The organism is Janthinobacterium sp. EB271-G4-3-2 (assembly GCF_020858035.1).
In the GTDB taxonomy this organism is placed as follows: Bacteria; Pseudomonadota; Gammaproteobacteria; order Burkholderiales; family Burkholderiaceae_D; genus Janthinobacterium; species Janthinobacterium aestuarii.
Genome location: NZ_JACYMG010000002.1, coordinates 1 through 115,343 on the forward strand (window position 1 = coordinate 1; position 115,343 = coordinate 115,343).

Annotated in this window: 97 protein-coding genes, 1 tRNA gene and 1 pseudogene (1 of these 99 running past the window's edge); 27 read left to right on the forward strand and 72 right to left on the reverse strand. The window is 63.7% G+C overall.

Annotation, left to right across the window (positions count from 1 at the left end):
- Positions 1–101: 101 nt before the first annotated feature.
- The gene (locus IGS55_RS04985) at positions 102–752 is read right to left on the reverse strand and encodes a class I SAM-dependent methyltransferase (RefSeq protein WP_230515327.1); all 651 of its coding nucleotides are present in this window, start codon (positions 750–752) and stop codon (positions 102–104) included.
- Between the two features lie 62 nt (positions 753–814).
- Entirely contained in the window at positions 815–1,756 is a 942-nt protein-coding gene (locus IGS55_RS04990; RefSeq protein WP_034751505.1) for a CysB family HTH-type transcriptional regulator, read from the reverse strand.
- Between the two features lie 160 nt (positions 1,757–1,916).
- Here IGS55_RS04990 and IGS55_RS04995 point away from each other — a divergent pair, with 160 nt between their 5' ends.
- The 8 genes and pseudogenes from IGS55_RS04995 to IGS55_RS05030 all read left to right on the forward strand — a co-directional run bounded on the left by IGS55_RS04995 (position 1,917) and on the right by IGS55_RS05030 (position 9,695).
- Positions 1,917–2,690, forward strand: coding sequence for a sulfite exporter TauE/SafE family protein (locus tag IGS55_RS04995; RefSeq protein WP_034751508.1), 774 nt, complete (start codon positions 1,917–1,919; stop codon positions 2,688–2,690).
- An 81-nt stretch (positions 2,691–2,771) separates the two neighbouring features.
- Entirely contained in the window at positions 2,772–4,460 is a 1,689-nt protein-coding gene (locus IGS55_RS05000) for a nitrite/sulfite reductase (RefSeq protein ID WP_230515328.1), read from the forward strand.
- On the forward strand, positions 4,453–5,013 hold the full coding sequence (locus tag IGS55_RS05005; RefSeq protein ID WP_230515329.1) for a DUF934 domain-containing protein: 561 nt from the start codon (positions 4,453–4,455) through the stop codon (positions 5,011–5,013). Before IGS55_RS05000 ends, IGS55_RS05005 begins: the two co-directional genes overlap by 8 nt.
- Before the next feature lie 9 nt (positions 5,014–5,022).
- Positions 5,023–5,739, forward strand: coding sequence for a phosphoadenylyl-sulfate reductase (locus IGS55_RS05010; protein ID WP_035825926.1), 717 nt, complete (start codon positions 5,023–5,025; stop codon positions 5,737–5,739).
- Between the two features lie 33 nt (positions 5,740–5,772).
- Positions 5,773–6,690, forward strand: a pseudogene (cysD, locus tag IGS55_RS05015) (sulfate adenylyltransferase subunit CysD); the annotation flags it as partial.
- Positions 6,690–8,006 (forward strand): sulfate adenylyltransferase subunit 1, encoded by a 1,317-nt coding sequence (locus tag IGS55_RS05020; RefSeq protein WP_230515331.1) that lies wholly within the window; start codon positions 6,690–6,692, stop codon positions 8,004–8,006. The pseudogene cysD and the gene IGS55_RS05020, both read left to right, overlap by 1 nt.
- A gap of 28 nt (positions 8,007–8,034) precedes the next feature.
- Positions 8,035–8,799: a uroporphyrinogen-III C-methyltransferase gene (gene cobA / locus IGS55_RS05025; RefSeq protein ID WP_230515332.1), complete on the forward strand. Its 765-nt coding sequence runs from the start codon at positions 8,035–8,037 to the stop codon at positions 8,797–8,799.
- Between the two features lie 245 nt (positions 8,800–9,044).
- Positions 9,045–9,695, forward strand: coding sequence for a hypothetical protein (locus tag IGS55_RS05030; RefSeq protein WP_230515333.1), 651 nt, complete (start codon positions 9,045–9,047; stop codon positions 9,693–9,695).
- Here IGS55_RS05030 and IGS55_RS05035 read toward each other — a convergent pair.
- The 4 genes from IGS55_RS05035 to lptF are packed head-to-tail and all read right to left on the reverse strand — an operon-like array spanning position 9,692 to position 13,375.
- Positions 9,692–10,660: a Stealth CR1 domain-containing protein gene (locus IGS55_RS05035; protein WP_230515334.1), complete on the reverse strand. Its 969-nt coding sequence runs from the start codon at positions 10,658–10,660 to the stop codon at positions 9,692–9,694. The genes IGS55_RS05030 and IGS55_RS05035 overlap by 4 nt on opposite strands.
- Complete coding sequence (locus IGS55_RS05040; protein WP_230515335.1) at positions 10,657–11,064, reverse strand: sirohydrochlorin chelatase; 408 nt, start codon at positions 11,062–11,064, stop codon at positions 10,657–10,659. The genes IGS55_RS05035 and IGS55_RS05040 overlap by 4 nt, the downstream gene beginning before the upstream one ends.
- On the reverse strand, positions 11,064–12,233 hold the full coding sequence (gene lptG / locus IGS55_RS05045; RefSeq protein WP_152251680.1) for an LPS export ABC transporter permease LptG: 1,170 nt from the start codon (positions 12,231–12,233) through the stop codon (positions 11,064–11,066). The genes IGS55_RS05040 and lptG overlap by 1 nt, the downstream gene beginning before the upstream one ends.
- Entirely contained in the window at positions 12,230–13,375 is a 1,146-nt protein-coding gene (gene lptF, locus IGS55_RS05050; protein WP_230515336.1) for an LPS export ABC transporter permease LptF, read from the reverse strand. Before lptF ends, lptG begins: the two co-directional genes overlap by 4 nt.
- Positions 13,376–13,443: 68 nt before the next feature.
- Between lptF and IGS55_RS05055 the strand changes: the two genes are divergently transcribed.
- Entirely contained in the window at positions 13,444–14,937 is a 1,494-nt protein-coding gene (locus IGS55_RS05055; protein ID WP_230515337.1) for a leucyl aminopeptidase, read from the forward strand.
- A gap of 97 nt (positions 14,938–15,034) precedes the next feature.
- Here IGS55_RS05055 and IGS55_RS05060 read toward each other — a convergent pair whose 3' ends face one another.
- From IGS55_RS05060 to IGS55_RS05075, 4 genes are read right to left on the reverse strand one after another with little or no spacing between them, the layout of a single operon-like run.
- Positions 15,035–15,562, reverse strand: coding sequence for a hypothetical protein (locus IGS55_RS05060; protein ID WP_230515338.1), 528 nt, complete (start codon positions 15,560–15,562; stop codon positions 15,035–15,037).
- Positions 15,563–15,573: 11 nt separating this feature from the next.
- Entirely contained in the window at positions 15,574–16,044 is a 471-nt protein-coding gene (locus IGS55_RS05065; RefSeq protein WP_128140146.1) for a CreA family protein, read from the reverse strand.
- A gap of 33 nt (positions 16,045–16,077) precedes the next feature.
- Entirely contained in the window at positions 16,078–16,266 is a 189-nt protein-coding gene (locus tag IGS55_RS05070) for a DUF1653 domain-containing protein (protein ID WP_034751545.1), read from the reverse strand.
- A 10-nt stretch (positions 16,267–16,276) separates the two neighbouring features.
- Entirely contained in the window at positions 16,277–16,648 is a 372-nt protein-coding gene (locus IGS55_RS05075) for a hypothetical protein (RefSeq protein WP_034751548.1), read from the reverse strand.
- Between the two features lie 570 nt (positions 16,649–17,218).
- On the opposite strand from IGS55_RS05075, the gene xth reads away from it, so the two are divergent.
- Positions 17,219–17,983 carry an exodeoxyribonuclease III gene (gene xth, locus IGS55_RS05080; protein WP_230515341.1) on the forward strand — a complete coding sequence of 255 codons (765 nt, stop codon included), beginning with the start codon at positions 17,219–17,221 and terminating at the stop codon, positions 17,981–17,983.
- On the opposite strand, the gene IGS55_RS05085 is transcribed toward xth, so the two are convergent.
- Positions 17,980–21,639, reverse strand: coding sequence for a sensor domain-containing protein (locus IGS55_RS05085; RefSeq protein ID WP_230515342.1), 3,660 nt, complete (start codon positions 21,637–21,639; stop codon positions 17,980–17,982). The genes xth and IGS55_RS05085 overlap by 4 nt on opposite strands.
- Positions 21,640–21,850: 211 nt before the next feature.
- Here IGS55_RS05085 and prpR point away from each other — a divergent pair, with 211 nt between their 5' ends.
- The 5 genes from prpR to IGS55_RS05110 all read left to right on the forward strand — a co-directional run bounded on the left by prpR (position 21,851) and on the right by IGS55_RS05110 (position 27,180).
- Positions 21,851–23,476: a propionate catabolism operon regulatory protein PrpR gene (gene prpR, locus IGS55_RS05090; protein ID WP_230515343.1), complete on the forward strand. Its 1,626-nt coding sequence runs from the start codon at positions 21,851–21,853 to the stop codon at positions 23,474–23,476.
- Positions 23,477–23,500: 24 nt separating this feature from the next.
- Positions 23,501–24,439 carry a phytanoyl-CoA dioxygenase family protein gene (locus IGS55_RS05095; protein ID WP_230515344.1) on the forward strand — a complete coding sequence of 313 codons (939 nt, stop codon included), beginning with the start codon at positions 23,501–23,503 and terminating at the stop codon, positions 24,437–24,439.
- Between the two features lie 90 nt (positions 24,440–24,529).
- A complete protein-coding gene (locus tag IGS55_RS05100) occupies positions 24,530–25,402 on the forward strand; it encodes an alpha/beta fold hydrolase (protein ID WP_230515345.1) in 873 nt (290 codons plus the stop codon).
- Between the two features lie 3 nt (positions 25,403–25,405).
- Positions 25,406–26,464: a sensor histidine kinase gene (locus tag IGS55_RS05105; RefSeq protein ID WP_230515346.1), complete on the forward strand. Its 1,059-nt coding sequence runs from the start codon at positions 25,406–25,408 to the stop codon at positions 26,462–26,464.
- Positions 26,461–27,180, forward strand: coding sequence for a LytR/AlgR family response regulator transcription factor (locus tag IGS55_RS05110; RefSeq protein ID WP_230515347.1), 720 nt, complete (start codon positions 26,461–26,463; stop codon positions 27,178–27,180). Before IGS55_RS05105 ends, IGS55_RS05110 begins: the two co-directional genes overlap by 4 nt.
- A gap of 5 nt (positions 27,181–27,185) precedes the next feature.
- Here IGS55_RS05110 and IGS55_RS05115 read toward each other — a convergent pair whose 3' ends face one another.
- From IGS55_RS05115 to clpS, 3 genes are all read right to left on the reverse strand, one after another.
- The gene (locus IGS55_RS05115) at positions 27,186–30,536 is read right to left on the reverse strand and encodes a S41 family peptidase (protein WP_230515348.1); all 3,351 of its coding nucleotides are present in this window, start codon (positions 30,534–30,536) and stop codon (positions 27,186–27,188) included.
- A 170-nt stretch (positions 30,537–30,706) separates the two neighbouring features.
- A complete protein-coding gene (gene clpA / locus IGS55_RS05120; protein ID WP_034751575.1) occupies positions 30,707–33,007 on the reverse strand; it encodes an ATP-dependent Clp protease ATP-binding subunit ClpA in 2,301 nt (766 codons plus the stop codon).
- Positions 33,004–33,306, reverse strand: coding sequence for an ATP-dependent Clp protease adapter ClpS (gene clpS, locus IGS55_RS05125; protein ID WP_034751577.1), 303 nt, complete (start codon positions 33,304–33,306; stop codon positions 33,004–33,006). The genes clpA and clpS overlap by 4 nt, the downstream gene beginning before the upstream one ends.
- 321 nt (positions 33,307–33,627) lie before the next feature.
- Here clpS and cspE point away from each other — a divergent pair, with 321 nt between their 5' ends.
- Complete coding sequence (cspE, locus tag IGS55_RS05130) at positions 33,628–33,831, forward strand: transcription antiterminator/RNA stability regulator CspE (RefSeq protein ID WP_010395943.1); 204 nt, start codon at positions 33,628–33,630, stop codon at positions 33,829–33,831.
- An 89-nt stretch (positions 33,832–33,920) separates the two neighbouring features.
- On the opposite strand, the gene icd is transcribed toward cspE, so the two are convergent.
- On the reverse strand, positions 33,921–35,174 hold the full coding sequence (gene icd, locus IGS55_RS05135; protein WP_230515349.1) for an NADP-dependent isocitrate dehydrogenase: 1,254 nt from the start codon (positions 35,172–35,174) through the stop codon (positions 33,921–33,923).
- Positions 35,175–35,457: 283 nt separating this feature from the next.
- Between icd and IGS55_RS05140 the strand changes: the two genes are divergently transcribed.
- The 3 genes from IGS55_RS05140 to IGS55_RS05150 all read left to right on the forward strand — a co-directional run bounded on the left by IGS55_RS05140 (position 35,458) and on the right by IGS55_RS05150 (position 36,985).
- Positions 35,458–36,021 (forward strand): pseudouridine synthase, encoded by a 564-nt coding sequence (locus tag IGS55_RS05140; protein WP_092715225.1) that lies wholly within the window; start codon positions 35,458–35,460, stop codon positions 36,019–36,021.
- A 109-nt stretch (positions 36,022–36,130) separates the two neighbouring features.
- Entirely contained in the window at positions 36,131–36,409 is a 279-nt protein-coding gene (locus IGS55_RS05145) for a hypothetical protein (protein ID WP_230515350.1), read from the forward strand.
- Between the two features lie 132 nt (positions 36,410–36,541).
- On the forward strand, positions 36,542–36,985 hold the full coding sequence (locus tag IGS55_RS05150) for a DUF192 domain-containing protein (RefSeq protein WP_230515351.1): 444 nt from the start codon (positions 36,542–36,544) through the stop codon (positions 36,983–36,985).
- Between the two features lie 168 nt (positions 36,986–37,153).
- Here the strand turns inward: IGS55_RS05150 and rpsT are convergent, their stop codons facing one another.
- Positions 37,154–37,420, reverse strand: a complete 267-nt coding sequence (rpsT, locus tag IGS55_RS05155; protein WP_010395935.1) for a 30S ribosomal protein S20 — start codon at positions 37,418–37,420, stop codon at positions 37,154–37,156.
- Between the two features lie 297 nt (positions 37,421–37,717).
- Between rpsT and murJ the strand changes: the two genes are divergently transcribed.
- Positions 37,718–39,265, forward strand: coding sequence for a murein biosynthesis integral membrane protein MurJ (murJ, locus tag IGS55_RS05160; protein ID WP_230515352.1), 1,548 nt, complete (start codon positions 37,718–37,720; stop codon positions 39,263–39,265).
- 178 nt (positions 39,266–39,443) lie between these two features.
- Here murJ and IGS55_RS05165 read toward each other — a convergent pair whose 3' ends face one another.
- From IGS55_RS05165 to gspG, 12 genes are all read right to left on the reverse strand, one after another.
- A complete protein-coding gene (locus tag IGS55_RS05165) occupies positions 39,444–39,923 on the reverse strand; it encodes an FxDxF family PEP-CTERM protein (RefSeq protein ID WP_230515353.1) in 480 nt (159 codons plus the stop codon).
- 239 nt (positions 39,924–40,162) lie between these two features.
- The gene (locus IGS55_RS05170; protein WP_230515354.1) at positions 40,163–40,813 is read right to left on the reverse strand and encodes a type II secretion system protein; all 651 of its coding nucleotides are present in this window, start codon (positions 40,811–40,813) and stop codon (positions 40,163–40,165) included.
- A 5-nt stretch (positions 40,814–40,818) separates the two neighbouring features.
- Positions 40,819–41,211 carry a type II secretion system protein gene (locus IGS55_RS05175; protein ID WP_230515355.1) on the reverse strand — a complete coding sequence of 131 codons (393 nt, stop codon included), beginning with the start codon at positions 41,209–41,211 and terminating at the stop codon, positions 40,819–40,821.
- A 3-nt stretch (positions 41,212–41,214) separates the two neighbouring features.
- Complete coding sequence (locus IGS55_RS05180; protein WP_230515356.1) at positions 41,215–41,697, reverse strand: type II secretion system protein; 483 nt, start codon at positions 41,695–41,697, stop codon at positions 41,215–41,217.
- The gene (locus tag IGS55_RS05185) at positions 41,694–43,718 is read right to left on the reverse strand and encodes a secretin N-terminal domain-containing protein (protein WP_230515763.1); all 2,025 of its coding nucleotides are present in this window, start codon (positions 43,716–43,718) and stop codon (positions 41,694–41,696) included. Before IGS55_RS05185 ends, IGS55_RS05180 begins: the two co-directional genes overlap by 4 nt.
- Positions 43,718–44,239, reverse strand: a complete 522-nt coding sequence (locus tag IGS55_RS05190) for a hypothetical protein (protein WP_230515357.1) — start codon at positions 44,237–44,239, stop codon at positions 43,718–43,720. Before IGS55_RS05190 ends, IGS55_RS05185 begins: the two co-directional genes overlap by 1 nt.
- A complete protein-coding gene (locus IGS55_RS05195; RefSeq protein WP_230515358.1) occupies positions 44,236–44,808 on the reverse strand; it encodes a hypothetical protein in 573 nt (190 codons plus the stop codon). The genes IGS55_RS05190 and IGS55_RS05195 overlap by 4 nt, the downstream gene beginning before the upstream one ends.
- A complete protein-coding gene (locus IGS55_RS05200; protein ID WP_230515359.1) occupies positions 44,805–45,353 on the reverse strand; it encodes a hypothetical protein in 549 nt (182 codons plus the stop codon). Before IGS55_RS05200 ends, IGS55_RS05195 begins: the two co-directional genes overlap by 4 nt.
- Positions 45,350–46,168, reverse strand: a complete 819-nt coding sequence (locus tag IGS55_RS05205) for a hypothetical protein (protein ID WP_230515360.1) — start codon at positions 46,166–46,168, stop codon at positions 45,350–45,352. The genes IGS55_RS05200 and IGS55_RS05205 overlap by 4 nt, the downstream gene beginning before the upstream one ends.
- Positions 46,161–47,855: a GspE/PulE family protein gene (locus IGS55_RS05210; RefSeq protein ID WP_230515361.1), complete on the reverse strand. Its 1,695-nt coding sequence runs from the start codon at positions 47,853–47,855 to the stop codon at positions 46,161–46,163. The genes IGS55_RS05205 and IGS55_RS05210 overlap by 8 nt, the downstream gene beginning before the upstream one ends.
- Complete coding sequence (locus IGS55_RS05215; protein ID WP_230515362.1) at positions 47,852–49,057, reverse strand: type II secretion system F family protein; 1,206 nt, start codon at positions 49,055–49,057, stop codon at positions 47,852–47,854. Before IGS55_RS05215 ends, IGS55_RS05210 begins: the two co-directional genes overlap by 4 nt.
- Before the next feature lie 36 nt (positions 49,058–49,093).
- Positions 49,094–49,537, reverse strand: a complete 444-nt coding sequence (gene gspG, locus IGS55_RS05220) for a type II secretion system major pseudopilin GspG (protein ID WP_034751618.1) — start codon at positions 49,535–49,537, stop codon at positions 49,094–49,096.
- A 465-nt stretch (positions 49,538–50,002) separates the two neighbouring features.
- Here gspG and IGS55_RS05225 point away from each other — a divergent pair, with 465 nt between their 5' ends.
- The 3 genes from IGS55_RS05225 to IGS55_RS05235 all read left to right on the forward strand — a co-directional run bounded on the left by IGS55_RS05225 (position 50,003) and on the right by IGS55_RS05235 (position 54,496).
- Positions 50,003–50,764, forward strand: coding sequence for an NF038120 family PEP-CTERM protein (locus IGS55_RS05225; protein ID WP_230515363.1), 762 nt, complete (start codon positions 50,003–50,005; stop codon positions 50,762–50,764).
- A 45-nt stretch (positions 50,765–50,809) separates the two neighbouring features.
- Positions 50,810–53,962: a S8 family peptidase gene (locus IGS55_RS05230; RefSeq protein WP_230515364.1), complete on the forward strand. Its 3,153-nt coding sequence runs from the start codon at positions 50,810–50,812 to the stop codon at positions 53,960–53,962.
- Positions 53,963–54,076: 114 nt separating this feature from the next.
- Entirely contained in the window at positions 54,077–54,496 is a 420-nt protein-coding gene (locus IGS55_RS05235) for a protease inhibitor I9 family protein (protein ID WP_230515365.1), read from the forward strand.
- Here IGS55_RS05235 and IGS55_RS05240 read toward each other — a convergent pair.
- From IGS55_RS05240 to IGS55_RS05255, 4 genes are all read right to left on the reverse strand, one after another.
- Positions 54,493–55,164, reverse strand: coding sequence for a LuxR C-terminal-related transcriptional regulator (locus IGS55_RS05240; protein WP_230515366.1), 672 nt, complete (start codon positions 55,162–55,164; stop codon positions 54,493–54,495). The genes IGS55_RS05235 and IGS55_RS05240 overlap by 4 nt on opposite strands.
- On the reverse strand, positions 55,161–55,874 hold the full coding sequence (locus IGS55_RS05245) for a winged helix-turn-helix domain-containing protein (protein ID WP_230515367.1): 714 nt from the start codon (positions 55,872–55,874) through the stop codon (positions 55,161–55,163). Before IGS55_RS05245 ends, IGS55_RS05240 begins: the two co-directional genes overlap by 4 nt.
- Positions 55,875–56,061: 187 nt before the next feature.
- Complete coding sequence (locus tag IGS55_RS05250) at positions 56,062–56,700, reverse strand: NF038129 family PEP-CTERM protein (protein WP_230515368.1); 639 nt, start codon at positions 56,698–56,700, stop codon at positions 56,062–56,064.
- Between the two features lie 10 nt (positions 56,701–56,710).
- The gene (locus IGS55_RS05255; protein ID WP_230515369.1) at positions 56,711–59,704 is read right to left on the reverse strand and encodes an ExeM/NucH family extracellular endonuclease; all 2,994 of its coding nucleotides are present in this window, start codon (positions 59,702–59,704) and stop codon (positions 56,711–56,713) included.
- A 598-nt stretch (positions 59,705–60,302) separates the two neighbouring features.
- Between IGS55_RS05255 and IGS55_RS05260 the strand changes: the two genes are divergently transcribed.
- Positions 60,303–60,980: a PEP-CTERM sorting domain-containing protein gene (locus IGS55_RS05260; RefSeq protein WP_230515370.1), complete on the forward strand. Its 678-nt coding sequence runs from the start codon at positions 60,303–60,305 to the stop codon at positions 60,978–60,980.
- Positions 60,981–61,050: 70 nt separating this feature from the next.
- On the opposite strand, the gene IGS55_RS05265 is transcribed toward IGS55_RS05260, so the two are convergent.
- The 9 genes from IGS55_RS05265 to IGS55_RS05305 all read right to left on the reverse strand — a co-directional run bounded on the left by IGS55_RS05265 (position 61,051) and on the right by IGS55_RS05305 (position 71,528).
- Positions 61,051–62,073 (reverse strand): TIGR03790 family protein, encoded by a 1,023-nt coding sequence (locus tag IGS55_RS05265; RefSeq protein ID WP_329958110.1) that lies wholly within the window; start codon positions 62,071–62,073, stop codon positions 61,051–61,053.
- Between the two features lie 139 nt (positions 62,074–62,212).
- The gene (locus IGS55_RS05270; RefSeq protein ID WP_230515371.1) at positions 62,213–62,791 is read right to left on the reverse strand and encodes an FxDxF family PEP-CTERM protein; all 579 of its coding nucleotides are present in this window, start codon (positions 62,789–62,791) and stop codon (positions 62,213–62,215) included.
- 81 nt (positions 62,792–62,872) lie between these two features.
- Positions 62,873–63,430, reverse strand: a complete 558-nt coding sequence (locus tag IGS55_RS05275) for an FxDxF family PEP-CTERM protein (protein ID WP_230515372.1) — start codon at positions 63,428–63,430, stop codon at positions 62,873–62,875.
- 181 nt (positions 63,431–63,611) lie between these two features.
- Positions 63,612–65,066: a mannose-1-phosphate guanylyltransferase/mannose-6-phosphate isomerase gene (locus IGS55_RS05280; protein ID WP_230515373.1), complete on the reverse strand. Its 1,455-nt coding sequence runs from the start codon at positions 65,064–65,066 to the stop codon at positions 63,612–63,614.
- 23 nt (positions 65,067–65,089) lie between these two features.
- On the reverse strand, positions 65,090–66,244 hold the full coding sequence (locus tag IGS55_RS05285; RefSeq protein ID WP_230515374.1) for a sugar phosphate nucleotidyltransferase: 1,155 nt from the start codon (positions 66,242–66,244) through the stop codon (positions 65,090–65,092).
- Positions 66,245–66,406: 162 nt separating this feature from the next.
- Positions 66,407–67,687 (reverse strand): nucleotide sugar dehydrogenase, encoded by a 1,281-nt coding sequence (locus tag IGS55_RS05290; RefSeq protein ID WP_230515375.1) that lies wholly within the window; start codon positions 67,685–67,687, stop codon positions 66,407–66,409.
- 50 nt (positions 67,688–67,737) lie between these two features.
- Entirely contained in the window at positions 67,738–68,475 is a 738-nt protein-coding gene (locus tag IGS55_RS05295; RefSeq protein ID WP_230515376.1) for a WecB/TagA/CpsF family glycosyltransferase, read from the reverse strand.
- Positions 68,472–69,581: a non-hydrolyzing UDP-N-acetylglucosamine 2-epimerase gene (gene wecB / locus IGS55_RS05300; RefSeq protein ID WP_102295188.1), complete on the reverse strand. Its 1,110-nt coding sequence runs from the start codon at positions 69,579–69,581 to the stop codon at positions 68,472–68,474. The genes IGS55_RS05295 and wecB overlap by 4 nt, the downstream gene beginning before the upstream one ends.
- 27 nt (positions 69,582–69,608) lie before the next feature.
- Positions 69,609–71,528 (reverse strand): heparinase II/III family protein, encoded by a 1,920-nt coding sequence (locus IGS55_RS05305; protein WP_230515377.1) that lies wholly within the window; start codon positions 71,526–71,528, stop codon positions 69,609–69,611.
- A gap of 639 nt (positions 71,529–72,167) precedes the next feature.
- Here IGS55_RS05305 and IGS55_RS05310 point away from each other — a divergent pair.
- The 3 genes from IGS55_RS05310 to IGS55_RS05320 all read left to right on the forward strand — a co-directional run bounded on the left by IGS55_RS05310 (position 72,168) and on the right by IGS55_RS05320 (position 75,753).
- Positions 72,168–73,526, forward strand: a complete 1,359-nt coding sequence (locus tag IGS55_RS05310; RefSeq protein ID WP_230515378.1) for a hypothetical protein — start codon at positions 72,168–72,170, stop codon at positions 73,524–73,526.
- 63 nt (positions 73,527–73,589) lie between these two features.
- Positions 73,590–74,660 carry a glycosyltransferase family 4 protein gene (locus tag IGS55_RS05315; RefSeq protein WP_230515379.1) on the forward strand — a complete coding sequence of 357 codons (1,071 nt, stop codon included), beginning with the start codon at positions 73,590–73,592 and terminating at the stop codon, positions 74,658–74,660.
- 10 nt (positions 74,661–74,670) lie between these two features.
- A complete protein-coding gene (locus IGS55_RS05320; RefSeq protein ID WP_230515380.1) occupies positions 74,671–75,753 on the forward strand; it encodes a CapA family protein in 1,083 nt (360 codons plus the stop codon).
- A gap of 355 nt (positions 75,754–76,108) precedes the next feature.
- On the opposite strand, the gene IGS55_RS05330 is transcribed toward IGS55_RS05320, so the two are convergent.
- The 31 genes from IGS55_RS05330 to ggt form a co-directional block, all read right to left on the reverse strand.
- Complete coding sequence (locus IGS55_RS05330) at positions 76,109–78,346, reverse strand: heparinase II/III domain-containing protein (protein ID WP_230515381.1); 2,238 nt, start codon at positions 78,344–78,346, stop codon at positions 76,109–76,111.
- 384 nt (positions 78,347–78,730) lie between these two features.
- On the reverse strand, positions 78,731–79,783 hold the full coding sequence (locus tag IGS55_RS05335; protein WP_230515382.1) for a glycosyltransferase family 2 protein: 1,053 nt from the start codon (positions 79,781–79,783) through the stop codon (positions 78,731–78,733).
- A gap of 57 nt (positions 79,784–79,840) precedes the next feature.
- Entirely contained in the window at positions 79,841–80,866 is a 1,026-nt protein-coding gene (locus IGS55_RS05340) for a glycosyltransferase family 2 protein (RefSeq protein WP_230515383.1), read from the reverse strand.
- Positions 80,867–82,429, reverse strand: coding sequence for an O-antigen ligase family protein (locus tag IGS55_RS05345; RefSeq protein WP_230537162.1), 1,563 nt, complete (start codon positions 82,427–82,429; stop codon positions 80,867–80,869).
- Entirely contained in the window at positions 82,426–83,697 is a 1,272-nt protein-coding gene (locus IGS55_RS05350; protein WP_230515385.1) for a lipopolysaccharide biosynthesis protein, read from the reverse strand. Before IGS55_RS05350 ends, IGS55_RS05345 begins: the two co-directional genes overlap by 4 nt.
- A complete protein-coding gene (locus IGS55_RS05355) occupies positions 83,694–84,755 on the reverse strand; it encodes an acyltransferase family protein (protein ID WP_230515386.1) in 1,062 nt (353 codons plus the stop codon). Before IGS55_RS05355 ends, IGS55_RS05350 begins: the two co-directional genes overlap by 4 nt.
- An 84-nt stretch (positions 84,756–84,839) precedes the next feature.
- Positions 84,840–85,952, reverse strand: a complete 1,113-nt coding sequence (locus tag IGS55_RS05360; protein WP_230515387.1) for a DegT/DnrJ/EryC1/StrS family aminotransferase — start codon at positions 85,950–85,952, stop codon at positions 84,840–84,842.
- Positions 85,953–85,985: 33 nt separating this feature from the next.
- The gene (locus IGS55_RS05365) at positions 85,986–86,708 is read right to left on the reverse strand and encodes a glycosyltransferase family 2 protein (protein ID WP_230515388.1); all 723 of its coding nucleotides are present in this window, start codon (positions 86,706–86,708) and stop codon (positions 85,986–85,988) included.
- Between the two features lie 152 nt (positions 86,709–86,860).
- Positions 86,861–87,547, reverse strand: a complete 687-nt coding sequence (gene epsI, locus IGS55_RS05370; protein WP_102295786.1) for an exosortase-associated protein EpsI, B-type — start codon at positions 87,545–87,547, stop codon at positions 86,861–86,863.
- Positions 87,544–88,440 (reverse strand): exosortase B, encoded by an 897-nt coding sequence (gene xrtB, locus IGS55_RS05375; RefSeq protein ID WP_102295787.1) that lies wholly within the window; start codon positions 88,438–88,440, stop codon positions 87,544–87,546. Before xrtB ends, epsI begins: the two co-directional genes overlap by 4 nt.
- Positions 88,440–89,315: a chain length determinant protein tyrosine kinase EpsG gene (epsG, locus tag IGS55_RS05380; RefSeq protein ID WP_230515389.1), complete on the reverse strand. Its 876-nt coding sequence runs from the start codon at positions 89,313–89,315 to the stop codon at positions 88,440–88,442. The genes xrtB and epsG overlap by 1 nt, the downstream gene beginning before the upstream one ends.
- 15 nt (positions 89,316–89,330) lie before the next feature.
- Complete coding sequence (epsF, locus tag IGS55_RS05385) at positions 89,331–90,740, reverse strand: chain length determinant protein EpsF (RefSeq protein WP_230515390.1); 1,410 nt, start codon at positions 90,738–90,740, stop codon at positions 89,331–89,333.
- A gap of 66 nt (positions 90,741–90,806) precedes the next feature.
- The gene (gene epsE, locus IGS55_RS05390; protein WP_102295793.1) at positions 90,807–91,595 is read right to left on the reverse strand and encodes a polysaccharide export protein EpsE; all 789 of its coding nucleotides are present in this window, start codon (positions 91,593–91,595) and stop codon (positions 90,807–90,809) included.
- A gap of 54 nt (positions 91,596–91,649) precedes the next feature.
- The gene (locus tag IGS55_RS05395; RefSeq protein WP_442908144.1) at positions 91,650–92,720 is read right to left on the reverse strand and encodes an EpsD family peptidyl-prolyl cis-trans isomerase; all 1,071 of its coding nucleotides are present in this window, start codon (positions 92,718–92,720) and stop codon (positions 91,650–91,652) included.
- A gap of 495 nt (positions 92,721–93,215) precedes the next feature.
- Positions 93,216–94,598, reverse strand: coding sequence for an undecaprenyl-phosphate glucose phosphotransferase (locus tag IGS55_RS05400; protein WP_128140191.1), 1,383 nt, complete (start codon positions 94,596–94,598; stop codon positions 93,216–93,218).
- An 8-nt stretch (positions 94,599–94,606) separates the two neighbouring features.
- The gene (gene epsL, locus IGS55_RS05405; protein WP_230515392.1) at positions 94,607–95,869 is read right to left on the reverse strand and encodes an XrtB/PEP-CTERM-associated polysaccharide biosynthesis outer membrane protein EpsL; all 1,263 of its coding nucleotides are present in this window, start codon (positions 95,867–95,869) and stop codon (positions 94,607–94,609) included.
- Positions 95,870–95,909: 40 nt separating this feature from the next.
- Positions 95,910–96,599: a CAAX prenyl protease-related protein gene (locus tag IGS55_RS05410; RefSeq protein WP_230515393.1), complete on the reverse strand. Its 690-nt coding sequence runs from the start codon at positions 96,597–96,599 to the stop codon at positions 95,910–95,912.
- Positions 96,600–96,750: 151 nt separating this feature from the next.
- Positions 96,751–98,643, reverse strand: coding sequence for an ATP-binding cassette domain-containing protein (locus tag IGS55_RS05415; protein WP_230515394.1), 1,893 nt, complete (start codon positions 98,641–98,643; stop codon positions 96,751–96,753).
- A gap of 161 nt (positions 98,644–98,804) precedes the next feature.
- Positions 98,805–98,879, reverse strand: a tRNA-Arg gene (locus tag IGS55_RS05420).
- Between the two features lie 167 nt (positions 98,880–99,046).
- Positions 99,047–99,817, reverse strand: coding sequence for a PEP_CTERM-anchored TLD domain-containing protein (locus IGS55_RS05425; protein WP_230515395.1), 771 nt, complete (start codon positions 99,815–99,817; stop codon positions 99,047–99,049).
- Positions 99,818–99,927: 110 nt separating this feature from the next.
- Positions 99,928–100,317 (reverse strand): RidA family protein, encoded by a 390-nt coding sequence (locus IGS55_RS05430; RefSeq protein WP_230515396.1) that lies wholly within the window; start codon positions 100,315–100,317, stop codon positions 99,928–99,930.
- A gap of 26 nt (positions 100,318–100,343) precedes the next feature.
- A complete protein-coding gene (locus IGS55_RS05435; protein ID WP_230515397.1) occupies positions 100,344–101,504 on the reverse strand; it encodes an acyl-CoA dehydrogenase family protein in 1,161 nt (386 codons plus the stop codon).
- 4 nt (positions 101,505–101,508) lie between these two features.
- Positions 101,509–102,363, reverse strand: coding sequence for an enoyl-CoA hydratase family protein (locus tag IGS55_RS05440; RefSeq protein WP_230515398.1), 855 nt, complete (start codon positions 102,361–102,363; stop codon positions 101,509–101,511).
- Positions 102,364–102,365: 2 nt separating this feature from the next.
- Positions 102,366–102,878: a MarR family winged helix-turn-helix transcriptional regulator gene (locus IGS55_RS05445; RefSeq protein ID WP_230515399.1), complete on the reverse strand. Its 513-nt coding sequence runs from the start codon at positions 102,876–102,878 to the stop codon at positions 102,366–102,368.
- 13 nt (positions 102,879–102,891) lie between these two features.
- Positions 102,892–103,680 carry an SDR family NAD(P)-dependent oxidoreductase gene (locus IGS55_RS05450; RefSeq protein WP_230515400.1) on the reverse strand — a complete coding sequence of 263 codons (789 nt, stop codon included), beginning with the start codon at positions 103,678–103,680 and terminating at the stop codon, positions 102,892–102,894.
- A 1-nt stretch (position 103,681) separates the two neighbouring features.
- The gene (locus IGS55_RS05455) at positions 103,682–106,057 is read right to left on the reverse strand and encodes a bifunctional salicylyl-CoA 5-hydroxylase/oxidoreductase (RefSeq protein WP_230515401.1); all 2,376 of its coding nucleotides are present in this window, start codon (positions 106,055–106,057) and stop codon (positions 103,682–103,684) included.
- Positions 106,054–107,673, reverse strand: a complete 1,620-nt coding sequence (locus IGS55_RS05460) for an AMP-binding protein (protein WP_230515402.1) — start codon at positions 107,671–107,673, stop codon at positions 106,054–106,056. Before IGS55_RS05460 ends, IGS55_RS05455 begins: the two co-directional genes overlap by 4 nt.
- A gap of 93 nt (positions 107,674–107,766) precedes the next feature.
- On the reverse strand, positions 107,767–108,474 hold the full coding sequence (locus tag IGS55_RS05465; protein ID WP_230515403.1) for a response regulator: 708 nt from the start codon (positions 108,472–108,474) through the stop codon (positions 107,767–107,769).
- 86 nt (positions 108,475–108,560) lie between these two features.
- Entirely contained in the window at positions 108,561–112,724 is a 4,164-nt protein-coding gene (locus IGS55_RS05470) for a hybrid sensor histidine kinase/response regulator (RefSeq protein WP_230515404.1), read from the reverse strand.
- 120 nt (positions 112,725–112,844) lie between these two features.
- Positions 112,845–114,014 carry a patatin-like phospholipase family protein gene (locus IGS55_RS05475; RefSeq protein WP_092715093.1) on the reverse strand — a complete coding sequence of 390 codons (1,170 nt, stop codon included), beginning with the start codon at positions 114,012–114,014 and terminating at the stop codon, positions 112,845–112,847.
- A gap of 207 nt (positions 114,015–114,221) precedes the next feature.
- Positions 114,222–115,343: the 3' portion of a gamma-glutamyltransferase gene (ggt, locus tag IGS55_RS05480; protein ID WP_230515405.1), read on the reverse strand. The gene runs 654 nt beyond the window's last position; only the last 1,122 of its 1,776 coding nucleotides appear in the window; its start codon lies off the right edge, out of view — the gene reads right to left on this strand; its stop codon occupies positions 114,222–114,224.

Sequence of the window (115,343 nt, forward strand, 5' to 3'; positions counted from 1 at the left end):
GGCATTCGGCGTGCTCAGGTCGGGAAAAATATTTGATCCGGCCTTGCACGCCGCTTGACGGGGATAACAGTATCTACCGCTACCATATAGACAGATCAGCCTTACTTCAGGCGGCAGCTCAGCAGCCAATAGTACTCCAGGCGCTTCATGCGGATTTCGCGGGCCGAGTGGGCAAACTTCTTGCGCAGGTGGCTATCCGATGGGAAATTCTTCAGCACTTCATAGCGCTCTCCCCCATCCGTCGTGCGGAACTGGTGGGTATTGCCTTCCAGGTCGGTGCGCGCGATCACGGTGCTGCTGCCATCGACATAGGAATTGTCGATCAGTACCAGGAGGATGTCCTTGCCCAGTTTCGTGCGCAATTGCTTCAGGTACTTGTCCTGGTCTTCGCGCTTGACGTGCGACCACCAGAAACCGGCGAACACGGCCGTGAACTTGCCCAGCAAGTCATCGGGCAAATTGAAGGCGTCGAGCTTGGCGAAGGTGACATTGTCGGGCAAGCCGCGCGATTGGGCCAGCGCCAGCATTTCATCGTTGATATCGGTGGCCAGCACGGACTCGGCCGACTCGGCGACCACTTCCGTCCAGTAGCCGGTGCCGCAAGCCAGTTCCAGCACGGTGTGGCCTTCCAGCACGTCGGCGACCTTGTCGCGCAACACTTCCAGGTCTTCCTGGCGTTCGGGCTTGTCATAGACGCGCTCGTACTGCTGCGCGATGGTGGCGTAATATTTGGCAAGCTGATCGGTAATCATTGTTTCTTCTCTTCTTAAATAATCTTGGCCAGGCACCTCGCCCGGCCGGCTTCATGCATTGTTTATAGTTCGTAGTGCTCTTTATCACCGCTCATCGCCTGCTCGATGAGCTTGCGGTTCAGGGTCGGCGTCAGCAACTCGATAAAGGTATAGATATAGCTGCGCAAATACGCGCCCTGCTTGACGGCCACGCGCGACACATTCATGCCGAACAGATGGCCGACAGGGATGGCGCGCAAGCCTTTGTCGCGCTCGGCATCGAAGGCCATACCCGCTATGATACCAATCCCCATGCCCAACTCGACATAAGTCTTGATCACGTCCGCATCGATGGCTTCGAGCAAGATGTCCGGTTTCAAGCCGCGCAGCACGAAAGCGTGGTCGATCTTGTTGCGTCCGGCGAACGCGCTGTCATAGGTAATCAGGGGGAAAGCGGCGATTTCTTCCAGGGTCACGGACTTCGATTTGAGCAGCGGATGATCGACGGGCACCACCACCACGTGCTCCCATTGATAGCATGGCAAGGTAATCAAGCCATCGATGGCCGCGATCGATTCCGTGGCGATGGCCAGGTCGGCCTGGTCGCGCTGCACCATCTCGGCGATCTGGCGAGGATTGCCTTGCAGCAAAGATAATCTGACCTTCGGGAACTTCAGCATGAAGGCTTGCACGACCTTGGGCAAAGTGTAGCGCGCCTGCGTGTGCGTGGTGGCGATGGTAAAGCTGCCGCTGTCCTGCGCCGCGAATTCCTTGCCGATGCGCTTCATGCTGTCGATTTCCTGCATGATCAGCTCGACCGACTCGAGCACCAGGCGGCCCGGCTCCGTCAAGCCGCGGATGCGCTTGCCATGGCGCGTGAAAATATCCACTCCCAGCTCTTCCTCCAGCTCGATGATGGCTTTCGATACGCCAGGTTGCGACGTGAATAGGGCCTTGGCAGCGTCCGTCAGGTTGTAATTCTGCCGGACCGCTTCGCGCACGAAGCGCAGTTGATGGAGATTCATTGCTGGTTTGCCCTAGATTGCCGTGATTTGCCGAGTTTCCGCCCCACCCATGATTTTGCGTTCATGCATATACGCATATCGCATATAAGCAAATGCGTACTTAGTAGTTTGGAATAAACACTAAGTTTATTACTATTGCGGGTACTTTGGGGGTGCAAGCATGACTTTGTCTTATATAGTCTCAGGATTTGCCGTAGGATTACTCGTAGGAATGACCGGCGTGGGCGGCGGCTCGCTGATGACGCCGCTGTTAACCCTGCTGTTTGGCGTACCGCCTTCCGTGGCCGTCGGTACCGACCTGGCGTTTGCCTCGATCACCAAGAGCGCCGGCACGCTGACGCACCGCCTGCGCGGCACCATCCGCTGGGATATCGTCAAGCGCCTGTGCATCGGCGCCCTGCCCGCCGCCGTCATCGCGACCCTGGCGCTCAAATCGTTCGGCACCCTGTCGCCGGAAATCGGCCAGATCATCCGCTACTCGATCGCCGGCTCCGTGCTGCTGACCGTCGTGGCACTGATTTTCAAGGGCCGCATGCTGGCCTGGATCAATGCCCACCCCGAGAAACAATTACAAGGCAACAAGCTTGCCGCCGCGACCATCATTGCCGGCGCCGTGCTGGGCGTGCTGGTAACGGTCTCGTCGATCGGCGCCGGCGCCATCGGCGCGACCCTGCTGGTGATGCTGTATCCACGCATGAGCTCGGCCGAAGTGGCGGGCACCGATATCGCCTATGCCGTGCCCCTGACGGCCATCGCCGCCCTGGGCCACTGGTGGCTCGGTTCCATCCACTGGGAATTGCTGGCCTCCTTGTTGGTCGGCTCCCTGCCCGGCATTACGCTCGGTTCCTGGGTCGCCCGCTCCGTGCCGGAAAAGTTTTTACGAGTGCTGCTGGCGATGACCTTGACCGGCGTGGCAGTGAAGCTAATCTATTAATTACCGAACAAGTGACAAGAGCAGTATCAAGAACATAATCCCAGGCAATCTTCCAGCACCCCGGCTTTTTTAGGAATTGATATGTACCATTACGATCAGTACGACCACCTCATCATCAAAGAGCGCATCGCCCAGTACCGAGACCAGGTTGCGCGCCGTATCGCCAATGAACTGACGGAAGAGGAATTCATTCCGCTGCGCCTGCAAAACGGCCTGTACATGCAACGCCACGCCTACATGCTGCGCATCGCCGTGCCGTACGGCTTGCTTTCTGCTAAGCAGATGCGCATGTTCGCCCACATCGCGCGCAAGTACGACCGCGGCTATGGCCACTTCACGACGCGCCAGAACATCCAGTTCAACTGGATTGAGCTGGAACAGACGCCCGATATCCTGACGGACCTCGCTTCCGTGGAAATGCATGCGATCCAGACGTCGGGCAACTGTATCCGTAATACAACATCGGACCCGTTCGCCGGCGTCGCGGCCGATGAAATCATCGATCCGCGCCCTTACGCGGAAGTATTGCGCCAGTGGAGCACCTTCCACCCCGAGTTCATTGCCCTGCCGCGTAAATTCAAGGTCGCCATCAATGGTGCCGAGGAAGACCGCGCCGCCATCGCCGTGCACGATATCGGCTTGACCGCCGTGCGCAACGCGGCTGGTGAAGTGGGCTTCAAGGTCATGGCCGGTGGCGGCATGGGCCGCACGCCGATTTTGGGCAGCGTCGTGCGCGACTTCCTGCCGTGGCAGCACTTGCTGACCTACATCCAGGCCATCATGCGCGTGTACAACTTGCACGGCCGCCGCGACAACAAATACAAGGCGCGCATCAAGATTTTGCTGAAAGCCATTGGCGTGGAAGAATTCACGCGCCAGGTGGAAGCAGAGTGGGTCGACTTGAAAGACGGCCCGGAAACCCTGACGGCCGAGGAAATGCAGCGCGTGGCGGACTTCTTCAATCCGCCCGCCTACCTGGCCCTGCCGGAACTCGACTACAAAGCCGAGCACGCGGACAACAAGGCCTATGTGAACTGGCTGGCGCGCAACGTCAAGCCGCACCAGCGCCCCGGCTATGTGGCCGTCGTGCTGTCCCTGAAGAAAACGGGCGTGCCGCCCGGCGACGCGACGGCCGAGCAGATCGACTTCGTGGCCGACCTGGCCGACCGCTACAGCTTTGGCGAACTGCGCGTGACGCATGAGCAAAACCTGGTGCTGGCCGACGTCGAGCAATCGAAACTGTTCACGCTGTGGCAGGAAGCCAAGGCGCACGGCCTGGCCACGCCGAACATCGGCTTGCTGACGGACATGATCTGCTGTCCCGGTGGCGATTTCTGCTCGCTGGCGAACGCCAAGTCGCTGCCGATCGCTGCCGCCATCGCGGAACGTTTCGACAGCATCGACTTCCAGCACGACATCGGCGAGATCGAACTGAATATTTCCGGCTGCATCAATGCCTGCGGCCACCATCACGTGGGCAGCATCGGCATCCTCGGCGTCGACAAGGATGGCAGCGAATGGTATCAAGTGTCGATAGGCGGCGCGCAAGGCAACAACGCGGCCATCGGCAAGATCATCGGACCATCGTTCTCTTCCCTGCAGATGCCTGAAGTCATCGGCCGCCTGCTGCACGTCTACGTGCGCGACCGCCACGAAGGCGAGCGCTTCGTCGACACGGCCCAGCGCCTGGGCCTGGCGCCGTTCAAGGAACACGTATATGCAACGCCGATCACGGTCGGCAACCTGGTGGGAGAAGACGAATATGTTTGAAGTACGCGAAGAAATCATCAAGAACGCCGCCGTGGTGCCGAATACCTGGGGCTTGCTGCGCCTCGATGAAAACGACACGCCGGAAACGGTCGTCGTGCCAGCCGGCAAGGTCATCGTGCCGCTGCTCGTATGGCAAGCCCAGCGCGAAACCCTGGCCGCCCGCCTGCCCGACATCGGCGTATGGCTGGCCAGCGACGAGCGCCCGGAAGAACTGGCGGCCGACGTGGCGCAGCTGCCCGTCATCGGCGTGGACTTCCCGAAATTCACGGATGGCCGCGGCTATTCCATCGCGTTCAACCTGCGCGCCCGCCTGGGTTTCCAGGGTGAATTACGGGCGATTGGCGACGTGCTGCGCGACCAGCTGTTTTCCATGCACCGGGTCGGCTTTGACGCGTATGCGACACGCCCCGACCGCAGCATCCATGAGGCCCTGAAAGGTTTATCGGTCTTTTCGGAAACCTACCAGGCGTCGTGGGATCAAAAATCGCCGCTGTTCCGCCGCCACCAGCGCGAAGGCCAGAATCCTGACCTCGACAACGCGGCCGGCATCTGAGGACCAATCATGAGCGATTTGACTTCTTTGATTGACGCCACCGAGCAAACGCTGACACGTATCGCCGCGGATTTTTCGCCGGCCGTGTTCGCGTCCAGCCTGGCAGCCGAAGACATGGTGCTGACCGACATGATACTCAAGGCGAAGCTGCCCATCGGAATCTTTTCCCTGGAAACAGGCCGCTTGCACCAGGAAACCCTGGCCGTGCTCGACAAGGTGAAAACCCGCTACGACCACGACATCACCCTGTACCGCCCGCAGCCGGAAGCCGTGGCCGCTTACGTGGAACAGAACGGCCTGAACGCGTTCTACAACAGTGTCGAGATGCGCCGCGAATGCTGCCGCATCCGCAAGGTCGAGCCGCTGGGCCGCGCCCTGGCCGGCAACAAGGCCTGGGTCACGGGACAGCGCCGCGCGCAGTCCACCACGCGCGCCGAATTGCACGTGCAGGAAGACGACGCGGCGCACGCGATGACGAAATTCAATCCGCTGGCGGACTGGTCGGAAGAAGACGTGTGGGCCTACATCCGCGCCAACGACGTGCCGTACAATGCGCTGCACGACCAGGGTTACCCATCGATCGGCTGCGAACCGTGCACGCGCGCCGTGCAGCCCGGTGAAGATGTGCGCGCCGGACGCTGGTGGTGGGAAAACCCCGACTCCAAGGAATGTGGCCTGCACATGGTGGACGGCAAACTGATACGCATCAAATCCGTGGCAGCCTGAACAGACACAACAGACTCAGCAGAACAAGAAAGCACCCATATGAGCAATATTTTGAACCAGCGTCACCTCGACAGCCTTGAATCGGAAGCCATCCACATCATGCGCGAAGTGGCGGCTGAATCGGCCAACCCTGCGCTGCTGTTTTCCGGCGGCAAGGATTCCGTCGTCCTGCTGCGCCTGGCCGAAAAAGCCTTCCGCCCAGGCAAGTTTCCATTCCCCCTCGTGCACATCGACACGGGCCACAACTTCCCGGAAGTCATCACTTTCCGCGACAAGAAAGTGGCCGAACTGGGCGAACGCCTGATGGTCGGCTCCGTGGAAGACTCGATCCAGCGCGGCACCGTGCGCCTGCGCAACCCGGCCACGGATTCGCGCAATGCGGCCCAGGCCGTGACCTTGCTGGAAACCATCGCCGAACACGGTTTTGACGCCTGCATCGGCGGCGCGCGCCGCGATGAAGAAAAGGCCCGCGCCAAGGAACGCATCTTTTCGTTCCGCGACGAATTCGGCGCCTGGGACCCGAAAGCCCAGCGTCCGGAATTGTGGGACCTGTATAACACCCGCGTCCATCCCGGTGAAAACATGCGCGTCTTCCCCATCTCGAACTGGACCGAGCTGGACGTGTGGCAATACATCGCCCGCGAACAACTCGAATTGCCACCGATCTACTTCGCGCACGAGCGCCAGGTGATCCCGCGCAACGGGCTGCTGGTGCCGCTGACGGATCTGACGCCGCCGCGCGAAGGCGAGACGGTCGAAACGCAAGTCGTGCGCTTCCGCACGGTGGGCGATATCTCGTGCACCTGCCCCGTGTCGTCGGACGCGGCGACGGTCGATGCCATCATCGCCGAGACGGCAATCACGCAAATCACGGAGCGGGGCGCCACCCGCATGGATGACCAGACTTCCGAAGCCTCGATGGAAAAACGCAAGAAAGCAGGGTATTTCTAATGAACGCAGCAATCCAGAACACCAACCTCACCGACAGCCTGGAGCGCGGCATGCTGCGCTTCATCACGGCCGGTTCCGTCGATGACGGCAAGAGCACGCTGATCGGCCGTTTGCTGTTCGACAGCAAGGGCATCTTCGCCGACCAGCTCGACGCCATGTCGCGCTCCAAGCACAAGCGCACGGTGGGCGACACGGTCGACCTGTCCTTGCTGACGGACGGCCTGGAAGCGGAACGCGAGCAAGGCATCACCATCGACGTGGCCTACCGCTACTTTGCCACGCCGAAACGCAAGTTCATCATCGCCGACACGCCGGGCCACGAGCAATACACGCGCAACATGGTCACGGGCGCGTCCACCGCCGATGCCGTCATCATCCTGATCGACGTGTCGAAAGTGAAGCTGGGCGACGACGGCAGCGTGGAATTGCTGATCCAGACCAAGCGCCACTCGACGATTGCCCATTTGCTGCAGATCGAGCACGTGGTCGTGGCCGTCAACAAGATGGACCTCGTCGACTACGATGAAACGGTGTACAACCGCATCGTGGCCGCCTACCGCGAATTCGCCCAGTCGCTGGGCTTGAAGGACATCACGCCGATCCCGCTGTCGGCACTCACCGGCGACAACGTCGTCGAGCGCGGCGACAAGCTGGGCTGGTACACGGGCCCGACCTTGATCGAGCTGCTCGAATCGCTGTCCGTCTACGACGAATCGCACGACACGCCCTTCCGCTTCCCGGTGCAGCTGGTGGCGCGCCACAACGGCCACGAAGCAAACGACTTCCGCGGCTACATGGGCCGCATCGAGGCGGGTAAGGTCAGCATCGGCGACACCCTCGTGGTGCAGCCATCGGGCCAGACGGCAACCGTCAAGGATATCGTCACCCTGGACGGTTCGCTGCCAACGGCCGTGGTGGGCCAGTCCGTGACCCTGCTGCTCAATGAGTACCTCGATATCTCGCGCGGCGACTTGCTGGCGAGCAGCGAGCGCCCTGCCACCCTGCTGAAACAAGTGGTGGCCGACGTGTGCTGGCTGTCGGAAGACGCGCTCGACTTGCGCCGCAAGTACTGGATCAAGCACGGCACCAAGCAGACGGCGGCCAAGGTGACGGCGATCAAATCGATCCTCGACATCAATACGCAGCAGCGCCATCCGGCCGAAGGCTTGAAACTGAACGACATCGCCCGCATCAGCCTGAACGTGCAGCAGGCGCTGGCGGCCGACGCGTATGCCGATATCCGCGCCACCGGCGCCTTCATCCTGATCGATGAAGTCACCCACCAGACCGTCGCGGCCGGCATGGTTCGGCTCTAATCCCGTATCGTCCAGGAAAGGCAGCCACATGAACAGCTCCCCATCTCTCCCCGGCAAGGTCTATCTGATCGGCGCCGGCCCCGGCGCGCAAGACCTGATGACCTTGCGCGGCGCGCGCCTGCTGGCGCAAGCGGACGTCGTGCTGCACGACGCGCTGGTCACCGAAGAGATGCTGGAGCTGTGCCCGCAAGCGCAAAAGATTCTGGTCGGCAAGCGCTGCGGCCAGTTGTCGACGGCGCAGGCGTTCATCAACAAGCAACTGGTCGACAATGCGCGCAAGCACGCCGTCGTCGTGCGCCTGAAAGGGGGCGACCCCATGCTGTTCGGCCGCGCCGACGAGGAATTGCGCGCGCTGGAAGAAGCGGGCATCGCCGTCGAAGTGGTGCCCGGCATTACCACGGCCCTGGCGGCCGCGGCCGCTACACAGCAGCCGCTGACCAAACGGGGCGTGTCGCGCAGCGTGGCCTTTTTCACGTCCAGCACGGCGCCGGGCGAACCGGACCAGACGCGCATTCCCGACTGCGACACCCTGGTGCAATACATGGGCGGCCGCGAAGCGATCGCCACGGCCCAGCGCCTGCTGGCCCAGGGCCGCCGTGCCGACACACCGGTGGTGGTGATTGAAAACTGCAGCCGGCCGGACCAGCGTATCGTGCGCCTGACGCTGAGCGCGCTGGCGCATGGCCTGGGCGACAACCACGGTCCCGTGCTGGTGATGCTGGGCGACGCCATGGCCGCGCGCGCGCACCAGGCCATCGAAGAAACGGCCGCCATTCTGGCGCGCCATGCTTGAATAAACACAGCGTCTTTTACCGACTTTAAAGTCAGTAACCGACATCTTCAGAGGAAACATGATACGATGCTCACGCATCTTTTCTCGAGAAGTTGTTGTGTGATAGCAATAAATTCACGCTTCGCTCCGCCATAGCGCTTGCCATGCGGCCTCCCGGCTGACGGGAGCCCTGGCAATCTCCCCGAAAAAAGCTGCGCCCGCAGGCTGCAATACCGCGCCGCGCAACTTTAGCCTTACGACCACACATGAATTTCACCTCCATGCGCGAAGCCCTGACTTCGCTCAGCCGCAGCAATGTCGGCGTCGCCAGCGCTGTGCTGTTAAGCATGCTCGCCTCCATCGCCCTGTGGACGGTGTTTCCGAATATCGACGACGAAAACCATTTGCTGGAATGGCTGCAGGCGCTGTTCCTGGCCCTCGCTTGCACCGTGCACGGCGTGCGCGCCTGGCAAGAGAGTGACCGCCAGTCCTTGCGCTTCCTCATGCATGCGGGCCTGTGCGCGCTGCTGTTCGGCTTCCTGCTGCGCGAACTCGATATCGACCAGTTCGGCACGGCGCCCTTCTGGGCGCAGCTGGAAAAAGCCCTGCGCGTGGTGGAGTTACTGATCCTGATACGCTTGCTGATCTTCTTCGCGCCGCGCGCGCGCAAGGTGTTCGCCCATGCGGGCCTGATTTTCAGCATGCGCATCACCATCCTGACGGCCATCGGCGGCTTGCTGATGGCCGCCGGCTGGCCCTTCGACAAGAAGGTCTTCCATGGCATGCCCGACGCCTACGCGCTGCTGGGCGAGGAAGTCTTCGAACTGGGCGCCTATCTGCTGCTGTTCCTCGCTGCGCTGTCCGACAGCACGGCCGCCGCCCGCATCAGCCTGGCGCCGAAGAAAAAAACGGCTTAAGCACTTTCAAATGAGGATGGCAGCGGCAGCAGCCGCTGCAAGGTAGCGGCCACGCGCAGCAGGCGCGGGTCGTCGTCGTCGGCTTCGTCGCAGGTGTCGTTGATACAGAAAAACGGCAAGCTGCCGAAACGCGCCGCCAGCTCCTCAAGCTGCCGCGGCGCCGCCACATCGCCGCTGGCGATATGCAGCGGGTCGAGCATGCGCGAGCGCGCGAATCCCTGATGCACCATCCAGCGCGGCACCAGATCGGGCAGCAATGCCGGCACCTGCCACGAGCGGAACACCGTCGCGCGCACGCCGGCAAACATGGCCGGCGCCAGCCCTTCCAGTGCATGCAGCGCGCTTTTCAGCATGGGCCGCGGCGCATGCGCATACAGGCGCGGTTCATGCAGGTATTCCGCATACTGCGCCGACAGCCATTGCCGCGACAGCGTAGCGCAGTTGACTGGCGCCGCCACGTCGGCGCGCAAGTCCTGCAGATCATCGTGTGGCGCGCTCTCCGTGAAAACACTCAAACGCCGGTCGCCTTCCCCGCCGAACCAGAACGCGGGCTCGAACGGCGCGCCGAAAAATACGTCGTCGTTCAGGTACAGGAAGCGTTCGGACAGGCCCGGAATATGGTGCAGATACGATTCGATATGGCCTGAGTCGAACACGGGCAAGGATGCATCGGGCATCAAGCTCGCATGGTCGATCACCGTCAGGCGCGGTGAGGCGCACAGCCAGGCCGGCACTTGCCGGTCCGTCAGCAGGTAGACATGGCCGTGGCCGGGGAAGAAGCGCTCGAGCGCGCGCAGGTTGTAGCGCAGTTCGCCGTTGTCGCGGTAGCGCCCCGCCACGTTGCCGTGCAGGGCCAGCTGTCCCGGATGCGCCTGCGCCCAGGCGGCATAGGCGCGCCGCCGGCGCGCGCGCCAAGCGGGATCGGCGCCGTCTACCCACAGGTAGACGATGTCGATGCCGCTCAAGGGATAGGGCTGGAGCCTGGCGCCGCCACGCAATAATCGGCGATGGCGGCCAGCACGCTGGCGTTCTCGCCCACCGCCTCGACCACCTTCAAGCGCAGTGCCGGATGCTGCTGGCGCAGTTCTTCCAGCAGCAGCGGCAAGTCGCGCAGCACATGCCCGCCCTGCCCCAGGAACACGGGCACCACGGTGACGTCCAGGATGGCGCCGGCGGGCAGCTCGGCCAGCAGCGTCGCCACCAGTTCGGGCAGGCGTGGCGTCATCAGTTCCAGGAAGGCCAGGTGCACGCTGCTGCCTGGCATGCGCGCCTGGGTCAGGTCGCGCAGGCGTTCGAAGGGCGCGGCCCACGATGCGGCGCGCGCGCCATGGGCAAACAAGATCAGTGCCTGTTTCACGTTCGTCTCCATCAGTGCCGCTCCACCCACCACAGGGCGCCCAGCGCCAGCAGCAGATACAGGGCACTCGGCGCCACCGCCGTCAGGAAGGCCGGCCAGGTGCTGAGCAGCCCAAGATGCGAGAACAGGGTGTTGACCAGCATGAAGCTCACGCCGATCATGATGCCGATGAAGATCTTCAGGCTGATGCCGCCGCTGCGCGTATGCATGTAGGCGAAGGGCAGCGCCAGCGCCATCAGCACGAAAATGGCCAGCGGATCGATCAGCTTTTTCCAGAAGGCGATGCGGAAACGCTCGGTTTCCTGCTTGTTCTCGGCCAGGTGGCGCGTGTACACGGCCAGTTCGCTGGCCGACATGCGCTCGGGATCGGACGCCGACACCGTCAGGATCTTCGGCGTCACTTCCGACATCATGTCCTTGCTGGCGCTTTGCACCGTGCGCACCAGGCTCGTTTCCTGCCCGTAGTAGTTCGCCAGCTTCGGCTCGAAGCCGGGCGACGTGGCCGCGCTGTTCGAGAACGAGGTTTCCGTCACATCGGTCAGGCGCCAGATATTATTGCCCTGGTACGTCGCCCCCTTGGCCACGGTCAGGGTGCGCAAGCGCATATCGGTGTCGAATTCATACAGCTTGACGTTTTTCAGCTGGCCGTCCGGACGCGCTTCGCCCACATTGAAAAAGCGCGAGCCGGTGACGGTGCCCGTCAAGCCATCGCTCTTGACCATGTCCTTGGTCCACAGGCCAGAGCGAAACTCGCTCGACACGGCCGCGCCGCGCGAGGTCAGCTTGAGGCGTTCGGCCAGCGGTTCCGTGCGTGGCGTGATCAACTCGCCGAAGATAAAGGTGATGACGACGAAGACGATACCGATGCGGAACAGGAAACCGGCCGCCATCGCCGTCGACATGCTCGATGCGCGCATGATGGTGAATTCGGAACTGGCGGCAAACTGCGCCATCGTGTAGATGGTGCCGATCAGCGCCGCGATCGGCATCACCTCGTACACGTGCCCCGGCACCAGCACCAGCACATACAGGAAGGCATACTGGATGGTGTAGCCGTTGCGGCCCACCTTGGGCAGCTCGCCCGTCAGGTCGATGAAGGCTTGCAGTGCCAAAAAGGCCAGCAGCACGAACAGCACCGCCTGGAATATCGAGACCGCAAAATAGCGCTGTAAAATCTTCATTTCGGTACCGCTTTACTTATATTGCCGGCGCGGCGCGCGCGCTTGAAAGCCGCCAGCAGGACCAGCGGATGATAGCGGTGGTTCACATTCAGGCGCCACGCAAACAGCAGCACCACGGCCAGCGCCGCCAGCAGGTGCAGCGGCCACCAGGCCAGGCCGAAGGTCAGGCGGCCCTGCTTCACGCTCGCTTCGATGACCTTGATCAGGTTGCTGTACGTAAAGAAAATCAGCAGCGCGATAATCAGATTGGCCGAACTGCCGGCGCGCGGATTGACAAAGCCCAGCGGAATGGCCAGCAGGATCAGCATCAGGCCGATCAGGGGCGCGCTGACCCGCCACAGCAATTCGGCCATGGTGAACTGGTTGTTCGCCTCGACCAGCGCCATGGTGCTCATGGCGCGCACGCCCAGGTCCGCGCCCATCTCCTGCTGCTTGCTCTCGATGCGCATGATGTACTGTTCGAATTCCATGGTCTGGAAGTCCGCCTGCGTCGGCACGCCCTGGTAGCGGCGGCCGCTCTTGAGCACGAGGAAGCGTTCGCCCTTGGCGTCGGTATTGATCACGCCTTCCTTGGCGACGACGACGACCGCGCTGCCTTTTTCATCGACTGTATTGACGAAGACGTTCTGCACCACGTTCTTTTCGCCGCTGACGCCCTCGACGAAGAAGATGCGGTTGCTGCCGGCCGATTCGCGGAACTGGCCCGGCGTGACTTTCTGCAGGTCTTCGCGCTTTTCAAAGCGCACCACATATTCATCGCTTTTCTTTTGCGCCCACGGCGTGGCGTACAGGCTCAGGACGCCCGTGGCCAGCACCAGCGGCAAGCCGAAACTGAGCACGGGCCAGATCCAGCGCGACAGGCTCAGGCCGGAGGCGAACCACACGACCATCTCCGACTCCTTGTAGCTGCGCGTGACGACCATCAGCACCGAAATGAATCCGGTGAGGATGATGATGGTGGGCAGCTGCATCAGGGCGGAAAAAACCATCAGCGACATGACGTCGGACGACGCGATCTTGCCGCCCGCCGCCTTGCCGAGAATACCAATCAGCATCCAGGTGAGCAGGATGCTGAACAAAACTGTGAAGGTGGCCCCGGCGGCACTAGCCAATTCACGTCGAAGGGCGCGTTGAAAGATCATTCGGAGTTTATAATTCGGATCAGTTAGTTGAGTAACACGTTACTAGTAAAATGAAAACGGAGAACCAAATGGACTTTAGCATAAAAGCATTCGATACCAAGAGCACCCTCGGCACGGCCAAAAGCGGATGCATCGCGGTTGCGGTATTCGAAAACAAAAAACTGTCGCCAGCGGCAAAATCGCTGGACAGCAAAGGTGCGATTTCCGCTGCGCTGAAGTCCGGCGACATCAGCGGCAAGCCTGGCAGCACCTTGCTGCTGCGCGCAGTCGATGGCGTCGCCGCCGAACGTGTTCTGTTGGTAGGCATGGGCAGCGATGACACTGTCAGCGAAAAAAGCTTCACAACCGGCGTACAAGCCGCACTGAAGGCCTTCGGCTCGCTGGGCACTGCGGACGCCATTATCGCACTACCGCTGGCTGAAGTGAAAGAGCGCGACGTAAATTGGGCAATCCGTTGCGTGGTGCAAGCAGCCCACGACAGCGAATACCGCTGCGACTCGCAAAAAAGCAAAAAAGATCCGGCGCCGGCAGGCGTGCGCAAGATCGTCCTGGCAGCGCCAGCGACAAGCGCCACGCGCGGCGCGCTGGCGCAAGCCATCGCCATCGCCAACGGCTCCAACCTGACGCGCAACCTGGGCGACCTGCCTGCGAACATCGCCAACCCGACCTACCTGGCCAACACGGCCAAGCAGCTGGCCAAGGATTACAAGTTCGAAGTCGAAGTACTGGACCGCAAACAGCTCGAAGCGCTGAAGATGGGCAGCTTCCTGTCCGTCACCAACGGCAGCGAGCAGCCGCCGAAATTCATCGTACTGAAGCACATGGGCGGCAAGGCCAAGGATGCGCCGGTCGTCCTGGTCGGCAAGGGCATCACCTTCGACACGGGCGGTATTTCGATCAAGGCCGGTCCTGGCATGGATGAAATGAAGTACGACATGTGCGGCGCCGCCTCGGTGCTTGGCACCTTCCGCGCCATCGGCGAAATGAACCTGAAGCTGAACGTCATCGGCGTCATCGCCGCGTGTGAAAACATGCCATCGGGCCGCGCCACCAAGCCGGGCGACATCGTCACCTCCATGAACGGCCTGACCATCGAAGTGCTGAACACGGATGCCGAAGGCCGCCTGGTGCTGTGCGACGCGCTGACCTACGCCGAACGCTTCAAGCCGGCAGCCGTCGTCGATATCGCCACCCTGACGGGCGCTTGCGTCGTGGCCCTGGGCCACCACAACAGCGGCCTGTTTACGCGCAGCGATGCGGCGCATGACCAGCTGGCCAATGAACTGCTGGCAGCGGGCAAGCAGTCGAGCGACACGGCATGGCGCATGCCGATCGAAGAGGCGTACAACGAGCAGCTGAAGTCGAACTTCGCCGACCTGGCCAACATCGGCACGCCAGGCGGCGGTTCGGTGACGGCAGCGGCCTTCCTGGAAAACTTCACCAAGAAGTACACCTGGGCGCATCTGGACATCGCCGGCACGGCATGGAAATCGGGCGGCGCAAAAGGCGCGACCGGCCGTCCAGTACCTTTGCTGACGACCTTCCTGATCAACCGGGTCTAAGTTGACGCCTTGCCGGCAGCGCCAAGCTGCTGGCAAGACGACGCAAAAAAGCCGCCATGGTCAACTGCCCCTGGCGGCTTTTTTATGTGTATTTGAATCAGTAGACGACGGGATTGGGCAACGGCGACGGCACCACCTTCGGCTGCACCACCTTTTCCGGCACGGCGGCCGGCGGCGGCTTCGCGGCGACGGGTGCGGGCGGCGGCGCCAAACGCGCCGGGTCTTGCATGACGATGGTCAGAATCGACGGGTAGTCGAAGCCGGCGCCCGTGTTGCGGTCGACGAAATAGCCGACGCCCAGGGTCAGGATGACATTGCCCCAGACGCTGCCATTGAGCTTGGGGTCGATATGGTCGTCCGTCGCGATGGCGGGAGAGCCATGCTTGCGGCAATCGACCTTCAACGGTTCCTGGCTCTTGCGGATGGTGATGCGTCCGGGCGTGGTGACGAACCACTTGCCCACGTCGTTGCTGAGGATGCAGCCGGCACCGGTCAGCTCGCGGTTGTCCTGGATGGTTTGCACCAGCACCATCTGCTCGGTGTTGCCCGTCAACGTGGCGCAGCCGCCCAGACCAAACAGCAGCAGCGTCCTGGCGGCAAGGGCTACAGACGATGGCATGCGCATGGGTAGCTCGCTTAACGAACGGGAATCGGCTGGTCGCCGGGCACGGCGACGGCGGTGACGCTGTTTTTCGGACTGCCCTCGATCAGGCGGTCGGAATACACGAGGTAGACGAGCGCATTGCGCTTGCTGTCGACCATGCGCACGACGCGCACATGCTTGAAGAAGATCGAGGCACGCTCGGTAAACACTTCTTCCTGGCGCGGCAGCTTGCCCTTGAATTGCAGCGGCCCCACCTGGCGGCAGGCCACGGACGCATCGGCCTTGTCTTCGGCCAGGCCGACGGCGCCCTTCAGCCCCCCGGTCTTGGCGCGCGACAGATAGCAGCTGACACCGGCGACGCGCGGATCGTCATACGCTTCGACGACGATCTTGTGGTCAGGGCCGATCAGCTTGAACACCGTGTCGACCGAACCGATGGTTTCGGCCTGTGCCGCGGCGCAGGCAAAGCCCAGCACCAAAGCGGCAGGCAGCAATTTACGCATGAAGAAAATCCCGGGCACGCACGCGGGCGGCCATCAGTTGATGGGAGCGAAACGCTGGACCATGACGCCTTCGACTTCGATCAGTTGAAAAAACACGTCTTTCGGACGGGTCCAGATGGAACCGTCCTCGGCGCGATAGACGATCATCGGCGTCAGATCCGCTTCCAGCGTGGCTTCGCACACCAGTTCGTAAATGCCGCCCTTGTAGTGCCGATAACGCATCGCCGTCCCCTCAAGCCGTTGAATCTTCGCTCTTGTCGTCGGCCAGCGCCTTCTGCTTCTGCTTCAGGCCCTGGATCACTTTCAGTATGCCTTCCATGCCGGCCGCGCCATCGGCGCCGCTGAAGGCATCGAGCACCTCATTGAGCACCTTGTTGCGCACGGTCGCTTCATCGGAGGACATTTCCAGCGCGCGCTGGGCTTTCGCCGCCTTTTCGGCCGCGCTCACGCGCGGCTTGGCAGCCGTCTTGCCATGCGTCAGAGCTGCCTGCCAGATAACCCAGCGGCGCTGGGTCTCGAAAATCAGGTACTCATCCGGTTTGTCTTCTCTTCGCCGCACAATGTGGCCGTCACGCTGCGCCCACGCTTCAAATGCAGTTCGCATTTTCTTCCTTTGCAAATGCTACGCGCAAGTCTCACTATTAAAACTGCAACATTTCAAAATAGTACCATCTATTGATGTCGCAAAACAGTCTCATAGATACAGTACTGCAATTTATATAACAAGTCTGGCGGCGCCCGGGATGGAATTGACACTCCATCCCCGGGCACAGTGGTCATGTAATCGGAATAGCAATTACAACTAATTACAACTGCTTCCTGTTCGGTTCTTAACTGGGCTGTAACAAAGCCGTATGACACAGTTGTTACATTGTGCCATTTTAGTAGTTTTTATCGCGTTTTAGCGAGAAACTTTACACCTTTGTCGCGCTAAATGGCGAGACGCAGCCTGCCGCGCCAGCCACTTATGCCAAATCAAACATAGGGGTTGATCAATGATACACAAAAACATAATATTCATGCGCCACGATTGGTTAAATACAAATACTTTATTGCCCCCCCTTTTTTCCTGCCAGTAAATAAAGCCATGCCTGGCAAGCGCGACAGGACGCCATCGACACGCATGCGGTAAGATTCGCGCCTATCGCCACCTATTCAAGCAAGGATTTTTCCCATGAAACTCGCCACCTGGAACGTCAACTCGCTCAAAGTGCGCCTGCCGCAAGTGCTGCAATGGCTGGCCGACAACCCGGTCGACATACTGTGCCTGCAGGAGACGAAGCTCACGGATGACAAGTTCCCCGTCGCCGAGATCGAGGCGGCCGGCTATCAGGTGGTCTTCAGCGGCCAGAAAACCTACAACGGCGTGGCTATCCTGTCGAAGCTGCCGATCACCGACGTGGTCAAGAACAACCCGCGCTATGAAGATGCGCAGCAGCGCATCCTGGCCGCCACCGTCAAAGGCGTGCGCGTCGTCTGCGCCTATGTGCCGAACGGCCAGAGCGTCGACTCGGACAAATACGAATACAAGCTGGGCTGGCTGTCCGCCCTGCACGACTGGCTGGCCGAAGAAGCGCTGCAGCACCCCCAGCTGGCCGTCGTCGGCGACTACAATATCGCGCCCGACGACCGCGACGTGCACGATCCCGTCGCCTGGGCCGGCCAGGTGCTGGTCTCGGACAAGGAACGCGCCGCCCTGCAGCGCCTGTTCGACATCGGCTTGACGGACGCTTTCCGCCTGTTCGAACAGGCGGAAAAATCGTTCAGCTGGTGGGATTACCGCCAGCTGGGCTTCCGCCTGAACAAGGGCCTGCGCATCGATCACATCCTGCTCTCGCCCGCTCTCGCAGCCCGCTGCACGGCCTGCGTGATCGACCGCGTGCCACGCAAGTGGGAACAGCCGTCCGACCATGCGCCGGTGGTGGCCACTATCGACTAAGCAGGCAAGCGTTCCAGCAGCGATTGCGCATTCGCAGCTGGAACCGGCGCGGAAAACAGATAGCCCTGCGCATAGCGGCAGCCATTCGCCTGCAGCAGCGCGAACTGTTCCTCCGTTTCCACGCCTTCGGCCACGGCCGACAATTGCAGGCTGTCGGCCAGCGCGATGATGGCCGCCACGATGGCGCGGTCTTCCGCGCTGTGCTCGAGGTCCTTGATGAAGGCGCGGTCGATCTTGACCTTCTTCACGGGGAAGCGCTTCAGGTAAGCGAGGCTGGAATAGCCGGTGCCGAAATCGTCGATCGACAGGCGCAGGCCCATGCCATTGATCTGCCGCAAAATCTCCAGCGTATGCTCACCGTGCTGCATCAACGCCGTTTCGGTGATCTCGAATTCCAGCAGCGACGGATCGATGCCCGTTTCCCGCACCACGGCGCCAATCGCCGCCACCAGGCCCTTGTGCATGAACTGGCGCGGCGACAGATTCACCGCCAGCGGCACCGGCTGCAAGCCCATGCGCTGCCAGGCCATGCTTTGCTCGCAGGCCTGGCGCATCACCCATTCGCCCACCGGCACGATCAAGCCGTTTTCCTCCATGATGGGAATGAAGCGGTCGGGCAGCACCAGGCCTTGGCCCGGACGGCGCCAGCGCAGCAGCACTTCCATGCCGTGCAGGCGGCGCGTGGCGATATCGATGACGGGCTGGTAAACCAGCTCGAACTGCTGCAGCGCCAGCGCCGTGCGCAAGCTGCTTTCCAGATCAAAATGCAGGGCCGCCGCCTGGTTCATCGTCTGCGTGAAGAACTGGTAGTTGTTGCGGCCATTGCCCTTGGCGTGGTACATGGCCGCATCGGCATGGCGCATCAGGGCGTCGACGTCGCCGCCATCGTCCGGATACACGCAGATGCCGATCGATGGCGTCACGTGCAGCACATGGCCGTCGAGCGGAAAGGCGGGCGTGAGCGCCTCGATGATTTTCTCGGCCACGCGCGCCGCTTCGTCGCCGCCGCGGATGCCCGGCACCAGCACGACAAATTCGTCGCCACCGAGGCGCGCCACCGTGTCGCTGGCGCGCACGGCGCCGCACAGCCGCGCGGCCACTTCCTTGAGCAGCAAATCGCCCGTCATGTGGCCGAGCGAATCGTTGATCGTCTTGAAGCGATCGAGGTCGATGAACATCACGGCCAGCTTGCGCCCCGAGCGCTGCGAGGCCAGCATGGCCCGTTCCAGCCGGTCCGACAGCAGCGCGCGGTTCGGCAAGCCCGTCAGGTTGTCGTGGTAAGCCATGTGATGCACGCGCGCCTCGGCCTGGCGCCGCTCGGCGATCTCGCCCTGCAGCAGCAGGTTGGCGCCGGCCAGTTCGGCCGTGCGTTCCTGCACGCGCAGTTCCAGTTCGTCGCGCGCGCGGCGCACCGCCTCGGCCGCCTCGCGGCGCGCCGTCACGTCGTCGACCAGCCACACGGAACGGCCATGCGCATGCGCCAGGTCGAACGGCCGGCCGGACAGGCGCGCCCAGAAACGGCTGCCATCCTTGCGCACCAGCTGGTATTCCGACATGTGCACGCGCCCCGCCTCAAAATCGCGCGCCGTCTCGCCGCGCGCCACCTTCCACGCGGCCACGTCCGGATACAGGGCCCGCACGGACAGGCCGTTGATCTCGCCGGGCCCATAGCCGAACAGCTCTTCCATCTTGCTGTTGGCGCGCAAATTGTAGCCGCCCTCTATCACCGAGATGCCCAGCACGGCGCTGTCGAGGATGGCCTGGTTTTCCAGCAGCGCGTTGCGCAGGGACTCTTCGGCGCGCTTGGCTTCCGTGCGGTCCTCGATGATCCAGATGGTGCCGGCGGCCGGGTCGTCCGGGTTGACGACATAGGCGATCAGCTGCGCCCACAGAGTGCTGCCGTCGCGGCGCATCATCTCCACTTCCGTCTGGAAGGGCTTGCCGACGGACAGGAAGGGAAACGCGGCCGCGCCCAATAAATCGTACGATTGCTGCGACACGTACAGCGCGCGCCCCGGCAGGCCCAGCGCCTCGTCGCCGCTGTAGCCGAACATCGCGGCAAAGCCCAGGTTATAGCGCGTGATCTGGCGGTTTTTGGTGTACAGGATGCTGACCGAGGCATTCGTCATGATGGCCGCCACTTCCATCTGCGCCTGGCGGCTGGCCGTGATGTCTTCGAGGATCCAGATGGCGCCTTGCTCGCTGTGCGTCTGGTCGACGGCCTTGGCGCGGATGCGGCACCAGAACAGGCTGCCGTCGCGGCGGCGGAACAGCGATTCGTCCTGCTCGTACGGCAAGCCCTGTCCCAGCAGCGGCGTGGCTTGCACGCCGAATGCCTCGTAGGCGGCGGGCGAGGGAAACAGCTCGGCGGCGGGCAGGCCGATCATCTCGTCCTGCGTGTAGCCGAACATTTCGGCGAAGCGGGGATTGCAGCGCAGGATCAGGCGCGAACGCGAAAACAGGATGCCGACGGAGGCATTGTCGAGGATGGCCTGCTGCTCGAGCATCAGCTGGCGCGTCGCCTCCTCGGCCGCCTTTTGCGCGCTGCGGTCATCGAACAGCCAGATCGTGTCGCGCAGCGCGCGGTCGGGCTGGTTTTCCGGGTTCAGCACATAGCCGTAGGCCAGCGCCCAGAACGTGGAGCCATCACGGCGGCGCATCTCCATCTCGCCCTGGAACGGCAGGCCGCGCCGCAGCAGGGGCGCGGCCTGCCGCACGACGTTCTCGTAGGCCGCGCGCGACGGATACAGGTCGGCGACGGCCAGGCCCACGCCGCTGTCGCCATCGAAGCCGAAGCATTCGGCGAAGCGCCGGTTGTAGCGCAGCACGCCCTTGTCGCGCTGAAAACCGATGGCCAGCGGCGCGTTGTCCATCACGGCCTGCATTTCCAGCATGGCGCGGCGCAGCTGGTCTTCATCGCGCCGGTGGTCGCTGATATCCTCGATGATCCAGACCGTGCCGTCGTGCGTGTTGAGGGGATCGACGGCGCGCCCGTGCAGGCGGCTCCAGAACAAGCTGCCGTCCTGGCGCCGCAATTCCAGCTCCGTGCGGTAGGGCTTGCCCTTCGAGAGCAGCGGCGCCGCTTCCAGCCCCAGCGCGCGGCAATGCTCGGCGGAGCGATACAGCACGGCGCCCGGCATGCCCGTCAGCTGGTGGCGCGCATAGCCGAGCATCTCGGCGGCGCGGATATTGCATTCCTCGATGAAGCCGCCCTTGGAAAAGATGATGCCGACGGCCGCGCTTTCCAGGATGGCCTGCTGCTCCAGCATGGTCTTGCGCAAGGCTTGCTGATCGCGCTGCTGCACGCGGATGTCGGCAAACACGAGGGTCGCGCCCGGCAAGCCGTCGTCCACCAGCAGCGGCCTGGACCATATCTGCACGGCGATGGCGCCCGACACCCCTTGCAGACTGCTGTCCCACTGCCGCTCGCGCCCGGCCGCACCGAGCGCGCCGCGCAGCATGCTCGTGCTCGATGCGCGGTAGGCGTCCGTAAAGCAGTCGGCCAGCAGCCGGCCCGCTATATCCGTGCCCAGCAAGGATTGCAAGGCGCCATTCGCCGCCACCACCATGCCGCAGGCATCGCAGGCGCAGGCCGGCAAGGCGATCAACTGCAAGGCATCGGCGATGAAATCGGGACTGGTCGGTACGCGGTTCATGGACACCATGGGACGGTTAAGGACGAGATAAACATGTGCCTGAGCAAAAATTCTCACAAGCATCATGGTGCTGTCAGATCATAAACCAGTTTCCCGGGGTTTTTTCATATTCCTCATTGGCAATATCTGAAACGCCACAGACCACTTGCAACACGTTCGTTGCAACCCCGTTGCATGGCAAGAAAATGAAACAAATCGTTTAGAATAAAGCATGCGCCGCCCTCCCCAACCTCCGCTCGATCACCGCGACAAACCCGTCATCTGGACCGTCTCCGTCTCGCGGCTGTTCGACCTGTTCCGCGACATCACGCTCGAATACGACGACCTGGCGACGATCGAACCGATCAACCTGGGCTTCGACGACGCCGTGCGCCACATCCGCGAACGCATGGCCACGGAGCGCTGCGATGCCGTCATCGCGGCCGGCTCGAACGGCGCCTACCTGAAAGGCCGGCTGTCGGTGCCCGTCATCATCGCCAAGGCCAGCGGCTACGACGTGATGCAGGCGCTGGCGCGCGCGCGGCGCATCTCGCCGCACATCGGCGTCGTCACCTACCAGGACCCGATGCCGGAACTGGCCGAATTCGCCGCCACCTTCGGCTTCCAGATCGCGCAGCGCACCTACGCCACCGAGGAAGACGCGCGCGCGCAGATCAATGAACTGAAGGCGGCGGGCGTGAAAGCCGTCGTCGGCGCGGGCCTCGTCACCGACCTGGCCGAGGAAGCCGGGCTGGCCGCCGTCTTCGTGTATTCGGCCACGGCCATCCGGCGCGCCTTCGACGACGCGCTGGAATTGGCGCGCCTGACGCAGATCGAATCGACGCGGGGACGCCGCGCGGCGGTGGCCGACACCCTGCGCGCACGCCACGGCCTGCACGATTTGCGCGGCGAATCGGAAGCGATGGAAGCGCTGCGCCAGTCGGTGGTGCTGTTTGCGCGCTCGCCGGCGACGGTGCTGATCCAGGGCGAGACGGGCAGCGGCAAGGAACTGGTGGCGCAGGCGATCCACCGCGAAAGCCCGCGCAGCCTGGGCGCGAACCGGCCCTTCATCGCCATCAATTGCGGCGCCATCGCCGAATCCTTGCTGGAATCGGAACTGTTCGGCCACGAGGATGGGGCCTTCACGGGCGCGCGCCGCGGCGGCCATGCTGGCCTGTTCGAAGCGGCCAACCACGGCACCCTGTTCCTCGACGAAATCGGTGAAATGCCGCTGGCCCTGCAAACGCGGCTGCTGCGCGTGCTGGAAGAGCGCGAAGTGGTGCGCGTGGGCGGCACGCGGCCCGTCGCCATCAATGTGCGCATCATCAGCGCCACGCATTGCGACCTGGAGCAGCGCATCCGCGAAGGCCGCTTCCGCGCCGACCTGTTCTACCGCCTGGCCGTGCTGCGCCTGCATTTGCCCGCCTTGCGCGAACGCGCCAGCGATATTCCCGGCCTGGCGGAATGGTCGCTGAAAAACGCGCTGGCCGCGCTGGGCGCCCGTCCGCACCCCAATCTGCACGCGGAAGTCCAGGCTTGCGCGCCGCTGCTGCGCCGCTACGACTGGCCCGGCAACGTGCGCGAACTGCGCAACCTGGCCGAGCGCCTGGCCCTGTTTCTGGCCGCCGAACCGCTGCAGGCGCTGACGCCCGCCTTCGTGCTGGGCGTGGCGCCGGAACTGGCCAACGCCGCAGGCACGCCGGCGCTGCCGCCGGCGCCTGCCGCCACCGTGCCGCCTCGCCTGGAAGACGAAAGCGCCAGCGCAGTGCTGGCGCGCTTCGGCGGACGCCGCGACGCCGCCGCCCACTACCTCGGCATCAGCCGCACCACGCTGTGGCGTCGCCTGCGCGCCGGCTGATTTTTCAACCATACAAAAAACACCATGGACGACTGGCCCCACTTGCACGATTTATGGCAGCGCTGCACGGGACATGGTGGCGCGAGCGGCAACCAGGGACTGGCGCGCGACCACCGGGACATCAAGGCGCTGTACGCGCGCGGCATTTCCATGGAAGACGCCATGCAGTTCCTGTTCCAGCAACGCCCTACCCTGGAAGCTTTCCAGGCGTGGCTGGCTGGCCGCACGCGCATCCGTCCGGCGCACGCCGCCAGCCCCCACCAGGACGTGCTGTCCGCCGCCGAGCTGCGCCATTTCGAGGAGCACGGCTATCTGGTGCTGCGCGGCGCCGTGCCGCGCGCGCAGTGCGCAGCTGCCCGGGCGGCCATCTGGGACTACCTGGGCGCCAGCCCCGATGATCCGGCATCGTGGTACCGGCCGCACCCGGGCAAGCGGGGCCTGATGCTGCAATTTTCCGACCATCGGGCCCTCGAGGAAAACCGCCACAGCGCACACATCCGCCACGCCTGCCAGCAGCTATATGACACCAGCGCCGGTACCAGCACCGGCATCTACGCCAGCATCGACAAGGTGAGCTTCAATCCGCCGGAAACGCCGCAGCACAGCTTTCCTGGCAGTGCCCTGCACTGGGACGTCAGCCTGCAACAGCCGGTTCCCTTCAAGCTGCAAGGCATGCTGTACCTGAGCGACTGTCCCGCGCAGCATGGCGCCTTTCACTGCGTGCCCGGCTTCCAGCACCACATGGCCGACTGGCTGCGGCAAGTGCCGCCGGGGCGCCAGCCGCGCGAATGGGCCGTCGACAACTTGCGGCCCGTGCCCGTCGACGGCATGGCCGGTGACTTCATCATCTGGCACCAGGCCCTGCCCCATTGCGCCACGCCCAACCGCGGCCCGGCGCCGCGCATGGTGCAATACCTGACCTACCTTCCCGACCATTGCCAGGACCAGCATGTGTGGATATGAACCACTCATCCCGCCCTGCCGCCGTTCATCCCGCGGCGCTGGCTGCCGGCCCCCTGCACCGCTAGCATGGTCGTCAAGGAGGAGTACCCCATGAAACGAACACTGCACACTTGTATCCTGCTCACCAGCTTGCTGCAGGCAGGCGCCAGCCAGGCCGCCGCCCCCAACGCATTCAAGGTCGAAGTCACGGGCCAGGGCCGCCCATTGATCCTGATTCCCGGCCTGGCGTCGTCGGGCGAAGTCTGGCAGGGCACGGTGGCGCGCCTGTGCGGCCCGCAAGCCGCACGCCAATGCCACGTACTGACCCTGGCCGGCTTTGCCGGCGTGGCGCCCATCGCAGGCGACCTGCTGGCGCAAGCCGAGCAGCAACTGGCCGATTACATCGTGGCGAAAAAACTGGGCCAGCCGGCCATCATCGGGCATAGCCTGGGCGGCTTCCTGGCCCTGAAAATGGCCATCGACCATCCGCGGCAGACGGGTAAGCTGCTGATCGTCGACTCGCTGCCGGCGCTGGGCGCGACGCAGCTGCCCTCCATCACGCCGCCGCAGCTGCAAGCCATGTCAAGCCAGATGCAAGCGGCCATGCGCGCGCAGGATGGCGCCACCTACGCCGCCAGCCAGCGCCGCACGGTAAGCAGCATGGCCAGCGCGCCGGCCGACGTGGAACGCATCATCGGCTGGGGCCAGCGCTCGGACCGCGAAACCGTCATCAACGCCATGGGCACCTTGATGGCCAGCGACCTGCGCCAGGACGTGGCGAAAATAAAATCGCCGACCCTGGTGCTGGGCACCTGGATCGCCTACAAGGATTACGCGCCGCGCGCCGCCATCGAAGCGACCTTCCAGCAGCAGTATGCACAGCTGCCCGGCGTGCAGATCGCGCTGGCCGACACGGCGCGCCACTTCATCATGTACGACCAGCCGGACTGGATGGTTGCGCGCATCGAACAGTTCCTGGACTAAGCGGTGAACGCCCCCTTGCACCGGCCGCCGCCGCTGGCCAGGATCAACTGGTACTGGACCTTCCAGCTGGCCGGCTGGGGCGCGCTCGCCCTGTTCAACAGCGTGTATGGCGGCTCCTCGCAGCTGCGCATCGTCGTGGCGATTGCCTGCTGGGGCTCGCTGGGAGGGCTGCTGCTGTCGCACCTGTGGCATGGCGTCCTGCAGCGGCGCGGCTGGGCGGCGAACGGCCTGCGCTGGACACGCATCGTGCCGTCGCTGATCGTGCTGGCCGCCATCCAGACGGCCAGCGTGACGGCCGCCTTTCACGTCATGTATCCGCCCGATGTCCTGCGCGGCCTGGCCTGGCTGCCCGGTGCCCTGCTGTTCTGGTTCGGGGTATTCCTGACCTGGACGGTGTTTTACTTCACGGCGCTGTCGCTGCGCCGCGCCGCCCACCTGGAAGCGGAAACCCTGCGCCTGCAGCTGCATGGGCGGGAAGCGGAGCTGCGCGCCCTGCAGGCGCAAGTCAATCCGCATTTCTTCTTCAACAGCCTCAATAGCGTGCGCGCGCTGATTTTCGAAGACCGCGACGCGGCCGCGCACATGATCGACCAGCTGGCGGGCCTGATGCGCCACGCCCTGCAGTCCGGCCAGCATGCCACCGTGCCGCTGGCGGCCGAACTGGACGCCGTGCGCGCCTACCTGGCCATCGAACAAATACGTTTCGAAGAGCGCCTGCGCGTCAGCTTCGCGATCGCGATCAGCGCGCCCGCTCTGGAACACGTGCGCGTGCCGCCCATGGCCGTGCAAACGCTGGTGGAAAACGCCGTCAAATACGGCGTTGAAGCGAGCGCCGATGGCGGCGACATCCGCATTGCGGCGCAGCGCGGCGCCGGCGTGGACATGCTGCAGATCGAGGTGGCCAACACGGGCGAACTGCGCGGCGCGTCCGGCTCCACCGGCATCGGCTTGCGCAATGCGCGCCAGCGCTTGCAGCTGGCCTGCGGCGAACGCGCCAGCCTGGCCTTGCGCCAGCAGGCGGGTTGGGTCTACGCCACCATCGACCTGCCGGAGCCGCCATGAACGGATCGCCGCTCAAGGTGCTGCTGGTCGATGACGAGCGCCTGGCGCGCGCCGAGCTGCGCCGGCTGCTGGCGCCGCATGTGCAGCACGGCGCCGTGGAGATCGTCGGCGAGGCGGCCAGCGCGGCCGATGCCGTCGCGCAGATCGGCAAGCTGCGCCCCGACCTGCTGCTGCTCGACGTGCAGATGCCGGGCGGCTCCGGCTTCGACCTGCTGGCCGCGCTCGATGAGGCGCCCGACGTCATCTTTTGCACGGCCTTCGACCAGTACGCGCTGCAGGCGTTCGAGGTGAGCGCCCTCGACTACCTGCAAAAACCCGTGCAGGCGGCGCGCCTGGCCACGGCCCTGGCGCGCGCCGGCGCGCGGGCGCAAGCCGTGCCGCCGCCCGCGCCGCGCAAGGTTTTCATCAAGGATGGGGAACGCTGCTGGTTTGTCGCGTTTGACGATATCCGCCTGCTGGAATCGGAAGGCAACTACACGCGCGTGCATTTCGGCGCACAGCGGCCGCTGATGCTGCGCACCCTGAACCAGCTGGAAGAAAAGCTCGATCCCGCCCTGTTCCTGCGCGCCAACCGGCGCCAGATCGTCAACCTGGCGCAGGTGGCGCAACTGGCGCCGAACGCCGCCGATGGCCTCGACCTGCACCTGCAGGACGGCAGCGTGGTCGAGGTGTCGCGCCGCCGCGCGCAGCAGTTCAAGGCCGCCTGCGGCCTGTAACAGCCTTACTTCAGCGCGGGGATAGGCTGCGCCTGGAAGGCGGGGCGCGGCTGCTCCTTGAGCTTTTTCGCCAGCATGTCGAGCGCCACTTCCAGCTGGCGGTCGGCGCCATTGAAGGTGGCGTGCGGCGGGTTTTCCACCTCCACGTCCGGCACCACGCCCACGCCTTCGATCAGCCACTGCCCATCGATGCCGAACTGGCCGTTTTCCGCCACGCGCGCCATGCCGTTATCGGCCAGGCGCGTATTGTCGCTGAGCCAGACGCCGGCGCCGGCCGTGCGCTTGCCCACCAGCGGCGCCAGTTTCAATGCCTTGATGCCGGCCGCGAAGGTCTCGCCATCGGAATACGTGAGTTCATCGACCAGCACCACCAGGTGGCCGCGGAAGGTGTTCTGCATGTTCGACGACGGCTGCACGCCCGGCGGCGCCCAGTAAGCCCAGGCCTTGCGCAGCAGTTTTTCAATGATCCAGCTGTCGATATTGCCGCCGTTATTGCGCCGCACGTCGATGATCAGGCCTTCGCGGTTGATGTTGGCGTAAAAATCGCGCGCGAACGAGGCAATGTCATTGGCGCCCATGGCGCGCAAATGCAGGTAGCCGATGCGTCCCTGCGAGGCGGCAGCCACCTGCTCGGCGCGGCTCAATTCCCAGTCGCCATAGCGCAGCGCCGTCTGTTTCGCCATGTTGACGGGCGTGACGATGACGGCGCGCGGCGCGCCTTTGCCACGTTTGACTTGCAGCAGCACCTGCTTGTCGGCCTGGTTCAACAGCAGGTCGCTGATGTCGCGCGCGGCCAGCACGTCCTTGCCATTGACGGCCGTGATCACGTCGCCTTCCTTCACGTCCACTTCAGGCCGCGACAGCGGTGCGCGCGCCGACGGCAATTCCGCTTCGCTGCGGTAGACATGCTCGACCCGGTAGCCCTCGCTGGTGCGCGCCAGCACGGCGCCCAGGCCCGCCGGCGTGCCTTCCTGCTCCGTGCGGCGCAATTCGCCGGGACGGATCTGCGAATGCAGGGCGCCCACTTCGGCCACCATCATGCCCAGTACATCATTGAGCTCGGCGCGGTCCGTGACCCGCTCGACCAGCGGCGCATATTTGTCGCGCGCCGCCTTCCAGTTCACGCCCCGCATCTTCGCGTCATACAGGAAGTCGCGGTGCAGGCGCCAGGCATCGTTGAACATCTGCTTCCATTCCAGGCGCGGATTCGACACGAACGTCCAGTCGTCGACCTTGACCTTGGCTTTCGACAGGTCGGCCGGCAGCTTGGCGCCCGCCTCGATCACCAGCATCTCGCCCGGGCCGGTGGCTGCCGCGCTGGTTGCTGTCCTGTAGTACAAATGCTTTTTATCTTGCGCCAGGTCGAATTCGCGCACATTGGCCACCAGCAGTTCCGGCTTGGAGTCGGTATTGCCAATCGCTAAGGTCTTCAGGCTGGACTTGTTCTCGCCGCTGTCGCGCTCGAGGAAATACAGGCGCTTGTCGTCGGCGGCCAGCGCGCTGTAGTTGCCCGCCGCCAGCGGCACTTCATACAAACGCTCGGCCAGGCCCTGGCTGACGATGGCCGGCAAGGTGGCAGGCGCCTTTTTCACGGCCGACTTGCCGCCGGCCTTTTCCAATGCCTTTTCCGCCGCCTGTTCGGCCGCCTTTTCATCGTCCGTCTCGGCCGGCTTGACGCCAGGACGGCTCAGCTCATCGTCGGCCTGGAACGGGAAACGGTTGCCCGGCTGCAGCGCCAGCGCATACACGCCGACGCGCTTGTCGAACACGGGACCCATGTTGCGGTCGCCCCACGGCGAGCCATTGGCCAGCTGGAAATTGCGCGCCGACAGGAAGTACAACCACTTGCCATCAGGCGAAAACACGGGCGAACCGGAGGTATAGCGGTCGCTGGTGACGAACTGCAGCTGTTTCGATGCGAGGTTATACAAGCCGATCTGCTCGCGCTGCTCGTTGCTGGCCACGCGCACGATGGCCAGGTTGCGGCTGTCGGGCGACCATTGCACTTCGTCGTGCTTGTCCACGCCCGCCTTGCCCGCATCGTCGATCAACTGGTTGCCCCTGGTCGCCAGGTCCAGCAGCCAGAAGCGGCCCTTCTTGTCCGTGTGGGCCAGCCAGCGCCCGTCCGGCGACGGATACAGTTTCCAGCGGTGGTTGTCGCCCTGCGTCGTCAGTTGCTCGCCCTTGCCCGAGCCATCGGCGGCGTATTTCCAGATTTCATTCTCTCCGCTCGTGTCGACGATGGCGAAGACGGATTTTTCGTCGCTGGAAAAGACGGCGTCGCGCGCCCTTGCCCCGTCGGGAATGGCGATGTCGACCCGGCGCAGGCTGCCCGTGCCGGCGATGCTGACCTTGCCGCGCGCCGTCAGGATGATGCGCTCATCCTTGCCCGATAGCTGCACGTTCGAGAGGGTGTCGAGCGGCGAACGGATCTGGCGCGCGCGCTGCTGGTCGAAGTCGGACACGAGGCTGATCGGCAATGGCGACGAGTCCGTCCCTGCCGCCAGGTCCAGCACCTGCAGGTCCGCGCCCAATTGATACACGATCTTGCCATCGCCCAGCTGCGCATTGCGCACGTCCCACTGCGTATGGGTCGTCAAGGCGCGGCGGTCGGAGCCATCGGGCAGCATGCTCCACAGATTGTCGCTGCCGCCCGCGTCGCTGATGTAATAGACGCGGCCCTGCCACCACATGGGGCGCTTGTTGTTGCCAGCCAACACGGCAGGCTCCGTATGCATGCGCACGGCCTCGCCCTTGCCATCGAGGTCATAGCGCCACAGGGTGGCATGCGCGCCGCCCCGGTAGTTGCGCACATTGTCGTTGGTCATGGCCAGGCCGAAACGCGTGAAGAACAGCGTCTTGCCAGAGTCGTCGAGCACGGCGTCGTTGGCGTCGGCCACGGGAAATACGCGCCGCGTCTGTTTTACGGGGTCGATGGCGGCGACGATGCGGCGCGATGCCGGGCCATCCGTGTTTTGCGTGCTGACCAGCACCTCGCCCTGCGCCGTCCAGCCCAGCACCAGCACGCCGCCATTGTCATATGAAATGCGGCGCGGCAAGCCGCCTGCCAACGGCATCACATACGCTTCCTGCGCCCCTTCGTAGGCGGCGGAAAACGCCAGCCACTGGCCGTCGCGCGAAATCGCCGCGTTCGTTTCATAGCCGGGATGCGTGGTCAGGCGCTGCGCCGCGCCACCGCGCAGATTGCTTTTCCACAAATCGCCTTCGGCCGTGAAGACGACGGTATCGCCGCGCACGGCGGGAAAACGGAAATAGCTGCCGGCAGGCGCGGCGGCAGCGTCAGCCAGCAGGCCGGCGGACAACAGGAGCAAGGCAAGAGTGCGGGAAATTTTCATGTGGGCATCCAGATAGCGGTCAGGGCGATGAGACGGCATGGACATCATGTCGATACCGGACAGCAATTCTGGCATAACTGAGGCCAAAGAAAACCTTCTTTATTGCCCACAAAGACGTAAAAAAACCCGCGCCACTTGCGTGGGCGGGTTTTTCGTTGACGGCAGGAAGTTTATTCCACTTCCACCGTTTCCGGCGCAGCCGTCGGCGCCGCGTCCGGCGGTTCCGGGAATTCCAGCAAGACCTGGTCCTTGTCGTCGAGGTCGACGGTGACACGTCCACCGGTGACCAAGCGGCCGAACAGCAGCTCGTCGGCCAGGGCCTTGCGGATCATGTCCTGGATCAAGCGCGCCATCGGCCGCGCGCCCATCAGCGGATCGAAGCCTTTCTTGCCGAGGAAAGCACGCAGCTTCTCGGTAAACACGGCTTCGACCTTTTTCTCGTGCAACTGCTCTTCCAGCTGCATGAGGAACTTGTCGACCACGCGCAGGATGATTTCCTGGTCCAGCGCGCGGAAACTGATGGTCGCGTCGATACGGTTGCGGAACTCCGGCGTAAACATGCGCTTGATGTCGGCCATCTCGTCGCCAGCCTGCTTCGAATTGGTGAAGCCGATCGACGTCTTTTGCAAGCTTTCCGCGCCCGCATTGGTCGTCATGATGATGATCACGTTGCGGAAATCGGCTTTGCGGCCATTGTTGTCCGTCAAGGTACCGTGGTCCATCACTTGCAGCAGAATATTGAAAATGTCCGGATGGGCTTTTTCAATTTCATCGAGCAGCAAGACCGCATGCGGTTTCTTGGTGATCGCTTCCGTCAGCAGGCCGCCCTGGTCGAAACCGACGTAGCCCGGCGGCGCGCCGATCAGACGGCTGACGGCATGGCGTTCCATGTATTCCGACATGTCGAAACGGATCAGCTCGATTCCGAGGATAAACGCCAATTGCTTGGCCACCTCGGTCTTGCCGACGCCGGTCGGACCGGAGAACAGGAAGGAGCCGATCGGCTTGTCCGTCTTGCCCAGGCCGGCACGGGCCATCTTGATGGCCGAAGCCAGCGCGTCGATGGCCGGATCTTGCCCGAACACGACATTGCGCAAGTCGCGGTCGATCGTCTGCAGCTTGCTGCGGTCGTCCTGGTTGACCGTTTGCGGCGGAATGCGCGCGATCTTGGCGATGATGTCCTCGATCTCGGCCTTGCCGATGGTTTTCTTTTGCTTCGACTTCGGCAAGATGCGCTGCGCCGCGCCCGCTTCATCGATGACGTCGATCGCCTTGTCGGGCAAATGGCGGTCGTTGATGAAGCGCGCCGCCAGTTCGGCCGCCGTCGACAGGGCCGAGGCCGAGTATTTCACGCCATGGTGCTCTTCGAAGCGCGATTTGAGGCCGCGCAAGATTTGCACGGTTTGCTCGACGGTCGGCTCGTTGACGTCCACTTTCTGGAAGCGGCGGGAGAGCGCATGGTCTTTCTCGAACACGCCGCGGAATTCCGTGTACGTGGTCGCGCCGATGCACTTCAGCTGGCCATTCGCCAGTGCCGGTTTCAGCAGGTTCGACGCGTCCAGGGTGCCGCCCGACGCCGAGCCCGCACCGATGATGGTGTGGATCTCGTCGATGAACAGGATGCCGTTCGGATTGTCCTTCAATTGTTTCAGCACGGCTTTCAGGCGCTGTTCGAAGTCACCGCGGTATTTGGTACCGGCCAGCAAGGCGCCCATGTCCAGCGAATACACGACGGCATTCTGCAGGATTTCCGGCACGTCGCTTTGCGTGATGCGGTAAGCGAGCCCTTCGGCGATGGCCGTCTTGCCCACGCCCGCCTCGCCGACGAGCAGCGGATTGTTCTTGCGGCGGCGGCACAGGATCTGGATCACGCGGTCGACTTCTTCCTCGCGGCCGATCAGCGGATCGATCTTGCCTTCGGCAGCGGCCTTGTTCAGGTTTTGCGTGAACTGGTCGAGCGGGCTTTCCTTCGGCTGGCCATCGACGGGCGCTTCTTCCACGCCTTCGGAGGCTTTCGCGCTTTCCGTCGACTGGTCCTTGCGCACGCCGTGCGAGATGAAATTGACCACGTCCAGGCGCGTCACGCCCTGCTGGTGCAGGTAGTAAACAGCATGCGAATCCTTTTCGCCGAAGATGGCCACGAGCACATTGGCGCCCGTGACTTCCTTCTTGCCGTTCGAGGCGGACTGGACGTGCATGATGGCGCGCTGAATCACGCGCTGGAAACCAAGCGTCGGCTGGGTGTCGACTTCGCCCGTGCCAGGCACGGTCGGCGTGTTATCGCCGATGAAATTGGTGAGGGTCTTGCGCAGGTCTTCTATATTGACCGCGCAGGCACGCAACACCTCGGCAGCGGAGGGATTGTCCAGCAGTGCCAGCAGTAAATGCTCAACCGTGATGAATTCGTGCCGTGCCTGCCGAGCTTCGACAAACGCCATGTGCAAACTTACTTCTAATTCCTGCGCAATCATACTTCCTCCATCACGCACTGCAGGGGATGCCCCGCCTTGCGCGCATGCGTTAAAACGAACTCCACTTTGGTACACGCTATATCTTTAGAGAACACGCCGCACACTCCTTTGCCGTAGCGGTGAACACTGAGCATGATTTGCGTCGCCGTTTCACGGTCCTTGTTGAAATACTCCTGAATGATGGCCACCACGAATTCCATCGGGGTGTAGTCGTCATTGAGCAAGGCCACCTGGTAGAGCGGTGGCGGCTTCAGCACTTGCCGCTCCAGCAGGGTTTCTGTGTCGTGCTTGGTTGCCATACGCTTATTCTAATGCTTTCACAGTGGTTGTCATGCGCAATATCTACGCCTTTCCAATTGTTTTCAATCTTACGCGTTTTCTTAATAGTGCGCAGATGGCGACCTTGCCGCCAAAATCAAGAGTTGCTTTTTTGGTTGTCGTGAAGAATTTGGCAATATCGATGGAAAAGCGCTTGACTTCATTATTTATTCCGCCAACAATGCTGTATCGACTGTTGCAGTAATGTACAGCTTGATAAGAAGTGAGACGTCGAGGAGGGGGCAAGAAGCTTCTTGCTTTTATGGCTCGTGTGATTTGTTTTAATTTTGAAAGTTCTTTTTATGGCAACAGGTACAGTTAAGTGGTTCAATGATTCCAAAGGTTTTGGCTTCATCACTCCAGATGATGGCGGCGAAGATTTGTTTGCTCATTTCTCCGCAATCAACATGAACGGTTTCAAGACCCTCAAAGAAGGTCAAAAAGTTCAATTCGAAGTCACGCAAGGCCCTAAAGGCAAGCAAGCTTCCAACATCCAGGCAGCCTAAGCATCGCCGGCCCTCAGATGTGAAAAACCCCGTTTCCTTGAAGCGGGGTTTTTTTTCGCCCGCAGGGTGCGCGGCACCCTGCCCTCCAGTTACATGTGCTCGATCATCACGTCGCCGAAACCGGAGCACGACACTTGCGTCGCGCCTTCCATCAGGCGGGCGAAATCGTAGGTGACGCGCTTCGAGGCGATCGACTTTTGCATCGAGGAAATGATCAGGTCGGCCGCTTCCAGCCAGCCCATATGGCGCAGCATCATTTCCGCCGACAGGATCAGCGAACCGGGATTCACGTAATCCTTGCCCGCGTACTTCGGCGCCGTGCCGTGCGTCGCTTCGAACATGGCGACGGAGTCGGACAGGTTGGCGCCCGGTGCGATGCCGATGCCGCCCACTTGCGCCGCCAGCGCGTCGGAAATGTAATCGCCGTTCAAATTCAGGGTGGCGATGACGCTGTATTCGGCCGGACGCAGCAGAATCTGTTGCAGGAACGCGTCAGCGATGGAATCCTTGACGATGATGTCGCGGCCCGTCTTCGGATTCTTGAACTTGCACCATGGACCGCCATCGATCAGCTCGGCGCCGAATTCCTTTTGCGCCAGCGCATACGCCCAGTCGCGGAAGCCGCCTTCCGTGTACTTCATGATGTTACCTTTGTGCACGATCGTCACGGATGGCTTGTCATTGTCGATCGCGTACTGGATGGCCTTGCGCACGAGGCGCTCCGTGCCCTCGATGGAGACGGGCTTGATGCCCAGGCCCGACGTGGCCGGGAAGCGGATCTTCGTCACGCCCATTTCATTGACGAGGAAATCCATCAATTTCTTGGCTTCGGGCGAGCCTTGCCGGTATTCGATGCCGGCATAGATATCTTCCGAGTTTTCGCGGAAAATCACCATGTCCGTCTTTTCCGGCTCTTTCACGGGCGACGGCACGCCCGTGAAGTAGCGCACGGGGCGCAGGCAGACGTACAGATCGAGCTGCTGGCGCAAGGCCACGTTCAGCGAGCGGATGCCGCCGCCGACGGGCGTCGTCAACGGGCCCTTGATGGAAACCACGTAATCTTTGAGCACTTCCAGTGTTTCTTCCGGCAGCCACACATCGGGGCCGTACACATTCGTCGATTTTTCGCCTGCGTAGATTTCCATCCAGCTGATCTTGCGCGTGCCGCCGTAGGCCTTGGCCACGGCAGCGTCGATCACCTTGATCATGACCGGGCTGATATCGATGCCCGTGCCATCGCCTTCAATGAAGGGAACGATGGGATTATCTGGTACATTCAGCGAAAAATCGGCGTTGACGGTGATTTTTTGCCCGTCAGCAGGTACAGTGATATGTTGATACATCGTGATCTCCGAAGTGGGACACACCGCTGGCGGGCAACACAGGCCGGCGACGCGCTCTGCGGTTGCAGAGTTTACAAAAACAAGTCCGAACAGGGCGGCAACAACGCACTTTAGCAGGGAAAGAACACCCGGGCCATCCGCATCGCCAAAGAAGCGCATCGCCATAGTCTTCTATAAGACATAAGACTAACATTTCACATTATGCACCAGTATCTTACAGGGCGCCACGCTTTTGCGGCGCCGACCAGCAGCCACCATCGTTTACATCAATTCCCCTACCAGCATGCCACTCATCCTCTTCAATAAACCATTCCAGGTCCTGTGCCAGTTTTCGCCGCAGGAGGGCCGCGCCACCCTGGCCGACCATCTCACCATCCCCGGCATCTACCCGGCCGGCCGGCTCGACGCCGACAGCGAAGGCTTGCTGCTGCTGACGGACGACGGCCGCCTGCAGCACGAAATCAGCCACCCGGACCGCAAGGAAGCGAAAACCTACCTGGTGCAGGTCGACGGCGTGCCCGATGCGGCCAGCCTGGCGCGCCTGCAGGCGCCGCTGGACCTGGGCGACTTCATCACCAAGCCGTGCAAGGCCGTGCGCATCGCCGAGCCGGACTGGCTGTGGCCGCGCAATCCACCGATCCGCGCGCGTGCCGACAAGCCGACCTCGTGGCTGGCGATCACCTTGAAAGAAGGAAAAAACCGCCAAGTGCGGCGCATGACGGCGGCCGTCGGCCTGCCCACCCTGCGCCTGGTGCGCAGCGCCATCGGCCCGTTCTCGCTGGCCAGCCATCCATTGATGCCCGGCGAATGGTGCGAAGTGCCGGCCGAGAATATTGGCAAGGCCTAAGCAGCACAAGAAAGGACGGCGGCGGCACCAAATTTCCCAATAAGCACTATTTATTTTTAGATAATGCATTAAAATCATCTGACCTTAACATGACGAAAAAGGAAAGATGATGAAAAAAGTAATACTGACCCTGGCCGCTTCCCTGCTTGCCGGCGCCGCACTGGCCCAGTCGGGCGCCCAGGTGCACGCATCCGCCGCGACCGATGCCGTCAAGCCGCCAGCGGCATCGGCAGCCAGCCACGCCTCGGCCGCCACCGACGCCAGCAAGCCCGTGCCGCCGGCGTCGGCCTCCGCCAACGCATCGGCCGCGACGGATGCGCCACGCCTGATTCCCCAGGCGCGCAAGACGAAGCAGCCGGCCGCTGAAGCTGGCAAGCCCGTGAAGTAAGGGCGGTTCCCGGGGTTACGACGGCGAGCATGTTGCTGTAACCCCACGCTTTCGATGCGGCCAGGCAGCATGCTTGACCAGGCGGCCGCCGGCATGGCTTAATCGCCGCTTCGATCGCCACCGCCCCGCCCCATGAAAAATTGCCTGCGCCGTCTCTGTCTGTCCATCGCCCTGTTGTCCTGCGCCAGCATGGCCCAGGCGCAAACCAGGAGCTTGCAACTGTCGGCCGGCATGCATTTGATCCAGGCGGAAGTGGCCGCCACGGAAGCGCAGCGCGAACAGGGCTTGATGTACCGTGAAAAGATGGCGGCGAATGCGGGCATGGTGTTTGTCTTTGACAACCCATCGACGCAATGCATGTGGATGAAAAACACGCCGCTGCCCCTGTCGGTGGCCTTTATCGATGCCAGCGGCAAGATTGTCAACATCGAAGACATGCAGCCGCACACGCTCGACAGCCATTGCTCCACGAAGACCGTGCCCGTGCGCTATGCGCTGGAAATGCATCTGGGCTGGTTCAAACAAAAGAACATCAAGCCGGGCATGAGCATCGGCAACTTGCCGGCGGCGCGCTAGGCCGTCGCGGCCGGCCGCTGGCGAACGCGGCCGTAAAAACCTGTACAAAAAACGGCAAAAAAACGCGAAAAAACCCGCCAGAACGAATCTGCGGGTTTTTGCTTTTCAACCAGTGCCAGCGTACCGGCACAGGCAAGGCCACCGTGGTGGCTTGCCTGCTGGCGAATATTAAGCGGACAGTGCTTTCAAAGCAGCTGCCAGACGGCTCTTATGGCGAGCTGCCTTGTTTTTGTGGATGATCTTCTTGTCAGCGATACGGTCGATGGTCGACACGGATGCTTGGAAGATTGCAGCAGCAGCTGCCTTGTCGCCGCCCTGGATCGCTTTGCGAGCAGCTTTGATAGCCGTGCGCAAGGTCGAACGTTGGGACGAATTGTGTGCGTTTTGCTTAACTGCTTGACGAGCGCGTTTGCGCGCTTGTGCGGTATTTGCCATGGAATTTCCTAAAACAGGGTCAAAGTGCGTTTGCAAACATTAGTGTTTGCCAACCGGTGCGTTCTGTGCGTCTGCCGAACCATGTGTGCCAAACCAGTGCCTGTCAAACATTAGTGTCTGCGTAACAGAATTCTGTACAGCCTTCGATTATAGCGATATTTTCAAGCGGGGGCAAATCAAAAAACCGTGTGTCACGCCAAAAACACGTGAAAATGAGGCTGGCAAGGGCGAATCGGCGGCAATTGTTACCATATTTTAACCGTTTAACGGTACCGCGCCCGGCTATAATCTGCCCCCATGAACTTGCTTAAAACCCTCGCCGCCATCTCCAGCATGACCATGCTGTCCCGTGTAACCGGATTATTGCGCGAAAGCCTGTTCGCGCGCGCCTTTGGCGCCGGCGCCTACACGGACGCCTTCATTGTTGCCTTCCGCATCCCCAACCTGTTGCGCCGATTGTTTGCCGAGGGGGCGTTCTCGCAAGCCTTCGTGCCGATCTTGTCTGAATACAAGAATCAGCATGGCCAGGAAGCGAGCAAGCAACTGGCCGACCATGTGGCCACCACGCTCGTCTGGGCCACCCTGCTCGTGTCCGCCATCGGCATCGTCGGCGCGCCCTGGTTCGTCTACGTGATCGCCACGGGCCTGACCAAGGATGCGGGCGCTTTTGACGCGGCCGTGTGGATGACGCGCTTGATGTTCCCTTATATTACTTGCATGTCTTTCGTGGCCCTGGCCGGCGGCATTTTGAATACCTGGCGCGAATTCAAGATTCCCGCATTCACCCCAGTGCTGCTGAACCTGTCGTTCATCGCCGCCTCGCTGTTCCTCGCGCCCTATTTGAAGCAGCCGATCTACGCCATGGCCATTGCCGTGTTCGCCGGTGGCCTGCTGCAGGTGGCGATCCAGATTCCCGCGCTGATCAAGATCGGCATGCTGCCGCGCCTGTCGATCAATCCCGCCATCGGCCTGTCCGACGGCGGCGTGCGCCGCGTGCTGAAGAAGATGGGACCGGCCGTGTTCGCCGTCTCGGCGGCGCAGATCAGCCTGATGATCAACACGAGCATCGCGTCGCGCCTGGCCGAGGGCAGCATTTCCTGGCTGTCGTATGCGGACCGCCTGATGGAGTTCCCCACCGCCATGCTGGGCGTGGCCCTGGGCACCATCTTGCTGCCCAGCCTGTCGAAGGCGAACGTGGATGGCGACAAGACGGAATACTCGGCCCTGCTCGACTGGGGCTTGCGCCTGACCTTTTTGCTGGCCCTGCCCGCCGCCGTCGGCATGGCGACCCTGGCCACGCCGCTGATCGCCACCCTCTTTCACTACGGCAAGTTCACGGCGGAATCCGTGACCATGTCGACGCAGCCGCTCGTGGCCTACAGCCTGGGCTTGATCGGCATCATCCTCGTCAAGACCCTGGCGCCCGCCTTTTATGCGCGCCAGGACATCCGCACGCCCGTGAAAATCGCCATCGGCGTGCTGATCGCCACGCAGCTGATGAATCTGCTGTTCGTGCCGTATATCGCCGTGGCCGGCCTGGCCCTGTCGATCGGCCTGGGCGCCTGCCTGAACGCCAGTTTCCTGTACTGGGGCTTGCGCAGGCGCGGCATCTACCAGCCGAAACCGGGCTGGGCCAAGTTCTTCCTGCGCCTGCTGCCCGCACTCATCGTGATGGGTGGCGTGGCGTATGTGGGCGCCGTACGCATCGACTGGATCGCCATGCAAGCCCATCCGCTGCTGCGGGCCGGCGCGCTGGCCCTGGTGGTGGCTCTGTGCGGCGTGGCGTACTTTGCCACCCTCTTTATAGTTGGCTTCCGCTTCCGCGATTTCAAGCGCCACGCGTGACAAGCTGCGCAGGACGTTGTTGCCCGCGTCCTGCCGTACTAGCGTACTGTCTTCGACTTGGCGCCGGCTCCTGCGCAGCTTGTCCAGATTACGCAGGACTTGTTGCCTGCGTCTTGCCGAACTGACGCAAGACGAAAAAAAACCCGCCGAAGCGGGTTTTTTTCATTACAACGAAAGCTTAGGCAGCTTTTTTGGCGCGGCGACGGGTCATGAAGCCCAGCAGGCCCAAGCCACCCAGCAGCATGCCATAGGTTGCTGGTTCTGGCACTGCGGACACCGTGTAAGTGCCGGTGTAGTTGGCGCCAGCCAGGGCGGTGCCGAACAGTTGCAGTTTGAATGGACCAACACCACTGTATTCCACGCCGAAGAACTTCAGGCCGCCAGCCGAGAAGGCTTCGCCCAACTGGTTGTTCAGATTCGACGTGAGCGCATTGAACGTCAGCTTCTGGCCGGTAATCGACAAGCCGATGTTGTACGTGCCAGCACCGAGGCCGCTCAGGATGATCTCATCCAGGCCACCGGACAAAATGCCATCGCCAACAACGGCGTTGAAGGTGTGAACATTGCCGTCAGGGGTGATATCCAGGATCTGATCGCCTGCCGATGCGCTGAACGATGCTGCTGCCATGATGCCTGCAGCGATAAATTTCAATTTCATAGTTTATCCTTAAAAAGTAATTTATGGCTGCAATACGCAGGCCACCAATAATTTGAGTACCGGAAGTACCGAACAGAATGGTAGCATAATTGCATTAAATTACTTATAAATATTTTATCTAAGTTTCGTCCGCGATAACTATTTTCGAAATGAACTATTTGCCTTTATCGATGAATTTCCACACAAAAATAGTTACCGACGCATACATTTATTTTTGTCACGTTTTAAGGTAAAAACGCCTACTCGGCAGTGTTTTCAGCGGAATTTTGCGATTCAGGCTGCTCAATTGGCTCTGATGGCGGTTGGTCTTGCGGTGGAGTAACAGGGCGAGAAAACAACGGTGACACCGGCAAGGCAGGCGCGATGCCGGCCTCATCACTTGCCGGCACAGCTGCCGGCCCCGCGGACGGCACGGATGACACCCGGGCATCGACCATGAAGCGCCATTCCGAGAAATGCGCCTTGCCTTCGAAGCCGGCAAACCTGGCCTCGAAATTGCCGACCTTTAATGGCGCCGCCTGCGACAGGCTGTGCACGCCAATGATGCCGTTGCTTCCCGGCTGGTACAGCAAGCCCCACTCGGCGCGGCCCGTGATGGGATCGACAAACAGCTTGCGCAAATGCCGGCGCAGCTGGGGCGTACGGGGATCGCGCAGCAAGGCGGCCAAGGTCGGCGGCTGTTGCGGCTGGCCCGGCGGCGTGGCGGCCGCATAGCTGTAGAGGGCATCTGAAAACTGCGCGCCGATGTCGAGCAATTCCTGCTCGGCCGCCTGGCGCTGCAGCAAGGAACCCATCTTCAGGCCGGCCGCCCCCACGAGACCCAGGATGGCCACCAGGATAATCAGGCCCAGATACGTAAAACCGCGCTGGCGGCGGGCAGGACAAGGCATGGCCGCTACCAGTCGGCAAACGGCGTGCCGCTGCGGTCCTTGCCGGGCGCGCCGCTTTTCACGTCATACACCTGGCCCGGCGTATCGTCGGGCGGCGGCACGATGAGCCAGCTGCTGTCGCTATCCGTGATGGGATCGATGGGCATGGCGCGCAGGTATTTCTTTTCCACCAGTTGCTCCAGCGAATCCGGATAACGGCCCGTATCGCCGTGAAACTGGTCGATGGTCGTGCGCAGATTGCGCAGGTTGTCCGCCAGCACGGTTTCCTTCGCCTTGTCGAGGCTGGGAAAGTAGCGGGGTACGGCCAGGGTCAGCAGCAACGCCACGATGCCTAGCACCACCAGCAATTCGATCAGGGTAAAGCCGCGTGTGCGGACTCGGGTGTTTTCAGCGGCCATGGTTCACCATAGACGGTAAGGCACGTTGTTCAAGCCGGTCTTGCCGGACGTGGAATACACATCGTAGACATCGTCCCCCTCGCGCGGTTCGGCCGCCTCGCTGGCGTAGCTGCGCTTGCCCCACGTTTGCGCATCGCTGAGGGCAGCATCCCCATTGAACGGGTCGCGCGGCACGCGGCGCAAAAAGAACATCTTGCTGCGCTTCGGGTTGCGCTGGTCCGCCACGCCCTCGACCAGCAGCTCCAGGCTTTTCGGATAACCGCTGGCGTCTGTCGCGCGCACAATGCGGCCTTCGTCGCCAGCCCGTTTATACGCATCGATCCCCTGGCGGATCTCGCGCAGCGCGCGCCGCAATTCCTGCTCCTGGCGCCGCTGCACCGTCACTTGCGTGACGGGGATCACCAGGGTGGCCAGCACGCCCAGGATGGCCAGGGTCACCAGCAGTTCGATCAGGGTAAAGCCGCCCCGCGCACGCGCCTGTCTCATTTGGCGGGGGGCGGCGGCACCACCGGCACCGGCTGGCTCGACGACAGCGGCAAGGGCGTCGCCTGCAGCGGTACGGGCTGGCCCGACGATATCGGCAAAGGCGACGGGGACGGCTCGGGCGACGGCGCCACTTCCGGCGCGGGCACCGTCTGCGGCAGCGGCGCCGGAAAAGCGCCCGGTGTCATCATCGGCTGCGCCGGCGCCGGCTGCATGCCGACGGCCGACGGGCCGGAACGCACGATCACCGTGCCCGGCATCTGCGTGGGCGCCTTGGCCGCCATGTCGGGACGGCGGCGGAAGCTGCCTTCCGTACCGGCCGAGAATTCCGACTCTTTCGCTTCCGGACGCTGCACCGTGCGCACCAGGTGCGGCGTGATCGACAGCACGATTTCCGTCTTCTGGCTGTCGTCCTTGCTGCTGCCGAACAGCCGCCCCAGCACGGGGATGTCGCCCAGGCCCGGCACCTTGTTGCCCGAGCTGCGCTCTTCATTGTTGAGCAGGCCCGCCAGCACCTGGTTTTCGCCATCCTTCAGTTGCAGCATGGTCGACGCCTGGCGCGTGCCGATCTGGTACAGGGTCGAGCCGCTGCGGGTGGTGGTGGCCGCGCCCAGGTTGCTCACCTCGAGCGAGATGCGGATGCCCACCTCGTTGTTCAAATAGATGGTCGGCTCGGCGTTCACCGTCAGGCCCACGTCCAGGTAGCTGATCGACTCGGAAGCGAAGCCGCCCGTGCCCGGCGAAATCGTGGTGGTCACCACGGGCACCCTGTCGCCGATGACGAACTTCGCCTTTTCCCGGTTGCGCACGCGGATGCGCGGGTTGGCCAGGATGTTCGCGTCGCCGTCCGTCTTGTTGGCGTTGGCCGTCACGGACAGGTCGCTCACGCCGATGGTGCGCTGGTTCAGCTTGTTCAGGTCGCTGATGGTCAGGCCGATTCCGCCCGAGGTGGAAAGCGGCGTCAGGGTCAGGCTCGATGGCCAGGCCACGCCCAGCTCCATCAGGCGGCTGCGCTTGACTTCAAGGATTTCCAGTTCCAGCACCACTTCCGCCTCGGGCACGTCCTGCAGCGCGATCAGGCGCTCGGCCAGGCGGATCGCCTCGGGCGTGTCGCGCACGATGACGAGGTTGAGCTTTTCATCGGCCACCACGTCGCGCGTCTTCAAAATGGTCTTGAGCGTGTTGGCCACCTGCTTGGCGTCCGCGTTCGCCAGGAAGAAGGTCTTGACCAGCACTTCCTGGTACTCCTTCAATTTCGCCGCCACGTTCGGGTAAATCAAGATCGTGTTCGCATCCATCACCTGCTGCTCCAGCTGGTTCGTCACCAGCAGGAAGTAGACGGCCGATTCCACCGTGCTGTTTTTCAGGAAGATCGAGGTTTTCGCGTCCGCCTTGACGTCCTTGTCGAAGACGAAATTGAGGCCGGAGCGGCGCGCGATCAGCTCGAACACCTGTTTTAACGGCGCGTCGCGAAACTCGATCGTGATCGGCTGCTTGTACGACTTGGCCAGGCCCGACTCGACCACGGGCGGCGCCGTTTTCTCATCAACCTCGCGCAGCAGCGTGCGCGCGCCCGCATGGTTCGGCTGCTCGGTCAGGATGGCGTTCAGGCGCTGGCGCGCGGGGTCGTAGCGCCTGGCCTCGATATCTTTCTGCGCTTCGGCCAGCAGCTTGCCCTGGCGCTGCTCGCGCTCGAGCGCGCGCAAGCCGCTGCTGGCCCGCTCGTTCTGCGCGTCGATTTCCAGCACGCTCATGAAGGAGGCGCGCGCCAGCTCGCCCTGCCCCGCCTGCGCCTGGCGCTCGGCCTGCTGCAAGCGGCTGCCGGTCGCCCGCTCGCGCGCCTGCAGATAGGCGCTGCGGTACTGCGCATTGCCGGGGTCTTGCCGCAGCGCTTCCTGCAGCTTTTGCAGGCCGGCAGGCACCTGGTCTTGCGCGATCAGCTCGCGCCCGTCGCGGTAGGCTTGCTGCCCTGCGCAGCCGGACAGCGACAAGAGCAGCAGCGCCGATGAAAAGGAACGAGACATCACTCGGAAACTCCAATGTTGAGCTGCTGAATCTGGTTCAACGGCAGATAAGTGAGCGTCATGACGGGCGGCGCGATCGTCACGACCTTGTAGGCGCCATCGATGACGGTATTGGCGCGCACGATATACGTCTTGTCGGCGCGCGACAGAAACACTTCCCAGGCGCCATCGGCGGCCGCCTTGCCCAGGTAGACGAAAGGCAGCGGCGGCGCCATTGGGGGCGGAGGCGGCGGCGCGGCCGTCACCGCCATTTTCGGCGGCGGCGGATTCCAGTTCTGGCTCTGGAAGACAGCGCCGGCGCCGCCAAAGGTGTCGCCATCCTCGCCCGCCACTTCGCTGCGCGGCAGCAGGGCCAGGATGGCCGGCTGCGCGGCTGGCACCTTGGCCGCCGCATGGCGCGCGGGCGCGACGGCCCGCTCCACCGCCTCGGCCACGTCGGCCACGGGCTGGCGCTCGCCGAACAGCAGCAAGGCGCCCGCGCCCAGCACGCCGGCCAGCATCAGATAATGGCGCGGCCTCATGGCGCTTCTCCCGCATCGCCAGGCATATCGGTCAGATAAAAGGTCAGGCGCAAGCGCGCTTCGAGCTCCGTATCGGCGATCTGCTCGCGGCGAAAACTCAGTTCGTCGAGCGAGGCGAAAGGGACGGCGCGCAGCGCTTGCAGCGCGAACTGCGACACGGCCGCATAACTGCCCTTCAGCGGCAAGGTCACCTGCCAGGTGGCGACCCGGCTGGCCTTGTCGTAGCCGCTCTTGTATTCGCCCTGCGCCAGCAGCAAGCCGTTTTTCGCGGCCAGGTCGAACAGCTGCTTGACTTGCTGCTCGGCGTGGCGCTGCTGTCCCAGGGCGGCATAAAAGCGCGCCAGGTTTTCGCTGGCCGTCGCCGGCGGCGCGGCGGCCACCACGGCCAACGCCGGCTGCGGCAAGGGCCGCGCTTCCAGCTGCGCCGCCACGGCGCGCTGCTGCCAGGCCCAGACCCAGGCGGCCACGCCCAGCATGAGCAACGCCAGTGCCAGGCAGGCGGGCGCACCCAGGCGGCGCAGCAGCAGTTGCGCGCGCAGGCGCAAGCTGTTGAGGTCGATGGCCGTCATGGCGTGCCCCAGCGCGCTTCGAGCTGGAAACGCAACGGTTTGTTCGGATCGAGCGCGTTGATTTCATGGCGCAGCAGCTGCACGCGGGAGCCGAACAGCTCCTGCCGCTTCAATTGCGCGATGTAGGCCACCATGGCGTCGCTGCTGCCCGTTTCGGCCGTGATCTTCAGCACGCGCTTGCGCGCATCGGGTTCCAGCGCCAGCAGCGCGACTGCGGGCGGCGTGGCGCTGGCCAGCGCATCCTGCAGGTCGCGCCACGGCAGGTTCAATTGCAGGATGGCCGCATTCACGGCCGCCGCCTGCGCCGGCGCGATTGGCGCGGACACCACCGGCGCCGGCCCCCGCGTGGCTGCCAGCACGCGCTGCTGCGCGCGCTGCAGCTGTCCTTCGCGCAGTTGCTGGCGCTGCAGCGCGGCGCTGCCGCTGTACGCCGCCGTGACGGCCAGCGCCACGCCCAGCGCGCCGACGCACCACGCCCACGCGGGCACGCGGTGCAGGCTGCGGCGCCAGTTTGGCGGCGCGAAATCGATATCGAGGCGCGTCATGCCACGCCTCCGCTATGCGCCAGCCGGGCGGCCGGCGACAAGCCGTTTTCGCCATCCGGCGCGGAAAAAACCTGGCAGTGGAATTCTTTCGCCGGCGTCAGCCATGCGGGCGGCGGCGCGCCGCACAGCTGCAGCAGCGTCGGTGCGGACACGCCTTGCAGCAGCGCCTCGCGCGCCAAGGTCTGCGCCAGCCAGTCCCTGCCAGCGCCAGGCGGCACGGGCAGCGCGCGCACGGCGCGCAAACGGCCTTCATGCCGCACGCCCAGGGTCAGGGCGCTCTCCTGCAACTGGCCAAACCAGGCGCCCGCTTTCAAGGCGCCGTGCCAGCGGTTCCAGTGGCGCGCGAATTGCGGCGTAATGAAAATCAGGGCCAGCTTGCGTGCTTCGGCCACGCGCGTCAGCTGCGCCAGCAAGGCACGGGGCACGGCGCAGAAAAACGGCGCGCGCGCATCCCAGGCGCTGCTGCTGTGCCACAAGCCGGGCGCATCGCCATACAGCGACTGGAAGCGCAGCGCGGCGGCCGCCTCGATATCGGCCAGGCGCGCGGCGCCCTGCGGCATGTCCACTTGCCACAAGCGCGCCAGAGCATCGTCGAGCACGACGGACAAGGGCCAGCCCGCGTATTCGCCAGCCGGCAGTATCTGTTCCAGCGCCTGGCCCAGGGCGGCAAAGTCGCCATGCAGCGCGTCGTCCGGCGCATACGCGGCTTCACCGAGCGGCGTCCAGGCGGGCGCGCGCCAGCGGCTGCTGCGCCACAGGCTTACCTTGCCCGCCGCCACGCCCAGGCGCAATCCTTGTCCAAGACCTCTACGCATGCAGGGTGACCCTCTTGATTTCCGTGATGGTGGTGGCGCCCCGCTTGACCAGTTCCAGCGCCGCCAGGCGCAGGCTGCGCGTGCCGTTCGCATACGCGGCCGCCTTGATCTGGCGGATCGGTTTTTTATCGACGATCAGTTCGCGGATTTCATCGGTCAGCACGAGGATTTCGGCGATCGAGCGGCGCCCCCTGTAGCCCGTGCCGCGGCAGTCGCCGCAGCCCTTGCCCTGCTTGAATTGATACTCGGCCGCGTCGGCGCGCGCCAGGCCCACGCTGGCCAGTTCACTGTCATCGGGCGTGTACTCCGTGGCGCAATGGGGGCAGTTGGTGCGGATCAGCCGCTGCGCCCAGATGCCGTTCAGGGCCGAGACGAACGCATACGGGTCGATGCCCATGTGGGTAAAACGGCCGAACACGTCGAACACATTATTCGCGTGCACGGTGGTCAGCACCAAATGGCCCGTGAGGGCCGACTGCACGGCGATTTCCGCCGTTTCGCGGTCGCGGATCTCGCCCACCATGATCTTGTCGGGATCGTGGCGCAGGATCGAGCGCAAGCCCTTGGCAAAGGTCAGCCCCTTCTTTTCATTGACGGGGATTTGCAAAATGCCGGGCAGCTGGTATTCGACGGGATCTTCGATGGTGATGATCTTTTCGCGCCCGTTATGGATTTCCGTCAGCGCCGCATACAGGGTCGTCGTCTTGCCCGAGCCGGTCGGTCCCGTGACGAGCAGCATGCCGTAGGCCTCCTGCGCCAGCGCGCGCAAGGCGACCAGCGATGGCGAGTCAAAGCCCAGCGCTTCCAGGGTCAGCGCGCCATACGCCTCGATCATGGCGCGCTTGTCGAGGATACGGATGACGGCATCCTCGCCATGGATGCTGGGCATGATGGAGACGCGCAGATCGATTTCGCGCCCGCCCGACTCGACGCGGAAGCTGCCGTCCTGCGGCACGCGGCGCTCGGCGATATCGAGTTCGGCCAGCACTTTCAGGCGCGAGATGATGTGTTCGGCCACTTCGATGCCGTTGACGGACGTGGCGTGATCGAGCACGCCGTCGACGCGGTACTTGACGGCCAGGCCGCCGGCCGTGCTTTCCAGGTGGATGTCCGAGGCGCCCGCCTTCAGCGCGTCATACAGGGTCGAGTTGACGAGCTTGACGGCGGGGCTGGCCGCTTCCGACACGCTGGCGAAGGACAGCACGGCCGCCGTCTTGCCGTCGCGCCGCGCGTCGGTAACGGCGCCGGGCAGCAGGCTGTCGACGGCGCGCGCCGATTCTTCCTGTTTCGACAGGTAGGCGCCGATGTCGGCCTGCAGCGCCAGGCGCACGTGCAACACGCCCTGCCCGGCGCGCGCGCTCAGCCAGGTTTGCAGGTCGAGATCGAAGGGGTCGGCGATCACGCCCACCAGTTGGCCGCCGGCGGCGCGCAGCAGCACGCTGTGGCGCGCCAGCGCCTGCGACAGGGGCAGCACATCGAAGGCGGGAGACAAGGCCAGCATGTCGGCCGTTTCCAGCACGTCCAGGCCGAACGGGCGCGCCAGTTCGCGCACCACGGCGCGCGCCTCGATGCCGCTCAGCTCCTGCAATTCCTCGACCAGGCTGCGCTTCGATTGCCGGCTCAGGACGCGCGCGCGCTGCAGCAGCGCGGGGTCGATGGCGGCGGGAACGGAGGAAATCTGGTTCATGAAATATCGCCGGCAAGGTCAAAGATGGGCATGTACAGCAGGATCACGATGGCGCCCACGACGAGGCCGATGGCGGCCATCAGCAAGGGTTCGAAGGTGCGTGTAAAACGGTCGATCCAGCGGCTGATTTCGCCGTCATAAAAGGCGGCCGACTGCGTCAGCATGGGGCCCATGTCGCCCGTGCGCTCGCCCACGCGCAGCATGCGCAGGGAAATCGGTGTCGTCAATTGATGCTGCTCGAACGCGGACGACAGCGGCTGGCCCGCCTCGATGGCGCCGCGCGCCTGTTGTAAGGACGCCTGCATGCCAGGCGAGACCATCGCCTGCACGGTGGCGATCGCCTGCACGATGGTGATGCCGCCCTCGGCCAGCATGCCCAGGGTCAGGTACAGGCGCGACAGTTCATAGATGCGCACGCGCTCGCCGATGCCGGGCAACTTCGCCAGCAGGCGCGCCACGCCGCCGTTGCGCAACACGCGCCGCACGGCCGTGAACACGATGCTGCCGGCCAGCGCCAGTCCCAGCAACAGCAGCACGCCATGCTGCGTGACGAACTGGCCCCAGCTGAGCATCACTTGCGACATCCACGGCAGGTTGCGGCCGGCGCCCTGGTAGACCTCGGCGAAACGGGGCACCACATAGCTGATCAGGAAGGCGCTGACGCCGCCGCCCACGGCCAGCAGGATGGCGGGATAGATGGCGGCGCTGACGATTTTGGAGCGCACCGCATCGATGCGCTGCTGGTAATCGATGTAGCGCGACAGCGCGCGCGGCAAGTCGCTCGTGCCCTCGGCCGCCTTGACGATGCCGATGTACAAGGGGGGGAACAGTTCCGCCTGCTCCGCCAGCACGGCGGAAAAGCGTTTGCCCTCGCGCAAGCCTTCGAGCAGGCGCGTGAGCACGCTGCGCGTGGCCGGCGACGCTTCCTTTTCCAGCAAGGCTTCCAGCGCTTCGACGATGCCCAGTCCCGCTTGCAGCAGCGCCAGCAATTCCTGGCTGAACAGCAGCAAGGGCAAGGCCCGCGCCCGCTGGCGCCCGGCGGCGCTGAACGGCGTGGCCCGCACGGGGCGGATGGCGCTGACAAACAAGCCGCGCGCCTCGGCCTGGCGGCGCGCGTCGGCTTCGTCGCGGCCGTCGATCACGCACGTCTGCAAGGTAGCTACGGCCTGGTCCGTGGAAAGCGCGCGTACTTCGAACTGCATGATGGCTTGTCCGTAGGAAAAAGAATGGCGCTGGCGCTATTGCGAGCTGATGTCGGCGTTCTCGCCGCTGCCGCCCGGCTGGCCATCCTTGCCCATCGAGACGATGTCGTATTCGCCCTTGCTGCCGGGCGCGCGGTATTGATACGCATGGCCCCACGGGTCGAGCGGCACGGCTTTTTTCAGGTAAGGGCCATTCCAGCGCGTACCGGCGGCGGGCGGCGCCACCAGCAGCGCGGCCAGCCCCTCTTCCGTGGTGGGGTAGCGCCCCACGTCGAGGCGGTAGGTGTCGAGCGATTTTTCAAACGCCTCGATCTGCGCCTTGGCCACCGTCACTTCGGATTTGCCCAGTTGGGCAAAATACTTGGGGCCGACATACGCCGCCAGCAAGCCGATGATCACGATGACAACCAATAATTCGAGCAAGGTAAAGCCGCGCGCATGGCGCGTTGCCGCAAGGTTCTGCCTGTGTGCTGCATGCATCCGGTAACTCCTTATTGCCTACCTTCAATACATTGCGTCGCTGTGCGCGGCGGATGACCACGCACGGGCGACACGCGCTTGCCTGATGCTTATCAGCCTACCATGCCGGTTATGGTTAATACAATCTTTTCTTTGCTCTGTGAACAACAAATTCCTGCGGAAACCATCCAGTGTGTACGAAAGGGCCACGGCGCCGCGCGCGCCTGACTGGCTAGTCAATTATTCAACTATTTTCAATGCGGAAACTATCTACTTTTGGTTGTCAAACCATAGTAAATGATGAATTTTATTCATTCATTATTTGCAACTTTCAAATTAAATTTGCAAGAATATCAAACAATGCAATTGCCTCTTTTGCTATAGTAAAAATCAATTTTCTCCGTATTGGTCTTACCCGTCCACGCAGAAAAGAGCATCCCAGACGCAAAACATATTGCATCCTACATAATCACCAAGGGAAAATTCATGACTCGTATTGTGCATTCGAAGGCAACTGCCGCAGCAAGTCCTTTCTCGGCCAAGCAGTGGACCGGCGCCGCCATCCTGGCCCTGTCCGCCGCCTGGGCCCCCGCCGCCATCGCGGACGTGATCAACTTTGACAACGTCGACAGCCAGTTCGTCGGCCATGGCGACTCCCTGGAATTGAGCAAATTCCTGCTGACGGGCGCTTCGAATGCCGCCGGTGCCAGTTATGGCGACCTGGTCGGCGCCGTGTTCGACGGCACGGACCCGGCCGCCTGCGGCATGGCGTGCCCGACCAACAATACGAGCAATTACTATGCCTCCCTCAACGACGGCATCGTCTACCTGGACCCGCTGAACCCGGGCGGCAGCGTCAGCCTGCAGGGCTTCGACGCCAGCTTCATCGGCTATGCCCAAGGCGTCACCTATCCGGCCGTAGCGGGCTTGCTGCGCGTGCAAGGCTTCTACGCCAACGGCTCTTCCATCTATGAAACCTATCAGCTGGGCGGCCCCATCGGCGGCAACTTTCAGTTCCAGCGCTACAACACGAGCGCCAGCTTCGGCAGCCAGCAATTCGCCTCGCTGGCCTTCTTCGGTTTCACTTGCAACACGGCCGGCAGTTGCAACGCCTTCACGAGCAACAAGGGCCAGTTTGCGCTCGACAATATCGTCGCCTCGGTACCGGAGCCATCGACCTACGCGATGATGCTGCTGGGCCTGGCAGGCATCGGATTCGCTGCGCGCCGCCGCAGCAAGCAAGCCTGATTGCCGCCTCTTTTTGACTCCGATACCGATACAGGAAACCCTTACATGACATTCCGTCCCGCCTTGCGTCCCATTTCGCTCGCCGTGCTGAGCCTGTTTGCCAGCCTCAGCTTCCAGGCCCACGCCGACGACCTGCGCCGCCCCTACATCGTGCAGCTGACCGATAAACCGATCGCCTCCTACACCGGCTCGGTGGAAGGCCTGGGCGCCACCCAGCCGGCCGCCGGCGGCCGCCTCGACCTGGCCAGCGCGCAAGTGCAGCTGTACGGCGACTACCTTGAACAGAAACAGGCGCGGGTACAGGCGCTCATCGCCGCCGCGCCCGTGCAATACCAGTACAAGATCGTCCTCAACGGTTTCTCCGCCCTGCTGACGGACGCCGAAGTGCGCCAGCTGCAGGCGAGCGGCGAAGTGGCCAGCATCGCCCCCGACGAACCGCGCGCCCTGCAAACGAACTACACGCCCACCTTCCTGGGCCTGGACCAGCCGGGCGGCCTGTGGAGCCAGCTGGGCGGCAAGCAGCATGCGGGCGAAGACATCATCATCGGCATCGTCGATGGCGGCGTGTGGCCGGAAAACCTGTCGTATGCGGACAAGGTCGACGCCAATGGCGCCCCGACCTTCGACCCGAACGCCACCCTGGCCTATGGCGCGCCGCCGGCCGCCTGGAAAGGCAGCTGCCAGGCAGGCGAAGGCTTTACGTCCGACCACTGCAACAACAAATTGCTGGGCGCGCAGTATTTCAACGCCGTGCGCCTGACCGAGACGGACAAGATCCAGCACTGGAGCGAATTCACCTCGCCGCGCGATTCCATCGGCGACCCGAATGGCGAAGGCGGCCACGGCACGCACACCTCGTCCACCGCGGGCGGCAATGCGGGCGTGCCCGTGACTGTGAACGGCTCGCCCCTGGGCGCCATTTCCGGCGTGGCGCCGCGCGCCCGCCTGTCCGTCTACAAGGTATGCTGGTCGTACAACCTGGCCACCCAGCCGACCGGCGCGAAGAACGGCTGCTACGGCGGCGACAGCGTGGCGGCGATTGAAAAAGCCGTGCAGGACGGCGTCCACGTGATCAATTATTCGATCAGCGGCGGCGGCACCGTCAACGACCCGGTCGAGCAAGCCTTCCTGCACGCGTCGAATGCGGGCGTCTTCGTTGCCGCTTCGGCCGGCAATGCGGGTCCTGCCAATACCGTGGCCCACGTCAGCCCATGGATCACGACGGTGGCCGCCTCGACGCACAACCGCGCCAACCAGGCCAAGGTGACCTTGAGCAACGGCGCCAGCTACACGGGCGCCTCGCTCAACTACAACCCGCTGCCGGCCACCGCCCTGATCCGCGCGCAAGACGCGGGCTTGCCCGGCGCCGATGCGCAAAAACTGGCCCTGTGCTACCGCGCCGGCGACAACGGCGGCGTGGCCCTGCTGGACCCGGCCAAGGTCGCCGGCAAGGTCGTCAGCTGCCTGCGCGGCACCACGGCGCGTACCGACAAGGGCGTCGCCGTGCTCGAAGCGGGCGGCGCCGGCATGGTGCTGGTCGACACGGGCGTGGGCCTGGTGTCCGATCCGCACGTGCTGCCGGCCGTGCACGTGAGCGCCGCCGATGGCGCGCTGATCAACGTCCAGGCGCAAACGGGCACGGCCACGGCCGCCATCTCGCGCTTCGTCACCAACGGCAACGGCCCTGCCGCCCCCGTGGTGGCCGACTTCTCGTCGCGCGGCCCGAACCTGTATGACGCCAACCTGCTCAAGCCGGACGTCACGGCGCCTGGCGTGGACATCCTGGCCGGCGGCACGCCTGCCCTGTCGCGCGCCCAGCGCGACGCTGTGCAGGATGGCAGCCTGGTGCCGGCGCAAGCCTACATCTTCCTGCAAGGCACCTCGATGGCCAGCCCGCACGTGGCCGGCCTGGCCGCCCTGCTGCGCCAGCAGCATCCGGACTGGAGCCCGGCCGCCATCAAATCGGCCCTGATGACGACCGGCAGCACCACCCTGCCCGACGTTCAGGCCGGCGACGCGCGCGGCATCCTGCCATGGGGCCAGGGTGCCGGCCATGTAACGCCGAACAAGGCCGCCGATCCCGGCCTCGTGTATGACGCCAGCCTGGCCGACTACAAGAAATACATGTGCGGCGTCGGCATGACGGCCGAATGCGCGGGCGGCACCCTGGCCGGCTACAACCTGAACATGCCGTCCATTACCATCGGCAACGTGCTGGGCACGCAAACGGTGACGCGCCGCGTCACCAACGTGGGCAGCGGCAGCGCCACGTACACGGCCAGTGCCTCGCTCAGCGGCTACAGCGTGGCGGTTTCGCCTGCCACCCTGGCGCTCGCGCCCGGCGAAACCAAGTCCTTCACCGTGACCCTGACGCGCACCACGGCGCCGGACAATGCCTGGCAGTACGGCGCCCTCGTGTGGAGCGACGGCGTGCACACGGTGCGCAGCCCCGTCACGGCCCGCTCGGGCCGCGCGGTGCAGTCGCCGGCATTGCTGCGGGCCGACAAGGTCAGCGGCCTGCGTTCGCTGACCCTGTCCACCGGCTTTGCCGGCAAGGTGGGCGCGGCGACGGGCGGCCTGAAGGAAGTGGCGCGCAGCGAGCAAACCATCAGCCAGGCCGCGCCGGGCAGCGTCGACACGCTGGAACAGATGGCTGCCGCGTGCCAGGCGGGCGGCAGCGGGGTGCGCGTCGTCAATGTCAGCATTCCCGCCAGCACCGTCGTGGCGCGCTTCGAAACCTTCGACCGCGACACCACGGAAGGCGCCGGCAATGACCTCGACCTGCTGCTGCTCAACAGTACCGGCGCGACCGTCGCCACTTCGGCCACGGCCGGCTCGAACGAGGCCATCACCGTCACCACCCCGGCGGCGGGCAGCTACAAGGTGTGCGTGATCGGCTACGAACTGGCGAATGGCGTCTCGACCGGCTTCGGCCTGTCGTCGGCCGTCGTCACGACAGCCGACAAGGGCGGCAACCTGAAAGCCACCCTGCCGTCCAAGGTGTATGTGGGCGGCAGCGCCACGGCCGGCGTCAGCTGGTCGGGGCTGGAAACGGGCAAGCGCTACCTGGGCGGCGTAGTCTTCCTTGATGGCAACAACGCGGCGGCGTCCACCACCGTGCTGTCGGTGGAGACCAACAACCCGTTGCCGCTGGCCGTCCCCAGCCAGCGCAACGTGAGAGCGGACGCCAAGCTGTAACGGTATCGCTCCAGGCCATTCGAGGCCATAACACGGCGCGCCCTGCGGGGCGCGTTTTTTATGCGCGACGCGCGTACAATCGGCGCATGGGCGCTACGCGCCAAGGGAGCTAGCATGTCCGCATTTCGCCTCAGTATCGCCATCCTGGCCGGCATGGCCAGCATCCATGCCCTGCCTGTCGCGGCGCAGGCCGCTGCGGCGCGGCAGTCCTATCTGGTGCAATTGCGCGCCCCGCCGCTGGCCTCGCAAGCGGACGGCGTGCATGGTCTCGATACCAACAGCGACGCCGCGCGGCGCTACACGGCCCGGCTGGAAACGCAGCAGCGCGCCGTGCTGGCACTGGTACCCGACGCCCCCGTGCAATACCGCTACACGGCTGCCTTCAATGGCTTTGCCGCCATGCTGACACCGGCCGAAGTGGCGCGCCTGCAAGCGAGTCCGGACGTGGCACGGGTATCGCCCGGCAGCATCGAACACACGCAAGATGGCAATGGCAATGAAAAGCTGCAGGCCCGGCCGCAGGATCAGCGCTAGTGGCTGAGCAGGCGCAGCGCGATGCCGCGCGACACGGCTTGCATGCGGTTGCTCACGCCAAGTAATTTGTAGATGCGCTGCAAATGGCTTTTCACCGTGGTGCCGCTGATGCCGAGGATTTGCCCCACCTCCTCATTGCTTTTCCCCTCGCGCACCCAATGCAGCACTTCCAGCTCGCGCGCACTGGCCGCGCGCGTGGCAACCGGGCCAGTCGCGCGCGCACGCTGGCTGCCTGGCAGCGCCAGCCAATGCACGTGCAGATAGGGCAGCAGCAATTCCAGCGCATACGCCTGGCGCGCCGCGTCCGCCTGCTTCACGGCGAACAGGGCAAAAAAACTGCCGCCGGCGTCACCCACGCTGCCATGCACCAGCACGCCGTCGATGACGCCCGCCCTCTGTCCACCGGCGCGCCAGGCCAGCGCAAGGTGGGCCAGCTGGGCCTGGCGCTCGCGCAGCTGCGCGTGATCGGGCGCGGCGCTGTGCCAGGCTTCGCTGCGCAGCACGGCCCCGTCGGCGTCCAGTTGCACGCACATCAATATGTCGTGCGGCAACAGCGTTTGCAGCGGCCCCTGGCTCCACAAAAAGAAATCGCCGGGCGCGGCGATGCCATGCGCGCCGAGGATAGCGTGCAGCAGGTATTCCTGCTCCCTCCCCGTCAGCAGCATCATGCGCACACGGCGGCGTCAGAGGCCAGATAGCGGTAGCCGCTGCCGCGCACGGTTTCGATGCGGTGGCCGCAGCCGCCCGGCTGCAAGGCGTGCCGCAAGCGTCCCACGTGGGCGTCGACCGTGCGTTCATCGAGGTAGGCGGCATGGCCCCACACCTGGTCCAGCAGTTGCGCGCGGCTATGCACCCGGCCCGGATGATCCATGAGGAAATGCAGCAGTTTGAATTCCACGCGGCCCAGGTGGATGGGCACCTTGCCGGCCGTCACACGCAGGGTCTGCGGATCGAGCCGCAAGGCGGCAACCCCGGCCGTGCCTGCGCCTGCGCGCAAGGCTGATGGCGCGCGCCGGCGCAGCAGCGCATGCACGCGGGCCAGCATTTCACGGGGCCCGACAGGCTTGCACAGGTAATCGTCGGCGCCGCTTTCCAGCGCCAGCACCTTGTCCTGTTCGCTGTCGCGCGCGCTGATCATGATGATGGGCAAGTCGCACTGCACGCCATCCTGGCGCACCTGGCGCAGCAGCGCGATGCCGGACGCATCGGGCAGTTCCCACTCCAGCAGCAGCACGTCGGGGGGATCGGCCGCCAGCAGCGCCAGCGCGCCGCGCGCGTCCAGGGCGCAGCTGACCCGGTAGCCGGCACCCGCAAGGTTATGCGCCAGCAGCGCCTGCATGGCGGGCGCAGGGTCCAGCACCAGGATATGGCCAGGCATCGATGCATCTCCCGAAAAAAGTTGGCGGCAGTCATCAGAAAACTAGACTGCCCGACAAGTTTTTACTATGCATCAAGCGTAAAACGCTGACTAATACAATTTAGTTTCCTGATTTATAGCTATTGCGAATAAATACATGAAAAAAAACACAGCGGCCAGCAGGCGCGCTGTGTTCAGGCTGGAAAGACTAGGCGCGGGTGGCAGGCTGGCGCCGGCGCAGGGCAAAACCGATCAGCGCCAGGCCGCCCGTGAGCATCATCCATTCCGACGCTTCCGGCACGGCCGAGATCGACGCGATGCTCGCATACGTGCTGCCGGCGATGCTGGCGGGCAAACCGCCGTTGAGCGGCGTCAGTTCGAATTGCACGAGGTTGCCATTCGCATTGCCCAGGTAGGACGTGGCCGTAGAGTCGAGCAAGCCCACGCCAAAGGTCGTGCCCGCATTGCCGGCCGTGTTCAGGAAGTCGCCGCCAAAGACGATATTGAAACCGAACTTGCCGCCCAGGGTCACGTTGTGGAACCAGTCGTTGTAGGCGCCGCTATTGCCGAAGGTCAAGGTGCCGGGCAAGCTGCCGCTGACGTTGCCTTCCATCGATTCCAGTGCGCCGAACGCGCCCGAGAAATTGCTGAGTATGGCGCTGGTGCCCGGCGCCGGGCTGTTGCCGGCGATAAAGGCGAAGTCGAGGAAACCGGCGCCCGAGAACTGGCTCGTGTCGATTTCCACGCGGTAGCCGAGCGGGTCCGCCAGCGCCAGGCTGGAGCTGGCGGCCAGCACGGCGGCCAGCACGGCGCGGCGCAGGGTGAGGTTGAATGTCGTTGTCAACATGATGGTGTCCTTAGAAATTGCCGGCAAAGATGCTGGCCGAGTAGGTGATCGTCACTTTCGACGGATTGCTGAAACTGACGGCAAACGAGGCCGTCGCGCCTGGCGCCAGGCTGGCGGCGTTTACCGTGACGTACGCGTCGCCCGCATGGCTGCCCGTGGCATTGGCCAGGCTGACGCCGGCAGGCAAGCCGCCGAACACCACCTGGAACGGGCCGCTCAATGCGCTCGTGCCAGTGTTGGTGAACGAGAACGTGCCCGTGTATTTTTGCGTCACGCGGTTGTACGTGAGACCCGAGCTCGCTTGCGCCACGCCGGCCGTGATGTCGCGGTAGGCGGGCTGCAAGTCCAGGCTGATGACGACAGGATCGTGGTCCGACGCACGGTACGGCAAGGCGTTGTACAGATCTTGCGGCTTGGCCGAATCGATGTTGTAGTCGATCACTTCCGGCTCGTCCGCATTCACATGCCATTCGGCCACGCCGGCCACTTGCGGGCTCAGCGAAGCGCTGGCCAGCGCATGGTCGAGGTAGCCGCTCTGGCCGCCGAATACGTACGAGTACGGCATGCCGGACGGCCGCACGAAACGCTCGAGTTCATTGACGAAGCCGGCACCCGTGATGACCTGGATCGGGTCTTCCGCGCCATACGAATTCAAGTCGCCGATGACCAGCACGTCCGCGTCGCTGGCAGCGGCCGCCACCTGCGGCACGAAGCTGCCGATCAGGCGCTGGGCTTGCTGCACGCGGGTGGCGTTCCAGCAGCTCTGGCTATCGTTCTGGTCCGCGTCCAGCCCGCTCGAGGGGCAGCTGCCCTTCGACTTCAGGTGGTTGACGACCAGCGAGAATTTCTCGCCATTACCGGCGCGGAAGGTTTGCGCCATCGGTGGACGGTTGTTGATGGCATTGGCGTCCGACAAGGCGCCGCCCACCAGGCCCAGCTTGGCTGGCTTGTAGATCATGGCCACGCGGATGGCATCCGTGCCCGTGGCGGCCGGTTTCGGCACCACGGCATACGTGACGCCGCCGATGGCCGCGTTCAGTTGTTCGACCAGGTAAGTGACGGCCGTTTCGCCATTGTTCTGGATTTCCATCAGGCCCACCACGTCCGCGTCGATGGCTTTCAGCTCGGCGACGATCTTGTCGCGCTGGCGCACGAACTCGGCCAGGTTGTCGGCGCCGCGGCAATTGCTCCTGGTGGTCGAAGTGCCCACGGTACAGCCCTGCCCCGTCTGGCCAAAGATATTGTTGCCATTGGTAAAGGTCGTAAAGAAATTCAGCACATTGGCGCTGGCCACCTTGACGTTGCCAGATGGCAGTTCCGGACTGCCTGTGCGTGGGTTGTCACGCGAAAATTGCGGCGTCTGCGTCGGCTGCAATTTGTAGGCGGCACCGCCACCGCCGATGGCGCCAAAGTCCACCACGCCCGTCAGGTCGGCCACCGTGTCGCCGCTGCGCACGGTGTTGTCCTGGCCGATGTACGGTATCGTTGGCGGCGCCACGAAAATGCCATCATCGAGCACGATCAGGTTGTTCGCGTTGGCGGCGATCAAGGCTTGCGCCTCGGCGGAACCGGCCGGATAGCGGTTGGTCGGCACTTCGCGCCGTCCCGCCGACAAGCTCAGTTCGCCGCGCGCGCCCAAGTAGGCGTTTTGCGACACGGTCAACGGTTGCGTGAAGCGCACGAGCATGCCTTCCACTGCCGCCAGGTTGTCGTTCGGCAAGCTCACGTTCGCCGGCACGATGCTGTGGCCCGCGCTTTGCGTGAGGATGGCCGTCACGTCCTTGAATTCCGTATAGGAATTTTTCGCGCCCGATGGCGTGTATTCGACCACCGTGCCCGTCACGCGCACCAGTTCGCCCGGCCGCACGGTGGTGACGGCCGCGCCCGTGTACACAAAGATGCCGTCCGACGTAGACGGGTCGCCATCGCCGGCCGCATCCTGGATAAAGAAGCCGGTGCCCACTTTCAACGTCACCACGCCCTCGGTCGTCTGCACGGAATTGGCGTAGGGGCTGCTGGCACCGCTACCCTGGATTTGCGGGATCGTGTGGCTGATGGCGGCCAGGCCTTGCACGGCCACATCGACCTTGCACGATGCCGTCTGCTGCTGGTCGTTGCTGAAATTCACGATGACAGGGTAATTGCCCACCGGCACGCTGGCGGCCACCAGCAGGTTCACGCTGGCGCTCTCGCCCGCCACGCCGGCCGCGCTGAAATTGGCCAGGCTGATGCCGGCCACGGCCGGCGACGTCACACTTGCCGCATTTACGACGCCATCGACGTCGGACGCGCGCAGCACGGCGCTGCCGCCATTGCCCACGGCCAAGGCCAGGTTGGCCGGGCAGCTGGTAATAATCTGGTGCACGACGGGGCCGCCGCAGACATTCAGCGGCGAAGCCGTATTGCGTGGCGTCACGCTGCCGGTGGCAAAGTCGGCGCCATTGTCGTCCGTGTCGCCGCAGCCGCCATTCGCGCGCGCAATCGACAGGGTATTCGATGGTGCGGGCGCCACGGCGCCTTCAAAACCATTGGCCGTGCCGAAACCGACCAGGTCGACGATGGCGGCGCCCGTGGGGCTGGCGCCCGTTTGCGCCGTCTTGCCATTACTCAGCAACACCTTGCCTGCCGTACCGGACATGGCCGCGCCGCCCGTCGCATCCGGCGTCGGCAGCGCGGCCGTACCACCCGCACCCTTGGCTTGCTGAACCAGCAAATACTGGCCTGGTTGCAAATCGATAGCCGGCAAGGCCGTGACGGCCCAGGTCGTACCGGCGGCGGAGGCGTATTGCACGCTCCAGTTATTCACATTTACCGGGCTGGCGCCGCGGTTGAAAATCTCGATGAAATCGTGGGTGTACAGCGCCCCGGAATTGCCGCCGCCGCCATACACCTGGCTGATGACGAGGTCGGAAGCGGCCAGGGCCGGCACGGACAGGCTGGCCAGCAAAGCGGCCAGGATGGTCAGGCGCCCGGGTGGCGTGCACACATGGAATGATGGGGACATGAAAAGATCCTGTTCGATGAATAAGGATGCTGGCAAAAAGTGCTGGCGGAAGGTGCGGGCAACCGCAACCGCAGCCAGGGCAAGAACAGTGTCGTCACTGATGTTCCCACATTAACATTTTGCCATGACAGCTTAATGACATGGCATTCATCCGAACGGAGCAAAACGATAGCTTGAGAACATGAGCCTATGTCTTTTACGCAACAAAAAAACACCGTTTTTCCCAGCAGTTACGCCATTTATGGTATATTTCCAACATTCAATTAAAGTTCCACAGCAACATAAAACGAGATCCGTGCATGCGCACCATGCGGTGCAGCCGTGGCGGTCGGCGCATTCCAGATGTTTGTGCGGCAAGCCATATCAGTTCCCCACGAGGCCCAAATCACGCCTCGTCCGGCCGAGTACGACTCCCGCCATGAAAATGCCGGAAAGTAAATTTCCGTAAGTAGTAAAATGGCAATTAGCCAAGCAAGAGCACGCACCGCAGGCTGTGGCAGTATCTGCAAGCCTGTGCGGCGACAGCGAACAAGCGACCTATGAGAGCCTCACGATGAAAATCACTCCTACCTTACATTTAGCCTTACTTGCCAGCGCCATGTTCGCATTGATCCCTGCGGCACAGGCACAAGGCAAGGCACAGGGCAATGCCCAAAACAATGAAAAGCGCTGCGCGGCGACCAGTGAGTCGTCCGGCCAGCAAGCGCGCGCCAATGATGGCGACATGAACGCCATGAGCAGCAATTGCCGCCTGATCAACGGCGACATCGGCAGGGACAGCATGACCAACGATGGCAGCGGCGCCGATCAGGCATTTGGCCGCAAGAAGGAAGACCAGAGTTTCAACCAGTGGAATGAAGACGATGGCACGCATGCGCTGCGCAATGGCGGCGGATTATCGGGCAACAGCCGCACTGGCGGTGGCGGCATGCCCCGCGTGACGCAGGGCACGTCGCTGGGTGCCACTGACGAATTTGCGCAGCCGCAAGACAACAGCCTGCTGGGCTGGGGCGGCGCGCAGGCGCCCGCCTATGGCCGCATGGCCATGGCCACACCGGACGACACCAGCCTGCTGGCGCGCGGCGCCAGCCTGCCCGGCGCCGTCGGCAACGGCGGCGGCATTGGCGGCGGCGGTGCGGCCGGCGGCCTGCAAGGGCGCCAGGATACCGTCACGGAACTGCCGGCCATTCCGGAACCCCACACCTATGCCATGGTATTGGCCGGCCTCGGCCTCGTGGCATTTGCCGCGCGCCGCAAGCGCCAGGCCAGGGCATAAGCGGCAACCATATCAAAAAAGGCTCGCAAGAGCCTTTTTTTTCGTCCACGCATCCGTATGGCCGCTTGCCTCAGCGCCGGAACGCCGCATACGGCGCCGCCAGCGGATCGCCGATGAAGAGTCCCTGGGCCGGCCACGCGACGCTGCCCCAGTACGCTTCCAGCGCCGTCATTCCTGTCAGGTAACGTCGCAGCAGGACGGTTGGATTCGGAAATTTCTGCCAGTGGTTGCACGGTTCGCTGACGGTGCCGTAACTGGCCGTCGCGCCCGCTTCCAGCCAGCGCTGACTGCTCATTTGCGCCGTGCCCTGCAGGTCGCCGCCAAACGAGGTCAGGTGGTCGGCCAAAGCGCCAGGCAGGAAACGCAAGGTATCGAGCTTGGGCACCTTGGCCAGGCCCGTCTGGTAGACCATGACGTCCTTCGCCCCTTCCAGCGTGTCGGCCTTCAGATTGCGGATCGTCAGCTTGCGCTGGCGTATCACGCCGGCCGGCGGGAAGAAGCTGGCACGGCTGTTGCGCGCGCCATCACTGGTCGTCAGGTAGTACGCGCCGGCGGCGGGAATGGAAAAGCCGCTGGCCGTGCCGCGGTCGACCACCGCCTTGGCTTCTTCCACATAGTCAACCGGCAAGAGCATGGACAGACGCAGCCCCATCTGGGTGAACGGCTGGCCCACATTGCTGTTGAAATACGTGCTGGGTTTACCCGCATCACAGGTCTTGACGCATTGGCCGCCGTCGTACCCCAAGGTAAAGGCGGAGGTGATGGAATTGCATTCGACCGCATAGGGTGCGCTCCACACCATCAGCACAGCCTGGATTTCCGGCTTGAGCTGGGCATCGATGCGCGATTTGAGCTGCGCGAACTGGTCGACGCTGAGCTTTTTGGGGCGGTTCGGGATCGACACGTGCACCACGTTGGCGGCGGGAATGGCATGCGCCTGGCGGTAATACTCGCCCACTTCCACGCTGTTCGGTTCCGCATCATTGATGACGATGGCCAATTGCGACGGCTGCAGGCCCGGTGCGACGGCGGGCGCATCGGCGCGTGCCATGCCGGCGGCCAGCAGCAGCGAAAAAGAGAGAAGTTTATGCAAGGGTCGGTATCGCAAGGTAAGTCGATCGAGGCAGCCAAGCCGCAGCGGCCAGCTGTGCCTGCAGATTATAGCGCCATGTCGCCACGCACCAAAAAAAACGGAGGCCGCAGCCTCCGTCTTTATTTGTCGCCCATGCGTTTCAAGCCTGCGGCTTGCGGCGGCGCGCCATGAAACCGAGCACAGCCAGGCCGGCCAGCAGCATGCCGTAGGTTTCCGGCTCCGGCACTGGCGTGACGGCCAGGATGCCGCTGTAGCTGCCACCTGTCGGCGCGGCCACATAGCCGTCGATCTGCAGGAAGTACTTGCCGGCGGCCAGCGGCGTGGCGCCGGACGCCAGGCTCCAGGCCTGGTCCTGCGCCGTGTAGTTGACCAGGTCCAGGGCGCCGTGGAACAGGATGCCGCTGGCATTGCCCAGGCTAAAGCCGGTCAGAGTCAGGCCCGAATTGATGCTGGGCTTGAGCGACGTCGCCAATGCGCTCAGGTCGTTCAAACCCGTCACGCTGAAGGTAAATTTGTCGCTGAAAAAGTTGTTGCCCGCGCCGGCCAGCTGGCCCGGTGCCAGAGCAAACGAGCCCAGCAGTTCGCTGCTCGAATAGTCGAGCAGGTCTTGCGTCAGGTCCACGGCCGCGTGGCTGAGGTCAACAGGCGCCGCGTGGGCGGCCAGGCTGCTGCCGGCAAACATGGCGGCCACAAACAGGGATTGCAGGAATTTTTTCATACTTTTCACCAAGAGTGCTGCAGCCAGTACGCACTGGCTGCGGGATAAGATGCGAAAGGGTTCGGGAACGGCGAAGAACGTTCAGGCTGCCTTCTGGCGGCGGCGCGCCACGAAGCCCAGCAAGCCCAGGCCGGCCAGCAGCATCGCATACGTGCCCGGCTCGGGCACGGCCGACACCAGGCTGCCATTCGCGCTGAAGGCGGCGCCCGTGTTCGAGACCACGTTGCCGCTGACTTTCAGGTAATAGGTGCCGGCGGCCAGGTTGGCATACGACAAGCTCCACTTGTCATCGATACCAGTCAACAACTGGTTGCCGCCCAGCAGCAAGGTGTTGCCGACGCTGCTGTACAAGCCAAAACCTGTGAGGTTCAGGCCATTCGAGGCGCTGCTGCTGCGCGCGCTCAGTATCACGCTCAAATCGCTGGCCTGCGTCACGTTGAAAGTGAACAAGTCATTGAAAAAATTGCTTTTTTGATTGTTTTTGAATTTGTCGCCAAAGGTCAGCGAACCGCCCGCGGTCAGGTTGACGGCGCCAGGAACGGAGCTGATGTCGACCGGCGCAGCCATTGCCGCCTGCGAGAACAAGGCTGAACCGGCAAAGGCCAGCGCCGCCAGCACCGAATACGTATTTTTCGTCATGCGATTCCACCGAGCGTGAGTGCGGACGCGCTTGCATCCGCATGAGTTATCTAATCAAACCAGGCAGAATCATAGCATAAAGCAATCAAATGTGTTAACTATTATCCAATAGAAAGTTACTTTATAGCATCATTCTGAGAGCCAATAGTTTCTATACTCTTGTATCTCGGCCGGCAGGCCATCAGACACGCTGGTATACATCCTCCAGCCGCACGATGTCGTCCTCGCCCAGATAGCTGCCCGACTGCACTTCGATCAGATGCAGGGGCAGCTTGCCCGGGTTTTCCAGCCGGTGCGTCATGCCGATGGGGATGTAGGTCGATTCATTTTCCGTCAGCAAGGTCACCTTCTCGCCGCACGTGACTTGCGCCGTGCCGCTGACCACCACCCAGTGCTCGGCCCGGTGATGGTGCATCTGCAAGGACAGCTTGCCGCCCGGATTGACGGTGATGCGCTTGACCTGGAAACGCTCGCCGATGTCGATGCCTTCATAACTGCCCCATGGCCGGTAGACCTTGCGGTGCTGCTGGTATTCGCTGCGTCCCTGCTGCTTCAAATGCTCCACCACCTGCTTGACGCGCTGCACCTGGTCCTTGTGCGCGATCAGCACCGCATCGTCCGTCTCCACCACCACCAGGTCCTGCAGGCCCAGCACGGCGACCATGCGGCTTTCCGCACGCACCAGGCAATTGCGCACGTCATCGAGATACACATCGCCGCGCACCACGTTGCCGCTGGCATCACGCTGCTGCACTTCCCACAGGGCCGACCAGGAACCGACATCGCTCCAGCCGATGGCGGCCGGCAGCACCACGGCGTGGGCCGTATGCTCCATGACGGCGTAATCGATCGAGTCCGCGGCACAGGCGGCAAAGGCCTTTTCTTCCAGGCAGCAGAAACCGAGGTCGCGGTAGCTATGGCGCACGGCCGCCTCACAGGCGGCCAGCATGGCCGGCTGGAACAGGCCCAGTTCACCCAGGTAACGCTCGGCGCGGAACATGAACATGCCGCTGTTCCACAAGTAGTTCCCCGAGAGGACAAATGACTGTGCCGTCGCCAGGTCCGGCTTTTCCACGAACCGTGTGACGCGATAACCGGCCCCGCCGGTGCCGACCGGCTCGCCGCTGCGAATGTAGCCATAGCCCGTTTCCGGCGCCGTCGGCACGATGCCGAAGGTGGCCAGCGCGCCAGCGCCTGCCAGCGCCGCCGCCTCGGCGATCGCCAGGTGGAACGCGGCGACATCCGTGATGACATGGTCGGCCGGCAAGACCAGCATCAGCGCCTCGGGGTCGAAGGCCAGCAGGTACTGCGCCGCCACCGCCACCGCCGGCGCCGTATTGCGCCCTACCGGTTCGAGCAGGATACCCAGCGGCGCCAGACCGATCTCGCGCAATTGCTCGGCCACCATGAAACGGTGTTCATTACCGCACACGACCATCGGTGGCATGACCTCGATCCGCGCCAGCGCCCTGTCGCCAGTACCGCGCGCGGGCAGGCTGTACACACGCAGCGCCGTCTCTTGCAACATCGTCTTGTCCGTCACCAAACGTAACAGTTGCTTAGGCAACAGCGCCCGCGACAATGGCCACAAGCGGCTGCCAGAACCACCGGACAGAATGACAGGATAGATTTTCATGGAGATACTCCATCGAAGGTCTGCTATGTGGCATACAGGGCCGGCGGGCCATTCGCGCGGCGCTGGCGGCGGCGGCGGTCGCGCGCATTGCCCCAGGCGTTGGCGTCGCCTTCCGACACGTGGCGCATGCGGCCGGCGCGGTCGACGCAATATTCCTTGAAGACAATCATTTCATCGAGCAACACGTCAGGCAGCACGCGCGTGTATTCGAACAGCACGCTGCGCACCACTTCGGCGCCCGCGCAGACATGGCTGCCATGGCCGATCCAGGTGGGGCCGACAATGCTTGCGCCCGCGTCGATGCGGCAGCCCGAACCGATATACACGGGGCCTTCGATACGCGTTCCGCCGCTCCAGTCGATGCGCGTGTTCAAGCCCACCCACACGCCGTCGGCAATCTGGATACCGGGTACGTGCAACTGGGCCACCTCCCCCATCAGCACGCTTTGCAGCACTTCCCAGTAATCCTTGACGCTGCCGATGTCGATCCAGTTGTAGTGGCGCTTTTGCGCATAGAACGGCAAGCCCTTTTCCACCAGCAGGGGGAACAGTTCCGCACCGATATCGAACGGCCGGTCGCTGGGAATCAGGTCCAGCACCGCCGGCTCGAACAGGTAGATGCCGGTACTGACGCAATTGGACAGCGCCTCGGCCTGCGCCGGTTTTTCCTGGAAGGCCTGGATGCGCCCATCGGCGTCGCTGACCACCACGCCATAGCTCGACACCTTGTCCCAAGGCACTTCCAGCGTGATGACGGAAGCCAGCGCGCCCTTGCGGCGGTGTTCGAGCAGGGCCGACTTGAGGTCGAGGTCGATCAAGGCATCGCCGCACAGCACGATCGTGGTTTCATCAAAGAAGCCGCCAAACTCCTGGATCTTCTTCATGCCCCCAGCCGAGCCGAGCGGCACCGGCACGACCTCGCCCGCGTCATTTGTATGGCCCTCGAAGGAATAGCCGATCTGCACGCCAAACTGGTGGCCTTCGCCGAAATACTCCTCGATCTTTTCATGCAGGTAGCTGACGTTGACCATGATATCGGTCACGCCATGCTGCGCCAGGTGCTCGACCAGGTAAGCCATCACGGGCTTGCCCAGGATAGGAATCATCGGCTTGGGCAAATCATAGGTCAGGGGCTGCACGCGCGTCCCCTTGCCTGCCGCCAATATCATTGCTTTCATGATCGCTTGCTTTCCATCGTGAATGAGGGTGGCCGCGCTGCCCCTGTGCAAAGACTGTCGGATCGACTATACAGACGTGCTCTTCAGCACGTTTGATACAGCGCGGGGAAGCATGCGGAAAAACAGGGAATGCGGCATTCCCTGTTCCAGGTCAAACATGTGCTACAGGCGCCAGACCTTGATGCCGGCGGCACGCAGTTCCGCTTCGTTGAAACAGGCCTTGACGTCGATGAAGCAGCCGCCCTTGATCAGTTTTTGCTGGAAGTCTTCCACCGGCAGCAACGTCAGCGCGCGATGCGACACGGCCGCCACGATGGCGTCGGCGCGCGGCAACTCATCCCAGCTGAACAGGCGCACGCCGTACTCGTGCATCGCCTCTTCCGCATCCGCGTACGGGTCGTGCACGAACACTTCCACGCCATAGGTCTTGAGTTCGTTGATCACGTCGCCCACCTTGGAGTTGCGCAGGTCGGCGCAGTCTTCCTTGAACGTCAGGCCCAGCACGTTCACGCGCGCGCCCTTGATGTAGCTGCCGGCGGCAATCATGTTCTTGATGGTCTGCTCGGCGATGTACTTGCCCATGCCGTCGTTGATGCGCCGGCCGGCCAGGATCACCTGCGGGTGGTAGCCCAGGGTCTCGGCCTTGTGCGTCAGATAGTAGGGGTCGACGCCGATGCAATGACCGCCCACCAGCCCGGGACTGAATTTCAGGAAATTCCACTTCGTGCCGGCCGCCGTCAGCACCTCGGAGGTATCGATGCCGATCTTGTCAAAGATGATGGCCAGCTCGTTCATCAGCGCGATATTCAGGTCGCGCTGGGTGTTTTCAATCACCTTGCACGCTTCGGCCGCCTTGATGCTGGAGCAGCGGTGCACACCCGGTTCGACGATCGATTCGTACATGGCCGCCACCGCCTCCAGCGTTTGCGGCGTGTCGCCCGAGACCACTTTTACCACGTTCGTCAGCATGTGCTTGCGGTCGCCCGGATTGATGCGCTCGGGCGAATAGCCGACGAAAAAGTCGCGCTTCCACTGCATGCCCGAGGCCTGTTCCAGCACGGGAATGCAGATTTCTTCCGTGGCGCCCGGATAGACGGTCGACTCGTACACCACGATGACGCCCTTCTTCATATGCTGGCCCAGGCTCTTGCTGGCGCCGATCAGCGGCGCGAAGTCCGGGCTGTGCGCCACGTCGACGGGCGTGGGCACGGCAACGATGATGATGTCGGCTTCGGCCAGGACGGCCGGGTCGGACGAGTATTCGGCGTGCACGGCGGCCGCCATCTGCTCGTTGCTCAGCTCGCGCGAAGGATCGACGCCGCGCAGACAGCTGTCGACCTTGCTCTGCACGATATCAAAACCGATGGTGCGCCCCTGCTTGCCGAATTCGGCAACGAGGGGCAAACCGACATAACCGAGGCCAATCACGGCAATAGTAGTCATAGCAATACTTTCAATCTAAAAAGGGAGTAACCATTGGGGGCGGGTGACGCTCAGCGGCGCAGCGCTTCCTTCAGGAACAGGCGGAAAAACGCCATGTCCTCGATAAAATAGCGCCGGAACATGCGGCGCGGTTCCTGCAAGAAACGATAAAACCATTCCAGCCCCGACTTCTGCATCCACACGGGCGCGCGCTTGACGCGGCCCACGGCCACGTCGAAGGTGCCGCCCACGCCCATGGCGAAGGGGATTTTCATCTGGCCCTGGTACTGGCCCAGGAAATGCTCTTTCTTCGGCGAGCTGATGGCAACAAACAGCAAGTCTGCCCGCGCCGCCGTGATGTCCGCCACGACGCCAGGCTCTTCCGCCTCGCTCCAGTAGCCATTGCGGCAGCCGGCCACCACCAGGCCCGGATACTTGATCTCATACAGGCGTTTGACCTCGCTGACGACTTCCTCGCGCGCGCCCAGCAGGTACACGCGCCAGCCCTTGGCGGCGCTGCGCCGCATCAGCGCTTCGAACAGGTCGACGCCGGCGACGCGCTCCTTCAATGGCTTGCCCAGCAGGCGCGAGGCCCAGACCACCGGCATGCCGTCGACATTGATCAGCGCGCACTCGTTGATAATGCGCCGCAGCTCGGCATCGCGCTCCGCCTTGACCAGCTTGTCGACATTCACCACCACATGCTGGTGCGGCTTGCCGGACTGGATGAAGCCTTCGACCGTCTGCAGGGTTTCTTCCATCGACAGATTGTCGATCTGGCAGCCCATCATCGTGATGCGGCCGCTCATGATAATTGCGCCGCCAGCACGGCCACGATGCGCTCGGCCGCCTTGCCATCCCACAGCAGGGGACGCTGCCCCCGCTTGCCCTCGCCGCGCAGGATCTTGCCGGCCTCGGCCACGATGCGGGCGGGGTCCGTACCCACCAGCACATTGCTGCCTTCGTCCACCGTGATCGGGCGCTCGGTGTTTTCACGTATCGTCAGGCACGGCACGCCCAGCGCCGTGGTTTCTTCCTGCAGCCCGCCGCTGTCCGTCAGCACGACGCTGGCGTCTTTCCACAGGTTCAGGAAGGCCATGTAGCCTTGCGGCCCCACCAGCGTCACGTTCGGCCCCATGTCGATGCCGAACTTTTCCAGGTTGGCGCGGGTGCGCGGGTGCACCGGGAAAATCAGCGGCAAGTCCTGCGCGATGCTGCGCAAGGCGCCGCCGATGGCCTGCATCATTTCCTGGCTGTCCACATTGCTGGGACGGTGCAGCGTCACCACGCCATAGCCCTGGCCGGCGCCCGCATGGCGCGCCTTGAAGGCTGCGCCCTCGCCTTCGCCGATGCCGTTGGCGGCCAGCTTTTCCGCCTGGTACAGCACGTTGTCGACCATCACGTGGCCCACATAATGCACGGCGTCATCGGGCTTGCCTTCGCGCCGCAGGTGCTCGAGGGCGCTCGGTTCCGTGACAAAGAACCAGTCGCTGATGCTGTCCGTGACGAGGCGGTTGATCTCTTCCGGCATGGCCATGTCGCCGCTGCGCAAGCCCGCCTCGACGTGTGCGACAGGAATATTCAGTTTCTTCGCCACGATGGAGCAGGCCAGAGTGGAATTCACGTCGCCCACCACCAGCACGGCATCGGGCCGCTCGGCCTGGCACAGCTCCTCGAAGGCCAGCATGATCCTGGCCGTCTGCTGCGCGTGGCTGCCGCCGCCGGCACCCATGAAGACGTCGGGCTGGGGGATGCCCAGTTCCTCGAAAAACACTTCGTTCATGTCGCGGTCATAGTGCTGACCGGTATGGATGATCTTGAAGCGCAGTCCGCCGTGGGCTTGCAGCGCCCGCACGATGGGGGCGATCTTCATGAAATTGGGACGCGCTCCGGCAACCAGATAGAGGGTAGGCATCGTATGTTCTTTCAACGTTAATAGGGACTAAAATAATGCCAGCGTAAATTCTGCCGCGATGTCGCCGCCATCGACCGCGACGCACAAGGTAGTACACGCAACTTTGACTTCGTAGTGGCGCGAATACCAGCCCAGCGGCGGGTCTTCGCTGGCGCTGGCCAGTTGCAGGCGCAGGCCCGTGCCCGCGAAACGGCCTTCCAGGCGGAAGCGCGCGCCGCGCACCACCAGCACGCCGTCTTCCAGCCGCACCGACAGGCCGGGCGCGAAATGCCAGAACTGTTCCAGCGCGTGCGCCTGGCGCGCCTCGGCGCTGTCGCGCACGCGCAAACGCCGCGTCGCCGCGTCGAACTCCACGCTGCGCACATGGCGCACGGGATCGGCCAGGCGCGCATAGCCGTCGTGTGCGCCGCGAAACGCAAACTGGGCCGGGCCGAGCGGCATCTGCAGGATGCGCACAGCCGCCTTGCGCAGCCACATGAAGCGCCCGCCGCTCACCGACTGATCCTGCCCGTCGACGCGCAGGGTATTGTGCGCCGACGTGCCACGGAAGTAATCGCGCCACTTGATATCCTGCCAGTACGAATAAGTACCGGGATCGACCAGGCATTCCTCTCCCGCCACGGACAAGGTCAGCGCCAGCGCATCGGCATGCCCGTGCGCGGCGATGCCCAGGTAGCCGAGGGGGCCGCAATCGAGCATGCCCTTGATTTCCGCCGGCTGGCCGAAGTCGCTGCCGAACAGCAGGTAGCCGCCGTCGGCAAAGTTCCAGGCGCCGGCCGCGCCATCCGGCGCTGGCATGGCCGGCAAGGTCATGCCACCGAGCAACCATTGCGCCGTGGCGCTGTGCTGCGCCGGCGGCTGGCCACCCCACAGGGCGTCGCCCAGCGCCAGCAGCATGGACGGCCGGTCACCCGCATCCATAGCCTCAGCCGGTTCCAGCCGGAAGACGATGCCGTCGTCGGCGTCGCCCACCATCGGCACATGACCGCCCACGTCGCGCACGGCGCGCAGGAAATGCGTGGCGCGCTGCAACACGCGCCAATAGGCATCGCTGAACGGCGTGCCGGCGCGCGCGCCGCTCACGCCAGCCAGCAGCAGGAATTCGGCGGCAAACACCTGGTACGCAAACGCCTGTTCGCGATTGACGCCATCCGCCGAGTGCTGGCGCTGCGCCTGCTGCTCCAGTTCGCGCCGCGCCTGCGCGCGCCAGCCAGCGCTGTGCGGCCAGCACGGCCACGCCTGGCTGGCCACGTACAGGCCGGCAAGCTCGCCGATCAGGTGATTGTTCGCCGACGAATGGCGCGACAGATGGCGCTGAATGAACTGGCAATGCGAAAAAATGCTCGCCAGCCAGCGCTGCCGCAAATGCTCGCCCGCCTGCCCCTGGAACAGGGCGCCGTCGCTGCCGCCCATGATGTGCCAGATCAGGCTCCAGTTGATCAGCCGGATGCCCAGCTCCAGGGAACTGGTCCAGTTCGGTCCCTGCAGCGGCGGACATTGTTCCAGCCAGGAATCGATCTGCGCCGCCAGCGCATCGCGGTAGCGCGCCTCGCCACTCAGCGCCCACGCTTGCGCCAGGCGCACCAGGTGCAAATGCCGGCTCAGTTCCCACACATGTTTGATGTCGCCCACGCTGGCGCGGTCGGTGATATCCAGCGCCAGGCTGAAACCGGAAGGTCCCGCCACGCCCGTCAGCGGATCGGTATTCCAGCGCGGCAAGGTGCCCACCTGGAAGCGCGCGGTGGCAAACAGCAGCACTTCGCCAGCCATGATGGCATCGGCTTCGCGCAGGTAGGCGGCCGCACTGTCCAGGCGTGGCACGCGGTATGGCCGCGCGGCGCCAGCGCCGGCCAGCGGCGCCGGCGGCGTCGTGGCCAGCCAGCCATGGCGCAGCAGGCGCGCGATGCCCGCCTGGCGCAAACGGTAGAACGGTTCGCCCGGCGGCATGCAGCGCAGCCGGTTCCACAACCATCTGAGGCGGCCGGCACGCTTGCGCGGGGCCGCCGTCATCGCTGCCCCGGCGTCAGTCACGCAAGCACCCTGCCGCGACTGCCTTGTCCAGCAATACATCCATTCACAACCTCCAGGATTCCATTCAATTCATGCCAGCGACACAGTATTACGCAAAATACATGCTGTCCACGCAACACAGCCAAAAGAAAATAATGTCAAAACAACACAATGATTGCATTCGCTGCCACGCTTGTCAATCGCAGCGCAGCATTTTTGTGCCGGGCCCGCCGCGAAAAAAAACTGGCGCGCCCCCGTGGAAGCATGCGCGCTGCAGAGCAATGCCGGCGCGGCACGTGCGTTCTGCAAGAATGTAATTTGGACAATTACATTGAAAATAAACTATGATGTGGCTGTGACGCGGCTCTGACAGGGCCGCTGCGGACATGCGTGCCGCCCACGCGCCAGCCGCGCTGCATGCTGGCGGCAACAGTGTGCCGAAAAACACCCGCATTGCACTGATATAAATAGTACCGTAATAAACCTGGCGAATACGCTAACATGAGCAAATAGCCACGCCTGGCCGCGCCGCAGCATGCGTGCATGCATGCAAGGGCGCGGCAATGACGATTTTTCTTGAAAAGCCTATCTATGCTGTCGAATGGCCGTAAAAACATCTTATTTCTGCTTCGCCATTTAATCAGACGTAATCCGTTCGTCCTGCGCCGCGCCGCCGGCCTGCAGGCGCGGGAACACGCCAGCGCACCGCAGCAATTGGCGCGCCAGGCAACGCTGCTGCGCGCCACCCTGGCCGCCGCGCGGCGCCAGCTGCCGCGCTATGCCGCCATCGCCCTGCCGCCGGCCGATGCCGATCCGCTGGCCTGGCTGCGCACGCATTATCCCGTGCTCGACAAGCAGGACTTGCTGAACGGCCGCGCCACCCTGTACCCGCGCGCGGGCAAACGGCGTCCCTGGTGGCCGGCGGGAAAAACCAGCGGCACCTCGGGCACGCCCCTGGAAGTCTTCCGCAGCCTCGATTCGGTCATGTGGGAAGAAGCCTTCCACCTGCAGGCATGGCAATGGGCCGGCTACACGCACGGCGCGCAGCAAGCCGTGGTGCGTGGCGACCAGGTCTGCGCGCCAGGCCAGCGGCAAGCGCCCTACTGGCATCAGGACCCGTTCGGCAAGCAGTTGTTTATTTCCACAAGACATTTATCCGCGAGCACGGCGCAAGCCATACTCGAGGCCATCGCCGCCAGCCAGCCCGCCATCCTGCGCGCCTATCCGTCGGCCTGCTTTGACCTCGCGCGCCACGCCGAGCGCCTCGGCCATGCCTTGCGCCTGCCAGCCGTCGTCACCGGCTCGGAACCCCTGTTCCCCCTGCAGCGCGAACAGATCGAGCGCGCCTTCGGCTGCCGTGTGTTCGACACCTATGGCATGGCCGAGCGCGTCGCCTTCGCCGCCCAGTGCGAAGCGGGCTATTACCATGTGCAGCCCGAGTATTCCCTGGTTGAAATTCTCGACGACGACAACCAGCCCACCAGCGATTTCGGCCATGTCGTCGGCACCACCCTGCACAATCACGTCATGCCCCTGCTGCGCTACCGCCTCAGCGACCGCGCGCGCTGGCTGCCGGGCGAGTGCCCCTGTGGCAGGCACGCCGCGCGCATCGAACTGTCCTCGGGCAAGGTGGAAGACCAGCTGTATGACAGCGAAGGCGCCGCCGTCAGCGCCAGCATCGTGACGTTTGCCTTCAAGGGACTGGCGCATATCCGCAAATCGCAGGTCGCGCAAACGGGCCCCGGCACCTGGGTCGTGCGCATCGTGCCGGAAGCAGGCTATGCGGAGGCCGACACGGTGGCGCTGGAAAGCAACTTCCAGCGCTATATCAGCGACAGGATCTCGGTCAGCATCCACTTGGTCGAGGATATCCCCCTGATGCCTAGCGGCAAATACAAATGGGTTTCCCAAGAATGGCCTGGAGCGCGCCGGTGAAGCGGCAGGGCCAGGACGCGGCGGCGCCCCGCCGTCTTTTTTAAGCAGAGCGATGAACGCATGATGAAAAAAATCCTCTTTTGCGGCCCCATCCCCCGGCCAGGACAGGCGCCCAATGGCGGCTATGAGGCGTGCAACCGGCGCAGCATCGATGCGCTGCGCGGACAGGGCCGCACGGTCGACGAGCTGTATTACCCGCAGCCCACCGGCAAGCCATGGAAAAAACTGCCGGCATATGTGCTGGGCTTTGCCAGCCTGCTGCGCGAGCTGCCGCAGCATCAAGGGCAGCTGCTGCATTTGACGGGACTGTACAAACAATTTGTCTTGCCTGAAATACTGCTGCTGCGCCGCGCCCGCATCATGGGACTGCGCACCGTGTACGACATCCGCGCCGGTTCCATGCTGCGCTACTACGCGCGCTATGGCGCGCTGTACCGCTGGCTGTTCCGCCACCTGCTGCGGCGGGCCGACATCGTCATGATCGAAGGCATGGAATACGCGGACTTCGTCCGGCAAACCACCGGCAAGCCGGCGTTTTACCTGCCCAACCATATCAGCGCGGGCAAGCTGCCCGCGCGCACGCTCGGCGCGCCCGGCACGGGTCCCGTGCGCCTCGTGTATGCGGGACGCATCACGCTGGAAAAAGGCATACGCACGGTGCTGGAGGCAACACGCCTGCTGGCGCAGCGGGGCGTCGACTGCAGCCTGACGGTGGCCGGCCCAGGTCCGGCGGCCCTGCTGGCCCAATTGCGCGAGGAATACGGCGACTGCGCCGTGCGCTGGCCCGGCGCCCTGTCGTCGGAGCAAGTGCTGGCCGAATTCGGCAATGCGCACTTTTTCCTGTTTCCCACGCGCCACAAAGGCGAAGGCCATTCGAACGCCCTGACGGAAGCGATGGGCATGGGCTGCATGCCGCTGGCGTCCGAGAATGGCTTCAACCGCTCCGTGATCGGCGACATCGGTCAAATTCTGCCCCTCGACGCCAGCGCCGCCGACTATGCCGACGCCGTGCAAGCCTGGTGCGCCGGCGGGCGCTGGCAAGCGGCATCCACCGCGGCCATGGCGCGCACGCAGGATTTGTTTTCCACCGAACAAGCGATCAGCCGGCTGCTGGCAGCCTACGATCAACCATGAAAGTCTCAGCATGACATTACTGTTCGCCGGTGATCTTGCTTGGCCGCAAGCAGACATCCTCGATTATCAAGCGCTGCGGGAACTCGCCGATGGCGCGGCCATGGTCGTCAATCTCGAGGGCGCGCTGCTGGCCGGGCCCGCGCAGGAATGCGCGGTCAATAATGACTACAAATTCAACCTGTATTCGGATGCCTCGGCCACCGGCATCCTGCGCCAGCTCAATGTGCGCGCCTGCGGCCTGGCCAACAACCATATCTCCGACTACAAGGGCGGCCTGGCGCACACGCGGCAGATGCTGGACGCGAACGGCATCGCCGCCTTCGGCACGCGCGCCTTGCCGCATTGCGAGCTGCAGGTGGCGGGCACGCAGTACATCCTGTTCGGCGCCTGCTCCGCCTTGCCGGAGCCGGGCACGGAAGGCAGCCAGGACAGCGCCATGCCCTTCGATCCTGCCGCGGCGCTCGCCATGCTGGCCCGTTTGCGCCAGCAATTTCCGGCCGCCAAGCTGGTGGCATTCCTGCACTGGGGCTATGAACTGGCGCGCTTTCCCCAGCCGGCCGACCGTGAATGGGCGCGCCAGGCAATCGATGCGGGCGCGGACCTGGTCATCGGCCACCATCCGCATGTGGTGCAAGGCTATGAACGCTACCGGCATGGCGCCATCGCCTATTCGCTGGGCAACGCCATCCTGCCGCAGACGCAATACCGGGGCCGCCTGCTGCACTACAAGACGCCGTATGTCTGCGAACAGCTGGTGCTGGCTGTCGCGGACGACGGCGTGACGGCACACTGGCTGCGCTATCACCCGCAAGAGGGACGGCTGACGCGCGAAGGCTCGGCGCCGGCCGGCGATGACGCCGAGCTGCGCGAACGCACGCCGTTTGCGGGCATGGATGACGCGCAATACCGCGCCTGGTTCGCCAGCACGGGCCGCCTCGACGGCAATTCCGGCCACCGCTACAGCTATACCTTCTGGAGCTACCGCGGCTGGCGCCAGGCCGACAGCGCCCTCAAGTTCGCCCTGCTGCGCGCCAGGCGCAGCGTGCGCAAGCTGGCCATCCGCAGCGGCTTGCACAAGCCGTACAACTGGTAGGCCTTCGCGGCAGAGGAAAAAAAGGTGATGGCAGCGCCAAGTGCGGGAAATCGCCCGGTGTTGCTTTCCACAATGTTTCCGGCGACCGGATGCGCCGGGCATCGACCATCCAGCGCCAGGCGGGACAATCCGGCAGGCAATGCGTCGCCACGCCATGCCGTGATCAATAGGGGGAGCCGGGCGATGAAGATTTTCCACTGCGCTGCTTGCCTGGCCGGCTCCTTGCTGGTCTGGTGCGTAGCGTCAGCCCACAGGACCAGCCTGCAATGCACGCGATTCCCCTATCTGGCGGTGGCATAACCAAAAAAAACGGCGGCACCGGGGTGCCGCCGTTCGCGTCAGAAGATGCGACTGCTTATTTTGGCAAGGCCATCGAGAAGGTGCCGACAGTCAGGCTGCGGCCCGTTGCCGTTGGCACCAGCGAGATTTTCGGCTTCTTGCAGCCCACATCGAGCACCACCAGGAACTCGGCGCTGATGGCGGGCTTTTTCACGAAGGCGGCGTGATCTTCGTACGTGCCGGTTTTCGACGCGCCGCCCGTCTTCTTGACGAAGGTGGTGTCGCCCGTGACGGAACTGATGCAGACATTGCGGTCGGCATTCTGGATGACGACGCCGCCATCCGTTGCCACCGTCATCGGCACGATCGCATGCATGTTCCACTCGAACGCGCGCGCCGTGGCCGACGCCAGGGTGTCGCGCACGACCAGCACGTCAGTGCCGCGCAGGTACCAGAGTTGCCGCTTGTTGGCCGTCAGCGCACCGTCAAAGGCGGCCGTGGCATCGCCTTCCGCATAGTCGAGTCCAGGCGTGGTGGCGAAGGAAATGATCTTGCCATTGCGGCTGAGCAAAGTATCGAAGCCCACGGCCAGCTGTCCCTTGCCGCCGTCAAACGTCACCGCATTGTGCGCCTTGGTCTGGCGATACCAGTCATTCCACAGCGGCGAACCATACCAGTCGTACCAGCCGGATTCCGTCAGCAGCGGCCGGCCGCCACTCACCAGCACGATGCTGTTCTGGTCGGCATGGCTGTGATTGAAGGAGCCATACGGGCTCGATTTGAAGTACACGGAGGTGCGGTCGCGCAGCGCCAGGCTGCTGTGCATCGCCACCCAGCCGATGCTGGAGAACAGCGCCGCATTCGGCGGCGGCGTTGCCGTGGTGACGGACGCCACCGGCAGAGGCCATGGCGCTTGCGCCAGGGTCAGCGCATCTTCCTCGCCCACCAGGTTGCGCACATACCATGCCGCTTCGGGCGAAGCGAGACGCGAGGCAAAGCCTTTCAGCTCCGTGGGGATCGGCGCCGTCTCATGCTCGTCGCCAAACACGTGCGTGGGCGAACCTGGCGGCTGGAAGTACATGAACATGCGCAGGAAGCCGGCGCTCCACGGTTTCTCGAACAGGTTCACGCCGGTGGCGTTCGCCAGCGGCTGCCAGACAAACAGGGACGTCAGGGCCATGTGCTGGCCATAGCTGGTGCCGTTCGCAAAGCCGCCTTCCGGGCCGCTCCAGATATAGATCGAATTCACATAGGCGCGGAACGAGAAATCAAACCACTTCTCGGCGGCGGGAATATCGCCCAGGGTCAGCGCGGAAATCAGCGCCACATAGCCTTGCGCCACGACGCCGTGCGAATCGAAGGGATACTGGTCGAGGATGCCATTGCTCACCTTCAGCGAATCATAGATGGGCGCGGTGCGTCCCTCGATCGCCTTCAGCCAGCTGGCGCGCGATGCGCTGTCCAGGTCGCTGCCCAGGAAATCGAAGGCCTTGGCCAGCGTCAGCGCAATCAGGCGGTTTTCCTGGTCGGAATTGGCCAGGCTGGTCGGGCCGGTGGGCGACAGCGCCGCCAGCTGCCCGCCGCGCGTCACCGCTTCGTTCAGGTACTGGCGGTCGCCCGTCACGCGCCACAGCAAGGCGGCCGCTTCCAGCTGGCGCGTCACGTCGCCTATGGCCCAGCGGATCTGCGACACCTGCACGTTGCCAGCCGCCGTCATGGCGCCCGAGGTGACCAGCGGCCAGTCCGAATCCTTGTAGATGGGAATGCTCTTGGCGCGCCATTGCACCTGGCCGACGAGCACATTCACGGCCGGGTTGCGTTCGGCCTGCTTGGCCGCGCTCCATTTAACCTTGGCAATGTCCTCGGCCAGGCCGCGTGGATGCGCGCGCTGCGCGATGCGCGCCTTCAGGGCGGCGGTATCGGGCACGAGGAATGGCTTGGAAGCGCTGGCATCGACATAGAATGGCCGTGCCGTCGACCAGTCGGTGGTGGTCGACGGCCGCACGCGCCAGGAATAGGCGCCGGGCGCCAGGGCGGCGAGCGGCAGATACCAGGTGCGGTCCGTGGTAAAGGTTTGCAGCGGTGCGCCAGCCAGGTCGGTGCGGCGAATTTCCAGCACATACGCGGCGGGATTGCTGGGATGCATGGCCCAGGAAAAGCTCGGTGGATTCTGTGCCTGGATCTGCGCATTCGCGGGAGCAGCACGTGTCACCCGTGCCAATGGCGAGGTCGCCCAATCGGCATAGCTGGGCGCGGCGATGCCGCAACCCAGTAACAGGACGCCACGCAAAATTGATGCAACATTGAAATTCATAATCCCCCCTGGGTAACTAATATAGATAACAAAATAATATGGCTGGGAAATTCTAGAAATTCTTGCATTTATTTCTAACTTCCACGAAAATATTGCTATTTAATTCAAAATCCTCGCTAAAATCCCGTTTGCGAGTGGATATTACACCTGATCGCGGCGTAAGTTTTGCCTATTTTCATTGCGTGAAATAAAGAAAATACAGAGAACTATTTATTGCCGGGAGATATATTAAAAGGCTGGCAAAACGCAATGCGGCTCGCCAAACGCTGCAATATAGTAGTGGCCGCGCCTGCATCAGGCGGACCAGGGGAAATTTTGCGCGACTTTAAATGGTTTTTCCAAGAAGAAACTTACAAATCACCGAAAGTTACTTTGCTTACCACGTTACCGATCGCTTAACAAGCATGCCGGAATGGCTATTTGCGGATCGCGGGCCGGGCGCAGAAACCCCCGCGCCGCGCCCACCGAATGCATGTGCCAGGCCAGAATGGCGATGCACGCCCCGCGCAAGTCTTTTTTGCGCCAAAACAACATTCCAAGGCTGACACCCCACACGGCGGCCACGCTCGCGCCCAGCGCCGGCCAGAACGCGGCCCCGGCCAGCGCGGCCGCGCCCGCCAACAAGCCGGCCGCCAGGTACAGGGCGGGAGCGGCAAAGACAAACCAGCAGGTGCGCGCCGCATACTTGAACCAGCGGTGGCCGAACGCCGCGCGCAGGAACACGCCGCTCGCTTCGATGCGGCCGATGCGCCACAGGCGCAGCATCATTTGCAGCGACGTTTCATTGTGCCCCGAGTGCCGCACGGCGGGCAGCGCCAGGCGCACCAGGCGCCAGCCGGCCGCGCGCAGGCGCGCACCCAGTTCCGCTTCCTCGAAGGCGGCCAGCCAGCGGTTGGCCAGGTAGCCGACGGCCTCGATCGCAGCGCCACGGTACAGGCCGCCGCCGCCCAGCGCCGTCACATCCCGTGCCGGCGCCAGCGAGGCGTACTGCCGCACGCGCATCTTGTCGGCGACGGTGCGCACCGCCGTATCGATCAGGCGCCCGCCGACGCCGGCCACGCCGGGATGCGCTTCCAGGTACGCGAGGGCCTGGGCGATAAAGCCCGGCTCCAGGGTCATGTCACCATCGAGCACGTACAGGTAGCGCCCGCGCGCATACTGATACCCGAGCTGCAGCGCCGCGCCGCAATTGCGGTCGTCGGTCGAGACGAACTGCACGATGCGCACGCCAAACTGCCTGGCGATCGCCACCGTGCGGTCGCGCGACAGCGAATCGACCAGCAGCACTTCCGCGTCGAGGCCCTCGCATTCGGCCAGGGCCGAGCGCAGGCAGGCCTCGATATGCTGTTCCTCGTTGAGGGCCTTGATGATGATGGTCAGCAGCGGCGCTTGCTGCGCGCCGGCGGCATCGCGTGGAGTCAGGTCAGTGGCTGGCATGGATAATCTGAAAGGAAAAGGTGGCAAGGCATGCGGGTGGGCACCGGGCGGGGCGTGTCAGGACAAGTCGTCGCGCATGGCGCGCAGCATGGCGCGCGACGCCACCTTGCGCCCCCGCAGGGCCGCTACCAGCATGTCGCGCACGGTGCGCACATGGCACAGCACAAGCAGGCGGGGCAGCAACTTGCGGTACATCTTGAAGCGCGAGCGGTACTGGGTATAAATGGCGAAGTCGCTGTCGTGCTGCTCCTTGGTCGAGCTACCCGCCTTGTGGTAGACGATGGCGTCTTCCGCCAGCGCCTGGCGGAAACGCCCGCGCGCGCGCAGGGCCCAGTCGATTTCCTCGAAATACAGGAAATAGGATTCTTCCATCTCGCCGACACCCTGCAGGAAGCGGCGCGACACCAGCATGGAAGCGCCGCTGACCCAATCGAGCCGCGCCTGCGCGCGCCGCACCGCCGCCGCATCGATGTCGCCGCGGCGCATGCCGATGCCGTGCAGGTCAATGGCCACGCGCCATGGCGAGAAATGCCCGCCGCCCAGGGCCTGCACGCGCCCGGGGTCGGCATAGAAGCAATTCACGGACCCCGTGATGCCCGTCTCGGCATCCATGCCGGCGCGCCGCACCATCGCCGCCAGGCAGCCGGGTTCGACCACCGTGTCGTTATTCAGCAGCCACACATAGGCGCAGGCGGGGTCGTCGAGCGCGATGCGGATGCCGACATTGTTGCCGCCGGCAAAGCCCAGGTTGCCTCCCGTCTCGACCAGCAGCAGGCGCGCGGTGCTGTCGCCATGGCGGAAGCTGGCCGGCGCGCGCACGTGCTCGCACGCCACCGGCTTCGGCACCGGCGGCGTCGTCAGCCGGGCCAGCGGACCGGCGGGCGCCGTCCAGGCCAGCGTGCCGGCGGCCCAGTCGCGCAGCTTGCCGATCGAGCCGTCGCTGGAAGCGTTGTCGCAGACGATCACCCCGAAGTCGGGATAATCGAGGCGCAGCACGCTTTCCAGGCATTCGACGGCGTCACGCCAGCCATTCCAGTTGACGAGGACGATCCAAACCTTGGGAGACTTTTCCGGTATCGGCATTTATTTCGCTTTCAGCATGCGGCCCGGGCGCTTCACCTTTTTTTCCACCTCCGGCGCGGCTTGTTCAGGCGATTCGGCCAGCACGACAATCGCCGCCAGCAGCAGGTAGCCGAGGGTCAGGCCGGAAAAAATCGACAGCACGGTTTTACAGCCGAGCAAAATCAGGATGGCGATGGCCATGAAGCCGGCCGCCATACCGGCGCCGTCGGCCCGCTGCTTGTACATCTTCAGGCCCAGCAGCACGCCGCTGCCGAAAATCGACAGGAAGGCCAGCAAGCCGGGTATGCCGGAATCGAGTGCGATACCCAGCCAATAGTTATCGATGTTGTAGCGTACGCCATCGAAAAAGCCCAGCTTGACCACGCCGATGCCATTGCCGAACCCCATGAAGGGATTGGCGGCGATCAGCGGCATGCCCCGCTCGAGCATCATCACGCGCGACATGGTGCTGCTCATTTCGCCCTGGCTGCGGCCCACCACCAGGGCCGTGACCTCATGCAGGGCGAAATAGCCGACGATCAGGAACACGGGCAGCAGCAGGATGGCCATCAGCAGCGACAGATTGGCTTTTTCCTGCCCCAGGTTGCGCCCGCGCGGCAGCAGCAGCAAGGCGCCGGCCAGCAGCACAGCCGCCACCAGCACCACGACGCCGACGCGGCTGCGCGAGGACAGGATCACGATGAAGGCCAGCGGAATGAAGGCCGCGCTGGCCCAGCGCAGCAGACGCGTCGGGTTGCTGAGAAACACGGCCACGGCCAGCGGCGCCATCATGGCCATGAATTCGGCCAGCACCATCGGATGTTCGAACGTGCCCTGGGCCCGGTAATGGCCGTCGCGGAATTTTTCACGCACGGTGTCGAGCATGGTTGCCGAATCTTCCGCGCTGAGCACGATGAAGCGGTCGAACAGGGTGTGCTTCACGGCCGCCTCATATGAAGCGAGCAGGGCCTGGACGATGGCAACGAGGATCAGCAGGCCCAGCAGTCGGTACACATCCTTTTCATCGCGCAGTATCGCCAGGAAGACGAAGAAAGCGATGTAGCAGGTAATGACTTCCACGGCCAGCGACAGCACCTGCGAAATCGGCTGTTCGCCCATTGCCGAGCTGAGCACGCGCCAGGCAAACAGGAACAGCACGCTGAAGACCATGAAGGGATGCGCCTTGCAGCGCCGCACCAGGCGTTCCATGGGATCGCGGCAGGACAGGATGCAAAAGCCGCCCACCATCAGCAGCGACAGCCAGGCCAGCTTGGTCGGATTGATTGACGGCAAGCCACCGAAGCGGTAGACGATGTAGGCGGGCCACAGGTTGATGAACAGCACCAGCAGCAACAGCAAGCCGTTCAGCAAAGCATCGGGCGCGGTCTTGCGCTTGGGCATGACCCACATGCCTATCAGCGCCATCACGCCCATCGGCAAGGCCAGCAGGCGCACCAGCGCGCCCGGCGACAGCACGGCCGCCATCAGGCCAGCGATCAGGCACAAAAACGCCGCCCCGATGAGCAGCATGCCCATCAGTAAGAAACTCCCCTGGAAGGAACTGCGTTTTTGTCTTGCCATCATTGTGCTCCCTTGCTTGTTTGCAGCGCCGCGTAGTTGCGTGCGCCACGATTACACCACCACCAGAAAATGCCCTGCGCCAGCGGTATCCATACCGCATACACGGCCAGGCGCACATTGATCGCACCGTCCACCCCGTAGCGGGGAATGGCCCAGTAGCTGGCCGCCACGACGACGATGCTCGTTGCGATCGTCAAGCCGGTATTCAGTTTCAGCATGCCCCGCCCTATCCATTGCGGCGTCATCAGCAGCGCCAGGCTGATGCCCAGCACCGTCGGCAACAAGGCGCGGAACATCGCCGCGCTGGGTGCGAACGCCTGGCCGGCCACCAGCGAAATCATCAGCGGCGCCAGCAGGTAGGCCGCCACACACACGCCCGCCACCGCCAGCAGCACTTTTTTCGCCAGCCGGCGCTGCTGCGGCCAGAAGGCGTCCGGCGTGGCGCGCGCCAGGCCGCCATAAATCACCATCAGCGCACTCTGCGGCACGATCAGCAGCAAGGTCACCATCTGCTGCGCCAGCTGGTAAAACCCCACTTCGCGCTTGCCCAGGTCATGATTGATCAGCAAGATGCTCACCTGGTCCAGCAGGAAGGCGCTCACCGTCGTCAGGTGGATGATGGCGCCCGCGCTCATCAGGGGGCGCACTTCGCTCTTCACCCAGCTGGCCGAGCGGCCCGCCAGCTGCCACAACGGCCAGGCCACCAAGGCGGCAACGAAAAACTGGCCCAGCAACTGCGAGGCGAGCGCGCCCGGCACGCCCCAGCCCAGGTACATCACCAGCAAAAAGAACAGCAGAAAACCGATGCTGCGGCCCCAGTACTGGGCGCGATTCAGCAAACCCGTCTGGGCGCTGGCCGCCAGCATGTTCGAGGCATACTGCTCCCAGATCAGCAAGGGCACGCACGCCATGGCTATACTCAATGGCAACAGCGACAATCCCTTGAACAGCGCGCCCCCCGTCCCCGCGTACAGCAGCGCCGCCAGCGCCAGCGCAAGCAGCGACAGGCCCAGCGCCATGCCGCCCAGCGTGCCCATCTGCGCGCCCAGCGCCGGCTTGCTGTCGGCCGACTGCAGGCGGTGCTGCAGGGCTTGCCCCAGGCTCAGGTGGAACAAGGTGGCAAACAGCGCCGCCCACGCCATGGCGGCGGCAAACTCGCCGCGGCCATCCGGCCCCAGCAGGCGCGCCGAGACGAACAGGGTGCCCAGCGACAGCACCATGCCGTAGCCGCGCGCCACGCTCATGCCGACTATCCGCTTCAAGTCGCTCAAGGCCGCACCTGCACGGCGGCGACATCGGCGGGCGGCACGGCCGAGGTGCGCATAACCACGAAATGGCGCTCGACAGCATGCCAGCAGCACCACGCCAGGGGCAGCACGACGGCGCTGGCCAGCAAGCACACGCCGACCGGCGTCGTCGCCCAGCCGTACATCAGCAGCGTTTGCTGCACGGGAAAGGCAAACAGATAAATCCCATACGACAAGTCACCGATCCTTTCCAGGTTGACGGGCGCCACCCACGCGGGGTGGCGCCCCAGCCACAAGGTGGCATAACTGATCGCCACACAGGCCAGCAGGTGGAACAGCGGCCCTGGCACCAGCGCGCCGGCGCCCCACACGGCCAGCAGCAGGGCGGCGATGCCGCCATGCATGGGCACGCGGCGGCGCAGCAGGCGATAGGCGGCGCCCAGCAAAAAATAGGGAACCAGCAATATCGGCCCGGCCATGCTGCCTTCAAGCACCTTCCACCAGCACAGCGCGCACACGGCCACGATCGCCAGCAGGGGCAAGGCGACAGAGTCCAGGCGGCCGATGCGGCGCAATAGCCACACGCCGCCGCCCACGGCCAGGTACAGCGAAAACTCGATGGGCAGGGTCCACAGCGAACCATTCACGCCCGCCCCGTACGGATTGGCGGTGAACACACCCGGCAAGACATATTGCAAATGCCACATGGTGATATTGCGCGCGATGTAGCTCCACGTCTCGCCATCGCGGTAGTAGTCGGCCAGCTCCAGGGTCGTGACCAGCGGTCCCAGCAACAACGCCGTCAGCACCACCACCAGGATCAGGGCGGGGAAGATGCGCCGCACGCGCGCACTGAGAAACGAACGCAGTTCGGGGCGCGCATACGCGCTCGCCGTGATCAGGTAGCCGCTGATGGAAAAGAACACGCCAACGGCCACCGTGCCCAGGGTCATGCGCCCACCCGTCAGCAGCATCAGCGGCTCGCGCGCACCCTGCGCGCTCAAGTGATAACTATGCGAAAACAGTACCAGCCAGGCAGCCAGCAGGCGCAGCAGATTGAAATTATTGGCCGGCGACGTCATGCTCGTGATCCTGGCGGGCGGCTGGACGGTACCAGCCGGCCATGACTGCATTAAAAGAAAACATGCTGCTCCCGCTGCTGCGCGTCACTGCGCTGGCAAGGTGCGCAGGATATCGCAGATGCGGTCCACTTGTTCCAGCGGCAAATCCGGGAAAATCGGCAGGCACAGCACCCGGTCCGCCACATGGTGGGCCACCGGCAGCAAATGCCGGCCAGCCGACGGCAAGCCGCGGTACATGGGGAATTCGCTGATCAGTGGATAGAAATAGCGGCGCGTCATGATGTTCTGCGTCTGCAGATACGTATACAGAGCGTCGCGCTGCAGCGGGAAATCCGCTTCCACGAAGACGGGGAAGTAGGAATTGTTCAGCTGGGCCGGATCGTTCACCGTAGGCACCGTAATGCCAGGCACCGTGGCCAGGTGGCTACGGTAACGGGCGGCGATCTGCGCGCGGCGCGCCAGAGCATGATCGACGTGCTTGAGCTGCAGCAAGCCGAATGCCGCCTGCACCTCGTTCATCTTGCCATTGATGCCAGGCGCGACGACGGTCGTCTCATCGACGATACCAAAGTTTTTCAGATGGTCGATGCGCTGCTTGGTCTTGGCATCGGGACAGATGATGGCGCCGCCCTCGAAGGTATTGAAGACCTTGGTGGCATGGAAACTCAGCACCGACAAGTCACCGTAATTGAGCACGCTGGTGCCCTTGTGGCGCACGCCGAACGCATGTGCCGCGTCATAGATCACCTTCAGGCCATAGGTGTCGGCGATGCGCTCGATCTCTTCCACATTGCACGGCGTGCCGTACACGTGCACGGGAAAAATCGCCGTCGTCTGCGGCGTGATGGCCGCCTCGATCTTGGCCGCATCGAGGTTGAATGTCTGCGGGTCGATGTCGACAAACACAGGCTTGATGCCATTCCACAGCAGGGAATGGGCCGTGGCGACAAACGAGTACGGCGTGGTGATAACCTCACCCGAAATGCGCAGCGCCTGCAGCGCCGTCACCAGCGCGATGGTCGCATTGGTAAACAGGGCCAGGTGCTTGACACCCAGATACTCGGCCAGCTCCCGCTCCAGCTCCTGGTGAAAGGGGCCGGCATTGGTCAGCCATTTGCTGTCCCAGATCTTTTGCAGATAGGGCATGAATTCATCGAGCGGCGGCAGGGACGGTTCGGTAACGAAGATTTTTTTCATAATAGCAACAATTATATATAAGGCGTACGGTGGCTAGGCCTTCTGGTTGCGCTCGCGGTAATGTTTCAGCAAGCGGTCGGGCGCGCGCACGGCGCGCACGCCGAGGTAGCGGATCTTGCGAAAACGGTTCCAGTCGCCCGGCTCCGCGTAGCGCCAGGCCGTGATATCCCACGGAATCGAGGCCAGCCAGCGGTGATAGAACACGGACGAGGTCGACACATTATTCACCGCGAAATGCGGCGCCTGGTTCACATGCCACTCATCTGGCACCCGTTCGTAATCGAAGGGATGCCAGATGATGTCGGCGCGCGTGCTGCGCGCCAGGGCCAGCAGTGTGCTGATGCGCGCCGGCGCATGCTCGTCATCGTCGTCGAGGTGCGTGACGAACTGGCCGCGCGCCAGCGACAAGGCATGGTTCAGCGCCAGGGTGCCGGCCACCATCCAGCGCTGGCGCGGCTCCGTCGGGTACACGCCCCGCTCGCTCAGGTTGACGAACTCGATGCGCGGGTCGTTCAGCGCCGCCACGCGCTCGGCCGTGTCATCGGTGCAGCAATCGCCCACCACCACGATCTGCAGGTGCGGGTAATCCTGCGCCAGCAGCGACGGCAGGCAGCGCTGCGTCAGCAGCACGCCGCGGTTGTAGGTTGCCACGCAGACGGTCACCAGCGGCTGCGGCATCTCGTAAGCGGCCTGATAGGCGGCACTCTTGCGGGCGCCGCGAAAACCGGCACGCGCTCCCAGGCCCAGGTCGCGCATCGAGCGCAGCGGTTCCCTGAGACGCGACCATATTTTCCTGCCTTTATCTGCTAACCGCCGTAAACTCGTGAAATTCGACAACCATTCCTCCTTGACTGCACGCTGGCAAAGCAGCTCCACCGGCGCCGGCAACGGCGCCACATATGCCACGCCTAATTGGCAAAGCCCATCAACCGGCGCCGGCTATTCTCCGGCAGCACCTTCAGCATGGCATTGACAAAGTCTTCCTGCATGGCAAACGAGCGCTGCGTATCGGTGTCCAGCGACGACACGCGGAACAGCAGGCCGTCCGGAATATCGCCGGCCAGGCGATAGCGCATTTCCGCGATTTTCTTTTCATTTCCGCTACGCACCACCACGTCGCCGACCGTGCTCCAGTACGTCACCGGCTCGTAGCGTTCGCGCGACAGATTCGTCTGCAGGCGCTTGACCTTGATATCGCCCTGCGGCGTGGCCAGCACGCCATCCTGCTTGCCCGTCAGCTCGAAGCCCTGCGCCGGATAGCACACTTCCGGATAATGCAGCTGCATGCCGTCGCTCTGGTTGGCGCCGTAGGCGATCGACAGCATCACCCGATAGCCTTCGTTGTTCACATAAGTGCGCGACAGGGTTTGCGTGTAGATCGCCTTCAGCGCTTCTTCGGTGCTCGGGTTGATCACATTCGCGTGGCCTTGCGTCTCTTCGCGCCAGTTGCCGAACTGTGTCGGCACCAGGGCCTTCAGCTCGACCGGCGGGCGCTTGTCGGCCAGGAAATGCGTCGGCGTGATCAGCTTCGCCGTTCCTGCCGAGGCCGCCATCAGCACGCCCAGGACGATACTGCTCAAGATCGCTCGTTTCATGCGCCTGCTCCCTGCGGCCGCGCCGCTGGCGGACGGCGCGAACGCGACAGCCACTGCAGCAGCGAATCCACGCCAATGATGAGTACCAGCGCGCTGATGAACAGGACCATGCCGGCAAAACCGTGCAAGAAGCCCTGCCCTGCGGCGTCGCCGAAATAATAGGTAATCAAGGTCAGCACGCAGACGCGGATGACGTTGGCCGTAAACGAGATCGGCACGATCAGCAGGGCCAGGCCGATGTTGCGGAAGGCCGAGGTATGGCGCACCACGTTGAGGTAGAACAGGCCCAGCGATTCAAGCGTCAGCAGGGTCTGCAGGCCTGCGCAGGCATCGGCCACCAACAGCTGGTACTGGCCAATCTGCAGGATCACCCCGGTACGCGCGATGGGATAGCCGGCCCAGTACAGCAGGTGCTCGGTAACATACGAGACGGCCTGCTTCATCGGCATGGTCAGCGTGCTGACCACGGAGCTTGGCAGCGGCACCATGAACAGCATGAAAAAGAAGGGGAACCACAGCACGCGCAAGGCGCCGGGGCCGCGCTTGAACAGCAGCAGGGCGGCCAGCATGAAGATGAACGAGAGGATCTCGAACGAGACGATTTGCTGCGAAGTGCCCAGGATATACAGCAGCAGCGAGACGATGAACACGGGCCAGCCGGCGGCCGCGCTGCCGGCGGCCGGCGGCACGTCCTTCCAGCGGCGGGCCATCAGCCACAGCGACAGGACCAGGATGATGGGGCCGTGGGCTTGCTCTTCCGTGGCCCACACGCCGTGAAACAGGCCATAGAAAGTCGATCCAAACATGCACACGAAGCCTATCGCAATCGGCAGCCACTCGGGCGCCAGCTTCTTAATCCGCGGTAACACAGCAGCGGTGTCCAGACCAGCCATCAGAATTCAACCATCACGGAGCCGACGATGTCCGCGCCGATTTGCGACAGCTGCTCGCTGGCCGCGTTCAAGTCCGCCACCAGGGTTTCATTGCGGCGCGTCACCAGCAGCACGCCACCGGCGCGCGCGGCAATGGCCAGCGCATCGGAACCTGCAGACAGCGAAGCGGCGTCGTAGAGCACCACGTCGAAGTGGCTTTCCAGGCGCGCGTTCAAGTCCGTGAAGGCGGTGCGGCTGAGCAATTCCTGCGGATTCGGCGGCAAGGTACCCGCTTCGAGGATGTGCAGGTCGACGAATTCGTCGATCTTGGCGATGGCGTCGAGGTCGGCGCGTCCCGCCAGCACGTCGGACAGGCCCTGCTTGTTCTTCAGGTCGAAGATCTGGTGCTGGCTCGGCGTGCGCAGGTTGGCATCAACGAGCAGGGTATGCTCGCCCAGCTGCGAAAACACCACGGCCAGGTTGGCCGCGAACAAGCTGGCGCCATCGCCGCTGTCGACGCCCATGATCACCAGCGACTTGCGGCCGAGGGCGAACCAGCGCAGCATCAGCTGGCTGCGAATGGCGCGCAGCACTTCGACCTGCGGGCTGAACGGTTGATACGCGGCCAGCAGGCGGGCCGAATACTTGCCCTGGCCCTGCTGCAGGTAGGGATAGTCGAACTGGCGCGCCAGCACTTGCTGGATATCCGCTTCCGTGATCAGGCCCAGGCGCTGGGCTGCTTCGCCGAAGCGGATGCCCAGTTCCTTTTGCATGCGCAGTACGCGTTCGGCGTTTTCAGGAGTGATCTTGCCAGATTCCAACAGCAAGCCACCGATGCTGGAATCGCCGCCGCGGGCCTGTGGACGTATGGTATTGCTCAGCGCTGGGTGGTTCATGGGAGTATCCATCAATTAGTTGGCCCGCAAACGGCGGAAAGTAAAGGCATTCATGAAGCTGCGGCGTTTTTTCGCCGGCGGATTCCAGTTGATCACGCCCAGCACCGGCGCTTGCAGCACATCCTGCAAATCGCCTTCGGAACGCACGCGGCGGTTGAGCATCTCGGCCAGCACGCTGAACGCCAGGCCCAGCATGCCGCCCAGGAACACGGCCAGCACGGTGTTCACCAGGATCTTCGGTCCTGCCGGCTTGATCGGCGGCACGGCTGGATTCAACACGGAAATATCCGACTGGTCCGACTGCCCTTCGATCTTGGTCTGCGAGAAACGCTGCGACGCCACGTCGAAGGCGCGCTGCGCGCTTTCCACGTCCTTGGCCAGCACGCCCATTTCATCGCGCGTGCGGTTCAGTTCCAGCACCTTGGTCTTTTGCTCGGCCAGGGCGGCGCGGATCGCGCCTTCGCGCTGCTGCATGATCTGTGCATTGTTGCCCACGCTGTTCGAGGCGATACGCAGCTGTGCCTGCAGATCGGCGCGCAGCTTGTCCACTTCGGCCTTGGCGCTCTGGTATTGCGGATGGTTCACGCTGAGGCGCTGCGAGACTTCGGCAAACTTCGATTCCGCACTGCCCAGGTTGACCTTCAGGCTCTGGATCAGGGGATTGGCCGCCACGTCAGGCGACTCGGTGGCATTGCTGCCCTGCGCCATGCGCTGGCGCGACGTCGCTTCCATCGCCTGGCCCTGCGCACCCACCAGCTGCGCCGACAGGTCGTTCAGGCGGTTCGATTCCACGTCGAGGCGGTTATCGATGCTGACGATGCCGTGCTCCTGCTGATATTTGGAGAGACGGCTTTGCGCCACTTCCACGTTGTCGCGCAGCAGCTTGATCTGGTCGCTGAAGTAGGCGGACGCCTTCTTCATGGGATCGACCTTCAGCTGGATATTGATTTTCTGGTACTCGTCGGCGAAAGCATTCGCCACGGCCGCCACGAATTGCGGATCGGCACCCTTGAAGCTGATGTCGACCACGCTGCTTTCGCGCGATGGCACGATGTCCAGCTTGGCCAGCAGCAGATCGGCCAGCCAGTCGCGCACGCTGCCCTTGCCTTCCGTCGCTTCGTTGAACTGCGCCACGACGGCAGGACTGTCGGCCAGGCGCAGCGAATCGACCACATGCAGGGCCACGTTCTTGCTGCTGATGATATCGATCTGCGTCGCCATGTAACCGGGCAGCAACTGCCCCGGCATGGTCAGGCCCGTCACCGGATCGACGCCCTTGTAGTTGAGCAGCAGCGAGCTGGTGGCCTTGTAGGTCTTGGGCAGCAACAGGCTGACGACCACGGTCACCGAGACGGTGACCAGCAAGGTCAGCAGCAAAATCCAGCGGCGCGCCCGTAGGATCAATAAAAATTGTGAAAAGCTCATGAATTGATTCCCATGCCGTGAAAAAAAGAAATACTGGCTAGCCGCTGAATGCCGCTGGCCATGGTGTTAGAACAGGCTTTCCTGCACATACACGACGTCGTCCACTTGCAGCAGATCGTCATGCTTGGCCGAAATGACTTCCAGCTTGCCCGCCTCGTCGCGGCGCTTGATGCGCACGCCGCGTTCGGTGCCGCGCTGCGTCAGACCGCCGCCCACGGACAGCGCTTGCAGCACCGTCATGGAGCGCTCGAGGCGGAAGGCGCCCGGACGCTGCACTTCGCCGTAGATGTAGAAACGCGGCGCGCGTTCGACATAGATGACGTCGTTGCCGGCCATGTCATAGTCGCGGTTCAGGTCAGCGCTGCGCACCATATCGACAATATCGACGCTTTCCTTGGTGGTCTTGCCGTTGCGCTTGCGGATCAGGCTCACGCTGTCGCCGCCATCCGCGCTCAGGCCGCCCGCCATGGCCAGCACGTCGAGCATGCTGCGGCGCCCTTCCAGCGGATAGCGTCCGGGACGGTTGACCTGGCCCAGTACCGATACCTGCTGGCTTTGCAGCGCGGAAACGATGATGTTAACCTGGGCCTTGCGGATAAAACCGCCACCTTCGAGCAGGCCGCCGATCTTCTTTTCCGCTGCGGCCACGGACAGGCCGCCCACCGCCACCGCACCGATCAGGGGGAAGGTGATTTCACCGGCCTCGCTGACGCGCGTTTCCAGTCCCAGGTCGGGACTGCCGTAGACGGACAATTTCAGCACGTCACCCGGCCCCAGCAAGACATCAGCGGCGGATGCGAAGCCAGCACTGCAAGCCAGGACAGCGGCCATGATCCAGAGAGCAAGTCGTTTCATGTTATTACCCAATTCTATTGATAAGCTTCAGTTGAAAATGGTCTTGCCCGCGCTTCACTTCAGTCCAGCAACGCCGCGGTCATTGGCTTCGCTCGACGCCGTCGGCGCCGAGGCAGGCACGGCTGGCGCGACCACGACGGGCGCGGCCGGTGTCACGGCAGCGGCCGGCGCTGGCGCGGAAGCGGCTGCCGACGCGGCGGCGCTGGCATCCTTGCCCGTGACGCTCTTGTTCAGATACTCGATTTTCGCTGCCGCACGCAGGCGCGCCAGTTCCGCATCGGCCGCTTCCTTGCTCTTCTTGTTAAACAAGAACTGTTCAATTTGCGGCGATGCCGCGTCCAGCGTGACGGGGTTGTCCTTGACGTCGGCCAGCGAGATCAGCAAGGTGCGGTCGCCTTCGCGGATAATGAACAACTGCCCTTTCGGCATGCTCAGTAGCTTGCCGGAAAGCTCAGGGGCCAGGTCGGCGCTCGTGCGCGACAGCTGGGCACGGCCATACTTGACCTTGTGCGTGTCGAGCCATGCCGCCACGTCCTCGAGCGACTTGGCGCTGTCCATGGCCACCTTCAGGTCATCATTCATGTCGGCCGTGGCGATGATCAGTTCACGCATGTCGAATTGCTTGCGCTGCGAGAAAAACTGCGGATTGTTGGTGAAGTATTTTTCCACTTCAGCCTTGGTCGGACGGGTAATCGTGCCGACGCGTTTTTGCATGTAGGCCTGGGCAATGATCAGCGACTTGGCCCGTTCGATGGCTTGCACCACCTTCGGCTCGCGGTCCAGTTTTTCTTTCGCCGCTTCGCTTTGCAGCAACTGGCGGTCGATCAGCGATTCGAGCAACTGCTTGCTGGCGGCTTCTTGCTGAACGGCCGACACATTCGCGCGCTGTAACTCTTCATTAAGTTGCAGCACCGTGATTTCTTCGCCATTCACGCTGGCCAGCGTCTGCCCGGCTTTCTTTTCCTTGCTCCCGCCGCATGCCGACATGCCAGCTGCAATGACGAGAAAGGCACTGGCCCACAGCACGCGTTTAGGCCCGCCAAGTTTTGGAACCGTCAGTCTTGCCATATCGAAATGCTTCAAAATTACTCCTTGGGGATTGGAAAATTGCCAGGCGGAGGCCATGCCATTCCGCCACCAGCACAGCGAACCTGGCACCCAACCGGTGGCAGTCCACTGCACAAAATGACAACATCATTGCAATATTATAAATAAACTACCGCTGTGTGCATAGTACTAACAGAAATATTTGCTTAAAATATCATTAAATATCCATAAATACAACTATTCTCACGGGAAAATTGTTTCAAAAAAAGCATATATCCCGCAAAAAAACGGCTGCTGCCGCACGGTGATCAACGATGTATTTACCTGACTATTTTCTCTGTGACTGCCATAACCGCGGCATGGCGCCGGCGGCCGGCTCTTGCCGTGTGAGTATCGATGCAATAGGCCGCAGGGCGGCAAGCAAGCAGTTACTGTCATGTTTTCTGGATGACGGAGATACAGGCTGCGCGCTACCTTGCGGAAGTTCGCGGAGCGCACCCGGCATGCCTCATTTTATCGCTTATCGCCCCCAGACAAACAAAACATTCAATCGAGTTTGTACGAGTGTGGCGCCTAGTGCGCATTATCACGTTTCAACACAACTTTGACGGTGCGCAAGATGATCCACAAATCGAGCCACAGCGACCAGTTGCGCAGGTAATCAAGGTCGAAATGGATGCGCGCCTCCATCTTGTCCAGGGTTTCCGTCTCGCCGCGCAAGCCATTGACCTGCGCCCATCCCGTGATGCCCGGCTTGACCTTGTGCCGCAGCATATAGCCCTTGATCAGCTTGCGGTACTGCTCATTGTGCGCGACGGCATGGGGACGGGGTCCGACGATGCTCATGCGCCCTTGCAGCACGTTGATAAACTGCGGTAATTCATCGAGAGAACTGCGGCGCAGGAAGGCGCCGATGGGCGTGACGCGCTGGTCGTTCTTGGTGGCCTGCGTCACCACGGCGCCATCCTCGCTCACGGTCATCGAGCGGAATTTATACACGATGATTTCCTCGCCATACAGACCGTAACGGCGCTGGCGGAAAATCACCGGCCCCTTCGACGTCGACTTGACGGCGATGGCGATGACCAGCATGACGGGCAGCAGCATGATCTGGATCAACAGTCCCAGCACGATATCGCTGCCCCGCTTGACCATGCTGTTAAAGCCCGTAAACGGCGACTCGCGGATGGCGATCACGGGCATGCCGCCCACGCTGTCGAAGCGCGCCTGCATCAGGTCGAAGATATAAATGTCTGGCAAGAAATATACGGAAGCCGTCGTATCCTGCAATTCGTCAAGCATCTTGCGGATGCGCGGCTGGGCCGAAATGGGCTGGCTGATGAATATCATCTTGATATTGTGGGCGCGCACATACGCGGCAATATCGGACATGCGTCCCAGCATGGGCTCGCGCATCTTTTCCGGCCAGCGGTCATCGGTGCGGTCATCGAAGAAGCCGCACACCTGCATGAACAGGTTCGGATTGCGCTCCACCGTGGCGGCAAACTTCAGGCTGGCGTCATTGGCGCCGATGATCACCACCGAGCGCACCTCGCTGCCACGCCCCGGATCGGCGATCAGGCGGCGCGCCGCCAGGTGGCTGGCCAGCAGCACAAACGGGGTCAGCAGGAACCAGCCCAGCACCAGGTCGCGGTCGAAATGAAAAGCCAGGCCCGTCGCCGAGCCCAGGAAGACAAGGATCAGCACCGTCACCGTCCAGCCGACGAGCACGTCGCGCGCATACGCGAGCATGCGCCCGCTGCGCCAGGTACGGTAAGGGTCGACATACTGGAACACGGACGACGAGATGAAGAACGCCAGCATCATCAGCACCAGCGAATAGCCGGTAAACGGCGTGCCGCCCAGCACCGAGAGCAAGTACAGCGTGCCCATGATGATGAGCGGATCGAGGACGCGCTGGAAAAAGGAAATCAGGGGAATATCGTTAACCGTCATGGGACTCTTCAGAACTGCGCACTGGCATTGAATGAAATACCTTTGGCCCGGTAGCTGCCTGTATTGATAATGGGAGCACCCGTGCGCGAATCGCGGAAGGCGTTCAGGCCCAGCTGGATGTTCGGCCGGATATTGTAGGTGACACCCAGCGAGGCCGTGCGCGTAGTATCGCTGACGTCGCCTGGCAGGTCGAGCCCGCTCACGGCCGAGAAGTCGCGCTTTTCGCGGCGCAGCAGCGCATCGACGCGGATTTTCGCGGTGGCATCCCAAGTGGCGCCGACGCTGGCGCCATTGTTCAGGCTGCTGGTAATCAGCGAACTTTCCACGGCGGCAAATTCATGCCAGACGCTGCCCGTGAAACGCACCTTGCCCAGCGGCGCCCAGTACACCGTCAAGCGGCCATTCGCGCCGCTCGAATCGCGGCCCGCGAACAGCTGGTTCTTGCGCTTGACCCAGCCGCCCAGCAGCTGCACCTGGGTGATGCCGCTGAAGCGCCAGTAGATATTGGCCTTGACCTCGTCCTGCTCGTAACCCGTGTCCAACCCCAGGCCGGTAATATTGTTGCGATAGGGATAGCTGCCCTTCAGGTGACGCAGCTGCAGGCCGATGCGGCTGTCGGTGGACGGCAGATAGTCCAAGCCCAGCTCAGTGGCATTTTCCGAGCGGTCGGCATAGCGCAAGGCCACGGAGTCATAGGTGTAGCGCTCGCGTGTAAATCCGCCACGCACGCGCCAGCTGGGATGGAAGCGCCAGCCGCCATTCGCATATTCGCGGTGCAGCACGCGCAGGTTGCGGTTGGTGCTGCGCACGTCGCTGAACGGCGTCAGGGTTTGCGAATAGCTGGCGCCCACATGGCCCTCCAGGTGGTTGGCGATATGCCACTCCAGGTCGGCCAGATAATCCTTGCCGCTGTAATCGAGTTCGTCGAAATGGTCGAAATAAACGCGCGACCATTTCGCCTGCCCCGTCAATACCTGCCGCCCGATGGGCCGGTTGAACAGGAAGCCCGCCTGCACCTGCCGCGACGTGTCCGAGCGCTGGCCCTGGAAGCCGGGGGCATTGTCATCGAGGCGGAACAGGTTGTCGTCATACGAATACGAGGTGGCGATGAACGGTGAAATCGTGTCATTGAAGGCCGCGAAGGCGGACTGGCTGGCCGCCGCCCCGCCAAGCACCAGCAGCGCGGCAGGCAGATGCCGCAAGCGCAGGCTGGCGCGGCGCGCAGGGACAAAGGACACGGCGGGGGTATTCTTGGGCAAAAAATTCAACATGGGCATTGTCTTTGAGAGAGCAAACAGTTGATTGGCAATATTACCAGTAAGTCCAGTGTCCACCGGAAACAATCCAGATACCCAGCACGCCATTCGTCACGCCATGCGCGAGGATGGGCGACCACAGGTTCTGGCTACGCATGTACAGCAGACTATATGCGGCGCCGGCAACGATACCGGCCAGCCACAAATTGTGTTCAAAGCCAAACAGTACCACGCTGACAACAAAGGCCTTGGCACTGGCCAGGCGCGGATTGAACCGGAGGAAGTCAGGGGCATCGATCCAGCGCAGCAGGAAGGAGCGCCAGAACAGCTCTTCCATCACGGGCACCACGAGCGCCGCGCCGGCGATGCGCAGCACGACCAGGCTCCATTCGATCTGGTCGCCATTGCGGGGGTCAAAGCCGTCGGCACTGCCGATCGTCATCCAGCCTGCATCAAGGTTGATCCACAGCAGAAAAACAACAATGCCGGTCGCCAGCGCCACGGCCAGCGCGCGCGCGCCCAATGGCACCCAGGCCAGTTCCGTGTAACTGCGGCGCCAGTACAACAACATGCCCAGCACGACGCCGATCTTGACGGCATACAGCCAGCGCAGGTCCTGCGCGGCAAAGCCCGCCCGGCCCAGCATGTCGACGATGAAGATGAAGGAGAGGTAGGCGAGGAATGGCGCTACCCGGGGCAAGGCGGCGCGGTCAAACATGCTGATGCGCACCGGAGGTGGAACCACGCGCCGGACGCCATGGTCCGGAGCGCGTGTTTTCGATAACAAACATGCATCCTCCGATGTAAAAAATATAATTATATAATTATATCAAGCAGAACCGTTGCCGTGGCAAGTAATCCTAACTTAAATTACAACAGAGAATGCAAGAAACTAATCAGGCATTGCTGCGCGCCTCGATCTGCTCCCACTTTTCCAACGCTTCCAGTAGTTCGCCTTCGATCTCGGCCACGCGCGCGTTCAGACGCTTGCCTTCGGCTGGCGTTTTCTTGTAGAAGTCCGGATGCGACAGTTCGGCGGCCAGCACCGACTGCTCGTCTTCCAGCTTGGCGATCAGTTTCGGCAACTCTTCCAGTTCGCGCTGCTCCTTGTAACTGAGCTTTTTCTGCTTGGCAACAGGGGCGGCGGCTTCGACCTTCACGGCCGGCTTGCTGGCGGGCGCCGTGGCGATCGGCAAGGTGCGCACGCGCTCCCAGTCCGTGTAGCCGCCGACAAATTCGCGCCACTTGCCCTCGCCTTCGGCGACGATCACTTGCGTGACCACGTTGTCGAGGAAGGTGCGGTCATGGCTGACGAGGAAGACGGTGCCGGTGTATTCTTCCAGCAACTCTTCCAGCAATTCCAGGGTATCGATATCCAAGTCATTGGTCGGCTCATCGAGCACCAGCACGTTGGCCGGCTTGGCGAACAGGCGCGCCAGCAGCAAACGGTTGCGCTCGCCACCGGACAGCGACTTGACGGGCGAACGGGCGCGTTCCGGTGCGAACAGGAAATCGTTCAGGTAGGTCATCACGTGGCGGCGCTGGCCATTGATCTCGACCCAGTCGCTGCCCGGCGCGATGGTTTCCATCAGGTTCGCTTCTTCGTTCAGCTGCGTGCGCATCTGGTCGAAATACGCCACTTGCAGCTTGGTGCCGAGGCGGATGCTGCCCGTGTCCGACTCTTCCTGACCGAGGATCATTTTCAGCAAGGTGGTCTTGCCGGCGCCGTTGGCGCCGATCAGGCCGACCTTGTCGCCGCGCAGGATGGTGGCGCTGAAATCCTTGACGATGACCTTGTCGCCATAGATCTTCGAGACGTTTTCCAGGTCCGCCACGATCTTGCCCGAGCGTTCGCCGGCAGATACGTCCAGCTTGACTTGTCCCTGCTGTTCGCGGCGCGCATTGCGCGTCAGGCGCAGCGCTTCCAGGCGGCGCACGCGACCTTCGTCACGCACGCGGCGGGCCTTGACGCCCTTGCGTATCCACACTTCTTCCTGCGCCAGGAACTTGTCGAACTTGGCGTTTTCCACTTCCTCGATTTCCAGCTGCTCCGCCTTGCGGGTCTGGTAAGCCGTGAAGTTGCCCGGGTACGACAGCAAACGGCCGCGGTCGAGTTCGATGATGCGCGTGGCGACGTTGTCGAGGAAGGAGCGGTCATGGGTAATGAACAGCACGCTACCCTTGAAATCGCGCAACAAGCCTTCCAGCCACAGGATGGAGCTGAAGTCCAGATGGTTGGTCGGCTCATCGAGCAGCAGCACGTCCGGCGCCGAGACCAGCGCGCGCGCCAGGGCCACGCGCTTTTGCATCCCGCCGGACAGGGTTTTCATCAGCATGTCGCCCGTCAGGTTCAAACGGTCGAGTACGGTTTCCACCTTGTTCGGCAAGCTCCACGCATCGGCCGCATCGAGTTTGACCTGGATGTCGTGCATGCGTTCCATCAGTTCGTCGTCATTGCCCTGGCCAAACTGTCCCGTCAGCGCATCGTATTCCTTCAGCCACGCCTGCGATTCGCCCATGCCGGAAGCGACGGCGTCGAACACGGACATCTCAGGATCGAATTGCGGTTCCTGCTCAACATAAGCGATCTTGATACCTTGTTGCATCACCAACAAGCCATCATCGAGCTTGAACTTGCCCGAAATGACCTTCAACAGCGACGATTTACCCGTGCCGTTGCGGCCGATCAAGCCGACCCGTTCCGAGGTTTCCAGTGAAAATTCCGCGTGATCGAGCAGCGCGACGTGACCGAACGCAAGTTGCGCCGATGAAAGAGAAATGACAGCCATAATGAGTAAAGGTGTTCGGGCGCCGTTCCCTGCACACCGCGTGGTGCGCCAAACAGCTGCCGATTGGATGAATGAAGCACGCATTGTACCGACAACTCGGCACCACCAGTACATTGCGGCCAGCATGAACTCAGGCCACCGGCGCGCGTTGCGTGGGAATGTGGTGTCGCCAGCAGGAATCGAACCTGCATTTAAGTCTTAGGAGGACCTTGTACTATCCATTGTACGATGGCGACACGCGCAGCGGCATTATACAGACAAGCGCACGCCATTGACAGCGTGGCAAGCGGCGAATCCCGTTCAGCCCGCATCGTTTGCCCGAGGACAAGCCGTCAGGGCCGGCCCTGCCGCGACCGGGCCAGGCTTTTTCGCCGCGCAGGGCAAGCTGTCCGCGCTGGAACGTTCAGGCCAGGCTGGCCGGACGCCTGCCGCGCCGCACCACGACCAGCACGCCTAGCCCGGCCAGCAGCAGGCCATAGGTGGCAGGTTCCGGCACGGCGCTGATAGTAAAGATCTGGATGGCGCCATAGGTGATGTCGGGTGTCACGTAGACGCTGCCGTCAAGCAAGCTCAGGCGTTGCTGCGGCTGCGTCGGGTCGGCGCTATAGCTGTACAGCCATGAATAACCGTTGTGCGTCAGGTCTTCCGGCACGTACAGGTCGTGGCCCAGGCCGAACGTGGGACCCGTATTGGCCGCGTTATAGGTCTGGTAGGAACCCATCGACTCGCTGTTTTCCACGCTCAGCATCTGCCGGTGCAGGGCACCGCTGGTCAGATTGAAGAGGAAACCCGTGCGCTCGGCATCGCCTGGGGTCTGGTGGAAGTTTTCCGAGGAATTCCAGCTTTGCGGGTTGTAGCCACCGATCAGCCAGGTTTGTCCCTGGGCGTTCGTCGCTTCCATCACGGAAAAGGTGCGTCCCTTGCCGTCGGATGCCTTGTGGAAATCGGCCGAAGTATCGCCCGCCGCCTTGCTGTAGATGTTCGTCAGCGCCAGGCGCCCTTCGCCCAGCCAGGATTCCAGCGTCGCCTGGTAGCCTGGCGTCAGCAGCGACACGCCGCCGGCCGACGCCGCCGTCGTGCCGCCCAGATACAGGCACAGGCCGCAAGCCGCCAATAGCAGCTTGCCCAAGGGCCGGGCCACCATGCTCCCACTTCCGTTTTTTTCCTGCTTCATGCGACACCCCACCATATAAACGCTCTGGATGGCGAATATAACATGAAAGATGGCTTTTTTATATCACTGCGAAGAAATTTCAATTTACTTTATTGCAACTATTTTCATCGTCACGGCATTACCGCCGTCACCTCGATCTCGACCTTCGCTCTGTCCTCGATCAGCCCCGCCACCTGCACGGCCGTCATGGCCGGAAAATGCTTGCCGATGATTTCCCTGTAGGCAACGCCAATTTGTGGATATGCCGCCACATATTCCTTCTTGTCCAGTACATACCAGTTCATGCGCACGATGTGTTCGGGCAAGGCGCCCGCCTCGGCCAGCACGGCGACGACGTTTTGCAGCGCCTGGCGCACCTGTCCCGCGAAGTCGTCAGTATGGAATTGACCCTGCGCATCCCAGCCTATCATGCCGCTGACATGCACCGTGCGTCCGCTGGCGGCGATACCATTCGCATAGCCGCGCGGCCTGGCCCATCCCGGTGGTTGTAAAACCTGCATATTGTTTTCCTCGTTATTCATGTCACTCATGCGTCCGCCGCCTCGCGCAGCAATTCGCGCGCGATGATCAATTGCTGTACTTCGCTGGCGCCCTCGTAGATGCGCAAAGCGCGGATTTCGCGGTACAGGCGCTCGACCGGATGCCCGCTGACGACGCCCATGCCGCCGAACAGCTGCACGGCCGCGTCGATCACCTGCTGCGCCGTTTCCGTGGCCGTCAGCTTGGCCATGGCCGCTTCCTTCGTCACCTTGCGGCCCTGGTCGCGCTGCCAGGCGGCGCGGTAGGTCAGCAGCGCGGCCGCATCGATGCCGGTGGCCATCTGCGCCAGTTTCGCCTGCGTCAACTGGAAGTCCGCCAGAGTCTGGCCGAACATCTGGCGTGCCGTCGCGTGGCGCAGCGCTTCGTCGAACGCGCGCCGCGCAAAGCCCAGGGCGGCGGCGGCCACCGACGTGCGGAACACGTCGAGTGTCGCCATGGCCACCTTGAAGCCCTGCCCCGCTTCGCCCAAACGCTGCGACACGGGCACGCGGCAATTGGCAAAACGCAGGCGCGCCAGCGGATGCGGCGCGATCACGGCGATGCGTTCGGCGATTTCCAGCCCGGGATTGTCGGCGTCGACGATGAAGGCGCTGATGCCGCGCGCACCGGGCGCCTCGCCCGTGCGGGCGAACACCACGTAAAAGTCGGCGATGCCGCCGTTCGAAATCCACGTCTTTTCGCCGTCGAGCACATACTCGTCGCCGTCGCGGCGCGCCGCGCACGCCATGGCTGCCACGTCGGAGCCGGCCTGCGGCTCGGACAGGGCAAAGGCCGCGATGCGCTTGCCGCTGGCCACGTCCGGCAAATAGCGCGCCTTGCTGTCCATGCTGCCGAACAGGCCGATGGCGCCCGAACCGAGTCCCTGCATGGCAAAGGCGAAATCGGCCAGGCCATCGTGGCGCGCCAGGGTTTCGCGCATCAGGCAAATGGCGCGCGTGTCGATCTTGCCATCGGTGCCCGTGGCATGCGCAAGCCAGCCGCCCTGCCCCAGTTGCGCCACCAGCGCGCGGCAGGCCGCATCGACATCGGCGCCATGCGCATCGCCCAGGTGCTGCGCCGCCCACGCGTCGAGTTCGGACTCAAGCTGTGCATGATGCGCTTCGAAAAACGGCCATTCCAGGTAAGTGGTGTCGCGTGTATTGTTCATCTTCTCAATCGCCCTCGAACTGCGGTTTTTCCTTCGCCACGAAGGCGTGATAGGCGCGGTGGAAATCGTTGGTGGCCATGCAAATGGCCTGCGCCTGCGCTTCCGCCTCGATCGCTTCATCGACGCCCATGTTCCACTCCTGCTGCAGCATTTTTTTCGTCATGCCGTGCGCGAACGTGGGGCCGCTGGCCAGGCCGGCGGCGAACAGCTGCGCCGCCTCTGCCAATTCTTCCGGTTCGACGAGGCGGTTGAGCCAGCCCCAGCGCTCCGCCTCGGCGCCGGCCAGGGAGCGTCCCGTGTACAGCAGCTCGGCGGTGCGGCCCTGACCGATCACGCGCGGCAGCAAGGCGCAGGCGCCCATGTCGCAGCCGGCCAGGCCCACGCGGGTAAACAAGAAGGCCGTCTTGCTGCGCGCCGTACCGATGCGGATATCGGAAGCCAGCGCCAGCATGGCGCCGGCGCCCGCGCATATGCCGTCGATGGCGGCGATGATGGGCTGCGGGCAGGCGCGCATGGCTTTCACCACGTCGCCCGTCATGCGGGTAAATGCCAGCAGGCCGGGCATGTCGAGCTTCGTCAGCGGGCCGATGATGTCGTGCACGTCGCCGCCCGAGCAGAAATTGCCGCCGCTGCCCGTGATAACGACGGCCTTGACGTCGTCCGCATGCGCCAGCGCGCGAAACAGCTCGCGCAATTCCGCATACGAGTCAAAAGTGAGCGGATTCTTGCGCTCGGGGCGGTGCAAGGTCAAGGTGGCGACGCCTGCGTCGACGGAAAACAGAAAATGCCGCGCGGCGTAACGGGCCAGGCTGGCGCGGTTGCCTGGCAGGTCTTGCGGCTGGCCGGGTAAATGGCGCATGGTCAGTCCTTTATTGAGGTGTCATTCAGCTGCCGCTTCATGTGCGACAGCAGGTCGATCAACTGGGTTTTGTCATCGGGCGTCACGCCGTGCAGCAGTTCGGCGATCCAGCCTTCGTGCACGCGCGCCATCTCGTCGAAGGCGCGCCGGCCCGCCGGCGTCAGCTTGACGCTGTACGAGCGGCGGTCCTTCGGATCGACCACGCGCACCACGAGTTTTTCCTGCTCCAGCTGGTCAGTGATGCCCGTGATATTGCCGCCCGTGACCATCATGCGCTTGGACAGTTCTCCCATGCGCAAACCGTCGGGAAAGCGTTCGAGCTGCGCCATCAAGTCGAAGCGGGGCAAGGTGATGCCGAAGGTGGCGCGCAAGCGCGTGCGCACCTCGTTTTCAATCTTGACCGTGCACGAGAGCATGCGCAGCCACAATTTCAGCGACTGGTGGTGGTCCTGCGTCAGCCGGCTGGCCAGGTCCAGCACGGGTTCGTCGTGCAAATTTTCGGGTTCTTTATCCATGGTCTTCATTCAGTTACATGACTTCGCCGCCGGCGACGGCGATCGATTGTCCATTCATGGCGGCCGACGCGGGCAGGCATAGCCACGCCACCGCATCGGCCACTTCCTGCGGCTGCACCAGCCGCTGCTGCGGATTGGACGCCGCCAGTTCCGCGCGCGCCGCGTCTTCGCCGCGCCCCGTCTTGCGCACGATGTTCTGCACGGCTTGCCCCACCATCTCCGTTTCCGTGTAGCCGGGGCAGACGGCGTTGACGGTGACGCCGCGCGGCGCCACTTCCAGCGCCAGCGCGCGCGTCAGGCCGATCACGCCGTGCTTGGCGGCGACATAGGCGCTGACGTAACGGTAGCCCTTCAGGCCGGCCGTCGACGCCACGTTGACGATGCGCCCCCAGCCCGCTTCCAGCATGGCCGGCATGGCCGCATGGCAGCAGTGGTACACGCCCGTCAGGTTCACGGCCAGCATCTGCTGCCAGATGGCGGCATCCGTCTTGCCGAAAGGCGCCGCATGCGCCTGGCCCGCGTTATTGATCAAAATGTCGACGCGACCGAAATGCGCGGCCGCCTGCGCAAACCCTGCCTGCACGGACGCTTCCACGGCCACGTCGAGCACGCAGATCGCCACCCTGCCCGCGTGGCCCGCCTCTTCCAGCTGCATGCGCGCGCGCGCCAGCCGCGCGCCATCGCGCCCGGCCAGAGTGACCTTGGCGCCCGCGTCCAGCAAGGCGCCCGCGCAAGCGAGACCAATGCCGCTGCCGGCGCCCGTCACCAGCGCGTGCTTGCCATCGAGTTGTTCCTTGCTCATGTCATCCTTCCAGCAGCCGCGCGGCCACCTGTTGCGGGGTGAGGCCCGTATTGGCGGCGGCCAGCTGGCGTTCGCGCTGCAGATTGCGTTCCAGCTGCTGCTGGCCCGGCCGGTACTGTTTTGGCCATGCAGCACCGGCGCCGCTGTAGCCGATGCGCGCCATTTCCGTCAAGGTCCAGGCCGGGTTGGTCAGGTGCGGCCGGCCCACGGCGCACAGGTCGGCGCGCCCGGCGGCGATGATGCTGTTGGCGTGGTCGGCTTCGAAGATCGAGCCGACGGCCATGCTGGCGATACCCGCCTCATTGCGCACGCGGTCGGCGAACGGCGCCTGGAACATGCGTCCGTACACGGGTTGTTCGAGCTTGCTCACCTGGCCCGAGGAACAGTCGATCAGGTCGGCGCCCGCCTGCTTGAACAGGCGCGCGATGCGCACCGCGTCATCGGGCGTGATGCCGCCTTCGACCCAGTCATGGGCCGAGATGCGCACGCTCATCGGTTTATCCTGCGGCCAGGCCGCGCGCATGGCGCGGAACACGCGCAGCGGATAGCGGCAGCGGTTTTCCAGGCTGCCGCCATATTCATCCGTGCGGCGGTTGGTCAGCGGCGAGATAAAACTCGACAGCAGGTAGCCGTGCGCGCAATGCAGCTCGATCCAGTCGAAACCGGCGACGGCCGCGGCCAGGGTGGCGCGCACGAAGTCCTGCTCGATGCGCGCCAGGTCGCTTTCCGTGGCCGCGCGCGCCACCTGCGACACACCGGCCAGGTATTGCTGTTCCGAGGCCGCCAGCAGCGGCCAGTTATCCTCTGTCAAAGGCAGGTCGATGCCGTCCCACATGGCCCGCGTCGAGCCTTTCGGCCCCGCGTGCCCGAGTTGCAGGGCGATCTTCGCATCGCTGTTCGCATGCACGAAATCGACGATGCGCCGCCACGCCTGCGTGTGCGCTTCGCTGTACATGCCGGGACAGGCGGGCGTGATGCGCGCGTCCGCCGACACGCACGTCATCTCGGCAAACACGAGGCCAGCGCCGCCCATGGCGCGCGCGCCCAGGTGCATCAAATGGTAGTCGCCCGCCACGCCATCGACGGCGCTGTATTGCGCCATGGGCGAGACGGCGATGCGGTTTTTCAGCAGCACGCCGCGCAGCCGGAAAGGCGTCAGCATGGGCGGCAAGGCCTGATCCAGCATGTCCACGCCGGCCTGCTCGCCCGCCCGCCGCGCCAGCCACTGTTCATAATCAGCCACGTAGGCAGGGTCGCGCAGGCGCAGGTTTTCATGCGAGATGCGCTGGCTGCGCGTGAGCATGGAATAGGCGAACTGCGGCGCTTCCATGCCGCTGTAGCGCTCGACGTTTTCAAACCACTCCATGGAATTGCGCGCCGCGCTCTGGATTTTCAGCACCTCGATGGCGCGCAGCTGCTGATAGGCGGCCAGCGCGGCAGCGGTACCGTCATGCTGGCCGAAGCAGCGCGCCAGCTCGATCGCGTCTTCCAGCGCCAGCTTGGTGCCGGAGCCGATCGAGTAATGGGCCGTGTGGGCCGCGTCGCCCATCAGCACGACGGGCACGCCATCCTGCCGGTGCACCCATTGCCGGCAGACGATACGGGGGAAGGTGATCCACTGCGCCGAGCCGCGCAAATGCGGTGAATTGCTCAGCAAACCGTGGCCATCGAGTTCCTCGGCAAACAGCGCTGCGCAAAAGGCGATGCCCTCTTCCTGGCTCATGGCATCCAGGCCCGCGGCGCGCCACACGTGTTCGGGCGTTTCGACGATGAAGGTGGAAGTGTCGCCATCGTATTGATAGATATGCGCCTGGAACCAGCCGTGCGGCGTCTGGCGGAAGGCAAATGTAAAGGCCTCGAATTTCTTGCGCGTGCCCAGCCAGACGAAGCGGCAATGGCGCTGGTCGATCTCGGGCTGGTAGCTGGCCGCATAGCGCGTGCGGATGCGGCTGTTCAAGCCATCGCTGGCGATCACCAGGTCGGCGCCGTACTGCTTCGCGATGGCCTGGTCGTCCCGCACTTCCGTCTCGAACACCAGCTGCACGCCAAGCTCCTCGCAGCGCGCCTGCAGGATGTTGAGCAGGCGCTTGCGGCCGATGCCGCAAAAGCCATGGCCGCCCGAGCGCACGGTTTCGCCCTTGAAGCGGATCTCGATATCGTCCCAGTGGTTGAACGCCTGCAGGATGGCGCGCGCAGTCGGCTCGTCCGCGTTGGCCAGGTTGCCCAGGGTCTGGTCGGAAAACACGACGCCCCAGCCAAACGTGTCGTACGGGCGGTTGCGCTCGATGACGGTGATGCGGTGGTCCGGGTTCTGCTTTTTCATGAGCAGGCTGAAATACAGGCCGGCGGGACCGCCGCCGATGCAGACAATATTCATGGGGTGTCCGTGCGAAGTTTGAAGCGCTGCAGCTTGCCCGTTTCCGTGCGCGGCAGGGAAGGCAGGAAGCGGATGGCGCGCGGATATTTATAGGGAGCGATCTGCCGGCGCACGAAGTCCTGCAGTTCGGCTGCAAGGACATCGCCGGGCTGGAAACCATCCTTGAGCACCACGTGCGCCTCGACGATCTGGCCGCGCTCGGCATCGGCGCGCCCGACCACGCCGCATTCGGCCACGGCCGGGTGGCGCAGCAGCGCCTCTTCCACTTCCGGGCCGGCGATGTTGTAGCCGGCCGAGACGATCATGTCGTCGCTGCGCGAGCGGTAATAAAAATAGCCGTCCGCATCCATCTCGAAGGTGTCGCCCGTCAGGTTCCAGCCATTCCGCACGTAATCGCGCTGGCGCGGGTCGGACAGGTAGCGGCAACCGGTGGGGCCTTTCACGGCCAGGCGGCCCGTCACGCCGGGCGGCTGCGGCACGCCGGCGTCATCGACGATGCATGCCTGGTAGCCGGGAATGGCCTTGCCGATGGCGCCGCGGCGGATGCCCTCGCCCGTGGCGGAAATGAAGATGTGCAGCATTTCAGTGGCGCCGATGCCGTCCGTCATGGCCAGTCCCGTCGCCGCCTGCCACGCGTCGCGCGTGGCCAGCGGCAGCGCTTCGCCGGCCGACACGGACAAGCGCAGGCTGCGCAAGTCGTGGCTGGCCGCCAGGGGCGCCATCTGACGGTAAAAGGTGGGCGCCGTGAAGCAGATCGTGGCTTGATAGGCGCCGATGGCGCGCAGCAGGCCGTCGGGCGTGAGTTTTTCCAGCAGCACGGTGGCCGCGCCAAAGCGCAGGGGAAACAGCAGCAAGCCGCCCAGGCCGAAGGTGAACGCCAGCGGCGGCGTGCCGATGAAAATGTCGCCGGCGCGCACCTGCAGCATGGAGCGGGGGAAGCAGTCGCAGATGGCCAGCAGGTCGCGGTGCATGTGCATGGTGCCTTTGGGGATGCCCGTCGTGCCCGAGGTAAAGCTGATCAGGCAGACGTCGTCGGCGGCCGTGTCGCAGGCGGCAAACGGCGCATCGTGGGCCGCCATGCGCTGCTCCAGTTCCGTGTCAACAGCGCCAAAGCACAGCATGGCCGGCAAGCCGGGCACGCCATCGAGTTCCGCACGCAAGCCCTGCGCGCACAGCACGGCATTGACTTGCGCTTTGGTCAGGATGGTGGACAGTTCGCGCGCGCGCAGCAACGGCATGGTGGGCACGGCGATGCAGCCGGCTTTCAGCACGGCCAGCAGGCAGGCGGCCATCATGGGAGTATTCGCGCCGCGCAGCAGCACGCGGTTGCCGGGGATCAGGCCCAGGTCGGCGCGCAGCACGTGGCCGATGCGGTCGACTTGCCGCGCCAGCTCGGCGTAGCTCCAGCGCTGGCCGTCGGCCAGGATGGCGGTGCGCTCGCCGCCGCCGTTGGCCACGGCCGCATCGAGCAGCGCGGCGACGCAATTGAGGCGCGCCGGATACTGGAGCTCGGGCAAATCAAGGCACAGCTGCGGCCAGAGTGCGCGCGGCGGCAGGTGCGCGCGCGCAAAGTCGTCCTGGGGAGATGCGGTGGTAGGCGAAGGGTCGCTGCTCATGCTCATCCTGGCTGGTGGCGGGCGCGTGCACAAGGCCCGGAAGCAGATACTTTAAACCTAAAGTATTTTTCCGGCAAGCAGAAAACAGCGGATTCAGTCGGCGCCGTCCTGGCGCAGAGCGTGAGCCTGCTGCGCCGCGCTGCGCGCCAGCGCGGCCAGGGCCGCCTGTATCTGGTCGCCGTCGAGCACGGCCGATTGCAGCAGCGCGCTCATGCCCGCTTCCGCCCCATGCAGTCCCAAGGTGCGGCAACCGAGGTGCAGCCGTTCCAGCTGCTGGCGCGCCTGGGCCGGTTCGCCGCGCGCCAGCAAGGCGTCGACCTGTTCGCTGGCGGCGCCGATCTGCCCCTGGAAGCCCGTCAGATAGGCCAGCAGGCGTTCGCCGTCGATGCCCAGCCGCTGCAAGGTGTCGCGCGGCGCCTCGGCCGGCAAGGCGGAGACGTCGAAGCAGGCGTCGATATGCTGGCGCACCTGCTCCGGCTGGAAGGGTTTCACGATGTAGCCGGCGGCGCCGGCCTGCACGGCGTCGCGCACCGTGTCCTGGTCATTCGCCGACGAAACGAGCACCAGCGGCATGGCGTCGAGCGCGCTGTCGGAGCGGATTTTCTGCAGCAGCTCCATGCCGGACAGGCGCGGCATGCGCAAGTCGCAAAAGCACAGCGAAGGACGCAAGCCGCCTTCAAGCTGCTCCCACGCCGCCGCGCCATCTTCGGCTTCCACGATATCGTGCACGCCGCAGCTGTCGATCAAATGCATCAATACCATGCGCGACACGACATCATCGTCAACCACCAGTACTTTCATTGCTTTCTCCATTGGCGGCAGCGTCAAGGTGCCTGGCCGTATTCTACCCAGTTTCGCCGCGCGCCCGATGGCCGGCATTGCCTATTTTACATTTCTTGACCCGAAACGGCTATTTGCGCCAACAGTGCGCGCAATTGCGGCAAATGCAGGGCCACCTGCGTCCAGCGCCCGCCATCCGCCGCCTCTTCCATTTCCGTGCACAGCATGTGCAGCTGCGTTTCATCGAGATAGGCGGCGCTGCCCTTCAAGCCGTGCAGCAGGCGCCCGGCGTTATCGCGGTCCTGCGCCGCCAGGGCGTCGTCGAGTTCGCGCAAGCGCCCTTCCAGGTCGGCGACGAAGGCGACGCGGATGCGCCGTTGCAGCTCGCCGCTGCGGATCGACTGGGCAGGCGCCGGAACAGGAACTGCCGGCGCGATGCCGAACAAGGCATCGAGTTCGGCCTGCCCCCGCGCGGCGCCGCGCGGCGCGTTCGACGGCATGCGCGGCAACATGAAACCGCGCTGCAGCTGGCGCTCGATGGCGCGCGCCAGCAAGCCATGCAGCGCCGCCTCGTCCACCGGTTTGCTGAGGAAATCATCCATGCCGACGCCCAGATAGCGGCTGCGGTCCTCTTCGCTGGCGTTCGCCGTCAGGGCCACGATCATCAGTTCCTGGTCGCGCACGGGCTGGTCCGGCCAGCCGCCCACGCGGATCAAGCGCGTCGCCGTGGCGCCATCCATCTCCGGCATGCGCCCGTCCATCAGGATCAGGTCGTAGCGCGTATGCACGCAGGCCGCCACGGCCAGCACGCCGTTGGCGACGACGTCGACCCGGTGTCCCAGTTCCTCGAGCATCACGCGGATGATGATCTGGTTGGTGGGGAAATCTTCCGCGCACAGCACGCGCAGCTGGTGGCTGTGCGGCGCCAGCGCCACCTGCGGCACCAGCGGCGGCGCCACGCCATCGGCCAGCGGCAGGGTGAAGGCAAACGTGCTGCCCTGCCCCGGCGTGCTGGCCACTTCGATCTCGCCATCCATCAGTTCGACCAGCTGGCGGCAGATGGCCAGGCCCAGGCCCGTGCCGCCGTAGCGCCGCGTGGTGCTGGCGTCGGCCTGCTCGAACTTCTGGAACAGGCGCGCCATCGCGTCCGCATCGATGCCGATGCCACTGTCGCTGACGGTAAAGCGGATCAGGTTGACACGGCGCCCGCCCCTGCCGCTGGCCACGCCGGCCCGCTCGACGCACACGCTGACGCCGCCGCGCTGGGTGAACTTGAAGGCATTGCCGACCAGGTTGACCAGCACCTGGCGCAAGCGGGTCGGGTCGCCCACCACGAAGGGCGGCAGGTCGGGCGCGAAATCGATGGAGAAGCCGATGCTGCGCGCGGCCGCCTGCTCTTCGAACAGGGTGACGACCGTCTCGATCGCCGCGCCGAGCGCGAAGTCGATGTTTTCGATACTCAGCTTGCCCGCTTCGATCTTGGAAAAGTCGAGCAAGTCGTTGATGATCACCAGCAGCGACTGGGCATTGGCCTGGCCGCGCAGGATCTGCTCGCGCGTGGCGTCGTGCAGCTGCTCGTCGCGCAGGGCAAAGCCCAGCATGCCGATCACGCCGGCCAGCGGCGTGCGCATCTCGTGGCTCATGTTGGCCAGAAATTCCGATTTCTGGCGCGTCGCATCTTCGGCCTTGCGCTTGGCCTGGCGCAGGCTTTCCTCGTTTTTCGTCAGGCTGCTGTTGACTTGCGCCAGCTTTTCCGACTGGGCCAGCACTTCGATTTCCTTGCTCTGCAACTCGGCCGTGCGTTCGCCGACCAGTTTTTCCAGTTCGTTCTGCTGGCGCCGCAGCGCGCGCACGCGCTGGCGGTAGGCGCCATACACGGCGCCCAGCAGCAGCGCCGCCATCAGGGTGCGGAACCACCAGGTTTTCCAGAACGGCGGCAAAATCGTGATGGCCAGCGTGGCGCCGCTCTCGTTCCACACGCCGTCCTTGTTGGCCGCCTTGACGCGAAACACATAGTTGCCCGCATCGAGGTTGGTGTAGGTGGCAAAGCGCCGGCCCGCATCCGTCATGACCCAGTCCTGGTCGAAGCCTTCAAGCCGGTAGGCGAACATATTGCGCTGGGGCGCGGCGAAATGCAGGGCCGCGAATTCCAGCGAAAAGACGCTTTCGCGGCTGGTCAGCACCAGCTCGCGCGTATGGTCGATGGCCGTCTTGAGCACATGCGCGAACTCGCCGCGGCCGATGGCCACCGGCTTGTTGAATATCTGCAGTTCCGTGACGGCCACCAGCGGCGGCACGCGGTTGTCGTGGATATCCTGCGGCATGAACGCCGTCATGCCGTTGAAGCCGCCGAAATACATGGTGCCGTCCGACGCGCGCAGGGCCGCGCCATCGAAGTACGAACCTTCCACCGTGCCGTCGGCGCTGTCGTAGTTGCGAAACAGGCCGCTGCGCATGTCGAGCCGCGTGATGCCGCTATTCGTGCTCAGCCACAGCTGCTCGTTGTCGTCGCCGAGGATGCTGGCGACGGCATCGTCGGCCATGCCGTCCTTGCGCAGGAAGCGCCGGAAGCGGATCTCTCCTTTCGCATCGACGTCCATGCGGTTCAAGCCATTGGCCGTGCCCACCCACAGCACGCCGCGCTTGTCCTCGTGCAGGAAATGCACTTCGTCGTGGCTCAGGCTCTGCGGGTTTTGCGGGTCGTGGCGGAAATGGCGGAAGCGGCCGCTGGCGCGGTCCAGCAAGTCCAGGCCGTGGAAGGAACCTATCCACAGCCGCCCCTTGCCGTCTTCCAGCACGGGCCGCACCATGTTGTCGGACAGGCTGTTCGGGTCGGCCGGGTCGTGGCGGTACGTGGTAAAACGGCGGCTGACGGGATCGAAGCGGTGCACGCCGCCCCGCGTCGAGACCCACAGCATGCCGCTGCGGTCGCTGACGATATTGCGGATGGTGTCGCTGTTCGGGTCGCCGGCGGCAAAGCGCATGGTGAAGAAACGCCCCAAAGCCGGATCGAAGCGGTGCAAGCCCGTCGAGCCGCCCACCCACAGCACGCCGTCCGGCGCCTTGTACAGGGTCGTGACCTGCTCGTCGCGCGACATGCCGGGCGCGCTGCGCAGGTCGAACAGGCGCGAGCTGCCGTCGCGCGTGTCGTACAGTTTCAGGCCGCCCTTGGTGGCCAGCCACAGCCTGCCGTCGCCCGCATCGGCCACGGCGCGCACTTTCTTGTCCGCCAGCGCGCCCACGTCGCCGGGCGCGCGCGCCATGCGCGTAAAGCCGCCGCTGCCCAGGTCTACCCGGCTCACGCCGTTGTACCAGGAGCCAACCCAGAAGGTGCCGGCGCGGTCGCGGTACAACGATGACAGCTGGTTGTCGGCCACGCTGAACTTGTCGCCCGTCTGGTGCCGGTACTGCAGGAAGGTGTCGCTCTCGGGCAGCCAGCGGAACAGGCCATCGGCATTGCTGCCCAGCCAGACGGTGGCGTCGACATCCTGGTACAGGCTGGCCACGCGGATGGCGGAAAAGCCATGTTTCTCGCCAAAGCGCACTCTCGATTGCGGCGGCTGGCCGGCGGCGCCCAGGCGCCAGCGCTCGGCGCCGGCCATGGTGCCGATCCACAGGTTTTGCTGGCGGTCGATCAGCAGCGACTGGATCACGTTGTACTTCGAGCCGGGCGTCGCATCGACGGCGAAATGCTCGAAGCGCTCGCTGCCCGGCGCCAGCATGTCCAGGCCCGTGACCGTGCCTATCCACAGGCGCTGTTGCGCATCCAGCGCCAGCGCCTTGATTTCATTGTCGCCCAGGCTGTGCGGGTTGCCCTCTTCATGGTGCCAGGTGCGGAAGCGGCCCGTGGCGGGATCGAAATGCTGCAAGCCGTCCGAGGTGGCGATCCAGAAGCCGCGCGCGCCATCGTCGAGAATGGCGTGGATATGCCGGTTGCCGTTGCCGCGCTTGCTCTTTTCTGCCGGGCCGTAATGGATGAAGGTCTGGCTGGCGGCGTCGAAGCGGTCCAGGCCATTGTCCGTGCCCACCCACAGCTGGCCCTGGCTATCGACATGCAGCTCGCCGACCCAGTTATCGGCCAGGCTGGTCTTGTCGCCCTCGATATTCTTGTAGACGACCATGCGGTAGCCGTCGTAACGGCTCAGGCCGGACTGGCTGCCGAACCACATATAGCCTTGCCGGTCCTGGGCGATGGCCAGTACCGATTCCTGCGCCAGGCCCTGGTCGACGCTGAGCTGGTCGAAACGCAGGGTGGGCGCAGGCCCCGCCATGGCGGGACCTGCCATCAGTAGAATTAACAGTAAGGCAACATCGCAAACACGTCGAAATACCCGCACAATCGTCCTGTCAAAAAAAACGCGAAAAACCCGCACGCCGCTCCAAGGGCCGTCTCAAGAACCAAAAAACGCCAGTACATCGTCCTTGCGGGCCTGCGTATCGCGCTGTCCAAGACGGATCAGCTCGTTAGTATACGTCGATTCGAACAATAAATACGATGCCAGCGCCGCGCCCCGCGCTTCGGCCGCGCCGATGCCCGACAACATGGTGCGGATGGGACGCGGCAAACTGCCGATATGCCGGCTGGCGATGGCGTCGAGCCGTTCGGACGGCGCGATGACCAGCAATTCCACCGGTTTCAGCGCCGTCTTGCCCAGCAACTCCGGCGGCAGCATCGACAGGGTCAGGTTGATGCGGTTCAGGCGCTCGATGTCGACGGCCAGGCCGTCGAGAAAAATCGACGACAGCGCGTGGCCGGCGATCTGCGCCAGGCTCGGGTAGCGCGCCGCTTCGGACGCGGCGGGCGCCGGTTCCGTCATGCGTCCCGCCCCCACCACCAGCACTTTATTGGCGCCCAAGTGAATGGCCGGCGAGATCGGTGCCAGCTGGCGCATGGACCCGTCGCCGCAGTATTCGCGCTGGCCGCCCACGTACAGGGGCACGGCGGGGAAGATGAAGGGGATGGCGGCCGAGGCCAGCAAATGCTCCACGCCGATCTGGTCCGGCAGGGCCAGGCGCTGCGTGCGCACCCACGGCGCGATATCCTCGGCCGTCTGGTAAAACGTCATGTGGCGGCTGCCCGAATACGACGACGCCGTCACGGCCAGCGCATGCAGCAAGCCGTCGGCCAGGGCCGCGTCCAGGCGCGGCAGGTCAAGCATGCGGTGCAGCAGGCTGACCAGCGGGGTATTGTCGAGCAGGGAACTGGGCGGCGACGCATGCCACTGGCGCAGCAGCCAGCCGAACGACAGCAAGGACAGCCAGCGCGCGCCCGAGCGGATCACGCCCAGCGAATCGGCCCGGTACACTTGCTCGACTTCGATGTGCTGCCACACGTCGAGCAGCTTTTGCACGCCTTCGCCGAAATTATCGGCACGGCAGGCCAGCGCCGTGGCGTTGATGGCGCCGGCCGAGGTGCCGCAGATGATGTCGAAGGGGTTGCGCGCCGGCGCCCAGCCCGCTTCCCACAGTATCGCCGAAATCGCCTGCAGCACGCCCACCTGGTAGGCGGCACGGGCGCCCCCTCCCGTGAGTATCAAGCCTGTTTTATTTTGCATTCCCATGCCGGCAGATTAGCAGGGTCTGGATGCTTTGTGGAAAAGTTTGGAAGGTAGACGCCAGTTCCTGCAGGTATATTGTTGGCAGCACGGCGCCGGACAAAACCGTAGCGAGCGGAAGGGAGAGGTGGCTAAGAAGCGCAACCGTACTCTAGTACGGTGAGCATCGCAGGCCGCCTATACCGACGCGCAGTAGGTTTGGTCCGGTGCCCCCTAATCGCCCCGAACCATGCCTTCACGCCGTGGATCAGCTCCCCCAAACCAGAAATCCTTGCCATGCGCATTCAGGCGCATGATGCCCTGCAAGCCGGAATTCTGTTCGATGACGCGCACCTCATGGCCCATCGCCTGCAGCGCCTCGACTTGGGCTGCCGGCGCGCGCTCCTTTTCCAGTTCCGTCGGGCCGTTGCGGCTGCCGAAGTTCGGCAGGCTGATCGCCTGCTGCACGTTCAAGCCCCAGTCCATGGTGCCGACCAGGACCTTGGCGACATAATTGATGATGGACGAGCCGCCGGGCGAACCCGTCGCCAGCACCAGCTTGTGCGTGCCCTTTTCGAACACGAGGGTGGGCGACATGGCGCTGCGCGGACGCTTGCCCGCTTCGACCCGGTTGGCGATCGGGCCGTCCGCATCGCGCGAATCGAACGAGAAATCCGTCAGCTGGTTATTCAGCAAAAAGCCGTCGACCATCTGGCGCGAACCGAACGCGTCTTCCACGCTGGTGGTCATCGACAGACCGCCGCCAAAAGCGTCGACGGCCACCAGATGCGACGTCGACGGGCGCTGCAGGGCGTTGTCCATGCCCCACGCCACCTGCATGCCGGGCGGCGTGCCGGGTTTGGCTTTGCCCATGGATTTGTCGCCGATCAAGGAGGCGCGCTGCGCCAGATAGGTTTTATCGAGCATGGAAGCGACGCCATTGCCGGGCAGCGGCACGAAGTCCGTGTCGGCCACGTAGCGGTTGCGGTCCGCGTAGGCCAGACGCCCCGCTTCCGAGAACAGGTGGATCGCTTGCGCATCGAGCACGCCGTCGACGGGCGCATACGGCCGGATGTCTTTGACCTCCAGGATGCCCAGCATCTGCGCGATGGCGATGCCGCCCGACGATGGCGGCGGCATGCCGCACACGGTCCAGGCCTTGTAATCGCTGCAGACGGGCTCGCGCACCTTGGCCTTGTAGCCGGCGATGTCGGTCGCCGTCAGCTTGCCCGGATTGGTCGGATGCGACGCCACCTTGGCGGCGATGTCGCGCGCGATGCGGCCGTTGTAAAAGGCGTCGGCGCCGCCACGGGCGATCTCGCGCAGAGTGCGCGCCAGTTCCGGATTCTTCAGCAC

Excerpts from the sequence above, each read along its gene's own strand:
- IGS55_RS04985 (WP_230515327.1), bottom strand. The coding sequence starts at position 752 with ATGATTACCGATCAGCTTGCCAAATATTACGCCACCATCGCGCAGCAG.
- IGS55_RS04990 (WP_034751505.1), bottom strand. The coding sequence starts at position 1,756 with ATGAATCTCCATCAACTGCGCTTCGTGCGCGAAGCGGTCCGGCAGAAT.
- IGS55_RS04995 (WP_034751508.1), top strand. The coding sequence starts at position 1,917 with ATGACTTTGTCTTATATAGTCTCAGGATTTGCCGTAGGATTACTCGTA.
- IGS55_RS05000 (WP_230515328.1), top strand. The coding sequence starts at position 2,772 with ATGTACCATTACGATCAGTACGACCACCTCATCATCAAAGAGCGCATC.
- IGS55_RS05005 (WP_230515329.1), top strand. The coding sequence starts at position 4,453 with ATGTTTGAAGTACGCGAAGAAATCATCAAGAACGCCGCCGTGGTGCCG.
- IGS55_RS05010 (WP_035825926.1), top strand. The coding sequence starts at position 5,023 with ATGAGCGATTTGACTTCTTTGATTGACGCCACCGAGCAAACGCTGACA.
- IGS55_RS05020 (WP_230515331.1), top strand. The coding sequence starts at position 6,690 with ATGAACGCAGCAATCCAGAACACCAACCTCACCGACAGCCTGGAGCGC.
- cobA (WP_230515332.1), top strand. The coding sequence starts at position 8,035 with ATGAACAGCTCCCCATCTCTCCCCGGCAAGGTCTATCTGATCGGCGCC.
- IGS55_RS05030 (WP_230515333.1), top strand. The coding sequence starts at position 9,045 with ATGAATTTCACCTCCATGCGCGAAGCCCTGACTTCGCTCAGCCGCAGC.
- IGS55_RS05040 (WP_230515335.1), bottom strand. The coding sequence starts at position 11,064 with ATGGAGACGAACGTGAAACAGGCACTGATCTTGTTTGCCCATGGCGCG.
- lptG (WP_152251680.1), bottom strand. The coding sequence starts at position 12,233 with ATGAAGATTTTACAGCGCTATTTTGCGGTCTCGATATTCCAGGCGGTG.
- lptF (WP_230515336.1), bottom strand. The coding sequence starts at position 13,375 with ATGATCTTTCAACGCGCCCTTCGACGTGAATTGGCTAGTGCCGCCGGG.
- IGS55_RS05055 (WP_230515337.1), top strand. The coding sequence starts at position 13,444 with ATGGACTTTAGCATAAAAGCATTCGATACCAAGAGCACCCTCGGCACG.
- IGS55_RS05060 (WP_230515338.1), bottom strand. The coding sequence starts at position 15,562 with ATGCGCATGCCATCGTCTGTAGCCCTTGCCGCCAGGACGCTGCTGCTG.
- IGS55_RS05065 (WP_128140146.1), bottom strand. The coding sequence starts at position 16,044 with ATGCGTAAATTGCTGCCTGCCGCTTTGGTGCTGGGCTTTGCCTGCGCC.
- IGS55_RS05070 (WP_034751545.1), bottom strand. The coding sequence starts at position 16,266 with ATGCGTTATCGGCACTACAAGGGCGGCATTTACGAACTGGTGTGCGAA.
- IGS55_RS05075 (WP_034751548.1), bottom strand. The coding sequence starts at position 16,648 with ATGCGAACTGCATTTGAAGCGTGGGCGCAGCGTGACGGCCACATTGTG.
- xth (WP_230515341.1), top strand. The coding sequence starts at position 17,219 with ATGAAACTCGCCACCTGGAACGTCAACTCGCTCAAAGTGCGCCTGCCG.
- IGS55_RS05085 (WP_230515342.1), bottom strand. The coding sequence starts at position 21,639 with ATGAACCGCGTACCGACCAGTCCCGATTTCATCGCCGATGCCTTGCAG.
- prpR (WP_230515343.1), top strand. The coding sequence starts at position 21,851 with ATGCGCCGCCCTCCCCAACCTCCGCTCGATCACCGCGACAAACCCGTC.
- IGS55_RS05095 (WP_230515344.1), top strand. The coding sequence starts at position 23,501 with ATGGACGACTGGCCCCACTTGCACGATTTATGGCAGCGCTGCACGGGA.
- IGS55_RS05100 (WP_230515345.1), top strand. The coding sequence starts at position 24,530 with ATGAAACGAACACTGCACACTTGTATCCTGCTCACCAGCTTGCTGCAG.
- IGS55_RS05110 (WP_230515347.1), top strand. The coding sequence starts at position 26,461 with ATGAACGGATCGCCGCTCAAGGTGCTGCTGGTCGATGACGAGCGCCTG.
- IGS55_RS05115 (WP_230515348.1), bottom strand. The coding sequence starts at position 30,536 with ATGAAAATTTCCCGCACTCTTGCCTTGCTCCTGTTGTCCGCCGGCCTG.
- clpA (WP_034751575.1), bottom strand. The coding sequence starts at position 33,007 with ATGATTGCGCAGGAATTAGAAGTAAGTTTGCACATGGCGTTTGTCGAA.
- clpS (WP_034751577.1), bottom strand. The coding sequence starts at position 33,306 with ATGGCAACCAAGCACGACACAGAAACCCTGCTGGAGCGGCAAGTGCTG.
- cspE (WP_010395943.1), top strand. The coding sequence starts at position 33,628 with ATGGCAACAGGTACAGTTAAGTGGTTCAATGATTCCAAAGGTTTTGGC.
- icd (WP_230515349.1), bottom strand. The coding sequence starts at position 35,174 with ATGTATCAACATATCACTGTACCTGCTGACGGGCAAAAAATCACCGTC.
- IGS55_RS05140 (WP_092715225.1), top strand. The coding sequence starts at position 35,458 with ATGCCACTCATCCTCTTCAATAAACCATTCCAGGTCCTGTGCCAGTTT.
- IGS55_RS05145 (WP_230515350.1), top strand. The coding sequence starts at position 36,131 with ATGAAAAAAGTAATACTGACCCTGGCCGCTTCCCTGCTTGCCGGCGCC.
- IGS55_RS05150 (WP_230515351.1), top strand. The coding sequence starts at position 36,542 with ATGAAAAATTGCCTGCGCCGTCTCTGTCTGTCCATCGCCCTGTTGTCC.
- rpsT (WP_010395935.1), bottom strand. The coding sequence starts at position 37,420 with ATGGCAAATACCGCACAAGCGCGCAAACGCGCTCGTCAAGCAGTTAAG.
- murJ (WP_230515352.1), top strand. The coding sequence starts at position 37,718 with ATGAACTTGCTTAAAACCCTCGCCGCCATCTCCAGCATGACCATGCTG.
- IGS55_RS05165 (WP_230515353.1), bottom strand. The coding sequence starts at position 39,923 with ATGAAATTGAAATTTATCGCTGCAGGCATCATGGCAGCAGCATCGTTC.
- IGS55_RS05170 (WP_230515354.1), bottom strand. The coding sequence starts at position 40,813 with ATGCCTTGTCCTGCCCGCCGCCAGCGCGGTTTTACGTATCTGGGCCTG.
- IGS55_RS05175 (WP_230515355.1), bottom strand. The coding sequence starts at position 41,211 with ATGGCCGCTGAAAACACCCGAGTCCGCACACGCGGCTTTACCCTGATC.
- IGS55_RS05180 (WP_230515356.1), bottom strand. The coding sequence starts at position 41,697 with ATGAGACAGGCGCGTGCGCGGGGCGGCTTTACCCTGATCGAACTGCTG.
- IGS55_RS05185 (WP_230515763.1), bottom strand. The coding sequence starts at position 43,718 with ATGTCTCGTTCCTTTTCATCGGCGCTGCTGCTCTTGTCGCTGTCCGGC.
- IGS55_RS05190 (WP_230515357.1), bottom strand. The coding sequence starts at position 44,239 with ATGAGGCCGCGCCATTATCTGATGCTGGCCGGCGTGCTGGGCGCGGGC.
- IGS55_RS05195 (WP_230515358.1), bottom strand. The coding sequence starts at position 44,808 with ATGACGGCCATCGACCTCAACAGCTTGCGCCTGCGCGCGCAACTGCTG.
- IGS55_RS05200 (WP_230515359.1), bottom strand. The coding sequence starts at position 45,353 with ATGACGCGCCTCGATATCGATTTCGCGCCGCCAAACTGGCGCCGCAGC.
- IGS55_RS05205 (WP_230515360.1), bottom strand. The coding sequence starts at position 46,168 with ATGCGTAGAGGTCTTGGACAAGGATTGCGCCTGGGCGTGGCGGCGGGC.
- IGS55_RS05210 (WP_230515361.1), bottom strand. The coding sequence starts at position 47,855 with ATGAACCAGATTTCCTCCGTTCCCGCCGCCATCGACCCCGCGCTGCTG.
- IGS55_RS05215 (WP_230515362.1), bottom strand. The coding sequence starts at position 49,057 with ATGCAGTTCGAAGTACGCGCGCTTTCCACGGACCAGGCCGTAGCTACC.
- gspG (WP_034751618.1), bottom strand. The coding sequence starts at position 49,537 with ATGCATGCAGCACACAGGCAGAACCTTGCGGCAACGCGCCATGCGCGC.
- IGS55_RS05225 (WP_230515363.1), top strand. The coding sequence starts at position 50,003 with ATGACTCGTATTGTGCATTCGAAGGCAACTGCCGCAGCAAGTCCTTTC.
- IGS55_RS05230 (WP_230515364.1), top strand. The coding sequence starts at position 50,810 with ATGACATTCCGTCCCGCCTTGCGTCCCATTTCGCTCGCCGTGCTGAGC.
- IGS55_RS05235 (WP_230515365.1), top strand. The coding sequence starts at position 54,077 with ATGTCCGCATTTCGCCTCAGTATCGCCATCCTGGCCGGCATGGCCAGC.
- IGS55_RS05240 (WP_230515366.1), bottom strand. The coding sequence starts at position 55,164 with ATGATGCTGCTGACGGGGAGGGAGCAGGAATACCTGCTGCACGCTATC.
- IGS55_RS05245 (WP_230515367.1), bottom strand. The coding sequence starts at position 55,874 with ATGCCTGGCCATATCCTGGTGCTGGACCCTGCGCCCGCCATGCAGGCG.
- IGS55_RS05250 (WP_230515368.1), bottom strand. The coding sequence starts at position 56,700 with ATGTTGACAACGACATTCAACCTCACCCTGCGCCGCGCCGTGCTGGCC.
- IGS55_RS05255 (WP_230515369.1), bottom strand. The coding sequence starts at position 59,704 with ATGTCCCCATCATTCCATGTGTGCACGCCACCCGGGCGCCTGACCATC.
- IGS55_RS05260 (WP_230515370.1), top strand. The coding sequence starts at position 60,303 with ATGTTCGCATTGATCCCTGCGGCACAGGCACAAGGCAAGGCACAGGGC.
- IGS55_RS05270 (WP_230515371.1), bottom strand. The coding sequence starts at position 62,791 with ATGAAAAAATTCCTGCAATCCCTGTTTGTGGCCGCCATGTTTGCCGGC.
- IGS55_RS05275 (WP_230515372.1), bottom strand. The coding sequence starts at position 63,430 with ATGACGAAAAATACGTATTCGGTGCTGGCGGCGCTGGCCTTTGCCGGT.
- IGS55_RS05280 (WP_230515373.1), bottom strand. The coding sequence starts at position 65,066 with ATGAAAATCTATCCTGTCATTCTGTCCGGTGGTTCTGGCAGCCGCTTG.
- IGS55_RS05285 (WP_230515374.1), bottom strand. The coding sequence starts at position 66,244 with ATGAAAGCAATGATATTGGCGGCAGGCAAGGGGACGCGCGTGCAGCCC.
- IGS55_RS05290 (WP_230515375.1), bottom strand. The coding sequence starts at position 67,687 with ATGACTACTATTGCCGTGATTGGCCTCGGTTATGTCGGTTTGCCCCTC.
- IGS55_RS05295 (WP_230515376.1), bottom strand. The coding sequence starts at position 68,475 with ATGAGCGGCCGCATCACGATGATGGGCTGCCAGATCGACAATCTGTCG.
- wecB (WP_102295188.1), bottom strand. The coding sequence starts at position 69,581 with ATGCCTACCCTCTATCTGGTTGCCGGAGCGCGTCCCAATTTCATGAAG.
- IGS55_RS05305 (WP_230515377.1), bottom strand. The coding sequence starts at position 71,528 with ATGCCGCCGGGCGAACCGTTCTACCGTTTGCGCCAGGCGGGCATCGCG.
- IGS55_RS05315 (WP_230515379.1), top strand. The coding sequence starts at position 73,590 with ATGAAAAAAATCCTCTTTTGCGGCCCCATCCCCCGGCCAGGACAGGCG.
- IGS55_RS05320 (WP_230515380.1), top strand. The coding sequence starts at position 74,671 with ATGACATTACTGTTCGCCGGTGATCTTGCTTGGCCGCAAGCAGACATC.
- IGS55_RS05330 (WP_230515381.1), bottom strand. The coding sequence starts at position 78,346 with ATGAATTTCAATGTTGCATCAATTTTGCGTGGCGTCCTGTTACTGGGT.
- IGS55_RS05335 (WP_230515382.1), bottom strand. The coding sequence starts at position 79,783 with ATGCCAGCCACTGACCTGACTCCACGCGATGCCGCCGGCGCGCAGCAA.
- IGS55_RS05340 (WP_230515383.1), bottom strand. The coding sequence starts at position 80,866 with ATGCCGATACCGGAAAAGTCTCCCAAGGTTTGGATCGTCCTCGTCAAC.
- IGS55_RS05345 (WP_230537162.1), bottom strand. The coding sequence starts at position 82,429 with ATGATGGCAAGACAAAAACGCAGTTCCTTCCAGGGGAGTTTCTTACTG.
- IGS55_RS05355 (WP_230515386.1), bottom strand. The coding sequence starts at position 84,755 with ATGACGTCGCCGGCCAATAATTTCAATCTGCTGCGCCTGCTGGCTGCC.
- IGS55_RS05360 (WP_230515387.1), bottom strand. The coding sequence starts at position 85,952 with ATGAAAAAAATCTTCGTTACCGAACCGTCCCTGCCGCCGCTCGATGAA.
- IGS55_RS05365 (WP_230515388.1), bottom strand. The coding sequence starts at position 86,708 with ATGCGCGACCTGGGCCTGGGAGCGCGTGCCGGTTTTCGCGGCGCCCGC.
- epsI (WP_102295786.1), bottom strand. The coding sequence starts at position 87,547 with ATGAAACGAGCGATCTTGAGCAGTATCGTCCTGGGCGTGCTGATGGCG.
- xrtB (WP_102295787.1), bottom strand. The coding sequence starts at position 88,440 with ATGGCTGGTCTGGACACCGCTGCTGTGTTACCGCGGATTAAGAAGCTG.
- epsG (WP_230515389.1), bottom strand. The coding sequence starts at position 89,315 with ATGAACCACCCAGCGCTGAGCAATACCATACGTCCACAGGCCCGCGGC.
- epsF (WP_230515390.1), bottom strand. The coding sequence starts at position 90,740 with ATGAGCTTTTCACAATTTTTATTGATCCTACGGGCGCGCCGCTGGATT.
- epsE (WP_102295793.1), bottom strand. The coding sequence starts at position 91,595 with ATGAAACGACTTGCTCTCTGGATCATGGCCGCTGTCCTGGCTTGCAGT.
- IGS55_RS05395 (WP_442908144.1), bottom strand. The coding sequence starts at position 92,720 with ATGGCCTCCGCCTGGCAATTTTCCAATCCCCAAGGAGTAATTTTGAAG.
- IGS55_RS05400 (WP_128140191.1), bottom strand. The coding sequence starts at position 94,598 with ATGACGGTTAACGATATTCCCCTGATTTCCTTTTTCCAGCGCGTCCTC.
- epsL (WP_230515392.1), bottom strand. The coding sequence starts at position 95,869 with ATGTTGAATTTTTTGCCCAAGAATACCCCCGCCGTGTCCTTTGTCCCT.
- IGS55_RS05415 (WP_230515394.1), bottom strand. The coding sequence starts at position 98,643 with ATGGCTGTCATTTCTCTTTCATCGGCGCAACTTGCGTTCGGTCACGTC.
- IGS55_RS05425 (WP_230515395.1), bottom strand. The coding sequence starts at position 99,817 with ATGAAGCAGGAAAAAAACGGAAGTGGGAGCATGGTGGCCCGGCCCTTG.
- IGS55_RS05430 (WP_230515396.1), bottom strand. The coding sequence starts at position 100,317 with ATGCAGGTTTTACAACCACCGGGATGGGCCAGGCCGCGCGGCTATGCG.
- IGS55_RS05435 (WP_230515397.1), bottom strand. The coding sequence starts at position 101,504 with ATGAACAATACACGCGACACCACTTACCTGGAATGGCCGTTTTTCGAA.
- IGS55_RS05440 (WP_230515398.1), bottom strand. The coding sequence starts at position 102,363 with ATGCGCCATTTACCCGGCCAGCCGCAAGACCTGCCAGGCAACCGCGCC.
- IGS55_RS05445 (WP_230515399.1), bottom strand. The coding sequence starts at position 102,878 with ATGGATAAAGAACCCGAAAATTTGCACGACGAACCCGTGCTGGACCTG.
- IGS55_RS05450 (WP_230515400.1), bottom strand. The coding sequence starts at position 103,680 with ATGAGCAAGGAACAACTCGATGGCAAGCACGCGCTGGTGACGGGCGCC.
- IGS55_RS05455 (WP_230515401.1), bottom strand. The coding sequence starts at position 106,057 with ATGAATATTGTCTGCATCGGCGGCGGTCCCGCCGGCCTGTATTTCAGC.
- IGS55_RS05460 (WP_230515402.1), bottom strand. The coding sequence starts at position 107,673 with ATGAGCAGCGACCCTTCGCCTACCACCGCATCTCCCCAGGACGACTTT.
- IGS55_RS05465 (WP_230515403.1), bottom strand. The coding sequence starts at position 108,474 with ATGAAAGTACTGGTGGTTGACGATGATGTCGTGTCGCGCATGGTATTG.
- IGS55_RS05470 (WP_230515404.1), bottom strand. The coding sequence starts at position 112,724 with ATGGCGGGGCCTGCGCCCACCCTGCGTTTCGACCAGCTCAGCGTCGAC.
- IGS55_RS05475 (WP_092715093.1), bottom strand. The coding sequence starts at position 114,014 with ATGGGAATGCAAAATAAAACAGGCTTGATACTCACGGGAGGGGGCGCC.